Here is a 111,256-nt window from a genome sequence, read left to right as displayed (position 1 = left end):
GGCGGCAAAGCATCTTCGCAGGTCTGGCGGGCCTTAGCGGATTGGCGGGCCGCAGTTTCCGCGCTCGCCGCTTCATTGGTGCGGGTGCGCAATTGGTTTGCCGCAGCGGCGCGTGCCTCATCGGCTTCTTTCCAACGCCGATATAGCAGCAGGCCTTCGGATTGGCGCAACTCATCACCAATGGCGCGGTATCTTGCGGCTTGGCGGGCTTGGCGGGCCAATGCCCCAAGCTGACCTGCGAGCTGTTCAATCACGTCATCAACGCGGGCAAGGTTCTGTTCGGACCCTTTAAGTTTCAACTCAGCCTCATGGCGACGTTGGTACAGACCTGAAATGCCCGCGGCTTCTTCAAGGATACGGCGGCGTGCTTTGGGTTTTGAGTTGATGAGTTCGGAAATCTGACCCTGCCGCACAAGTGCGGGGGAGTGCGCGCCAGTTGATGCATCCGCGAACAACATCTGCACATCGCGCGCGCGCACATCTTTAACGCCGACCTTATAGGCCGAGCCCACGTCACGGGTGATGCGGCGCACGATCTCAAGGTTGTCGCTGTCGTTAAACGCAGCGGGCGCGAGGCGTTCTGCGTTATCAATGTGCAGGGATACTTCAGCAAAGTTGCGGGCCGGACGGGTCGCGGCACCTGCAAAGATCACGTCTTCCATGCCGCCGCCACGCATCGCGGTCGGGCGATTCTCACCCATGACCCAACGCAGGGCTTCAAGCAGGTTCGACTTTCCGCAACCGTTTGGACCGACAACACCTGTCAGCCCGTCCTGAATGATCAGGTCGGTTGGGTCGACGAAGCTTTTAAAGCCGTTAAGGCGAAGGCGGGAAAACCGCATGAAGGCTGCTCGTGTTGATTCTTATGACCAACAGTTTCGCCGCCCAATAAGCGACGAGTCAACGGAGACACACCGGATATGGCCAAAACAGGCGGTTTATCCACAAGATATTGCGCATTTTCGCCAGTCTCTGTTTCTTAAATATCCCCGCAGGAGGTTCCACCGCTTAGAATATACGTGTCGCTCAATGACGCAGGTCGCCGGAATCAGTCTTGACCCAAACCAATTCAAGCCCCACAACAAACAGGCATGGTTCTAATCTGTCCGGCCAAGCTGGACAGGGGATCAAATGGGAATGTGGTGCAGGCCGATCCATCTAGGAGGCCAAATGCCACAGCCGCCCCCGCGACTGTAAGCGGTGAGTGTTCGTCCAAGCCACTGAGGGAAACCTCGGGAAGGTGGGCGAAAATCACAATGACCCGCGAGCCAGGAGACCTGCCATGCGTGACTGAAACCAACCGTCGGGGATGACGGGATAAAGGAGACGACCATGAACGCACAGAATAATACTGCAGCCCAAACAAAAACCATCGCACGCACAGACCTTTCGGTTCTGCCGATTGCATTCGCAGTCCTCGGTGGCTTGATGCTTTTGTTTGCATCCGGTTACGCACAAGCATCTGTTCTGCATGACGCAGCACACGATCAGCGTCACGCGATGGCATTTCCCTGCCACTAAGGCAGTCGAAAATCTGACATGACCAAGAATTTATTGACCAGCGCCGTGTTCGCTGGTGTTGCGGCGGGGCTGATTGCGGCCTTGTTGCAATTCGTATTCGTTATTCCGGCGTTGCTGGAAGGCGAATTGTTTGAAACCGGCGCGCGGATTCATTTCGGCGCGAACGGTTCCCCTGAAAGTGACCGCGGCTCCCCTGGATTGGGAACTGAGTGGGCACGCCACGCGATGACGGTTGGCTTTAACGTTGTGACCTATGTTGGCTTCGGGTTCTTGTTGCTTGCAGCGATGGCATTCGCGGAGTTGCGCGGGCTAACGACGATCACATCTAAGCAAGGGATTATCTGGGGGCTTGCGGGCTTCATCGCCATTCAACTTGCGCCTGCGATCGGCTTGCCACCTGAATTACCCGGCACACCTGCCGCTGAGATTGGTCCGCGTCAGATGTGGTGGCTTGGCACGTTGGTTGCGTCTGCACTTGGACTTTGGGTCATCGCCTTTGGGCGAGGGGTCATCGCCCTGTCTGGCGTGATTCTGTTGCTTGGCCCCCACATCATCGGGGCACCGCATTTGGATGCGTTTTGGGGCGTTGCGCCACCTGAGCTTTCGGCAGAATTCGTTACGCTTAGCCTTGGGGCTGCAGCCGCTGGGTGGTCGACGCTTGGGTTCTTGTGCGCGTGGTTCTGGACGAAGGAACTTTAGGCGGGAATGCGTCCCACAAGGCAGAACCGCAGGTTGCCCGCGGTTCGGGCGTCCATGATTTGGCCATCGCTGCTGTCGGCGTAAAGTTTGGCAAAGGCCTCGATGTCTTCCGGTGCATCAGGGTCAACGCCGGTAAATAAATACGCTGCTTTCCCCTCGGCACGCACCGCGAGGCTAATGGGTTTGTCGCACACGTTCATACAGTCGGTGGTTTCCACCGGCACACGGCCTTGCAACGCGCGTGCAAGGTCCGCACCGCCAGAACAGCCGGTGCATACAATGAAACGATCGCCTTTAGACGTTGTGTCTGCGGTCATACGACTTTCCTTTCGGGCCCAAGTAGGCCACACATATCCGCTGCTAAACAGAAGGACTACATCAATGTCTGCGAAGATCCCCGCCACGGTTGTTACTGGTTTCTTGGGTGCTGGTAAAACCACACTGATCCGGCACATGCTTGAGAACGCCAAAGGTAAACGCATTGCGCTGATCATCAATGAGTTTGGCGATCTGGGCGTTGACGGTGACATTCTGAAAGGTTGCGGGATTGAGACCTGCACCGAGGATGATGTGGTTGAACTGTCCAACGGGTGCATTTGTTGCACGGTGGCCGATGATTTCATTCCAACGATGGAAATGCTGTTGGGCCGCGACAACCCGCCCGATCATATTGTGATTGAAACCTCTGGGCTGGCGCTGCCACAACCGTTGGTTCGTGCGTTCAATTGGCCTGGTATTTCGACCAAAGTGACGGTTGATGGCGTGGTGACAGTTGTCGATGGCAAAGCGGTTTCTGCGGGCCAGTTCGCGCACAATGTGGCGGCCGTTGATGCGCAACGTAAGTTGGATGAGAACCTTGATCATGAGACCCCATTGGCTGAACTGTTCGAAGACCAGATCGCCTGTGCGGATATGATTGTTGTGAACAAAGCTGACCTATTGGAGGAAGGCGAGGCGGACCATTTGCGTGCTGTGCTGAAGGCCGAAGCGCGCAAGGGTGTACAGGTTGTAACGTCCACCATGGGTGCATTGCCGGTTAGCGTTTTGTTGGGTCAGCGCATTGGCGCTGAGAACGATCTGGATGCCCGCCATGAGGTGCATCATCACCACCACGACCACGACGATGATCACCACCATCACGACCACGATCATGAACACTCCCACGGTCACGACGAGTTTGAGAGCTTTGTAGTTGAGCTGGGCGAAATCGAAGACGCAAATGCGTTTGCGGAAAAAGTCGCCGATGTGATCCGCGCCCACGACATTCTGCGCCTTAAGGGGTTCGCGGCGGTCCAAGGCAAACCCATGCGTTTGACGTTGCAAGCCGTTGGCCCGCGTGTGGATACGTATTTTGATCGTCCTTTTGGAACCGCACCACGCCTGACACGGCTTGTGGTGATCGGTCAGGCCGGACTGAAGCACGCGGAGATTGATGCCGCGTTGCGTGCATGATTGTCGTTGAAGCGGGCGATCCATTTCATCCGCAGGCCAAAGCCCTGCTTGAGGCAAGCCATGCTTTAATGGGGGAGTTGTTCCCTGCAGAGGCGAACCACTACTTGAGCCTTGATGCGTTGACCGCCGACGACGTCCATTTTTTCACGGCGCGACGTGGAGACACGATTGTTGGCGTCGGCGCACTGGCTGTCAAAAACGGTTACGGTGAGCTGAAGTCGATGTTCGTTGAAGAAGCATCGCGCGGACAGGGTATTGTTGATGCGATACTGCGCCAGCTTGAAGACCATGCGCGTGGGTTAGACTTACCGATGCTACGTCTGGAAACCGGATCGCTTTTGCATGCGGCACACAAGGTTTATGCGCGGCATGGCTTTACGAAATGTAGCCCGTTCGGGGATTATGAAGCTGGTGAATTTTCAGTCTTCATGGAAAAGCCGCTTGAGGTCCAAGGATGACCTTACTTCTTCGCCTTCTGAGCGTTCTCTTTCATTTTCGCGAGCAGTTCCGCCTTGGTCGGGCGTTTGTTTGCGACTTTCTTGCCACCGAACGCATTGTGCTCGGTATGGCGGGGCTGGCCTTTGGCGGGCTTCGGAGCGCCTGCAGCTTTGTAGTCCATGATAATTCTCCTGTGTTGAAAGGCGTCTAACGGATGCACCTGCTTGCCGCCACCCCTGGAGCGATTGACGACGGGAAAGAACCTGTCGACCTTGGTCAAACCCCTGCCGATGTTGTTGTGATATCAGCGGCCGACACCGAGCTTGCGGCGCTTTCTGGTGCGCGTGGTGAAATGGATGCTCCGCCAAGCCTGCGTTTGGCGAGTATGATGCACCTAATCCACCCGCTGTCTGTCGATCTGCATCTGGACCAATGTGCCACCAAATCGCGACTTGTAATTGCGCGGTGTTTGGGTGGCGCTGGGTATTGGAAGTACGGTGTTGAGCAATATGCCGCACGGTTACGGGCGACAGGCGTGCCGCTGGCGCTGCTTCCGGGCGACGATAAGCCCGATGAGGAACTGCGTGCGCTGTCGACTGTGGCAGACGCGGATTACGATGCGCTCTGGTCTTACCTTGTTGAAGGCGGCCCAGAAAATTCGACAAATTTCTTGAATTATGCGCAGGCGATGTTGGACGGTACTGAGCCTCCAGAACCGGCCCGCCCGTTGTTGAAGGCAGGGGTGTACTGGCCTGGTGCGGGTGTGTCTGACTTGGCAACGGCACAGGCAGAATGGACGGATGGCGCGCCTGTGGTGCCAATCGTGTTTTACCGCGCCTTGGTGCAAGGTGCTGGCCTAAACCCGATAAACCGTCTGGTGAAATCGCTGCTGCGCGCGGGGCTAAATCCCTTGCCCGTCTTTGTGGCGTCGTTGAAAGATCCACTATCGCAAGCGACGTTGGAACAGCTGTTTACTACGTCGAAACCAAGTGTGATTTTGAACTGCACCAGCTTCGCAGTTGGATCGCCCCATGCTGGCGACGCGGCGACGGTCAACCCGCTCGCGGCTCCAAGCGCAAACAAGGCGGTGGTGTTTCAGGTGGTGCTGGCGGCGTCGTCCGAGGAGGCATGGTCTGAGGGCTTAACAGGGCTAAGCGCACGCGATATCGCGATGAACGTGGCCCTACCCGAAGTGGACGGGCGGGTGTTGTCACGCGCAATTAGCTTTAAGGGCGAAGCCTACTTCGACGAGGCAACTGAATGCCCCATCGCCACCTACCGCGCCGTCGGGGACCGTGTGGCATTCGTGGCTGAGCTGGCCGCGAAATGGGCAAAGCTACGCGCGACACCTGAAGCCGACAAGAAGGTTGCTTTGGTCTTGGCAAACTACCCCAACAAAGACGGGCGCTTGGCCAACGGAGTAGGTCTGGATACGCCCGCGGCGACGGTGCATGTTTTGGGGCTATTGGAGGCGCAGGGTTATTCCACAACGCCGCCGAAGGATGCCAAGGTATTGATGGACACGATGATGGCTGGCCCGACAAATTGGCTGACGGACCGCGTAGATCGTTCGGGTGGTGTTCAGATGCCGATGGCGGACTACCTCGCATCCTACAGCCAATTGCCGTGGACTGTTCGAGAACAGATTGAAGACCGTTGGGGTAAGCCTCAAGACGATCCATTTGTTGGCGGTGCGCAAGGCGAAAGTTTCGCGCTGTCGATCCATGAATTTGGTAACGCAGTTGTCGCGCTGCAGCCTGCGCGGGGCTATAATATTGATCCCACCGACACCTATCATTCGCCCGACTTGGTGCCACCACACAACTACTTGGCGTTCTATTTCTGGCTGCGTCACAACTGGGGCGCAGATGCGATTGTTCACATGGGTAAGCACGGAAATCTTGAATGGTTGCCGGGTAAAGCGACTGCATTAAGTGAAACGTGCTGGCCCGAGGTCATTCTAGGGGCCACGCCCCATGTGTATCCATTCATTGTGAATGATCCTGGTGAGGGGACGCAGGCGAAACGCCGTGCGGCTGCCGTTATCATCGACCACCTAACGCCACCGCTGACCCGCGCGGAAAGCTACGGGCCGTTGCGCGACCTCGAGGCGTTGGTGGATGAGTACTACGAGGCCGCAGGTGTTGATCCACGCCGGATTGAACTGCTGCGCAAAGAGATATTGTCGCTGTCTGATGTGACGGGCCTTGGTAAAGACGCAGGATTCAGTGGGGACGAAGATGGGGATTTGGCGAAGCTGGATGCCTATCTGTGCGAGTTGAAGGAAGCACAAATTCGCGATGGTTTACACGTGTTCGGCCAGTCACCAGATGGCACGCTTGAGCGGGATTTGGCGATCGCTTTGGCGCGCGTGCCACGGGGCAACGGAAACGGGCGCGATGCGTCTTTGTTGCGGGCTTTGGCGGAGGATCTGGGGCTTGGATTTGATCCGTTGGATTGTGATTTGGCGGGTACAGCAGACGTTAGGCCTGATGCTTTAGCGGGGGTGAGTGAAGATACTTGGCGCACGCTTGGCGACACTGTGGAGCGGTTGGAGCTAGTGTCGCAGGATATCTTGGACGGAGCATGCGACGCGCTTGGTGAGAGATCGCGAGAGGTCGTTGCAGAGATCTTTGACACCATTTTGCCAATCGTTCGGACCTGTGGGCCTAGCGAAGGGGCGGGGCTTCTCAACGCCCTAAAAGGGCAGTTCGTCGCCCCGGCGCCATCCGGCGCGCCGACCCGTGGGCGGCTGGATGTGTTGCCGACGGGCGGGAATTTCTATTCCGTTGATGCGCGCGCTGTGCCGACGCCAACGGCGTGGACCTTGGGCTGGAAGTCCGCGAACCTGTTAATTGAAAAGCACCTGCAAGATCACGGCGACTGGCCACGCGCTATGCTTGTCACCGCGTGGGGGACCGCGAATATGCGCACTGGCGGCGATGACATTGCGCAAGCCATGGCGCTGATGGGGGTGAAGCCGAAATGGGATGCAGCGAACCGGCGTGTCACTGGGTTTGAAGTTTTGCCTGAGGGCGTTTTAGGCCGCCCTCGGGTTGATGTGACGTTGCGGATTAGTGGGTTCTTTCGGGACGCTTTCCCGCAACTCATTGCGCTGTTTGATAGCGCTGCGAAAGCGGTTCAGGCGCTAGACGAAAGTGCGGACCAGAACCCTGCGGCGGCGCGCACCAAGGCGGGCGAAACAAGCGCACGGGTTTATGGGAGTAAGCCCGGTGCATATGGCGCTGGTTTGCAGGCGATGATTGACGAGAAGCTTTGGGGCAATCGTGATGATCTTGCCAATGCTTACCTTGAGTGGGGCGGCTATGCCTATGAAGCGGGTGTTGAGGGCGCGCGTGATCGGGACGGGTTTGAGGCGCGGCTTGGCCAAGTTGAAGCGATTGTGCAAAACCAAGACAACCGCGAGCACGATATTTTGGACAGCGACGATTATTACCAGTTTGAGGGGGGAGCCGCGGCAGCTGTGGCCCATCTGCAGGGGCAAGATCGCCCAATCTATCACAACGACCACTCAAGACCTGAGCGCCCTGTAATTCGGACGTTAGAGGATGAAATTGGTCGTGTTGTGCGCTCTCGTGTGGTGAACCCAAAATGGATCGATGGCGTAAAGCGTCATGGGTACAAAGGGGCGTTCGAGATGGCCGCGACGGTCGATTATCTGTTTGCGTTTTCTGCCACGACTGGCGCGGTTCGCAATCACCACTTTGACCTCGTTGAAGAGGCGTATGTGGCGGATGACGAAACGCGTGAATTCATTGCGGAACACAACGCCCCTGCACTCCTAGAAATTGCGCAGCGGCTACAAGAAGCTATTGATCGCGGTTTGTGGACCCCAAAGAGCAATTCTGCACGGGCACGGATCGCGGGATTGCTGGAATGACCAGCCGCATTCACATCACGGGTGGCAGCGGGTCAGGCACGACAACGTTAGGTGCACATTTGGCACAAGCGCTGGACGCGTCGCACATGGACGCCGATGATTTCTTTTGGGTGCCAAGCGATCCACCCTATTGCGAACGACGGCCCGTCGCCGAGCGGTTGTCGTTGGTAGAAAAGCTCTTTCTGGGTCGTGACAAATGGGTCCTGTCTGGATCGGTAATGGGCTGGGGAGACCCTTTGATTACGCACTTCGATTTGGTCGTACGCTTGGAGATTCCTGCGGCCGACAGGTTGGCACGGCTTAGAGAACGAGAGGCCTTCGCACATGGTGAGCGCATCCATGAAGGTGGGGATATGGCAGAAACATCCCGTGCATTTATGGACTGGGCCGCCCAATACGACGACCCAGCTTTTACGGGACGCTCGCGTGCGCGGCACGTTGAATGGTGTAACCGTCTGCCCTGCCCGGTCCTCACGTTGGACAGTACCAGCGCAATAGAAGATCTTGTGCTAGACTGCATCGAGGCACTGAAAACCAAGTAGGGGAATGCAAAATGAAGTCAGGCAGATGTTTATGTGGTGGCGTTCATTTTGAGTACGAAAGCGAAGAGCTGTTTTGTGGACACTGTCATTGCGCCAGTTGCCGCCGCCAAACTGCTAGCCCTTTTACTACGTTTTTGGGCGTTGCGAATGGGACTTGGCGTTGGAAAGGCGAGACGCCCAAGGTTTACGAAAGCTCGCCAGGACAGAAACGATATTTTTGTGGAACCTGCGGAGCGCCAGTTGCCTATTCGTCCGCGCGTTGGCCTGACGAAATTCACTTTTATGCTGCGCTATTGGACGACCCTGGTTCGTTCACGCCGAATGAACATTACCATTGGGAAGAACGCCTGCATTGGGCCGCGCCGACGGATGATTTGCCAAAGAACGAAGGGACGATTTCTGAGTTGGGTGGCGAAGGAACGACCAACTAGTTCCGTGAGTGCCACGAACTTAGGTACATAAAATCGAACTGATTAACCGGGCGCTGGTCGGCCCCTCTGGATTTAGAATGTCAATTTGAGGCAAGAAAAGTTAGGGGGAAAAATGAGCAATTTCAAACACTAAAACAACAACTGATACGTGTGGAGGCCTCCCAACTTTCGCGCCAATTATCCTCTTTGTTTGGTGATTGGCTGAATGCCTTCTTCCATGAAAATACCGTTCGCATAGGCTTTCGGAAAGTCGAGTGCGAAGGCGAGTTCATGCATTTCGACAACTTCGGTATCATCGATATGACCGTCAGCTTTTGCCACCGCGATGGCGGACCGCAGCACCAGCTCCTTGCCAGTATCGTTCATGCCAGCCGCGACACCGCGTAGATATTCGGCAACTGGACGCGTATCGGATTTCGCTGCTTCGAGTTCAGCTGCAATGTCTGCGGGATCAATCTCACGCTTGGCAATGTTGGCGAAAGCTTGCGTGATTGTGTCGATCTCGGATTGATCGATCTCACCGTCGGCCAAGGCCATTTTGAACATGACGCGTTTGGCGGCGATGGAAAACGCTGCTTCGAACTTTTCGGCAGCGGCTTTTGGATCCATTTCAAGAACGCGCTCATTGAAGGTCGACTTACAGGCGCCACATTCAACGTACTCTCCAACGGGCTTGCCCATAGGAAAAAGCGGAATCCAGTAAAGTGTAAACCAACGCGTCACTGCGATCTTTTTGTAAGCGCGGTAGTCGCCGCAATCTGGGCAATAAAATTCGCCTGCGCCAATTTCTTTATTCCGCCCGCGCGATCCCCAAACGATGAAAAACATAATTCGTTCCTTTACAATAATCTAAGCCCCACCGTCGCAGCGCAAGCGGCGTAAAGAAACCCCTGATTGATCTCAAAAACATATTCACATTTTGATATATGTCAAAGTAGCGATTTCCGAATCTGATACATTTGAACCGATGAGATGTATAAAAGGATTCATCCAATGACACCGCTTTCCAGACCTGCGGACACTTACTCTCCGCTTTATTTTCTCGCATCCCTTGGGGCGGGCGGCCTGTCCGTCACGTTCTTCATGTATCTGATGTTCTGGGTGCCTCACCCCAATGCGCCAGTCCCCGTATTTGAGGACATTACGGCAACTTTCGCTGGCGGTACGTTGGCGATGAAGGCTGCAATTGCGATTGCCATGACCGGTATAGCTGGCATGGTATTTCTAAACCTCAAATCCCTAATCTGGAACTTCGCCACGCTCGCAAAGTTTTCCAAAACACCCGCCTACGAAAAGCTCGTGAACTCAAACGGTGAAACGCAGTTGCTGGCCATGCCGTTGGCAACCGCGATGACAGTGAACGGGCTATTCATTGTTGGGCTCGTCTTTGTTCCCGGTCTGTGGGGCGTTGTTGAGTATTTGTTTCCAATCGCTCTTGTGACCTTCGCGATCATCGGCGTCGTTGCGTTCCGTCGCATCGGTGATTTCTTGGGGCGTGTGTTGTCCGAAGGTGGCGTGTTCGATGTGACTGCAAACAACTCGTTCGCACAGCTTTTACCTGCTTTCGCATTGGCTATGGTTGCTGTCGGTCTCGCAGCCCCCGCTGCCATGAGTACGGTTCCACTGACGGTGGGTGTGTCACTCGTTCTATCGATATTCGTGGGTACGGTTGCTGGTCTTTATGCATTGATCGCCGCCGTTGTCGCGTTCAACTCGATGCTGCACCACGGCACCGCCAAGGAAAGCGCGCCAACACTGATGATGGTTGTTCCGATCCTAACGGTTCTCGGCATTATGATGATGCGTCAGGACCACGGGTTGCACACGACGTTTGATGGCCATTCAGACAAGGCGGCGAACCTGCTTCTGACGACAACCATCCTGTCAATCCAAGCCGCGTTTACAGCCCTTGGGGTGTTGGTACTACGTCGTCAAAAATACGCAGACGCCTTCCTGCGTGGCGACAACAACTCGCCCGGTGCATATGCCTTGATTTGCCCCGGTGTTGCCTTGTCCGTGATGACCCACTTTTGGATCAACAAAGGCTTGGTCGCAGCCGGCATCATCGCCAAATTCGGAATCGCCTATTGGGCGCTAACGGCCTTGGCGATTGGGTTCCAAGTCGCAATGATCCTATTGGTTTTGCACCTGAACCGCCGCCACTTTGGTAAACCCGCGACAGGGCACGCAATTCCGGCGGAATAGACCTCCCCATTTTGTCGGATTTTTGGAAGGGCTGCCCGAGTTGGGTGGCCCTTTTCGCTTGGCATCAGGGCCGTGCTGGCGCACTCTGACATCCGCACAACTGGGAGCCCTGAGATGACTGAAGATGCAGACCGCCACGCGATGAAAATGGCCAAGAAGAAGGCCGCACGTGATAAGATCATGGCGACCAAGACCGACAAGAAAGGTCTCGTCATGGTTCATACGGGTAAAGGGAAGGGCAAGTCTTCTGCCGCGTTCGGGATGATCTTTCGCCATATCGCCCACGGGATGCCCTGTGCCGTCGTCCAGTTCATCAAAGGCGGCATGAGCACGGGCGAGCGTGATCTGATCCTTTCCAAGTTCAAAGACGAGTGTGCCTTCCACACGATGGGCGAAGGGTTCACATGGGAAACCCAAGACAAAACCCGCGACACCGAGATGGCGATGGCCGCTTGGGAGAAAGCAAAAGAGCTGATCCGCGACCCAAAGAATTCGATGGTGCTTTTGGATGAGATAAACATCGCGATCCGGTATGACTATGTGCCGATTGCAGAGGTGGTTGAATTCCTCGTGGAAGAAAAGCCCGAGATGACCCATGTGGTGCTGACAGGGCGCAATGCGCACGCAGATCTGATTGAGATCGCAGATTTGGTGACCGAGATGGAACTGGTAAAGCACCCGTTCCGGAGTGGGATCAAAGCGCAGATTGGCGTCGAGTTCTGATGCAACTGGGCCAACATCACCGCGACGCGTTGTCGGATGTGTTGGCCTGGCGACGCGATGTTCGGCATTTCAAGTCGGACCCGATTGCGCCTGAGATTTTGGCGCGTCTACGCAAAGCAATGGATTTTGCCCCCGCTGTTGGCAACGCACGACCTTGGTGTGTGTTGCAAGTTGAAGACGTCGGCTTGCGGGCAAAAATGATCGCGAACTTCGAAAGCGCCAACGAGGCGGCCAGCGCGATTTACGACAATGAGAAAGCCGCCAAGTACCGCGCGATGAAGCTCTCGGGAATGGTCGATGCGCCTGTGCATTTGGCGGTGTGGACGGACAACGATCCGCAAGAGGGCGCAGGTTTGGGCCGTCAAACGATGCCGGAAATGTTGGCCTATTCGACGGTAACTGCGATCCATACTTTGTGGCTGGCCGCGCGGGCTGAAAATATTGGTGTGGGCTGGGTGTCGATCCTTGACCCCGTAACGGCAAAAACGGCTTTTGATGTGCCGGACAGCTGGCAGCTAACAGCGTATCTTTGTGTTGGATATCCAGCGGAAACATCTGACACGCCCCTACTGCACCGCAATGGCTGGCAAGAGAACACTGAAACCCATTGGGAGATTGTCTAATGGCAACGCGCCTTTTGACTGAATTCGGCATGGGCACGTCCCTGCGCCGCCAAGACTACACACAGGCAGCGCGGCGGGCGTTGCAGGACGCGCTTTGGCATAACTCGATCAATCTGGCGGAACTATATGGCAAAGAGAAAGAAGACATGCAGATCACGGTTGAGATCGGTGTGCAGCAGCCTGACGCGGTCGATATCGAAGCCCTGCGCGATATTTTCCCCTACGGACAGCTGACGTTTAGCGTTGTTGAAGGCGGTCTCGATGTGCCGCGCCCTGACGGGTTGCCAACAGTTATCGCGAATGTTGCCTTGTCGGTTGCACTGGAGTTGGACGCATGAGTTATCAACGATTTATCATCGAGATGGGCATGGGCAATGATCAGTACGGCCAAGACTACACCAAGGCCGCGGCCCGCGCGATTGAAGACGCACTGCGGCATTCATCGATTCCATTGTTTGAGGCCACTGGGCTAAGCCACGACGCCATGCGTGTACAAGTGACTGTTGGCGTGCAGGACCCTGACGCAGTGGATTGCACTGTCTTGGTTGGGAACCTCCCACGAGGGCACGCGAGCGTGAAAGCCGTGAAGGGCGGGTTGAACGTGACCAACCCTGACAACGGCAATGTCATTGTGATCGCATCTGCCGCAGTTGAAGCGTTCTTGCCGCCACAAGGATAAGGAACTGCCCGCTTAAGATTTCGCCAAACCACTGAGTGTCTGGTTTGTCGAAAGGGCGTCTTCGCTGACGATCAGCTCGATCACGGCGAATGTGCCGCTGGCCTTGGCACGCGCGAAGGCGGGTGCGAAATCAGCTGTCTTCGTAACTGTTTCGCCGTGGCCACCGTAGGCCTTCGCAAGTGCTGCGAAGTCTGGATTGGAAAGCATCGTACCGGACACGCGGCCGGGATATTGCTTTTCCTGATGCATGCGAATTGTGCCGTAGCGGCCGTTATTCACAACCACAACAATCGGGGTTGCGCCGTGCTGGGCGGCTGTCGAAAGCTCGTTCAGGGTCATCTGAAAGCATCCATCCCCTGCGAGGCAAATAACCGTTTTTTCAGGATGCTCCAGCGAGGCTGAGATTGCGGCGGGGAAGCCGTATCCCATTGAACCAGACGTTGGCGCAAGTTGGGTTCCGTAGGCTTTGAAGACAAAATAACGGTGAAGAAAGGCAGCATAGTTGCCCGCGCCATTCGTCAATATCGCATCCTTGGGCAAGGTATCAGACAGCCACGCGATAACCTGTTCGAGCTTCACATCACCCGGCGTTTCCTGAGGTTTTATCCAAGCATCATAGTCGGCACGCGCGCTGGTGGTCCAAGGCGCCCAATCTGTCGCGCTTGCAGGAAGGCGCGAAAGCGCACGGGTGAATGAAACCGCATCTGCGGTGACGGCGATGTCTGGTTGGTAAACATGGCCGATTTCGTTCGGGTCCGCATGGACATGCAGGATCGCGCAGTGGGGGTTAGCGGGATCAATCAAAGAATAGCCTTGGGTTTCGATATCGCCGAGCCGAGATCCGATCACCAAAAGCGCGTCTGCATCACGGACACGCTGCGCAAGCTTTGGGTTCACGCCAACATTCAAATCGCCCACATAGTTCGGATGGCGGTTATCGAGGTAGTCTTGCCGCCGAAAGCCCAGCGCGATTGGCAGGTTTTGCGTGGCAGAAAAGGTCGCCAGATCTTTTGCTGCTTCAGCCGACCAATGTGGGCCACCAACAACGACAAGAGGCCGATCAAAACCAGACAGCCATGTCAGGGCGTCTTCGGAGACGGTATGCAAGGTCGGTGCGAGTTCGACCACAGGGCCAGTGGAATCTGGCACATCGGCCATTGCTGACAGCATATCTTCGGGCAATGCGAGGACGACCGGGCCGGGGCGACCAGCGGTTGCGATGGTAAAGGCCCGCGCGATGTATTCAGGCAAGCGTTCGGTTTGGTTCACCTCTGCGATCCATTTGCACAGCCCGCCAAACATGGATTTGTAGTCGACTTCTTGGAAGGCTTCGCGGTCGTGATCCTGCCTGCGGATTTGACCTACGAACAAAACAAGTGGTGTACTGTCTTGGTGCGCGATGTGAATGCCAGCAGAGGCATTTGTCGCGCCAGGGCCACGGGTTACAAAGGCAACACCGAGCTGCCCTGTCATCTTGCCGTAGGCTTCGGCCATCATCGCAACGCCGCCTTCCTGACGGCAAACGATATTATCTATTCCAGCGTCATAAAGACCATCAAGCGCAGCAAGGAAGCTTTCACCGGGGACTGAAAACACCCGTTCCACCCCGAAACGCACCAGTTGATCGACAAGAATTTGGCCGCCGTGACGTAGCATAAGACCTCTCCAGTGTTGAACGTGCAGAATGCGATACCACACGGGAAGTGCAAGGGTTTTGCCTACTGTGTGGTGGCGACCTCGATCAGGTTGCCGTCAGGATCGCGAATGTAGATTGACAGGAGCGGTCCGGTCGCCCCTGTGCGTTTAATCGGGCCTTCAAGAATGGGAACGTCGAGCGATACGAAGTGAGCGATCCAGTCTGGAATTGGCGTGTCCGATAAGAAACACAGATCGGCAGAGCCAGATGTCGGGTGCTGCGCGTGTGGTTCAAATTCAGCGCCGGTTTGGTGCAGGTTGATTTTCTGACACCCAAAGAAAAGCGCCGTTCGTGTTGAGCCATCAGCGACTACAAACTGCTCAACGGTCATGCCTAAGACCGTTTCATAGAACGCGGACGTCGCATCAGTAGAGGCGACCGTCAGTACGAGATGATCTAAAGATTTCAGCTTGGGCACTTGCGGGCTCCTGCGGATTTGGTCAGCATCGAAAGTATGACAGTGCAGACATCATCAACACAATCACTAACCGACATATTGGACCCTGCCCGCGCGCGCGCGTTGCAAGCGACCTTGGGGATGGAGCAAACGATTGAAAGCGGCAGCACGTTGCCTCCGTTTTTTCATCACATCTACTTTTGGGACCCGCAACCACCAGAAAACCTAGGGCGTGACGGGCATCCGGCCTTGGGTGGGTTCCTGCCTGACATGGGATTACCGCGGCGGATGTGGGCCGCTGGACGGTTGTTGTTTCATGCGAATTTGCGGGCGGGTGTGCAGGCTGACAAGGTTTCAAACATCGAAGGTGTGACCCGGAAAACAGGGCGATCTGGCCCGCTGGCATTCGTGCGGGTGCGCCATGACATACGTCAGCGGGGAACCGTTGTGCTGAGCGAATGGCAGGATCTAGTCTACCGCGAAGATGATGGTGAGACCCCGGAGCGGCCAACAGCGCGGACCGATGAAACCCATTCACAGACGGTCGAATTCGACCGAACAACGTTGTTTCGTTACTCTGCACTGACGTTCAATGGGCACCGCATTCACTATGACCGACCCTACGCCCGGCGTGTTGAGAAGTATGACGATCTGGTCGTGCATGGGCCACTGCTGGCGCAACATTTGATGCTTATGGGGGAGGCGCAATTGGGCAAGCCGCTGACCGAAGTGACCTACCGCGCAACAGCCCCATTGTGTGAACCGCAATCTGCAACCCTGTGCTGGGCGGATGGCGCGGCATGGGTACGCGGACCGAAGGGCGAGCAGTGCATGGAAGCGGTGATGCGCTAAAGGCTTTTGACTGGGTCGAAGTCAGGCGGGATCGTGTTTTCGCCTTTCAGGATAAGTTGAGCGAGTTTCTCGGCCGCAAGCGGGGCCATACCAAATCCGATTTTGAAGCCACCGTTCGCGATGAATTCACCTTTGCAGAACGGATGTTCACCAAGCATGGGTGCGCGGGTGCGCGCACGTGGCCGCAAGCCCGCCCAACGACGAATTTCAGGGGCGTCCTGCAAGGCGGGAACCGCTGCGCGGGCTTTGGCAAGAAGAGTGTCGCATTGGGCATCGGTTGTGAATGGTTCGTCAAATTCACGCTCGGTCGTGGCGCCGATTGCTGTCGTGCCATCGAAATGCGGGATGATGTGCAGCCCATCGATGAACAGTTGCGGTGCGGTGCGCGCGTCATAATCCAGAAGTATTGCTTGGCCTTTGATACCTGCACCGACAAGGCGCGTGTGCTGTGCTGTCAATTCATCAAGACCTTCCCAGCCAGTTGCCCAGACGACGTGGCCTTCATGCGCTGCATCAGTCACAATCTCACCGCCGCCTGATTGGATGGCTGCGGCGAGGGAATGGCACGCTTGCTTGGGGTGAATGCGTCCCGTCAGTGTGTCATGGATGAGCAGGCCAGATTCGGATTTCGGGGTGAAGCCGCTATGCGCGTCAACCACCTCCCAAACAGCGCGGCCCTGCCACAATGTTTGCGCGTTGAGTCCGCGTTCTTGGGCGAGCTTTAAGGCGTTTTCGGGCAATGCTTGCAGGCGCCCAGTTCGGGCATAACCAGATGCTAAGCCACCCGCGGCTTCCACGTCCGCCCACCAACTTTCAGCCATCAAAAGACTTTCCAATTGGAACGCTTTTTTTGGGTTCCATTGTTCAGGCACATGCGGGGCGAGTGCGCCGACAATACCACCCGACGCACCTGACGCGACGCCGTTGGGGTCAATAACACGCACGGTTGCGCCCGCTTTTTGGCACGCCCAAGCAACGCTCAGGCCGAATGCCCCTGCCCCGCGAATTGTCACATCAACCGTTGCCATCACTGCCGCCTGCTTTCATGGTCCCCCCAACCAAATAGGACACTACGACATGACAGACCAGCGGGCGAATTTGGAATGGCGCGACAGTGGGGTGCCGGTGTCGTTGCAATTTGACGATCCGTATTACTCGCTTGATGATGGCGTAGCCGAGACGCAGCATGTGTTTTTGCGCGGGAATGACCTACCTGAGCGGTTTCAAGATGGGTTTCATGTGGCCGAGCTGGGGTTTGGCACCGGTCTGAATTTCCTCGTGACTTTGGCAGCGTGGCGCAAGGCGGGCGTGAAAGGCAAGCTGCATTTCACCAGCTTTGAGGCCTTTCCGATGCCTATTGCAGACATGATCCGCGCGTTGAACGCGTTCGAAGGCTTGCCGATGGATCTCATAGAAGATGACTCCGACATGGAGATCCTGAGCCCGCAAATTGGCGGGCCCGATTTTGAACTGCGCGTGATTGTCGGGGACGCACGCGAAACTTTGCCTGATTGGGATGGCCGTGCGGATGCGTGGTACCTTGATGGGTTTTCCCCAGCCAAGAACCCCGAGCTTTGGGGCGCGGATTTGATGGCTCAGGTCGGGGTGCATACCGCAAAAGGCGGCACGGTTGCAACGTATACTGCTGCTGGATTTGTGCGCCGTGGGCTGGCGGACGCTGGTTTCACGATTGAGCGTGTGCCGGGATTTGGACGCAAGCGACACATGGTGCGAGGGGCATTATGACCACCCAAAACGTCCGCCTTGGCATTTTGTTGATGATCGCGACGACATTCGTATTTGCGGTTCAAGACGGGATCAGCCGGTATCTGGCAGGCGAATACAATGTGTTGATGATTGTCACCATCCGCTACTGGTTTTTCGCGGCTTTTGTGATTGCCATCGCGAAACGACAGATGGGATCTGTTCGGGCGGCAGCGGCAACGCGTCAACCATTCCTGCAAGCCTTTCGCGGGCTACTTTTGGCGTCCGAGATTTGCGTAATGGTCACGGCGTTTATCTACCTCGGACTAGTTGAGGCACATGCGATATTCACCTGTTACCCACTTTTAATCGCCGCGTTGTCCGGCCCCATTTTAGGGGAAAACGTCGGTTGGCGGAGATGGTCCGCCATTGGCGTGGGATTTATCGGTGTGTTGATTATTCTAAAGCCAGGGGTCGCGGTTTTCACCCCTGCGGCGGCAATTCCGTTATTGGCCGCATTCATGTTCGCGCTTTATGGGCTGCTGACGCGATACGCGGCCCGCAAAGACAGCACAGCAACGTCGTTTTTTTGGACGGGCGTCGTCGGGGCCATCGCGTTGACCCCTCTGGGCCTATGGATGTGGGAGCCGATGGCTGGAAACGATTGGTGGTGGATGGGCGCGCTTTGCATCACGGGAGTGTCAGGGCATTGGTTGTTGATCAAAACTTATGAGGTCGCTGAGGCGAGTTCGGTGCAGCCGTTTGCCTATCTGCAACTGGTCTTTGCCAGCGCCATCGGGATTACAGTTTTCAGCGAAACCGTGGCGCTGAATGTCGCGCTTGGGGCGGCTCTGGTTGTTGCTGCGGGCATGTTCACATTGTGGCGCGCACGACGCGCTGCTTAGTCACCTGCACGTGCAACGGGGCGGATGGATTGTGGGCCTGTTGGACCCGTTGGCGCGAGCTCACCAGCGCGGCGGACTGGCGGGAGATCGGGGTCTGGCTGCAGATCGGTTTCCACTGGAACAGGCGGTGCTTCGACGTCACGATCAGGACGTGCAACGGGACGAATGACCGGCGCGGCACCAATCAGGATATCAGTGAACGCGACAGGGCCGATTTGCCCCGTTAGCCGTGCACGGTAGACGGGGATGCCTTCGGTCACGCGCATCACGTAGTTGCGGGTTTCGCGAAACGGGATGTGTTCAATCCAGTCGATCACGTCCACCGGATCAGGGTTCAAGATATTGCGGCGCGGATCACCCCGTTCGTCCATCCATGACTTCGGGCGGCTTGGGCCCGCATTGTAACCAGCGGCGATCATTACCGGAGAGTCGCCAAATTCACGGGTGAGAAACGCAAGATATTCAGACCCGAGCGCCGCGTTATAGGCCCAGTCGGTTGTCAGGCGCGAACGACCATAAGGCAAATCAAGCCAACCTGCGACCTCTTGGGCCGTCGCAGGCATTAATTGCATCAAGCCCAGCGCACCCACACTGCTGCCGGCATCTGTGCGGAACTCGGATTCTTGGCGGGCAATTGCCAATGCAAGGGCGGGTTCAACAGGAAGGTCCATCTGCGCCATTGGGTGAATTGGGAAATAGGCATCCTGCACAATAAGATGATCGCGCACGGCGGTTTTGGCGATCAGGACCGTGTAAAACGGCTCCTCCAAATCCATGAACATCGCGCCGAGTTGGCCGATTTCCTGCCGCGACATTGACTGCGCAGCGTCACGGAAGAACAGAACGGCAAGGCCACGTTCGCCCGCACCAAGTAAGGCTAGACCCGCTTGCACAAGTTCATTGTCTAGAACTTGACTTGTTCGCCAATTGCCAAAGTCTTCGCCGCCGACCAAATCGGGGTTCATTGTCAGGCCCAACCGTTCGGCGGACAATAATCCGTAAAACGATGTCTGATGTTGCGCACCCATTTGGAAGGCTGCGATTGCGGCTTCGGCGTTGCCCAGCCCTTCGTGCGTGCGCCCCAGCCAATAGCCCGCTCGCCCTTTGGAAATAGGCGAAGTAACGGCGCCATCGAAGCGTTCGAAATGCGTGAGCGCGAGGTTGTAATCCTTAAGGTATGTCAAGGCGATGTAGCCCGACAGCCACTCAAGGTCTGCGTAGTTGCTTTCATCTGGCGCAATAAAATGGTCGGACGCGAACGCATAGGCGAGGTCGATGTTGCCTTCGCGCATGTGCCAACGGGCGAGCGTGCGTCGCCAAGAGCCCCACCGCCAAGGGATTCCCAAACGGTCTGCACTGGTTGATTGCGCCGTAAGAATGATACTGGCTTGGGTCCAGTCGCCGCGATCTGCAAACCAGTTGAAACGATCATAATGAAGACCGGGGCTGTCTTTTAGCCGTTCCGGAATGAGCTCTTCGCGATCATTAATGTCGCCAGCGCGATTGATAATCGCGATCCGCGCACGGGTTAGGGCTTGTTGGCCTTCATCCAGCAGTGGCAGAACGTTGGTGGCATCAGTGGTACGCCACCGCCAAAGAAGCATATCGGCGCGGGCCTCGTGATAGGGTGCCACAACTTCGGGATATGCGTTGATGATCGCTTGGTGGCTGGATGTCGTCAGCGCGTCGCTGGTCCAGACGTCAATGAGCATCGCGGCGGCGTCTGCGCTGCGACCATCGGCAATAAGTGCATTTGCGAAGGCGACAGCGCCCTGCCCCGTTTCAATGTCAGAACCATCAAAGAATCGCAGCGCATCGAGTGTAGATACGTTTTCATCTATCGCCCGTTCAGCGTTTGCGCGGATACGGCTGTTCCCCGGCCAGTTGGGGCGACGGTTAAGGAAATCTGTGTAGCTTGCAAACGGCGCCTCTGTGTCGTTGTCGCGATAGTTCACCCATTCCAGCAGGTCTTGCTCAACCTCGGTGCCGTTCACAAAACTTGGCGACGCGTCGGTGCTGCCTGCCAATGACGCCAAAGCATCCGAGAACGTCTCGTCATCAGGCGATTCTTGCGCCCATACGGGCACAACCATTAGCCATCCGGCCAGCGCTGATATGACGATTGTTTTCATTACGGTTCGTATCCTTTTCGCCCGAGACTAGGCGTCTTCTAGTCACATAGGTAGTTTATCCAATGTACCGTGCAACTCACAAACTTGGCAAAGGCGGAAAACCCCACTAGAGACGCGGATATTAACGGACCAATACCGGTCCCCCTATTAAGGATGCGTATCATGATCAAAGGTTCTTTGCCTGCTCTTGTCACGCCGTTCGCGAACGGCCAGCTGGATCTCGATACGTTGAAAAAACTTGTCGAGTGGCATGTGGATCAAGGGTCCCACGGGTTGGTTCCTGTTGGAACGACCGGCGAATCCCCCACATTGACCCATTCCGAGCATGACAAAGTCGTTGAAACAGTTGTCGAAGCCGCCAATGGGCGTTTCCCGATTGTTGCTGGTGCTGGGTCTAACAACACGGCTGAAACTGTGCGGTTGGTGAAGGCTGCTAAGGCCGCGGGCGCGGATGCGGCATTGGTCGTAACGCCGTACTACAACAAGCCTACGCAGCGTGGGCTTATTGCCCATTACATGGCGGCGGCTGACTGTGGCTTGCCGATTGTAATCTACAACATACCTGGTCGTTCAGTTGTCGACATGACGCCGGAAACGATGGGTGAGTTGGCGAAGCATGAGATGATCATGGGCGTCAAAGACGCGACGGGTGATTTGGCTCGGGTTCCTAATCAGCGCCTGTCTTGTGGGACAGATTTCGTTCAGGTGTCCGGCGAAGACCCGACTGCGATTGGATTTAATGCGCAAGGCGGCGTTGGTTGTATTTCTGTAACCGCGAACGTGGCGCCTGCGCTTTGTGCGCAGATGCAGAACGCGACTTTGGCTGGTGATTATGATGCAGCTTTAGCGATCAATGACCGTTTGATGCCGCTTCATAAGGCGATCTTTACCGAGCCAGGCTTGGTTAGCGCGAAATACGGGATGTCGTTGCTGGGGATGTGTTCTGAAGAAGTGCGCTCGCCGCTGACAGGGTTATTGGATGAAACCAAAGAACTGATGCGCAGCGCGATGGTGCATGCGGGTTTGTTGAACTGAAGCCATTCTTAGGTACAAATTGAAACGGGCGGGGATCACTCCCCGCCCGTTTGCGTTTTAGGCTGCGATTTGTTCGGCGGCGTTGCGGCTTTCGAACTGGTCGTTCAAGCGCCACAGCCCCCATGCCAGCGGGATCGCTGCCAAGCCACCGATGACATACGCGAGGGGTTCGTCATAAAACGTCTCAAACGCTTGGGTGTAGGCGTGGATCGCACCGAAGGTCATGGCCGCGTTAAAGATGCCGCGACGGTTGGTGTGGGCGGACCAGAAGGCCGCAAGGATCAGCAGAATTGCCCACACGATTGAGTACATGTCTTCGGAGATAACAAGCGTGCTGGCCTCAAACGCATCAACCGCGTCATAGTAGGTTTGATAGTCATCGTTGTAGTCGCGGAAACCCGGTCCCCAAATGTGACTGCCCACAACGTCACCCCAAAGTGAGCCGACAAGGAAACATAGGTTGGCAACGATAAACGCCATGATGCCGAACATATGCGTGTGGCGGCGGTAGCGGTCTGTCAACAAGCCTGCAACGGCGACACAGATGGCCATGGCGACGGCAAGCTGCACAATGCTGAGCGTGGTTTCAGGGCTGTAGAATGCGTACATCGCGTGGAAATAGAACGTTCCGGTATCGAGCATTTGCGCGAACGGAACGATCGCGAGTGCTGATATGAACCGCACGTCGATGAACATACCCGCGGCGAAAACTGCTGCAGCGACGTAGAAGTGCAGCATCGGAACGGTAATTCCCGAAATGTCAGCGGATCCTGCCCAGAGGTACAGCCCGCCAATGTGCATTGCGCCTGTCATTAAGAGCAAACTCCCCGTCAGGAAACCGGTGTGCTCGGGCCCATTTCGGTTGAAGAAGGCTGCGGTCAATGCGCCAACAAGCCCAAGAACCATAAGGGCCAACCCGCCAGATTGCTCGCCGAAGATGTCGAGAATTTCAATCGAGGCACCGCCTGTCAGCATGCCTGCGCCAATCAGCGCGGAGGCGGTTCCGAACATACGGTAAAGGTCTGTCGCTTTGACAAGGATCGTCGCACCAATCCCTAGGAAAAGACCGCCGACAATCGCAACCGCGAGGGCGTCCGCCAAAAGGCCGATAAAACCAGCAGCGGCGGCGATGATGCCGAAACAAAGAACAGAATTGATAACGAGGGAAACCATCACCTGCCTAGAGCGGCGCGCGATGATGTCACCCTGATCGGAGGTAATGACCCCCTCCTCGACAAGGGTTTCAGTTTGAATAACATGGGCCATAAGGCACCTCCAAAATTGGCTAACGAATATAATTGGAGCTATTCATCTCACAAACGTGAACATTGTTCAAGCTTTTTCTTTTAGCCAATCCGCAGCCCATGTTACGTCTGTACTGCCAACAAAAGTCGCGACGCGTTCTATTTCGGCTTCAAGCGCGCGAACGCGGGCTTTGCCCATGCGGACACCCTTTTCAGGCCAAAATGCCGTGACCAATGTTGCCTCCCCGTCGCGCTTGGTGTCGACGCGGCCAATCATGCGATCGCCCTGCATGACGGGAAATACGTAATAACCGTATTGCCGTTTTGGGGCGGGCACGAAGATTTCGATGCGGTAATGGAAAGTGAAAAGGCGCTCGGCGCGTTTGCGGTCACGCAAGGCAGGGTCGAATGGGGAAAGCAACCGGACACGATTATTCGGTTCTGGCGTGGGCGGGTCGAGCTTATCAGCCATGATAAAGGATGAGCGAAGAGACCCATCGGCGGATTCAATCTGAACTTCGGCAATGCGGTGGTTTGCCAAGGCAGCTGCGCACCATGCCTTTGCTTGCGCAGGCGTTATGATCTCATAAAAGGCAGCGATTTCGCCTGAGGTTCCAAAGCCAAGACGTTTAAGTGCCGACATACAGGCCCAGTCGATCATGTCTTCTTCGGAAACTTGTACATCGAGGTGTTCTTGCGGGATGACCCGTTCGGTCAGGTCATAGACCTTGCGAAACCCTTTGCGGTGGCAAACGGACAAATCGCCCGAACGCCAAAGATATTCGAGTGCGGTTTTAGACGGATGCCAGTCCCACCAGCCGCCTGACCCTTTCTTTTCGTCCTTGCCTACATCCATGGACGAACATCCGCCCTCATCCGTGATCTGACGCAGCACGCCGTCGAGCTGTTCACGAAATCCCTCGCGCCGCCAAGCGCCCCAGCGTTTATCCATAAACGCTTTGTCCTTGGTGAACTTGTGACGCCACATCGCGAAGTGCTGCATCGAAATGACGGACGCATCATGTGTCCAGTGTTCGAACGCACCACGGGTTTTCATATGCTTGGGCAAATTCGGCGCGCGGTATTGTTGGCGACGCGACCAAAGGATCAGGTCGTGGGCACGGGCCAGTGTGTTCACGCTGTCGACCTGCACAAACCCGAGGTGGTCGATCACCGATTGCAGGTCATCACCCTTGCCCGCCCCTGACCGCGCACCCAACAGTAAGTGGTTATCGAGGAATATGCGGCGGGCAGTTTGGTTGTCGATGATCGGTAACATTCAGGGCCTAACGTTGTCTTTCGCTCACCCTACGGGTTGTCGCACGCCGCGCCATCCCCTATCTGCAAGGCGTTATGGCAAAGAAACCCGTTACCGACCCAAACTACAAAGTCATCGCCGAGAACCGGCGTGCCCGCTACGATTTCGCAATCGAGAGCGACATTGAGTGCGGGATCATTCTGGCGGGGTCCGAGGTGAAGTCACTTCGCACCGGGCAATCCAACATCGCTGACAGTTATGCGGCAGTGGAAAACGACGAACTTTGGCTCGTGAATTCCTATATCGCGCCGTACAAACAAGCGATGTTCCCACACGAAGAACGGGCGCGGCGTAAGTTGCTTGTCTCAAAACGTGAGATGATACGGATGTGGAATGCGACCCAGCGTGAGGGCATGACCCTTGTGCCGTTGGTTATGTATTTCAACCACAAAGGCCGCGTGAAAATCAAAATCGCGATCGCAAAAGGTAAGCAAAAGCAAGACAAACGCGCCACCGAAGCGAAGCGTGATTGGGGTCGCCAGAAGGCCAGATTGCTGCGTCACGGCGATTAAAGGTAGCTTACTGTGTTGATTTGAGGGGGGAAACCAGCCCCGACACTCCCACTATTGATCCAATAACCACTTCTGTTAACCTGCGCACAACACAACCTGTGGTGTGCAAGGTTGTGTGCGAAACAATATAGGCCGCCAGAATAAAGGAACACGACTATGGAAATGATTCTCGGATTACTTATCCCGGCACTCTCTGGTGCGGCAGGCGGTAACATCATCGGTAAGGTTGCAGGCGCTCTGAATGGCGGCGGCATGATGAACACAGTTCTCGGCGCAGTTGGCGGTTTGGGTGCTGGTTCTATCCTTGGCTCGCTCGGCATGGACGCAACTGGCGGCGCTGAAGCAGCTGAAGCTGTAAGCAACTTTGACATCGGCACACTCGTGTCCGGAATTGCTGGCGGCGGCGCTGGTGGTGCGGCACTTGGTGGCATCGGTGGCATCGTAAAGAACATGATGTCCAAAGGCTAAGTCAGCCGAACGACTGATTAAGGGAGCGTCCGGCATTGCCGTGGCGCTCCTTTTTGTTTTCGAAACCTTGCGAAAGAAGGGGCACGGGGTTAGGGACGTACCGTTCCCGAAACGCCTGCAAACACGGGGGATGCTATGGCTTCCGATGACCCTAAAACACTCGTTTCAACCGCTTGGTTGGCTGATCATTTGAAAGATCCAGATCTTCGGGTCTTGGACGCATCATGGTTCATGCCTGACGCAGGACGTGACGCCAAAGCTGAGTATAGTGCCGCTCATATTCCTGGCGCGCGCTTCTTTGACATTGATGATGTGAGCGACCATCGCTCTGAGCTGCCACACAAGGTGCCGTCAGTTGAGAAATTCATGTCACGCATGCGCAAGATGGGTGTGGGCGATGGGCACCAGATTGTCGTCTATGATGGCTCGGGCCTGTTCAGCGCCGCACGTGTTTGGTGGTTGTTCCGACTGATGGGCAAAACCGATATTGCCGTTTTGGACGGTGGACTTCCTAAATGGCAGGCAGAAGGCCGCCCCCTTGAAGACCTGCCGCCAACGGTGCGGGACCGTCACATGACAGTGAGCCGTCAGAACCAAATGGTGAAGGACGTGACGCAGGTCGCATCCGCGTCCAAACTTGGCGATTACGTAATTGTGGACGCCCGAGCGCCGGAACGTTTCAAGGGTGAAACCCCTGAGCCACGCGAAGGGCTACGGTCTGGTCACATTCCAAATTCGCGCAATGTTTTTTACAAAGATTTGCTGAACCCCGATGGGACCATGAAATCTAATGAGGTTTTGGCCGAAGTGTTCCGCAAGGCGGGTGTTGATCTGGCCAAGCCTGCGATCTTGTCGTGTGGGTCTGGGGTTACGGCCGCAATCCTCGCGCTTGCGATGGAACGTTTGGGCAAGACTGACCACGCTGTTTATGATGGAAGCTGGTCCGAATGGGGCACTTTCGATGATTTACCAATTGCCACTGGAGACGCTTAATGTTTGAGACCCTTTCTTCACAACCGAAAGATAAAATCCTCGCCTTGATGGCGGCATATCGTGAAGACGAACGGGACACCAAGGTCGATCTTGGGGTTGGTGTTTACAAAGATGCCAGCGGCAACACACCCGTAATGCGTGCGGTAAAGGCCGCAGAAAAACGTCTGGTGAAGGAACAAAGCACCAAGGCCTACACAGGGCTGGCCGGCGACCCTGCGTTTAGCGATGCGATGATCGGTTTGGTTTTGGATGGCGCTGTCGATCGTGATCGCATTGCTGCTGTTGCGACGCCGGGTGGTACAGGTGCCATTCGCCAAGCGCTTGAGCTGATCAAGCTCGCAGCACCAGGGGCCACAGTTTGGCTGTCTGATCCGACTTGGCCGAACCACCCATCCATCATCAAATACCTCGGCATGAAGACGAAGACCTACCGTTACTTTGATGCGGAAACACGCAACGTGGATTATGTCGGCATGCTAACGGATCTGGGTGCGGTGTTGCCTGGTGATGTAGTGCTGCTTCACGGGTGCTGCCACAATCCAACCGGTGCAAACCTGACCATGCCGCAGTGGAAAGGCGTGATTGAACTGCTGAAAGAAAAGTCCGCGGTGCCTTTCGTTGACATTGCCTATCAGGGCTTTGGTGACGGGTTGGCCGAAGATGGCGCGGCAACACGTTTGGTCGCGTCTAGCTTCGACAACGTTCTTATCGCAGCGAGCTGTTCAAAGAACTTCGGTGTTTACCGCGAACGTACTGGCATCTTGATGTCTGTCGCCAAGGACACTGCACAGCGCGATCTGGCACAGCAAAATATGTCGTTCCTGAACCGCCAGAACTTTAGCTTTCCACCGGATCACGGTGCGCGTGTCGTCACAACAATCTTGAACGACCCCGAATTGCGCGCCGACTGGGAAGCCGAGCTGGAAGAGGTTCGTCTTGGTATGCTGGAGTTGCGTAAGCAGCTTGCGGCTGAACTGCGCCGCCTGTCCAATTCTGATCGCTTTGATTTTCTCGCAGAGCATCGCGGCATGTTCTCCCTTTTGGGAACCACGCCCGATCTGGTGGAAAAGCTTCGCGCAGATCACGGGATTTACATGGTGGGCGACAGCCGCATGAACATTGCGGGGCTGAACAAGAAAACCATTCCAGTGCTGGCCAAGGCGATTATCGACGCCGGCATCTAAGCACCATTTCTTTGCAGTTTGCGCGGCGCGGCTAGGTAACTGGTCGCGCCGTTTTCACATCTGATGTGGGTTACGAGTTTCGAAGCTAGAATAGAAAAAGGCCCCGCTGTTTCCAGCGGGGCCTTTCTTTGTTTCAGCTAAACGAGGGAGCGTTAGCCTTTTGAGAACTCAGGGTATGCTTCCATGCCGAGTTCCGCTTTGTCGAGACCGTTGATCTCAGCTTCTTCGCTAACGCGGATGCCGACTGTCATCTTGAAGATGAACCAGATTACGGCCGCTGCGACGAAGGTGAAGACACCGTAGGCAACGATTGCAGTCAGCTGTGTCATCAGAGACGTTTCAGGTGTGTAGAAGACCACCGCGATTGTACCCCAGATACCTGCGAAGAGGTGGACAGGGATCGCACCGACAACATCGTCGATCTTCAGTTTGTCGAGCATAGGAACTGCCAGAACAACGATCACACCACCGACAGCACCAATCCAAAGAGCACCGAAGAGTGTTGGCTCAAGTGGGGAGGCAGTGATGGACACGAGGCCAGCGAGGGCACCGTTGAGAACCATCGTCAGGTCGACCTTTTTGAACATAACCTGTGTCAGGATCAGCGCAGCGATCGCGCCGGCTGCAGCAGCCATGTTTGTGTTGGCAAAGATACGGCCAATGTCTGTGATGTCGCCAACTGTACCAGCTGCAAGCTGTGAACCGCCGTTAAAGCCGAACCAACCGAGCCACAGGATGAATGTACCCAGAGTAGCGAGCGCAAGGTTAGAACCTGGCATTGGGTTTACTTTGCCGTCTTTGTACTTGCCCAAGCGTGGTCCAAGGATAATCGCACCAGCCAAAGCAGCCCAACCACCAACGGAGTGCACAACTGTGGAGCCCGCGAAGTCGTAGAAGCCCATTTCAGACAAGAAACCACCGCCCCACTGCCAAGAACCTGAGATCGGGTACAGAATACCTGTCAGGATCGCGACAAAGGCAAGGAAAGGCCAAAGCTTGATACGTTCAGCCAAAGCACCAGAAACGATGGATGCAGTTGCTGCAACGAACATCAGCTGGAAGAAGAAGTCAGATGCGACGGATGCATAACCAAGGTCGGCATCTGCTGCGTCTAGGCCAACAGGCTCGAGCCATGTTGTGGTGCCAAAGATGGAGCCGATGTAGCCGTTAAATTCGCCCGGGTACATCAGGTTGAAACCAACCAACCAGTACATGATGGACGCGATGCCGAACAACGCAATGTTCTTCGTCAGCTGCATCGCAACGTTTTTACCGCGCACAAGGCCCGCTTCGAGCATCGCAAAGCCAGCGGCCATGAAGAAGACGAGGAAGCCGGCCACGAGGAACAGCAACGTTGTCATGAGATAGGGGCCGATCTCGTCAAAGGTCGGTGCGGCGGCTTCTTGCGCCAGCGCGAGGGTTGGGAGTGCTGTTAGAGCGCCCGCAACCGAAAGTGTTTTTACGAATTTCATCTGTTTGTTCTCCACAGGTCGCTTAGATTGCGTCGTCATTTGTTTCGCCGGTGCGAATGCGCAGGGTGCTTTGCACGTCCAGCACGAAGATCTTGCCATCACCGATTTTGTCGGTCTTGGCGGTTGTTGCGATGGTCTGAACGACTTCATCGGCCATTGCCGCCGTGACAACGATTTCGAGTTTTACTTTTGGAACGAAGTTCACCGCGTACTCAGCGCCGCGGTAGATTTCAGTGTGGCCGGATTGCGCTCCGAAGCCTTTGATTTCTGTTACCATCATTCCCCGAACACCGATGGACGTCAGCGCTTCGCGAACTTCCTCCAGCTTGAACGGTTTGATTGTTGCGATAATGAGTTTCACGCGTGTCCCTTCCGATTATTCCCGAGCAAGCCGACCGGCCTGCTTTGGCTTAAAAGGACGTTAAGCACTCGACAGCTCAAGACTCGCGCCTGTTAGTTTTGCTCGCGATCAGTGCATTTCGCACAAAAAATGCACAATTTCACCGTTTCGCCTACTTTTTGAGCAAGCAGAAAAGTGCTCATGGGGCGGACATCGCGCTCTACTTTTGGAATCAGGGGCGGTAACATGCGCATAACAGACGCCATAAGGCGCGTAGAATTTGAGTGGGTTAGTGGGCAGATATGACTGGTAGACGAGGATCAAAACCGCCTTTGGTGGCTGAAAAGCGTAGCAGACCCGCCCCAAAGAAGCGCAAAGCGGCAAAGCCCGTCCGCCGTCGCAAAGCTGCGCCGAAACGGCGTGGATTGCTCGGTACGCTCCTCTGGCCTTTCAAGTGGCTAATGATCCTGTTTTGGCGCATCGCATGGCGTGGCACATTGGTTGTCGGGTTGCTGGTTGGTATCGGTGTCTTTTATTATGCATCCACCCTGCCCCCAATTGATGAACTTGTTGATGGGCGGACGCGAGGTTCGGTGACACTTCTGGATGCGCGCGGCGAAACGTTCGCTTGGCGCGGTGACCAGTTTGGCGGGATGATCCGCGCACAAGATGTGAACGAGAACCTGCGCAACGCTGTTATCGCCACCGAGGACAAACGGTTCTATTGGCACTTCGGTGTCGATTTCTATGCGACTGGTGCGGCGATGGTGCGCAACTACCGCAATGGCGGCAACCCGCTGTCAGGTGCGGGTGGCTCTTCGCTGACACAACAAACAGCTAAGTTGTTGTGCTTCGGTCGCCCGTTTGATCCGAACACGTGGGAAGATGAAACCGCCTATGAAGCGGACTGTCGCCGCACGACGCTATGGCGCAAAGTTCAAGAAGCGACCTACGCGTTCGCAATGGAAGCGCGATACACCAAGGAAGAAATTTTAACGATCTATCTGAACCGCGCCTATCTTGGTGCAGGTAGCCGTGGGTTTGAGGCCGCGTCGCAACGATACTTTGGCGTGTCAGCGCGCGAAGTAAATGCGCCGCAATCCGCGATGCTTGCGGGTTTGCTGCAAGCGCCTTCTGCACGTGCGCCTACCCGTAACCTGCAACGCGCCCAAGATCGTGGCGCGACGGTTCTGCGTCTTATGCGCGACGAAGGCTATTTGACGCCACAAGAAGAAGCGATCGCGCAAGCCAACCCTGCGACTTTGTCTCAAGCGGCCCGTGCGCGGGCTGGCGGGTATTTTGCCGATTGGGTGATGGACAGCGGGCCGAGCTTCTTTACCGACGGCACAACTGAAGACGTCATTATTCGCACAACGCTTGATCCGCGTATCCAGACGGCGGCTGAGGAAGCGTTGGTCTGGGTGTTCGAGAACAAGGTACGTGCTGGTTCCGAAGCCCAAGCGGCGATTGTTGTAATGTCAGCAGACGGCGCGGTACGCGCCATGGTTGGCGGGCGCGACTTAACCGCATCAGGTGCGTTCAACCGTGCGACGCAAGCATTGCGCCAGACTGGTTCTGCATTCAAACCCTTCGTGTTTGCCACCGCATTAGACCTTGGAATGTCGCCGTTTGACATATTGCTGGACGAAGCGACGTGCTGGACTTCTCCGGGATCCGGGGAGTGGTGCCCACGCAACTATACCGGACGTTTTGAAGGTGAAGTGACGATGGTCGAGGCCTTGCAACAGTCCCTCAACATCCCCGCCGTTGCTTTGTCTGAGCTTGTCGGGCGCGATAACGTGCGCTCTGTTGCGGAAAGCTTTGGGATCGTGAGTGAGCTTGCGAATGGCCCTGCCCTCGCGCTCGGCGCATCTGAAAGCACGCTGATTGAGATGACAGGCGCGTATGCGGGTATTCTGAATGGCGGGTCAGCAGTGAAACCTTATGGCCTCGTTGAGTTGCGTCTGGCGGGAGACAGTGAACCGCTTCTGACAGCCACAGGCGGTATTCGCGAACGGGTTATTCAAGAAAGCGCCGCACGACAGCTGACGTGGATGATGTATCAAGTTGTTGAAGGTGGTTCTGGCCGACGAGCTGGTGTTGAAGGCTGGGAAATTGCTGGCAAGACGGGCACGACGCAAGGCGCGCGTGATGCTTGGTTCATTGGGTTCAGCGGTGATTACGTGGCCGGTGTCTGGATGGGGTATGACAACAACACCCCGCTTACGGGTGTGACTGGCTCTGGCTTGCCCGCAGAAATCTGGCACGAAACGATGGCACGGGTTTTGTCAGGCCTCACCCCAACGCCATTGCCGATGGAAGTTCCTACGCAGGCCGTCGCGCCACAACCTCAGCCGCAAACAGGCCAAGGCGGTGACGGGTTAGGATTCACGCCTGAAGAAGCAGACACAATTATCAATGACCTTCTGCGCGAATTGCAAAACAGCGGAGGCTGATTACTCGGCTGGTTCGTCGCAACGGGTATAGCGGAAGGCGTAGCCATCCCAGATCATGATGATGCCGCCGTCTATTTCGGCGTCATTCATGACCATGGCCCGTTCGGACCAGATTTGATCATTCCCAGAGCAGCGCATGGTATAAAGCGTCGCATCCATGCTGACGACTGTCACAGGGCGCGTCATGCGACATTCCATCTCGACGCCATAAAATATGCCGTCATCGATTTTCAACGATCCGCCATCGGCCCCGACAAGCAAACATTCTGAGTTGGCATTCTGGCGGTACGTTCCGTCATAGGGCGTCGCGATAGCCAGTGCAGGCACAAGCATGAGCGCAAGCGCTGAGGCGAAACGGCGACCCACTAGCTTAGATCACGAATGAGCGTATCGAGGTTACCACCACGTGCGTCCAACATCGCACCGATTTCTGCACGTTCGGACAGCAGCATGTTGATGCCTTCAATGATCAAGTTGAAGAACACCGGACGACCCGGGCGGTCAGATACGTGAAAATCCACCTGAAACGGCGACTGGTTGCGCAGCACGGCAAGGGTGCGCACTTCGATGTAGCTGTTCACTGTGCGGGAACCTTGGACTTGAATTTGCCCACCTGCGAATTCGTTAAAGCGACGACCGTATTTGTCCGCGAGGTAGTTTCCGAACGCATCTGCAAATGCACTTTTCTGCGCGTTGGACGCTGAGCGACCGTCATTCCCAAGCGCGTAAGCAGCCACATAAGACGTATCAGAATAGCGATCAAAGATGCCTTTGAAGCTGCGGATCATGGAGTTCACAGAAGCGCCCGATTGAATAACGCCGTTAATGTCAGCCACAGCAGAATTCACCAGACCTTCAGCCTGACCGCCCGTCAGCGCAAAGCTTGGCAATGGCAGTGTTGCCAATGCGCCAGCGCCACCAAGCGCCATGATGTTACGACGGGAAAATGTTTGGTTCGTCATTACTCAAATCCTTCAAGACTCAGATCACCTGAGAATGGGTCAATTTCATCGCCGGCAGGTGGTTCTTCACCTAATTCGAACCGGCGGTTTTGCAAGTACGCTAGGCGCGCCTGCGCGTAGCTGTCGGCGCTTTCATACAAAACGCTGTCGAAGGTATCCATAAATGTACCACGTGTTATGGCGATGCCCGCAACACGAGAGCCTGTTCCGTAGTCAAGTTGTGGTGATGTTCCGACCTGATCGAGGGGGTCAAAAATCGTATCAACAATAATTCCAACCATGTCGCGCTGGGTAGATGGGCCGAACACCGGCAATTCAACGTAGGCGCCTTCTGGAACGCCCCAAACGGAAAGGGTTTCGCCAAAATCAGTCGGTTCCTCATCCAAGCCAATGGCACCTGCAGGATCAAACAGACCGCCAATGCCGACCGTTGTATTGATCAAGAAGCGGAAGGTATTCGTTGCGGATCCACCAATGTCGCCCTGCAACAAACCATTTGCCACCGCACCCGGAAGCCCAACGTTGTCCGCAAAGTTCGCGACGGGTTCAGTGATTTCTACGGGTAAAGCCGCGGCAACCTGTCCGGCAGGACGTAAAATCGCGCGATCAAGGCCTTTGTTAAAGGCATGAACGCTGCGGTTTGTCTCTTCGAACGGATCGTTGAACTCTGCCCCTGGCTGCTGAACAGCGCAGGCCGACAGCGCTACGAGCGCGAGTAGAGCGCATCCGGTGCGCGAATTAGTCAGAACAGAATGTAACAATGGAAAACCTGCGGCAGTCGATTGGAATGAAGGAGAGATAATACCTTAATGAACGTAAAACAGTAGTGCGTGAACATGATATTCGATTTTGAAGTAATTACGCCACTTAGCAGTTGTATAATAGGCAACAGATCGCTGGTCGCAGCGCAAAAAGTAACCGTTTAAATCCACCTGCATGGGCACCGCAGCACATTGCACGCACCATCCGAGGTCGCTAGCGTCAGGCGAAACTGAATCGGAGAACCCCAATGTCGATCGAAGCCCGTTTAAAAAAACTTGGCGTTACCCTGCCTGACGCCCCTGCCCCAGCTGCGAATTATGTTCCGTGGGTTAAGACCGGAAACCTATTGTTTGTATCTGGCCAGATCTCGGCCAATTCGGATGGGTTCATCACTGGAAAGCTCGGCGAGACAATGACCGCAGAAGAGGGCGCAGAAGCGGCTAAATCCTGTGCGATCAGTCTTCTTGCGCAACTGAAGGCTGGCTGTGATGGCGATATTGAACGACTTGTGCGGGTTGTGAAGCTGGTTGGATTCGTGAATTCCACACCAGAATTTGGCGACCAGCCGAAAGTGATCAATGGCTGTTCGGACTTCATGGTCGAAGCGTTAGGCGACAAGGGCCGCCATTCGCGCAGTGCTGTTTCAGCCGCATCGCTGCCGTTTGGAGTGGCCGTTGAAATCGAAGCAATCTTTGAAATCGCGTGACGCTGCCTGTTTCCTTCTTGGCGCAGCCTTTGGCGCACCGTGCCTTGCACGATGACAAGGTTGCAGAAAACTCAATGGCGGCTATTCGGGCCGCTGTCGCCGCGGGCTACGGGATTGAAATCGACATCCATCCGTCAAAAGATGGTGTGCCGATGGTGTTTCATGACTACGACCTTGGGCGGCTAACGCATGAGACTGGGCCTGTGGCAATGCGGACTGCCGCAGAGCTTGGGGGGATCCGTCTTTCCGGTGGGGGCGGTTGCATCCCGACTTTGGCACAAGTTCTGAAGGCTGTTGCGAAGCGCGTACCGTTGCTGATTGAGATCAAGGACCAAGACGGCGCGCTAGGCCCCAACGTAGGCGAACTTGAGGAGGCTGTGTGCGAGGAACTTAAGGGCTATGCTGGCGACGTCGCGCTAATGTCGTTCAATCCGCATTCAGTCGCGGCCTGTCAGAGTTTTGCACCGGACTTGCCGCGCGGGATTACAACGTGCCCCTATCCTGCAAAGGATTGGCCAATCGTGCCCGAAACGGTGCGTTCCACCCTACGTGAAATCCCTGATTTTGATCGTGTAGGTGCCTGTTTCATCAGCCACCAGCAGGATGATCTTACTTCGCCTTCCGTGGCAGCATTGAAAGCACGCGGTATTCCGGTTTTGTGTTGGACAGTACGCAGTCCTGAAGTTGAAGCACGCGCCCGCCAAATTGCGGACAACATCACCTTTGAGGGATACCGTGCTTGACCCTGCGCCCAGAGATGCCACTTCTTAGGCATGGACGGCAGTACAATTGAAATCACGACCCACACGTCACTCGCGACGGTTGATCCTGCCGCGTGGGATGCCTGTGCTTGCCCTGAGGCCAGCGATGGCCGTGCGATTGACCCGTTCACGACTTACCGGTTTTTAAAAGCGCTTGAAGACAGCGGTAGCGTGGGCGGCGGAACCGGGTGGAGCCCACACTATCTGACGGCGGATCAAAATGGCGAAATCATTGCTTGTGCGCCGCTCTATGGCAAAAGCCACTCGCAGGGCGAGTACATGTTTGACCACAACTTCGCGCAAGCGTTTGAAAGGTCCGGTGGGCGGTATTACCCTAAACTACAAATTGCGGTTCCGTTCACCCCAGCAACAGGTCGAAGGTTCCTAACACGCGCCGGGCATGAGGTTCAGGGCATGTCCGCGCTTGTTCAAGGCGCTGTGCAGATTGTGTCGGACAATGATCTTTCATCCTTCCACACGACATTCTGTACTGAGGCTGAAGCGTTGGCAGGAGCCGAGATGGGACTGTTGCCGCGAACATCGCAGCAATACCACTGGATGAATGACGGTTACGCGGATTGGGACGGCTTTCTGGATGTGCTGTCATCGCGAAAGCGCAAAACACTTCGTAAGGAACGCAAAGCAGCGCAAGCGTTCGGCGGCGAGATCGTCCAGCTGACCGGAGCGCAAATTCAACCGCACCATTGGGATGCGATGTGGGAGTTCTACCAAGACACCGGCGCACGGAAATGGGGGCAGCCCTACCTTACGCGTGAATTTTTCGAGATCGCCCATGCGCAAATGCGCGATGACGTGTTATTGGTTTTTGCGATGCAAGATGGTGTGCCGATCGCGGGCGCGTTCAATATGATTGGCCGCGATACACTTTACGGGCGATATTGGGGTTGCACGCAACATCACCCCTGCCTGCATTTTGAAATCTGCTATTATCAAGCCATCGATTACGCGATTGCGCATGGGTTGAAACGTGTTGAGGCCGGCGCGCAAGGCGAGCACAAGTTGGCGCGTGGCTATCTCCCCGCTACGACCCATTCGTTACACTGGTTTAATGATGCTGGGTTTCGCGGCGCTGTTGCAGAGTATCTTGAGCGGGAACGCGCGGCTGTGGATGAGGAAATTGAAATTCTTACGTCTTATGGTCCGTTCAAAGCCGTGAAGGTCGAGGAGCAAGAATGAGTGATGCCTTAGACAATGCTGGGCGCAACGCTTTGGTTGCGGCGGGCTGGAACGTTGGTGAAACCTCCGCCCAAAAGACGTTCACGTTTCGCAATTTTGTTGAAGCGTTCGGCTGGATGACCTCGGTTGCTATCGTTGCCGAAAAACTGAACCATCATCCTGAATGGTCGAATGTCTACAAAACCGTCAATGTTACGCTCATCACCCATGACACAGGTGGTTTAACGGATCTGGACCTGAAGCTAGCAAAACGCATGGATGCGCTGGCCAAGTAGCCCGCCACGAACCAGAATGGCCCGTGGCGGATTTGTTTTATTCTAATGCGTCGAGCAGTGCTTCGCCGGCGGAAATCTCGCATTCGCCGGGGCTTTTCTCCTCGTGAAGAATTTTCACTTCACCGTCCATCACAACCATCGCGTAACGCTTTGAACGATCAACGAGGCCTGCGGGTGGTGCTGAGAAGTCCATGCCGATCGCTTTGGTGAATTCCGCACTCGGGTCGCCGATCATCGCGATTTCTGCCTCAGTCGCGCCGGTCACTTCACCCCAGTTTCCCATAACGAACGGGTCATTGACGGACAGACAGATGATCTCATCCACACCGCTTTCAAGAAATTCATCCTTGGTGCGAATGAAGCTCGGCACGTGTGCAGAGTGACACGTTGGCGTGAAGGCACCAGGTACTGCGAAGATGACGACAGTGCGCCCTTCGGTCAGTGTTGAAACGGAAATCCCTTCAGGACCGTCTTCACCCATCTTCACAAGCATCACGTCTGGAAGTTTGTCGCCTACTGAAATCGTCATTAAGTGCCCCTTTCGGCAATTGCGTTCATCCTGAGCAGCAATATAGGGTCCGTTTTGGCAGCAACCAGACAGGAAACGTCCAATGAGCAATATTGTTGTGATCGGCGCAGGCCAAGCAGGGGCTTCTCTGGTTGGAAAACTACGCAGCGAAGGTTTTGAAGGCGAGATCACTTTGCTGGGTGCCGAAACGGGTCCGCCATACCAAAGGCCCGCATTGTCGAAAGCCTACTTGCTGGGTGAAATGGAGCGCGAACGCCTCTTTTTACGTCCGCGTGAATGGTACGAAGGCAATGACATCAATCTGCGCACGGGGACGCGTGCAGTTTCGGTTGATCCGGCTTCAAAAACCGTGACGCTTGAGGGGGACGAAGTACTGTCATACGACCACCTCGCGTTTACCACAGGCTCACACCCGCGCACATTGCCCGCCGCGATTGGTGGCGAACTGGAGGGTGTCTTCACAGTGCGCGACCTTGCTGATGCAGATGCATTGAAGCCCGAATTTGCCGCTGGACGCCGTCTTCTGGTCATCGGTGGTGGGTATATCGGCCTTGAGGCCGCTGCGGTTGCCGCCAAGATGGGCCTGCAGGTGATCCTTGTCGAAATGGCGGGCCGCATTTTGCAACGTGTCGCCGCGCCCGAAACATCCGATTTCTTTCGCACACTTCACAGCGGACATAGCGTAGACATTCGCGAAGGCGTCGGCCTAGAGCGGCTTGTGGGGGAGGATCGCGTCACTGGCGCGGTATTGTCCGATGGAAGCGAGATTGAGGTTGATTTTGCGATTGTTGGTGTGGGTATTTACCCAGCGACAGTGCTGGCTCAAAATGCAGGCGTTACCTGTGACAACGGCATTGTCACAGACGCCTTTGGGCGCACATCTGACCCGCACATTTGGGCCGCAGGGGACTGTGCCACGTTGGAGTGGAATGGTTCACAGATCCGCCTCGAGAGCGTTGGCAATGCGATTGATCAAGCGGAAATCGTGGCACAGAACATGCTTGGTGCGGAAAAGACGTATACCCCAAAACCTTGGTTCTGGTCTGACCAATACGACACCAAACTGCAAATCGCAGGGCTTAACCTTGGATACACGGATGTCGTGACCCGCGAGACGGGCGATGCACGTTCGCATTGGTACTACCGTGACGATACGCTGATCGCCGTGGATGCGATGAATGACCCGCGAAACTACATGGTTGGAAAGCGTCTGATTGAAGCAGGGAAATCCCCAGCACCGAGCGTAATCGCAGACCCTGAAACCGACATGAAAGCCCTTCTGAAGTCATGAGAATCATTGGCGGCCAGCATCGTGGCCTGACACTTGCGAGCGTCGGCAAAGGCGACGAAGGCGCGCATTTGCGCCCGACACCCGACCGCGTCCGTGAGAGCCTTTTCAACGTGCTTATGGGCCATGGCCTACCGCATGGCGCACGCGTGTTGGACCTGTTTGCGGGCACCGGCGCGCTTGGCCTTGAGGCCCTATCGCGCGGTGCAACGCATGCGACTTTTGTGGACAACGGTCGCGTGGCGCAGGGGCTTATCCGTGAGAACCTTAGCAAGGCGAAACGCGTCGCGGATGCGACAGTGCTTAGCTGTGCCGCTGATAAATTGCCCGCTACATCTGCGCCCTGCGATCTCGTTTTTCTCGACCCGCCGTATGGCAAATATCTTGGCGGTCCGGCAGTTAAACTGGCAAAAGCGCAAGGTTGGCTGGCCCCAGACGCGCTGATTGTGATGGAAGACAGCGCACCGCAACCTGTTGCAGGTTTCGCGCAGGTCGATCTGCGCCGCTACGGTGACACGCACATTACATTGTTGAGGGCACCATGATCCCCGATCTCGTTGTTTTTGATTGCGACGGTGTTCTTGTGGACACCGAAGGCCCGATGTTTGAGGTGTTCGCCAAAAGCATAACCGCGCATGGCCTACCAGTAACTCCGCACCAGCTGGCAAGTGAATTCACAGGTGGCACCACGCCGATCATGCGCGACGAAGCGATGCGTCGCGGCGCGAAACTGCCTGCGGGTTGGGTTGAAGACATGAACACCCTAATTCACGCCCGCATTGCGCAGGGAGTCGCTGTGTTTGAAGGCGTGCTGGATTTGATCACGGCGCTCGAGGGTGCAAGCGTCCCGATTTATGTAGCCTCAAATGGCACGATGAAGCGCATGGGGCTGTCCCTTGGGCCGTCTGGTCTTTGGGACAGACTAAACGGGTGTATCCTTAGCCGCGAGACCTATGCCGCGAAACCCGACCCCGCGATGATCCTGCATGCAATTGCACAAACGGGCGCGGACCCTGAGAAATCGTACATGATTGATGACTCAGTTCCGGGGTGCCAAGCGGGGATAAACGCGGGAGTAAACACCATCGGGTTCGCCACGGAAGGCCAAGACGCGCATCTAGCCGAAGTGGGCGCGACCGTCGTCAATTCAATGGCGGCGGCCCAGCGCCTCATTCTTGGCTAGAACGTTGGGTGGAACTTATGCGCAGGTGAAAGCGTAAAGATTTCCGCGCCTGTCGCCGTGATGCCGATGGAATGTTCAAACTGCGCAGACAGGGATTTGTCGCGTGTGACCGCTGTCCAATCATCCGCCAAGATTTTTGTCTCGGGGCGCCCAAGGTTCACCATCGGTTCGATCGTAAAGATCATGCCTTCTTCCAGCATTGGCCCAGTTCCCGCACGCCCGTAATGAAGCACATTGGGTGGTGCGTGGAAAACAAGCCCAAGGCCGTGGCCACAAAAATCGCGTACGACAGACATACGCTGTGCTTCAACATAGGTTTGGATCGCGTGGCCGATGTCGCCGAATGTATTGCCCGGTTTCGCCACCTCGATAGACCGCATTAGCGCATCATGGGTCACGTCGATTAGCCGCTTCGCCTTAACGCTCGGTTTGCCACCTGCAACGTACATCCGGCTCGTATCGCCGAACCAACCGTCCACAATTACGGTAACATCGATGTTGATGATATCGCCGGACTTCAGCGCCTTTTCACCCGGGATGCCGTGGCAAACGACGTGGTTCACGCTGATACAGCTCGCGTGTTGGTACCCTTTATAGCCGATCGTTGCGGACGTCGCGCCGGCCTCGTCGACCCATTGCGTGATCAAGCGATCAAGTTCACCGGTGGACTGACCCGGTGTCACGTGTTCAGCGATGCGATCCAGAATTTCGGCGGCCAAACGGCCTGCGTTTCGCATTCCATCAAATTCAGCAACGTCATAGAGACGAATACCATCTTTGGTCAGCCGTGCTTTTGAACTATTCAAACCGATTATCCTTCTTGCTTATGTTCCAAATAGGACAAACATCCACGTTTCTAAACCCCTTGCTTCATCTTGGTCAAAAAACGATCGTCGAAGGCCTGTTCAGCCAAATGGCAAACGGTTCGCCAGTGATATTCCTTCTGGAGATATAGTGCAGTCAAAACACATCACCTCTACCCCCGCAGCCAATGCGGATTTGAACGCGGCGGCGTAGGTTGGGTCCAGATCGGCGGCAAGCGTCACATGCGTGCAATCCGTGCGTTGGACCAAGAACAGCAGCACCGCGCGGTGCCCTTGTTCGACCATCGCAGCCAGATCCCCAAGATGCTTGGCCCCGCGTGCAGTTACGCTGTCAGGAAATTCAGCCAGCCCTGTTTCGCGTGATAAGGTCACTGACTTGACCTCAAGGTAGCAATCGCGCCGCCCCTCTGCGCTTAGCAAGAAATCCACTCGGCTTTTCTCGCGGTATTTTACTTCTGGGCGGATCGTTTCGTACTCGCCAAGGTCCGCGATGCCGTTCGACAATGCTTCCGCGACGATGCCATTTGCGGCCCCCGTGTCGATCCCAACAAATGCATCATCTAGCTCAATCAAGCGCCAGCCCCAGTCGAGTTTTTTCTTGGGATCATCGTTGCCCTCAATCCAGACGCGTATGCCTTCGTCCTTCAATCCCATCATTGAACCGGGGTTGGGGCAGTGGGCCTTCACAACGCTGCCGTCTTCTAGTTCCATATCAGACAGGAAACGCATGTAGCGACGGATTAGACGGGCGGAAACAAGGGGAGTGGCAAAGCGCATGGGGCGCATTTATACCATTCAAGAAAGCAGGAGAACCCGTATGCCCAATCCAACTGCCGCGATGCTCGTTATCGGCGACGAAATCCTCTCAGGACGCACGCGCGATGCGAATATGTATCATCTTGCGGGACAGCTTACAGAAGCGGGAATTGACCTCGTTGAGGTCCGTTTTGTGAGTGACGATGCGCCAGCGATTATTGCCGCCGTGAAATCGCTTAGCGCCGCATTTGATACTGTGTTCACATCCGGCGGTATTGGACCGACCCATGATGACATTACAGCGGATTGCATCGCAGCGGCGTTTGATGATCATATCGATGTGCGCGACGACGCGCGGGCGCTACTGCAGGCACATTACGACAAAAACGGACATGAGATGAACGATGCGCGTTTGCGTATGGCGCGCATTCCAGACAGTGCAACACTGATCGACAATCCCGTGAGCATTGCACCGGGGTTCACGGTACGAAACGTTCATGTGATGGCTGGCGTGCCGTCTGTGTTTCAGGCGATGGTCGCCACCGTCCTTCCGACACTTACAGGCGGCGCACCACTGATCTCTGAGACCTTGCGTATTGATCGCGGCGAAGGGGATATCGCGGGACCGTTGGGCAAATTGGCAGATGAGTTTTCGGACCTATCTATCGGTTCATATCCCTTCCAAAAAGACGGAAAGTACGGCGCAAACATTGTGATCCGTGGACAAGACCCAGCGATAATTGCGTCCGCAATGTCGAAGCTGAAAGCGGCATTCCCCGTATGACACCGCAAACGCTCACCTCTCTGATTGACGCAACTTGGCCCGCTAAGTCGTTGCGCGAGGTTGAGGGTTGGACAATTCGCGCGGGCGCTGGCGGAGGAAGCCGTGTTAGTGCCGCGACAGCGCGCGACAATGCCAAGCTTGACGGCTACGCCCATGCTGAAGAAGCTATGCGTGAAATGGGGCAAACCCCGTTGTTTATGGTTCGTACAGGCGAAGACAAACTCGATGCGGTGCTAGAACGCGATGGCTACATCATCAAAGATCCGGTGAACTATTACACCGCCCCAACAGAATTACTCGCGTCACAGCGCCCACCCGCCGTGACCTGCTTTGAAGTATGGCCCCCGCTGGCTGCTCAAACGGAGATTTGGGTGGAAGGTGGTATTGATGCCGCGCGCCTTGCGATAATGGACCGTGTAAGCGGCCCAAAAACCACCGTCCTTGGTCGACTGAACGATACACCTGCAGGCGCTGCATTTGCTGCGATCCACAATGGAACCGCGATGTTCCACGCCATCGAAACGGCTGCTGCGTTTCGCCGACAGGGTTTGGGGCGTCATATGCTCACCGCTATGTCGTTCTGGACCAAAGAGCAGGGCGCAGACACTGTTGCGCTACTGGTGACGCGTGCCAATGTTGGGGCAAATGCGCTCTACACTTCCATCGGGATGACACCCGTGGGAGGATACCATTACCGCATCAAGCCGGAGGCCTAGATGACACAAGAATTACCAACTGCCCTTAACCTACCGCAAGCTGAGCCGCAGCCCGAGCACATCGAAAAGTACTTTAGCGTTTGTGACGACAAACTCGGGTTCGTGCCAAATGTGCTGCGGGCCTATGCGTTTGACCCTGCCAAGCTCGATGCGTTTTCTGCGATGTACAACGATCTAATGCTCGCGGATTCTGGCCTGTCAAAACTTGAACGCGAGATGATCGCGGTGGTCGTGTCATCCATCAACAAATGTTTTTACTGCCTGACCGCGCACGGCCAAGCAGTACGTGCATTGTCCGGCGACCCGAAGCTTGGGGAAATGTTGGTGATGAACTGGCGGGTAGCAGACCTTGATGCGCGCCAGACTGCGATGCTGTCCTTCGCGGAAAAGGTGACGAAGGCCAGTGCAGAAACAAGCGAAGAAGACCGTCAGTCCTTGCGTGACGCTGGGTTCAGCGACCACGATATCTGGGACATCGCGTCTGTAACTGGGTTCTTCAATATGACAAACCGCATGGCATCTGCCACGGACATGCGCCCTAACGATGAGTACCATTCACAAAACCGATGACCCGATTTTTCGCCCTCCTTATTGCCGCTACGGTTTCCGCCGATCAGGCTGCTGCTGTGACGCTGGACATGCCAAGCAACGCAACGCTTGAGCGTGAGGACCTTGCTGGTCTGGACAGCTATGCGATGCCAACCGGCCCTTGGACTCCGGAAGGGCTGCCCATTTTGACGGGAACTGGGGAAGTGCGCAAACAGGCTTGGCGGATTGAAGCGCCCGGGCTGACGACTTTGCAGTTGTTGCAGCCGTTGATGGACCAGCTCTCAGAAGCGGGTTTTGAGGAACTGTTCACCTGTACTGATGACGCGTGCGGTGGCTTTGATTTTCGGTTCGCGACACCCGTGCTGCCTGCCCCCGCGATGCATGTAGACCTTGGCGACTATCGTTTCGTTGCAACCCAACGAGTGGTTGATGGAAACACCGAATTGCTAAGCATTCTTGCAAGTCGGTCCTCAAGCGCCGGCTTCGTTCAGGTTATACGTGTCGGTGCTGCGGTTTCTGGACCTGTTGCCAGTGCGGACGCGCCGGCAGCACGCGCAATTTCGACCCCGACGATCACAGGGGATCTTGCGCAAACGCTCGAGGCGGTCGGGTATTTCGTGCTTTCTGACCTCGCGTTTCAAACGGGTTCGGCGCAACTTGGCGATGCCACTTTCGCGACGCTAGATGACCTTGCTGAATACCTTGTTGCGAACCCAGAACGCACCGTGGCGCTGGTTGGTCACACGGATTCTGTGGGTTCGCTTGATGGTAATATTGCGCTTTCTAAGCGTCGTGCTGGGTCCGTTTTGGAGAGACTTGTCACGAGCTACGATATTCCGCGTCGCCAACTTGAAGCAGAAGGCATGGGGTATCTTTCACCAGTCGCGACGAACCTGACCGAGGAAGGCCGTGAGGCAAATCGGCGCGTTGAAGTAATTGTTACGTCGACTGAGTAGCGCAGCTATCGGAACAAAAAAACGCAACGATCCCGAAGGACGCTGCGTTGAGTGAGGGTGTTGCACCCTTTGGGAAACTTGGTGGGGTTACCAGACGTCTGGACCCTTTTCGGCAAATGAATTCACAAGAAAATCAATGAATGCGCGAACTTTTGGCTGGGTAAAGCGGCCCGGAGGGTAGACCGCGTAGATGCCTTGGGTTTCGACCGGAAGATCAGGGATCGCTTCTTCAACCAGACCTTTTTCCAGCGCATCCGCATAGAGGAAGGACGGAAGGTAAGCGATGCCAAGACCGGAGATCGCTGCGTTCAGCAGGGACTGGCCGTCGTTAACCGTCAACCAACCCGCGGTGCGCACTTGGCGCTTTTCACCGGATGGCGCTGTCAGTTTCCAAACAGCGGAGTTCGCTTGGTTGGAATAGTGAAGCAGCTTGTGCTCGTTCAGATCGTCGATCTTTTCAGGGCGACCGTACTGTTCAAAGTAACCTGGTGCGGCAACCATACGGCGCGACGTTTCAGTCAACTTACGGGCACGCAATGTGCTGTCTTCCAGCTCACCGATGCGGATCGCCATATCGAAGCCTTCAGAAATCAGTTCAACGTAGCGATTGTTCAGAACCATGTTGACCGTGATGTCAGAGAACTCGCTAAGGAAATCGCCAAGAACTGGGGAAAGGTGGTTCACACCGAAGTCCGTTGCCACAGAGATACGCAGCAGCCCTGATGGCGCAGATTGCATTGACGTCACAAGCGCATCAGCTTCGCCAGCATCATTCAGAACACGGCGAGCGCGGTCATAATAGGCAAGGCCAATTTCAGTTGGGCTAACACGGCGTGTCGTGCGGTTCAAAAGACGTGCACCTAGGCGCGCCTCAAGCGAAGAAACATGCTTGGAGACAGCGGATTTTGAAATCCCCATCTTCTTGGCTGCGTCGGTAAATCCACCTTGATCCACAACAGTGGCAAAGGCTTCCATTTCAGTAAGGCGATCCATACTCGATCCTTAGATAGCGTCTCTTGTTCGAGGATTTGTATCGCGGCGAAAAGGGGCAGCACTGGGGCGCGGGCCTGACAATTGCAGGGTAATGGCAGGACTGTTGCGAGGCAGGAAACAGGGAAACGCTGCGTTTTTGTGAGGCGCTTTTGGCGCGCGCGCCCTGCGTTTTAAGGGGTTTGCCCTAAAGAAGCTTCCAGATCGGCACGCATCTTGTGATGCACCGGAGCGCTCAGCCAGCTCTCGACCTCTGCTTTGTTGCTTAATCGTGGCCCAAACAATCCCGGCCAATCCGCCAGCCGTTTGCGCGCGCCTTTGAACGGCTCAACGTCTATTGTTTGCCCCGTTTTGATGGTCCCGCCGTGAACCACGCGCAGATATGGTCCCGGACGTCTGGCCTCCAAGAACTGTTTCGCAAACCCTTTGATCCCCATACGCGCCTCAATCGTTACGCAAGGTATACGCGGCGAGGTCACTTCCAACACGACATCGCCAATCCGCAAGCGATCTCCGACGCAAATCACTTCAGCGGGCCAGCGATCCAGCGTCAGGTTTTCACCAAACGTCCCTGCCGGAATCTCACGACCCAGCACGGCCTCCCACCAATCGTAGTCTGCGCGCGTATAGGCATAGACAGCCTGATCCGGCCCGCCATGGTGTTTGACATCCACAATCGCGTCGCCTTCAAGGCCAAGTGGTCCGACATCCGCCTGTGCCACAGGCCGTTTGAAAATCCCGCTCTGGCCGGACTTGGCGACGATGGGCTCCGGCGTGGCAATGTTAACCGACACAAGTTGCATTCAGAGCCCCGCTATCAGCCGCGTGCCCTGATCAATCGCCCGCTTGGCGTCCAGTTCCGCCGCCACATCCGCCCCGCCGATGACATGGCAAGTAACGCCGTTAGCCTCCAAAGTATCCGCAAGACTGCGCTCCGGCACCTGCCCAGCGCACATCACAATCGTATCGACTTCAATCAGCGTAGGCCGCTCACGCGCTTCACCAAAGCTTACATGTAGGCCGCTTGCGTCAATGCGTTCGTAGTTAACGCCGCCGACCATTTTCACGCCTTTCATCTTAAGGGTCGCGCGATGGATCCAACCTGTTGTCTTGCCCAACCCCTTGCCGAGCTTGGTCGCCTTGCGTTGCAACAATGTGACTTCACGCACCGGCGCTTCTGGCTGTGGTCCTTCACTGCGCACGCCGCCCCGTGTTTCAGACGGATCGCCAACGCCCCACTCTTCTAGCCATTCTTCGAGGTTCTCCGTCGGGCTGTCATCTGTGACCAGAAACTCGGCAACATCGAAGCCGATACCGCCAGCACCAATTATGGCCACGCGTTTGCCGACCTCGGCCTTGCCTCGCAGCACATCGATATATGACAATACGTTGGCACCGTCCTGCCCTTCGATCTGCGGATCACGCGGCGCGACACCCGTGGCGATGATAACTTCGTCAAAACCTTTTAGATCATCAGCCGTTGCTTCAGCGCCAAGTTTCAGCGTGATCCCAGCCCGCGCAACTGCAGCGCGATAATAATCAACCAGCCCCCAGAATTCTTCTTTTCCCGGAACCTGTTTGGCCATGTTCAACTGTCCGCCTATCTCATCCGCACGATCAAAGACCGTAACATCCATTCCACGTTCAGCGGCAGCCAAAGCAGATGCGAGGCCCGCTGGTCCAGCACCGACAATACCCAGTGTCGTGGTAGACGGCGACAAAACCAGCTCCGTCTCATGGGCGGCTTTAGGGTTCACCAAACATGATGCGATCTTCATCGAAAACGTATGATCAAGACAGGCTTGGTTGCAGGCAATACACGGCACAATCTGTGCGGCGTCGTCAGCCGCAGCCTTGTTGACGAAATGCGGGTCAGCCAAGAATGGACGCGCCATGCTCACCATATCGGCGCAACCATCCGCCAGCACATCCTCGCCCACTTGCGGCGTGTTGATCCGGTTAGATGTGATGATCGGGATGTTCACCTCACCCATCAGTTTCTTAGTCACCCAAGTAAACGCCCGACGCGGCACAGAGGTCGCAATGGTTGGAATACGCGCTTCGTGCCAACCGATACCAGTGTTCAAGATGTTCGCGCCGGCCGTTTCTATGGCCTTTGCTAACGTCACGACTTCATCCCAAGTTGATCCATTGGGAATTAGGTCAATCATGCTGAGACGGTAAATCACGATGAATTCAGGTCCGACGGCTTCACGCACACGTCGCACCACCTCAACAGGCAGCCGCATGCGGTTTTCATAACTGCCGCCCCAACGGTCGGTCCGTTTGTTGGTATGAGTTACCAAAAACTGGTTTAGAAAATACCCCTCAGAACCCATCACCTCGACGCCGTCATACCCAGCTTCCTTGGCACGGGTTGCCGCCGTCACCATGTCGCTGATTTGCTGCTCGATACCGTCTTCATCCAGCTCTTTCGGTGGAAATGGTGAAATCGGGGACTTCACAGCACTCGGCGCAACGCAATCTTTAGAATAGGCGTACCGTCCGGCGTGCAAAATCTGCATTGCAATCTTGCCGCCCGCGTCGTGAACGCGATCGGTTACGACTTTATGGTTGGCAATGTCTTGATCCGAGAACAATCCAGCCGCTCCGGGGAAAACACCACCCTCCGAGTTTGGAGCCATGCCACCCGTCACCATGAGGGCAACTCCCCCGCGCGCGCGTTCAGCGTAAAACTCCGCCACACGGTTCCAGTCGCGTGTTTCCTCAAGCCCAGTATGCATGGACCCCATCAACACGCGGTTCTTCAGCGTCGTGAAGCCCAAATCAAGAGGTGCCAAAAGGTTCGGATAGGTCGACATGATAAGTTCTCCTAGAAATCCGCTTCACCCTGACGAAGGTTAACGCGCACGTCACCTCAAACGCCGCGTCACCCCTGCTTTTGTTTCTTAAGTATCCTGGGGGAATCGCGAAGCGATGGGGGCTAGCCCCCTGCCCGCCCACCGCAGGTAACTGACCTAGTGGTTCGCAGTTTCAACGCAATGACGGCGGAATGCCTTCTTCAGCATATCCAACTCGGCGCGCAGCAATGACATTTCCGCGCGAATATCTTCTGCAAGCGCATCACCCGCGACAATAGAAAAACTTCCCAAAAGCAGGTCTTCGCCGCGGTCACGTATAACAAATGTTTGCACACCGTCAGCGATACGATCCGTTGGGATCGGCACGCTTACACGCCATGCTTCTTCAACACGGTCTTCCTCAACCACGACCCCATCAACCGGAAAATCCAGATGCGTCACCTCGATGTTTGGCTTCCAATCCGCTTCGCGACCATGATGTTTCAGCGATCCGTGCCAAACCCCTTCAACGAGGCGCAGTTTTGTCAGCACAATATTCTCAGACATAACGCCCCCTTAAAGCTCCGCGCGAGGATGGCGCGAGAATGTCACATCGCGGATCGTGACTTGGTTCATCTCTGGTCCTTCAAAGATCAGATCAATCCACATCGCCTCAACGCGTTTTTCGTTCAATTTTGTATAAGCCAGGTCGAATTCGACCATCACATTGTCACCGTTCATCGGCAGTTCGCGTACGATCTGTTCGGTATTTGGCCCGTGACGCACGTTAAGACGCGCGAAAATTTCTAGCGGCTTTTCAACCTCGACAATCGCTTCCATCCGAAGAAGATGCCTGCGCAACAAACCTTCGCAGGAGGTCTGCGGTAAATTCAACACGAGACTCAGGAAAGAACCATCAAAACGGAACACGTCCATGCGCAATCCAAACGGTGCCAAATCTGCTTCGCGCGTATTGCGCAGCTGGCGCAGGGTCAGCTCGGAAATCTGGCAATCGTGAAAAATCGTCACCTCGTCACCCAGCATTGTTTTGCTGTCGACCGAGGACATGCCTTTAACCGGTAGTGCGCCGCGCCACAGTTGCGGGCGCCATGACCAGTCGGTTCCTGCTGGTTTGGGAAACGAGGAAGACCCAATACGTGGCAACGCCAAACGGCTGTCGGCGGTGTAGGTCAACTCATCCAGTTTCTGGCGTAAAATGCGGGCTTCGTTGCGTTGGTTACGCAGCGAGGACAGGTCCGTCGTTCCGGCTGCGTTCGCAGCACGAGACCAAAACGCGCGCGCGCGCCGCGAAAGCAGCTTTTCGAAGAGTGATGTGCGTTGCTGTCCCATTGCGGTCCGATAGAATCCTTTTCTCCAGACCATACCTGACAAATTGTTGCGCAAAAGGAAACAATTTGCGGGATTTTCTTCGCAATATCAGCGGTTTTCTTCGTCCTCGGCCTCGGCGACTACAACCTGTGCGTTAACTTCGCCCAGTTCATCCATTGCGACGGTCAACAAACGTTCACCCTCACCACGGCTTAGTGCATTGCGATCAAAACTTAGCACTGAGATCGTCGCAAGGCGCCCGTTGATGTCTTGGAAGCCACGCCATTGCGGGCCGCTTGTCCCTGCAAACACTGGGCCTGAGGTATCTTCGAACCGCGCCAGAACACCCGTTTCGCTGGTCGTTGTGCTCACTTCAGCGACATTCGCAAGATCGCCACTGCCTGCCAACAAAGCACGACCGTTTTCTGTTTCAAGGAACTGCGCAAATGCAGTTTCGTTGCCTGCAACGCTCGCCGTGTCTTCATCGCCAAATTGAATCGTAATCAAGCCGTCGAGTGATGGCATTAACGCTACGTCATCGGACAATAGGGCACAACCAGCAAGCACGGCAAAGCCACGCCGCGCGTTGCTTGCGCCTTGATCGACGCAGTACGCCTCTGGGCCGCGGGCACGCACATCACCACCCAAAAGCGATAACGTGCGAATACCTTCATTCGTGGCGTCAGGTGCAGCACCGACGCTGGCCAATTGATCAGCGACGTTACCCGCCACACCTTCGATGTTTTCGCAACCTGCGAGGCCAATCAAAAGCAATCCAAAAACACACAAACGCACAGACATGATCCTTACAGATCCATGTAAATGTGGCGTTCTTCTTTCGCGCCCGGATGGGTCACCGCACCGTTTAGCGCGCCACCAACAAGTTGGGCGTACTTCCACAGAGCGCCTGACGCATAGATTGTCTCTCTCGGGCCAGCCCATTCAGATTTGCGCTTCGCAAGCTCATCATCGCTTAGGTCAACGGACAGCTCTCCAGTGACTGCGTTGATTGTGATCATGTCGCCGTCTTTCAGCAGACCAATCGGCCCGCCGTGCGCGGCTTCTGGGCCAACGTGACCGACGCAGAACCCACGGGTCGCGCCAGAGAAACGGCCATCCGTGATAAGTGCCACCTTCTTGCCCATGCCCTGACCGGACAGTGCAGCAGTTGTTGCCAGCATTTCACGCATTCCCGGACCACCGGATGGGCCCTCGTTACGGATAACCAGTACTTCGCCTTCTTCATAGGCGCGGGCCTTAACCGCTGCGAACGTGTCTTCTTCACATTCGAATACGCGTGCAGGGCCGGTGAAGGACTGCTCGTCCTCAGACATACCGGCAACCTTCACAATCGCACCTTCAGGCGCGAGGTTACCCTTAAGGCCAACAACGCCACCGGTTTCGGTGATCGGGTTCTTTACTGGATAGATTACCTTGCCGTCAGCCTCGCCTTTGATCATGTCGAGCTCTTCGCCAATGACCTTGCCGCTCGCAGTCATGCAATCGTCGTGCCACAGACCAGCCTTTTGCAATTCTTTCATAACGACAGGAACGCCACCAACCTCGAACAGGTCTTTGGCGACGTATTGGCCACCAGGCTTAAGGTCGACGAAGTAAGGTGTGTCTTTGAAGATGTCGCAGACATCAAAAAGGTTGAAATCGATGCCAGCTTCGTGGGCAATCGCCGGAAGGTGCAGGCCAGCATTAGTCGAACCACCCGTACAAGCAACAACGCGCGCAGCGTTTTCAAGCGACTTGCGCGTGACAACATCACGGGCGCGGATGTTCTTGGAGATCAGGTTCATGACCGCCTCACCAGAGGCTTCGCCGTACTTGGCGCGGTCTTCATATGGTGCTGGCATGCCTGAGGAGTTCAACAGCGCAAGCCCAATTGCTTCGGAAACGCAGGCCATTGTATTGGCCGTGAACTGACCGCCGCAGGCACCCGCGGATGGGCATGCAACGCGCTCAAGCACGGCGAGTTCTGCATCAGACATTTGGCCCGCTTGGTATTTACCCACGGCCTCAAACATATCCTGAACGGTGATGTCTTTGCCCTCATGTGAACCCGGAAGGATCGACCCGCCGTACATGAACACAGATGGCGTGTTCAAACGCACCATCGCCATCATCATACCGGGCAAGGATTTGTCGCAGCCAGCAAGACCGACGATCGCATCATAGCAGTGGCCGCGCATTGTGAGTTCAACCGTATCCGCAATCGCGTCACGCGATGCGAGTGAGCTGCGCATACCCTCATGGCCCATCGCGATACCGTCGGTAACGGTGATCGTCGTGAATTCGCGTGGCGTACCTTGCGCTTCTTTCACACCACGTTTCACGGACTGTGCCTGCCAATTTAGGGCAATGTTACACGGTGCGGCTTCGTTCCAACATGTGGCCACGCCGACGAAGGGCTGATTGATCTGCTCTTCTGTCAGGTCCATCGCGTAGAAGTAAGACCGGTGCGGCGCGCGCGCAGGCCCTTCGGTTACGTGGCGGCTTGGCAGGTTTGTCTTATCAGTGCGGTTCGCAGTCATCGCATTATCCTTCGGAAAATCTGTTCGGAAACGGTCTAATTCGCCAACGCGGGGTCTTCAAGGTTCAATAGACTTGGCATGCGGATGCGCACGCGGCACTCTGACGCTATGAAACTCACTTTCACCCTCCTTTCTGGCGATTATGCCATCACCAGACTACCCGCCGATGCACCTATTCCCGCTTGGATCGATCAAACCGGATTAGTGAGCATCACACGTGCAGATGACGAGCTGTCTATCGTGTGCCTGTCGTCTGGAACACCAACCGAAGCTGACACCGGCTGGAGCGCATTGAGGGTTGATATGCTCGCAGCACTTGATGAACCGGGCGTCGTCATGTCTGCGGTAACGCCGATCTCATCGGCAGGGCTTGGCGTGTTCGTGATCTCGACCCATTTGCGAGACTACCTGTTGGTGCGCACAACTGAGTTAAGCCGAGTTCGCACGGTCCTTACCCAGGCGGGTAATACGATTGCCTGACCGTTATGCCCCCATGCAAATGCGCGCTGCAGCATTCACAGGTACGGCAAACTGGGTTTATCTCGGGATTGTCATGGCCATCCTTTGGTACGGGTTCCAAATTGTTTTCTTTTCGATCTATGCAATGTGGGCTCAATCTCCAAATATAGTCTCTAATCCAGCCGTAATTGACGAATTTACCTATGCCAGCACTCCAGCGGCGGTGCGTTGGACCTTAGCGACTTTCGCAATTTACACGGGTCTATTGTTGACAGCATCACGTGCCATTCATGGCATCGCTTTACGACAACTCATCGGGCCTCTCGCCACCGCTTGGGCTGAATTTTGGCGTGTTAGTCTCTATTTGTTGCCAATTTATGCACTTCTCATCTTGCCGAGTTTGTTTGAACCCGAAGCGGAACAACAATTTGACTTTGTGCGCTGGCTTTTGCTTCTTCCTGCGATCCTTCCGCTGATCTTTGTGCAAATCAGCGCAGAAGAATTGGTGTTTCGGGGCTACCTGCAAAGCCATTTTGCGGCACTATCACGCCACCCGATCATCTGGATGGGCATTCCATCTTTCTTGTTCGGACTGATCCACTACGACCCGTTAACCGTCCCCTATTCAGCTTGGGCCTACGTCGTTTGGGCGACCTGCCTTGGTCTCGTCTGTGCTGATCTGACCGCACGTTCTGGCACACTTGGGCCCGCCTTTGCTATTCACTTCATCAACAATGTCGGTGCAATGGTTATTCTCGCTGCGGATACTTGGCTTTATGGTGCCGCATTGTTCGTTTGGCCAATGTACGGCCTTGCTTGGGAACCTTGGATACCGTTTGAGGCGCTGATGCTTATCACAGTCTGGCTTTGTGCCCGTCTGGCGATACGGCGTTGATTGCAATTCGCGCCACGTCAGCTTATCTCATTTCCAACACCAAAAGAGGGTCCCATGAACTGGATTTCCAACTACATCCGTCCGCGCGTCAATTCTATCTTCTCACGTCGCGAAGTACCCGAAAACCTTTGGACCAAGTGTACCGAGTGCGGCACGATGCTGTTTCACCGCGAATTGGCTGAAAACCTGAATGTTTGCACGTCTTGCGGCCATCACATGGCGATTACGCCACGCGACCGTTTCACTGCATTGTTTGACGGTGGAATTTTCGTTGAAGTAGACGTTCCTGCACCGACATCTGACCCATTAAACTTCCGCGATCAGAAAAAATATCCGGACCGGATGAAAGGCGCGCAAAAGAAAACCGGCGAGCAAGAAGCGATGCTTGTCGCTGAAGGTGAAATTGGCCGAACGCCAATTGTTGCCGCGGCGCAGGACTTTAGCTTTATGGGCGGCTCAATGGGCATGTATGTCGGCAACGCGATTATCGCTGCTGCTGAACGTGCTGTTGAAATGAAGCGTCCACTGGTACTGTTTTCAGCCGCTGGCGGTGCGCGCATGCAGGAAGGGATTTTGTCCCTCATGCAGATGCCGCGCACAACTGTCGCCGTTGAGATGCTTAAGGAAGCGAACCTACCCTATATCGTCGTGCTTACGCATCCGACGACAGGTGGCGTCACGGCGTCTTATGCGATGTTGGGTGATGTTCATATCGCTGAGCCGAACGCATTGATCTGCTTTGCGGGCCCGCGTGTTATTGAACAGACGATCCGTGAAAAGCTGCCCGAAGGTTTCCAACGTGCCGAGTACTTGCTCGATCACGGGATGCTCGACCGTGTAACAGAACGTGGCAAAATGCGTGATGAGCTTATCACGATCACGCGCATGTTGATGGGACTTGATCCTGTGGTTGCAGGTGAGTTGCCCGCGCCAGACGAGGCCGATCAAGCTGAGCCTGAAAAAACTGCAGAGGCAGAAAGCGCGACCAAGGATTAAACCTGTATGTCGCGCTCGACGACGCGTTCGAGATTGTAAACTAGCCCCCTGCTCAAACTGGAGCTCTTCATGACCCAGAAATCTGACCAGATCCTCGAACGTATGATGGCGCTGCACCCTAAGATCATTGATCTGACGTTGGATCGCATGTGGCGGCTCCTAAACGCGCTCGGCAATCCCGAACGCCGCTTGCCGCCCGTCATCCACATTGCGGGCACCAATGGTAAAGGGTCAACGCAAGCCATGATCCGCGCAGGTCTTGAGGCGCAAGGAAAGCGTGTTCACGCCTACACGTCCCCCCATTTGGCACGCTTTCACGAACGCATCCGTCTTGCAGGGCAGCTGATTTCCGAAGAGGCACTGACCGAAGCGTTGGACCGCTGTTACGCAGCCAACAACGGCGAAACCATCACCTATTTCGAGATCACGACCTGCGCCGCGATCCTCGCCTTCGCGGAAACGCCTGCGGATTACACTTTGCTTGAGGTTGGCCTTGGCGGACGTTTGGATGCCACCAATGTCATCGACCCAGCGCTAAGTATCATCACCCCTATCGACCTCGACCATCAGCAGTTCTTGGGTGACACATTGCCGGAAATTGCCGCTGAGAAGGCGGGCATCATCAAGCGCGGCGTGCCATGTATCGTCGGGCCACAACACGACGATGCGATGGATGTTATTGAGACAAAAGCCGCACGTCTTGGCGCGCCACTGATCGCGTATGGACAGCATTTTCATGTCTCTCAAGAACGGGACCGTTTAATCTATCAAGATGAAACCGGTTTGCTCGATCTGCCCTTACCGGCACTTCGCGGACCCCACCAAGTTCAGAACGCGGGCGCGGTCCTCGCAGCACTTCGCCACCTCGGGGCAGACGAGTCAGCCTGCGAAGCGGCCCTCACAGATGCGACATGGCCTGCACGTATGGAACGCCTGACGACAGGCCCCTTAGTGGAACGCTGTGCCCCTGCCGAGCTTTGGCTTGATGGCGGACACAATCCCGCGGCGGGCAAAGCGATTTCGGCAACACTAGCGACGCTACCCAAGCGCCCAACCCATGTAATCTGCGGCATGTTGAACACCAAAGATGTAGCAGGTTTTATGACGCCCCTCGCGCCGCACGTCCAATCCCTTATTGCAGTCGCTATTCCCGGCGAGGCGAATACGCTTCCGGCACAAACAACAGCAGACGCCGCGACGTCTGCAGGTATCAGTGCGACGACTGCTGAAAGCCTAGACATTGCCTTGGACGCGATTTTGGCGACGGAACCAAATGCGCGCATTCTAATTTGCGGATCACTGTATTTTGCCGGCCATGTAATGAGAGAAAACGTATGATCCGGCTTGCTGCAATTCTTACCACGCTTGCGCTTCCTTTGCAGGCTGCTGACTTTGAGTTCTGCTGGGAAGGTGACAACGGCTATCGCATGGAGGGCACCATGAGCGTGCCTGATGCTGTATTGAACCGCTCGCTTCTTACGCATGATGATATTTCGGCATTCTTTATTGTTGGCTTCAAAGACGACGTGCCGTTGGGGACATGGGACATGCGCCAGCTGGCCCCGACAACAAGCTGGAACCTCAGCTTTGATCCGCGAGGTATGGTCTTTCCGACGGGCGGGATGCACGACAGCGAAAAGGGCCAATCGTGGAATGCTGGCGGGCGTGCCGATGATTGTGGAGACCCTGGGTTTGGCTTCAATTCAGGAACAAACGCGCAAGACCTCTGCGTTAATAACGTATGGCATACGGACAGTATGATCAGCCGATACACACGCTTTCCGGTTTTCCCTGCGGGGTCTCAGAACCTCGATTGTGGTGGTGTCGCGCTGCTTGGAAGCCTTCCTTCTTACGCCCATTCCGCGAGCAAATAGACTCACCCTTAGGAAAAACGAATCACTTTTCACGTTTTCCTTTGACGAGTGATTCGCGATACCTCTATATATTGCTTCCAAATCTATCTGAGCGCTGGCTTGCCAACTTTGCCACAAGATTTAGCGCTATTCGTTGGGGGACGAGGGATGAAACGCACGGTTTTGGCTTGCACATTGATGGCGATCTCTACCGCCAGTGCGGCTGAGCTACTCCCAGTTACGGCTGATGCGGTATTCACGTTCAACGGGCAGGAATTTACGATCTCACGTGCCAGTACGATCGACCAAACAACGATCACAGCGCTTTCCCAAACCTCAGCAACCTGCCCGAGCCCCTGCTTGTCACCAATGGTTGTCGCACGAAACGTGCCGACAATGGGCGAGCTGGAGGTCATCGACTTTTTATCAAATCAGGTTGAGTCCGGCGAAGGGCTATTGATTGACGCACGCCTGCCAGCTGACCGTGCATTGGGGTTCATTCCCGCATCAGTCAACATTCCAGCTGCGACCGTCGCCCCAACAAACCCGTACCGCGACGAGATCTTGATGGCGCTAGGTGCTGAGCAATTCCAAGGCGTGTTTAACTTTACGGACGCAATGTCACTGGTGGTTTTCGATGCAGGCCCTGCAACACAAGATGCATCGACGCTTATTACTGACCTTCTAGCAGCCGGTTATCCCACTGAAAAAATCGGATACTACCGCGGCGGCATGTTGGTTTGGTCAACGTCCGGCCTTTCAACGGATGCGGCAACGCAATGACCGATGAATTTTCATACCCCATTCGATGTGCTGCCCACATTGATTGGGTTTCTATTTCGGCAGCCTAAAACCGTAGGCACCGACACGATTTTGGCAGGGCGAGGCGGCACTTATTTCAGCGCCGTTTCGCAAAACGCAGGCGAAACCAGTGGCGCTTTTTGGGGTGCGCTCACGTCACTGGATCAACAAAAGAGCGCGCCCCACGAACAACCTTGGTGCAACGAGATGAAGAGAGGCCGAAGATGAATTACCCATTTCTAACGGCCGCGCTTTGCATCTTCGCAAGCACTGCAATGGCGCAAGATGTGCGGATTACGACGTTTAAGTCAGACAGTTCGTTTACCCTGAATGGTCAGGCTTTCACCGTGACACGCGACCAAAACACCAACGCGACGTTGCGCGGCGAATATGCACTGACCTCTCGCGCATGCCCACCGCACTGCCTCCAACCCCTTGTAGTGGCAAACGGTGTTAATACCTTTGCTGAGCTTGAAGTGCTAACCTTCTTGGAAGGGCAAGTCACTGGAGGCACCGGCCTATTGATCGACGCGCGTGCACCGGCTGACTACGCAACGGGGTCGATCCCTGGATCAGTTAACGTTCCCCTCCCCACGCTTGCACCTGACAATCGTTTTCGCACTGACATCCTTCGCGCACTTGGCGCTGTAGGGCAGGATGCTGAGAACCTAGATTTTTCCCAAGCGATGGCACTGGCGTTTTATAGCGGCGGGCCTTGGTCAGATGATGCGCCAACAGCGATTGAAAGCTTGTTGGCGGCAGGTTACCCAGCCGAAAAACTATTCTACTTTCGTGGTGGCATTCAGGCGTGGGCACACGCTGGTCTGACCATTCAAAACTCACAAAACCCCGGTTAATTCCTTTTGAGGCTTCTTTCATGATCCGCACCACCGTTGCTATGTTTTTGTTCGCGCTTATTATTTGTGGTCTCATTATTTTTCGCCCATTTACCGAGGGCGAAGAGGTCGCAGGCGATCGGTTAGGCACACCGATCGAGGCGGGTGTAGAAGTCACTCGTGCCGCAACACCTGACTTGGCGGCTTTGACAGAGGCAGCCGTTGCCGTAGCCCCACTAACCACGGACCCCGCCACAGGTTTGGTAGAGGCCCCGCGTCGGATCGACGTTGCACGGCCCAACACAGACGACACACGTTTGTCAGACATGACCAACAACGTGCTTGCCGAGTTGGGGTTCGCAGGGGTCGAAACCGTAACCACAAACAGTCAGGCGCAACGTGAGTCGACGTCCGATATCTTAGCTGGCATCGAAGCGGCGACAGGCCATCGTTCGGTTCTGGAAGAAAGTGATACCCTCGAGGCGATCGTGATCGCAGCACTGCAGGCAGGCGAAACTGACGAGAGCATCGACATGATCGTTAACGCGGCCGCAGCGGCAGGGACAGTGGCTGTTCCCGAAATTCTCGTCACATCGGACGGGCGCGTAGATACACATGTGTTGCTGAACAATATCGTAACACAGGCGCAAATCGCTTCCGGTGGCGAAGCTCCGGAAATTCCAGAAGTCTCCCCTGACAACACCGCGGGTATGGAAATTCGTGTCGTTCAACGCGCAACCGACGACGTTGAAGCACGGTTCTATACTGTTCAAAGCGGTGACAGCCTTGGTGCGATTTCGATTAAGTTTTTTGGCTCAATTGAACATTTCGAGACGATCTTTGAGGCAAACAAAGGTTTGCTTTCTAGCCCCGACCGCATTCGTGTTGGTCAGCGTCTCGTTATTCCACAACTGGACGCCTAGGCTTTGCCCCAGTCGACGCCCTGCATTTCTCGTAGGCGACTGGCGGTACGTTCGAATTCAAACACCCCTTCCCCTTCGAGGTAAAGCATCTCGGGTTCGGCAGCGGCAGAGGCGATCAGTTGCACCTTCACCTCATAGAGTGCGTCGATCAGGGTAACGAACCGTTTTGCCTCGTTGAAGTTCGCGCGCCCCAACCGCGGAATATCTTCGAGCACGAGAACCCGCACAGTTTCAGCTATCGCAAGATAGTCCGCTGCACCCAAGTACACACCGCATAGATCATGAAATTTGGCGCGCGCGACACCGTTGTCGAATTTGGGTAGGACAACATCGCGCCCTTTGATCTTAAGCGTCAGTTTCTCAGCAGAACCGCTAGACAATTGCTGCCACGTTGCCTCAATTTTCTCGCGTGCCTCAGCATTGTTCGGTGTGAAATAACTTTGCGCGCCCTCAAGGAATGACTGCCGGTAGTCCAACTCACTTGCAAGCTCGTGCACTTCCATCCGATCTTTCAGAAGCGCAATGAAGGGGAGGAAAAGCTGTCGATTTAAACCGTCTTTGTACAAATCATCCGGAACGCGATTGGACGTCGTAACAACGACAACGCCAGCGGCAAACAGCGCTTCAAACAAGCGCCCGACGATCATAGCATCAGTGATGTCCGAAATCTGCATTTCGTCAAACGCCAGAAACCGTACACGCGCCGCCAAGTCTGCAGCAACAGGTGCAATTGCGTCCTCAACACCATCTTTTCGGGCTTGCGCAATCGCCGCGTGGACCCATTGCATAAATGCGTGAAAGTGACTGCGTTGCTTTGGAAGCTCAACCGTTTCGTAGAGCAGATCCATAAGCATGGATTTGCCACGCCCCACACCGCCCCAAAGATATAGGCCCTTCGGTCCCTGAACTGGCGCAGCTTTGCGGAACCATCCGCTTTTGGGTGCAACAGGTACATCCAATAACGCAACCCGCACGCGTTCCAATGATACGAGTGCGGCACGTTGCACCGGATCATCGTGCAACTCAGCTGCGGCTACGCGGCGTTCATATTCTTCTTGGACCGTTCCCATGCCGCCTTGTTAGTCACCCAATGCGCCCCCCGCAATCCGCGTCGTGGTGTCTTTGGCTCGATAGTCGCAATCAAACCGCTATCTGTGATCCCACCCATCACAATTCGCGAGTTGACCTAAGGTGCTTTTCCCCATCACAGTCGCCCAATGGAACGCCAAGCAAATCTCGTCACACCCGTCCTTGTTGCAGGCTGTGTAATCATCATGGTCAGCTTCGCTGTGCGAGCTTCTTTCGGTGTGTTCCAGATTCCCATTGCTGACGAATTCGGTTGGGCGCGGGCTGAGTTCTCGCTCGCCATTGCGATCCAAAACCTTGCTTGGGGAATCGGTCAACCGATTTTTGGCGCGCTGGCCGAACGGTTGACGGACCGTAAGGCTATCATCATCGGGGCCATTATCTACGCGATTGGTCTTGTGCTATCTGCAAACGCAATCACGCCGTTCGGCCTCCAGTCATACGGTTGGCTTGTTGGGTTTGGTATTGCCGGGACTGGCTTCGGTGTCATTTTAGCCGTTGTTGGCCGCGCGGCGTCTGATGAAAACCGATCGATGTCACTGGCCATCGCCACCGCTGCCGGGTCCGCAGGCCAGGTCTTTGGTGCGCCCATGGCAGAGTTCTTGCTGAGCTTCATGCCATGGCAGTCGGTGTTCCTTGTGTTCGCCGGTTTGGTCATCGCATCGCTCATGGTTTTGCCGATGATGCGTGCACCGTCCACCGCCTCCAAGCTTGAGTTGGAGGAATCCATCGGGCAAGTCATTACGCGTGCCTTCCGCGATCCGTCCTATACGCTGATCTTCCTTGGCTTCTTTTCATGCGGTTACCAGCTCGCGTTTATCACGGCACATTTTCCGGCAATGATTACCGAAATGTGCGGTCCGATTTTGCCAGGTGGCGCACTACATAACATTGGTATCACCACGACGTCCGCGCTTGGAGCCGTGGCGATTTCGCTGATCGGGCTTGCCAACATTGTCGGCACGCTTCTCGCGGGTTGGGCTGGTAAGCGCTATTCCAAGAAATATCTTCTCGCAGGCATATACACCGGCCGGACAATCGCTGCAGCGTTGTTCATTGCGTTACCAATTACACCGACGACGGTAATCATATTCTCCGTTGTGATGGGGTCACTTTGGCTTGCAACAGTGCCGCTGACCAGCGGGTTGGTCGCGCATATTTATGGGCTGCGCTATATGGGAACGCTGTACGGTATCGTGTTCTTTAGTCACCAGCTTGGCAGTTTCTTAGGTGTTTGGCTCGGTGGTCGCCTTTATGATGCGTACGGCTCTTACACGACTGTTTGGTGGGTCGGTGTCGGCATTGGCGCGTTTTCAGCGATCATTCATTTGCCCATCCGCGAAGATCGACGAATTGCGCAAGCGACCTAGGCCGCAGTTCTGGTTAGCCAGCGGCATCTCGCAACGCGTATCGTAGAACGTCCACGATTTCCTCGGAATGGGTAAACCCAACACGATGGTCTGAATCCGGTATGACTTCTTGACGTGAATTTCTATTCCACTGCGTCAACGTCCCGAGGGATTTCAACGGAATTACTTCGTCTTTCTCGGCCCAAATCCCAACGACGGGGACACCTTCACGCCCAATCGTTTTATGTGCTTCTTCTTGCAAATCGTCGAGCATGTGTCGCCTACTCGACAAGACAGAGCGCAGGAAACCACGGCTTTGATATTCGGCAATTTGGAGTTCCACGATACCCTTGATGTCGAACGTCTGCCCTAGCTGGGCCCGCAGCGCTTTTCGATCTCGGCGGGTCGCGACAGTCGCGTGCAGCCAATCACCAAGGAAGGGGATTGTGCGGCAAAGTTCGGTCAGCTTGTCTTCCCGCAACCAAATTCCGCCAGACGCCAACAGAACGAGGCGCGTCACCCTTTCGGGGTGTTTCTTGGTAAAATGCGTAGCAATAGAGCCGCCCATTGAATACCCCATGAGCGTGACGTCCGTTGAAATGCCTTGATGCTCTAGCAGGTCTTCAAGTTGCTTGGCGAAGAAGTCCCCGTTTTGCGCACCGCGCGGCGCATCAGAAAACCCACGTCCATAGAGATCATAAACGAGAACGCGATAGCCGAGCTGTATTAGGCCCTCGGCGATACCATACCAAACGGGACTTGGGGTCGTCAGCCCGTGGATACAGACAATCACCGGCCCACGGGCCTCGCCGAGCCATTGGTAGTGCGTCACGCCTTGGCTCAGCTTTGCAAATCTACCAGGGGCTTTGTCCCTAAATGCCTCGGCGCCATGTCGACGGTTTTCTGCCAAAAGGGGCAATATCGCCAATCCGCCAAGTACCAATAGCGGTAGTATCCAACCCAACATTACTTTTGCCCTTTCCAGACATCCAAAATATGGCGGCTCGTCATCAGATCCAGATGCGCGCCGCCGCCGTTTTTAAACAATGTGATTTCATCCGCCGACTGGCGCTGAAATTTATCCAGCTCGTAATAGTCTGCGACGATACGATCATCGGTTATAACACCTGCCTCAAGCGGTATCTTAAGCTCTCCGATGTGGCCCATTGTTGTCGCGTAGCTATCCACAAATACACGCGAGCGCAGCAGCGCTTCATCGTCGACTTCGCGCATGTCAGGTCGGTAGGCACCAATCAGGTCGATGTGTTGCCCCGCACGAAACCACGAACCTTTTAGGATTGGATCCGTCGTCATGGTCGCCGACGTTACAATATCGGCGGCTTTCACGGCGGCCTCAAGGTCCGTAGCAACGGCAACTCCATTGCAGTCTATTGCGAACTGCTCTGCGCCTTCGGTTGAGCGGTTCCAGACACTAAACTGTGCATTTGGGAAGATCGTTGAATAGGCTTCCCAAAGCGAACGACCGACCGTGCCCGCACCGACAATCAGAATGTTTTCACTGTCCGGTCGCGCCAAACGCCGCGCCGCCAAAAGACTATCACCTGCCGTTTTCCATTTGGTTACAAGATGGAAATCAACGATCGCCTCTAACTCGCCACTATCGTCAGAAAACAGGTTAACAGCGCCGTTAACCATCGGCTTTCCCTGTGCTTTGTTTTCAGGAAAAATTGTGGCGCATTTCACGGCCAAGCCCATGCCATCAATCCATGCGGACCGGTTCAACAATGTCTCTTTGCCGCGATACATAAACACGTCTTCGACGTTGGCTTTGGGTCGCTCATGGCCCCGCGCCAAAGCATCCGTCAATGCGATCCAGTCGAGACCGTTCTGACCATCCTCGAAAGAAATAATCTCGGTCATTTTGCTGCCTCTGGCGTTAGCAGGCCCTCTTTAACCAAACGTTCTGCCCATCCGGCGGGTCCGTTGAATAAGTGCGTTTGCCAACCGCGCGCTTTTGCAGCGGCGATATTGTCGTGGCGATCATCCGCAAAAAGCAAACCGCTTGGCGAAATCCCGCAATCGTTTTCGACATGCTCGTAAATCGCGACGTCGGGTTTGATGACTTTCAGCTCGCCGGAAATGTAGCGTTTGTCGAACTCTTCGAGAAACGGGTACTCAGGCTCTGCAATCGCGAAGGTTTCATTGCCAAAATTCGACAAAGCGAAGACCGGATGCCCAGCGCGGCGCAATGCCCGCAAAAGCCGAACAGAATGATCGATTGCCGGTGACGCCATTTCGATCCAACGGTCACGCCAAAGGGTCAACTCGTCCGACCAATCAGGGTGAAGCGCGATCGTTTCTGCGATCACGTCGTGAAACACCTCGCCTTTATCCACCCGATCATTCATTTCGTGAAGCTGAATGGCGTCAAAGAATTCAGCGCTACGTTCAGCACCGATAACGCGGTCAAAAAACCGTTCGGGCTGCCATTCAATCAAAACGTTTCCAATATCAAATAGGATCGCTTGGACGGTCATATGCTGGCTCCTTTATTATTTCGATGACGACACAGTACCACGGTTACGTCAAAGTGTTTTAACCGTCCGTAATTCGCGTTCCAACGCATCAAGGAAACGGGATCGGTCTGCTTTGGAAAACGCTTTTCCACCACCTTGGCGAAACGGATCAGCAGCGCGAATGTCCGCCATCAGATCGCGGGTCGCGAGGATGTTTCCGATATTGGCCTGCGTTAGGGCCTCACCGTTGTGCTTGAGAACACGCGCGCCTGCCTCAACACATCTCGCAGCCAAAGGAATGTCGCCTGTGATTACGACATCACCGACGACTGCGCGGTCTGCGATCCACATGTCAGCGATGTCGGGGCCGTCAGGAACAATAACCGTTTCAACAAGCGGGTTTTGGGACGGGCGCAGCCCCCCGTTAGACACAACAAACATACGGACGCCGTGGCGCGTGCCGACCTTCTCGACCTCGGCCTTTACGGGACAGGCATCTGCATCGACGTATATGCTCACGCCCAAAGGGCCTCGGCGTGGAAGTTCATGTGGTCTTCCATAAATGAAGAGATAAAAAAGTAGCTGTGATCATATCCCTTTTGGAACCGCACTATCCCTTCTTGGCGTTTCGCAGCAAATGCTGCTGCAAATGCTTCAGCACCCAAGAGATCCCAGAACTGGTCGTTCGTTCCTGTGTCGATAAGCATCGGGCCATCAAAACCTTCGCTTTTCATGAGAAGCGTTGCGTCGTGCGGGCCCCATTTTGTTTCGTCGCCCCAATAGGCCGCGAACTGTTTGCGGCCCCAGTCGCTTTGCGTTGGGTTGCAGATCGGTGCGAACGCTGAGACTGACTTGAAACGGCCCGGCAATGCCATCGCCATTGTCAGCGCGCCGTGCCCCCCCATTGAATGGCCTGTGATGGATTGGCGGGACATGTCGATCTCAAACTTTTCGGCGATCAGTGCTGGAAGTTCTTCGGCGGTGTAGGTCCACATTTTGAAGTTCTTAGACCAAGGCTCTTGCGTCGCATCGATGTAAAAGCCCGCGCCTTGGCCCAAGTCATAGGCCTCATCGTCGGCCACGTCTTCGCCGCGTGGTGAGGTGTCGGGGAAAATAATTGCGATGCCTTGCTCAGCTGCCCATGTCTGGGCGCCCGCTTTGGTCATCGCGTTCTCATGCGTGCATGTGAGGCCGGAAAGGAACCATAGAACCGGCACGGGGCCGTCTTTGGCTTCCTCAGGCATAAAGACCGCGAAGGTCATGTCGGTTCCGGTTGCGCTAGAGCGATGCTTATAGACCCCCTGAACGCCGCCAAAACATGCATTCTCTGAAACAGTTTCCATCAGCTTTTTCCTTCATACGTGGTCAGGATGTCCGTTAAGTCCTTTTTCTTCTTCGCAATTGCGGGAACCGTTGCGTCTTCGGCTGGATGCCCCACCGCGAGGATCATGATCGGTTTTTCATTCTCTGGCCGGTCGCAGAGCTCATTCAAGAACTTCATCGGGTTCGGCGTGTGCGTCAGGCATGACAGCCCCGCGGTATGAAGCGCAGTGATAAGCATACCAGTAGCGATGCCGACGCTTTCCGGAACGTAGTAATGTTTGACCCTTTCACCATTCCGCTCGCCCCAACGCTGAGCGAAAATGACGATTAGCCATGGCGCAATGTCGAGGTGCGGTTTGGATGCATCCGTGCCGATAGGTTCAAGTGCCTTGAGCCACGCGTCACCGCCGCCACCGCTATAGAACTTTTCTTCTTCATCCTCAGCGGCCTTACGAACTGCAGATTTCATTTCAGGATCATTGATCGCCACGAAATGCCATGGCTGTTGGTTTGCACCGCTCGGCGCTGTTCCGGCAGCAAGAACGCAGGCTTCGATCACGGCTTTCGGTACTGGTCTGTCCGTGTATTCCCGAATGGAGTGGCGGGTTTTGACGTGTGCGTAGAAACGTTCTGCTTCGGCAAGCATTTGTGCGTCATCATAGCCGGCACGATCTGGTAGGGGCAGTGCGGAATAGGTGGGGGGCGTATCTGTCATATTGGCTTTCATCTAAGTGACGGCTGCGATTACCGCAGAAATTGTAATTACGCTCAAAGCGGTCGAAATGAGAATCGACGCTGAAACCCGCGTGGGGGCAACACCGTAGTGTTGGGCGAGAATGTAGACATTTCCTGCAACGGGCAAGGCCGCAGCGGTGATCATTACGCCCGCAGCATAAGGATCAACCTGAAACAGCACGAGTGCGGTGAAGGCGACGGCGCTTGGGTGCAAGATAAGTTTTGCGAACGATAACCATCCCGCCACTGCAAGTTTCTCCGCCGATTTCGTCGCAAGCGATGCGCCGATCGCGAACAGCGCGCCCGGTGTGGCAGCCGCGCCGAGCATCGAAAGGAATTCGTTGGCGGGCTTGGGAATTGGTAAGCCTAACGATGACACGAGCAGGCCAAGAGTGATTGAGACGATCATCGGGTTCTTCAAAAGGCCAACGCCGACAGTTTTCAACACACCAATAGACATGCGGCCATCACGGGATCCGGTAATTAGAATGACGATCAGTGATCCGAACACAATCAGGTCAACAGCCAGCGCCAACATGACCGGTCCAATTGCTTGTTCGCCAAGTAGGATCACCAGCATTGGCACGCCAAGGTATCCGACGTTCCCGACGACTGCGCACTGTGCTTCTACCGCAGCCTCCTCGATGCCACGTCCGCGCATTAGCGCCACGCCAGTCGCCAAAAGATAAACAAACATGCCGCCACTAAGATAGGCATACACATATGGCCAATCGAGAATTTCGTGCAGGGATAGATTTGCCGAGAAACGGAACAGCATTGCTGAAAGCGCGAAGTAGAATACAAACTTCGTCAGATATGCCGTTGCCTCTGGTGTGAAAAAGCCCGTGCGCCCAGCGCCATAGCCCAAGGCAATAAGTGCAAAAAACGGTAGCGTTTGGAGGAAGATATCTATCATGCGACAGGCTTAGCACCGCAACCTGACATGCAAAAGCCTCTAGCCGCTACCGATGATCATACCTGCCGCCAGCACGAGCGCGCCACCCAGAACCACCTGAAACGCAGCTCGAAAGAATGGCGTTTGCATGTAGCGGTTTTGGATCCAAGCAATGGCCCAAAGCTCAATGAAAACCACAGCGAATGCAATGAGTGTTGCCGTCCAAAAATCAGTGATGAGGTAAGGCAGCGCGTGGCCCATGCCACCAAGCGTTGTCATGACTCCCGAAGAGATGCCGCGTTTGATCGGTGATCCGCGGCCGGAAATTTGGCCATCGTCACTCGCGGCTTCGGTAAAGCCCATTGAAATGCCCGCACCTATGCTCGCGGCGGATCCGACAAGAAATGTCGTCCAAGTGTCTTGGGTCGCAAAGGCCGTCGCGAAGATTGGGGCGAGCGTCGACACGGACCCGTCCATAAGACCTGCAAGGCCAGGCTGGACCCATGTCAGAACGAATTGACGGTGGGCAGCATCTTTTTCTAGTGCGTCCACATCGGTGTTCACGTTCTCAGTAACCAAGTCGCCAGCACGTTTTTCATGCCCAGCCTCAGCTGCAGCAAGGTCGCCCAACAAAACCCGCGTCGCCGCGTCGGTAGATGTTTTCGCCGCTGTTTCGTAGAAACGCTGCGCATCACTTTCCATTTGGCGAGCTTCGTCACGGATACGGTCAAGGCCAAGGTTTTCGACAAGCCAAACAGGGCGGCGCGCGTAGAAACCCGCGACATGTTCACGGCGAATTAAGGGAATTGTTTCCCCGAACCGGCGCGTGTGAACGTCAACAAGGGCGCGGCGATGACCGTCTTCTTCGGCGGCCATTCCTTCAAAAACGGAAGCGGACGCAGGAAACTCGCTTCGCAACAACTCAGCGTAGCTGCGATAGATCCTTGCATCGTCTTCCTCTGAGGAGATCGCAAGTGCGACGACCTCTTGTTCGGACAGGTCTGAAAAGCGTTTTCGGTGCGATATTCCAGGGATCATTGCGAGCCTCTTAATTAGAACGGTTCTAATGTATAGCGATGAGCGTTCATTGCAAGAGCCCAAAGTGAACCGATTAGTTCATTTTTCTATTGTAAACTAAACGAATCAGTTTAGATATCTGGACATCAAGTTCACCAACTAAGGATAGACCAATGAAAAATGTCGCCCTCTCCGCTCTCGTTTCGGTAATGCTCGCCTCATCAGCTGCGGCCGGCGGGATCTCATTCTCCCTCCCGAACCTGACCTTCCCGCCAGTGTCTGAAACCACTGTTTCGAAGGATTGCCAGTCGTTTGACGTAACGAATGACGCATGTTCCGAGCAGGAATGAACAGCGCCTCCTTGCCCGATCTGAACGGTTCAGTTTATAGATCAGGGTAGGGAGACAATTCATGACGGACGAAAAACCAACGGTTAAGCGCGGGCGCAAGTTCGACCAAGTGCTGGAAGGTGCACGCGACATCTTCATGAGCGATGGTTTTGAAGGCGCGAGCGTCGATGACATCGCGAAAGCCGCTGGCGTTTCGAAAGCCACGCTTTACAGCTACTTTCCCGACAAGCGCCTCTTGTTCATGGAAGTCGCTAAGGTCGAATGCGTGCGCCAAGCGGATTCAGCTATAGAAACCATCGATATGTCCGAACCTGTTGGCAAAGTTCTAACGCATGTGGCTTGGCAAATGGTTTGCTTTTTCACGTCCGACTTTGGCCAACGCGTATTTCGCCTTTGTGTCGCTGAAAGTGACCGCTTCCCTGAATTGGGACGCGAGTTTTACCAAAGCGGTCCCGCTTTGGTGCGTGAGAAACTCGTCGATTTTCTAAAGGTCGCGATTTCACGTGATGAGTTGGAAATTGATGATCTGACACTTGCCGCCGATCAATTCAGCGAACTTTGCAAGGCAGACCTGTTTCCCCGTTTGATTTTCAGCATGGATCTGGATTTTGACGACACCCAGAAAGAGCGGATCGTGAAGGGCGCAGTGAAGACATTCCTCGCGCGCTACGCTGTTTAAGTCGGCGCAGGTCCGATCAATCACCGGACCTGCACAAAAATATCAGTAAACGACGACGCCACGGATGCTTTCACCAGAATGCATCAGATCAAAGCCCTTGTTGATATCGTCGAGTGACATGGTGTGAGTAATCATCGGATCGATCTCGATCTTCCCATCCATGTACCAATCCACAATTTTCGGCACGTCCGTACGACCAGACGCCCCGCCAAATGCGGTCCCACGCCAACTGCGACCCGTCACAAGTTGGAACGGGCGGGTGGAAATTTCTGCACCCGCCGGCGCGACCCCGATGATGATGCTTTCGCCCCACCCTTTGTGCGCCGCTTCCAGTGCGGTCCGCATAACCTGAACATTGCCTGTCGCATCGAATGTGTAATCCGCGCCGCCGCCCGTTAGCTCAACCAGATGCGCGACAAGATCACCTTCAACGTTTGATGGGTTCACAAAATCGGTCATGCCAAAGTGCTTTGCCATTTCCACTTTATTGTCGTTCAGATCAACGCCGACAATCTGGTCCGCCCCTGCAAGTCGCAAACCTTGCACAACGTTCAACCCAATTCCGCCAAGCCCAAAGACAATCGCAGTGCTGCCGATTTCGACCTTAGCAGTGTTGATGACCGCGCCGATGCCTGTCGTAACACCACAACCGATGTAACAAATCTTATCGAAAGGCGCGTCCTTGCGAACCTTGGCCAGCGCAATTTCAGGTACAACCGTATGGTTGGCGAACGTTGAACAGCCCATGTAATGGTGGATAGGTGTCCCATCTAGCATTGAAAAACGCGTCGAACCATCTGGCAGAAGCCCAGCACCTTGCGTGCTGCGAATTTGCTGGCACAGGTTTGTTTTCGGATTCAGGCAATACTCGCACTCACGACACTCCGGCGTATAAAGCGGGATAACATGGTCACCCACTTCGAGGCTCGTAACGCCCTCACCCACCTCAATAACAACGCCCGCACCTTCATGGCCAAGGATAGCTGGAAAAATCCCTTCAGGGTCATCGCCAGAGCGGGTGAATTCATCTGTATGACACAGACCCGTGGCCTTAATTTCAACGAGAACCTCACCCGCGCGCGGGCCTTCAAGATTGACCTCCATCACTTCGAGTGGCTGACCTGCGGCAAGTGCTACGGCGGCGCGTGTACGCATGAAACTTCCTCCAATATTTGTGAAACAGGTTTGGAGGAAGAAAATGCACCATGCAATCCCTAGTCTTGCGCCGCTTGAGTTTGATGGGAATAATGCGGGTATGAAAAATTTGTTCGCGATGGCCCCGATTGTGTTTCTTTTTGCTTGTGAAGCGGTGTCACCACCCCAAACGGTGGACCCTTTGCCAACGCCTCAGCAAGACACTTGCAACGCTAGCGCCTACAGCAACCTTCTCGGTCAGGATGCAACTGCGTTGGAACGTGTGATGCTTTTAGGTCAAGTGCGCGTTATTCGACCAGGACAAGTTGTGACCATGGATTTCAGGCCAGATCGCATCAACTTTAACGTTGGTGCCGACAACCGGATCACTTCGATTCACTGTTCTTGAGATTACGAAGCCACTCCGGAAGCGCGCACTGGGTGGGGGCTAAAAGACGTGCTTCCGGAGGGCTGTCGATGGATTGGTTTTGCCACCCGAATATGGCGGTATTTGGAACGGGACGCGGTGTTTTGACGGCATAGCTAATTTAGCGAAAAGCGGGGTTGATTTGGAGCAGTGAAGTCGCAACTCTGGTCGTATGAATGCACCGACGCCTTTTCCGAACCAAACGCCGACACAAACCGCCTTTCATCGGACCGAGCTGAATGTAATTTTAGCGCTTTACGGGCGATTTGTCGCTGCCGGTGAGTGCCGTGATTACGGGATTTCCCACCTTAAAGATTTCGCGGTTTTCTCCATCTTCCGGCGCACCGCAGAACATCCGATGTATCGGATCGAAAAGCGCCCTAGTATGCGCTTAAAGCAAGGGCAATACGTCGTACTTGGGATGGAAGGGCAAATCCTGAAGCGCGGGAACGACTTGCGGCAAGTACTGCGCGTATTGGAAAGAAAATTAATCCGCGCGATAGACTAAAGCACACGCCGCTTTGCCGTGATTTCACCATCCCCTTGTGCTTTGATGCGCAGCGTCGCCTGAGACAGACCTTCATACACCACAGCCATATGGTGCGCGTTTGCGTGGATCATGGTTTCGGCATCGACCATCATCGCAACATGACCTTTCCAGAAAATAAGATCGCCTCGTTGCAACGGCTCATCCGTATTCAGCGCGCGGCCAAGCCCATCAGCCTGCATATCGCTGTCACCAGCGCAAAGATGCCCACATGCGTGGTAGCTCGCCTGAACCAAGCCTGAGCAGTCTATCCCGCGGGTGGAATTACCACCCCAAAGATACGGAACACCGAAAAACAACTGCGCAACGGTCGCGGGGTCCGTAAACAATTGATCGACAGGGCGAAGGTGCTTCTTGGGGATAAACCCGAGTGGCGTTTCGAAGAACTTGTGCAGCTCACTAACAATTTCGACCTCAGCGCCGAACGGCAGGTGAAGTAGGTCCCGCGACTTGAAACTCTCGGTTTCGTAGGCGTGCGTTGCCGGAGACGAAACGCGATGGGTGGTGGTTTTCGGTGCGCCCAACGTGGTTTCGGGAATGTAGCCCACGTAACCGTCACGTTTGGATTGCACGAACGCCCATCCATCCAGTCGTTCGTAAACAGCAACGGCCGCACCTAACAGCAACTGACGGTCACGCTTTCCGGCAGGTCGTGCGCAAAGATCAACGACCACACCTTTGATGGTTGCGGGCGCACCGTCGACAAAGGTGTCGGCTTGCACTTGGCCGCGAAGGTGGCTTGCGGCGACCCGTTCGTTGGCGGGCGTTAGGCGGCGATCGCTCATAGACCTAAGACCTCTGGCAAAGCGGCAAGGACTGCCCGCGCGCCCATTCCTGCGCCCCCTTTTGGACGTGCCGGGGCGGCAACAGGGTTCCAGCCGTAAATGTCAAAATGGGTGTAAGGCGTGTCGGTCACGAAACGACGCAAGAACAACGCAGCGGTAATCGACCCCGCAAAACCGCCGGCTGGAGCATTGTCGAGGTCCGCGATCTGCGGTTCGATCATGACCTCATAGGGGTCGTGAAATGGCATCTGCCAAACAGGGTCAGCAGTTTCAGCTGCGGCCTGCGGCAAGGCCCGCGCCATTGCATCATCGGTTGTGTAAAACGGCGCGAGGTCTGGCCCGACGGCAACGCGTGCAGCCCCCGTCAACGTAGCCATTGAAATGATATGGTCAGGCTTATCTTCATCTGCCAGCGCCAGTGCATCGGCCAAAACAAGACGCCCCTCAGCATCGGTATTGTTGATTTCAACGCTCAGGCCTTTGCGGCTGATGAGAACGTCACCGGGACGGAACGCAGACCCATCGACCGAGTTCTCGACCGCAGGAATTAGGACCCGAAGTTGAAGCGGCGTTTTCTGCGCCATGATCATATGCGCAAGCCCCAAGACCGTCGCAGCGCCGCCCATATCTTTCTTCATCAATCCCATCGACGCACCTGGTTTCAGGTTCAATCCGCCAGTGTCGAAACACACCCCTTTACCCACGAGCGTTAGCTTTGGACCCGTCGTTCCCCATGACATATCGATCAAACGCGGCGCGCGTGGTGAAGCGCGGCCAACGGTCTGGATCAACGGGTGGTTTTGATTAAGAAGCTCATCACCCTGAATAACCGTGCAGCTTGCGCCGTGCTGATCTGCCAACATTGTCGCAGCATGCTGCAACTCGTCTGGCCCCATGTCAGAGGCAGGCGTGTTGATCAGATCACGGGTCAAGCATTCCCCCGCGGCGAGCGCTTCTATGCGTGCAACATCGACACCAGCGGGTGCAACAAAAGCGATGTCCTTGTTCGGCGCGGACTTGTAGCGGTCAAACTTATAGAGACTTAACAGGAGGCCAAGGGCAGCCTCATCAAGCGCAGAACCCGTCAGCATCGTATCAAGCGCATATGTTCCCGAAGGTAGTTTCGCAGCCCCTGCTGCGATTGCGAACCGCACGCGTGATTGCCCCTTGGACCCGATACCAACGTAGACAGCTTTGATTGTGCCATCCGCATTCGGGAGCGCTTCGATAGTGCCGATAGAGGCGTTAAACCCCCTGTTGCGTAGCCAGCTTGCTGCTGCGTTTGGTAGGTTCGCAAGTGTGGCATCCAAGTCATCGATTTTCACCGAGATCAGTGGGATTGCGTTAGCGGACGGAGTGGCGAACGTAGGGGACATATAACCTCGGATCTGACTGTTATCTCAGCCTAGACCAAGCCGCAGGTAAGAGCCACAGATCGCGCCGCAATTTTCGCGCCTTCAGAAGGCGGTCACTGGTCCTGCCGCATGATCCAACGCCTGTGTCATCAACCGCATGAGACGTGACAAGGTCGCGGCCAAGGCGACCTCATTCGGGTCATCGATGCAGTAGACAACATCGGCCGCGACTTGGCCGACCCGTCGTAGTCCAAGTTGGTCAGCGAGCATGACAATGCTGCGCGCCCGCTGTTCAAGGCGGGCCGAATCCCCAGACTGGTAGTCATTATCGAGCCGCTTCAAGTGGCGTGATAGTTCCTCAAGGCCTGCGCAGATGCGTTCACTTTGCCCAAGGTCATTATCTGTTAGACCGAATGGCGAAAGCGCGTGCACATCCGGCCCAGAGATTTCCTGCGGAATGAGGCGCGCGATCGCCTGCGTGTTACGGCTATGTTGTTGGTTCATCATGATACCACTCTCCTTTTCACCCACGCGAAGAAGTAAGGCTTCAAGGTTTCCAAGTGGTTTCTTTGCCGCCTCATAAATCGCGCGAATTTCTCGCAAATTCGCCCTATCCAGTAGGCGGCCTAAGGGCCCCATTACGCAAACAAAGAGGCCCCGCCAAACAAATGACGAGGCCTTCTTAGAATTATACTGGCGACTTAGCCCTTTTTCAGGACGCGATTGCCAAGTGTCTCAGCGATCTGCACTGCATTGAGCGCAGCGCCTTTACGCAGGTTGTCAGAAACCACCCACATGTTCAGACCGTTATCGATTGTGCTGTCCTGACGGATGCGGCTGATGAACGTTGCGAAGTCGCCGACGCATTCAACGGGTGTCACGTAACCGCCGTCTTCGCGCTTATCGATAACCATACAACCCGGCGCTTCGCGCAGGATGTCACGTGCTTCGTCCTCATCAAGAAAGTCTTCAAACTCGATGTTGATCGATTCAGAGTGGCCAACGAACACAGGCACACGAACGCAGGTCGCTGTGACTTTGATGGATGGATCGACGATCTTTTTCGTCTCCGCAACCATCTTCCATTCTTCTTTGGTGTCACCGCTGTCCAAGAAAACATCGATGTGCGGGATCACGTTGAACGCGATCTGCTTTGGGTAGACCTTCGGCGGTTTAGAGTCAGTTGGATTATAGATCGCTTTCGTTTGGTCCCAAAGCTCATCAATCGCTGCAGTCCCGCTGCCAGATACGGACTGGTATGTGGACACAACAACACGCTTGATCTTGGCGCGGTCATGCAAAGGCTTCAGCGCAACAACCATCTGCGCGGTTGAGCAGTTCGGGTTCGCGATGATGTTCTTTTTCGCGTAGCCATCAACTGCCTCTGGGTTCACTTCTGGCACAACCAGCGGAACATCAGGGTCATAACGATAGAGCGAAGAGTTATCGATCACGACGCAGCCAGCTTTCGCGGCAATCGGCGCGTACTTTTTCGTCGCATCAGAACCGACGGCAAAGAACGCGATGTCGTAGCCCGTGAAGTCAAAGGTATCCAAGTCTAGGGTTTTCAACGTCGTGTCGCCAAAGCTCACTTCCGTACCCAGCGATTTACGAGATGCCAGTGCGACAACCTCATCCGCTGGAAACTGGCGCTCGTCCAGAATGTTGAGCATTTCGCGGCCCACGTTACCTGTGGCACCCGCAACGACGATTCTATAACCCATGTGCTTGGTTCCTTTGTAAATGCACGTCCCTATCGGGACACGCGCCTCATAGACCTAAGTGCGCATAAGCGAAAGGGGCCTCAGTCAGTGCGGTCTGTACTGAATACATAGATGGCAAGCCCGCAACAGATCAGCAGACCGTAAAAGGCGAACAACAGCTGGTAGGCGACAGGCGCGGTCGATGGATCGAGCTGTAAACTCGCCATGATACGGCCCGTCACAAATTGCATGATCCCTGCCCCGCCGATGCTGAACAAGTTCATCAAAGTAACGCCGCGACCGGTTAAATGAGACGGAAAGAACGGACGCGCGTGTGCCATAATCATGGGGTAGGATGACCCGAACAGCCCAACTAAACCCAGAAGGATTGTCGCGGTCCAAACACCCGAAGTGTCGGGTAGAAAAGCAAGCACAAGGCACCCGGCTGCACCCAATGCATTGCCCCAAAAGATGACCCATTTGCGAGTTCCAAGGATCCTATCAAGTGGGCCGTACGCGAAGTTCCCCACAATCATGGCCAACGCCATGACCAGTGTCATCGTTCCAATAAGCGAAGTGTCCGCGCCGAAAACCTCTGCGCCGTATGGGCCGATCCAAAGCCCTCGCAACCCTGCTGCGGGCGCATAGCACACAAACGTAAGGGGGATGATAAACCACAGCGCCCTTATTTTAAGGACATCCAAAACTGATCCTTTTGCCGCCGTGCCATCAGATTTTGGTGGGTCTTTAACCATAAACCACAAAACGACGGCCACGATTAAGCTGACAACGGCGAGAAAGATCATGGATTCTCGCCAACCGAACGCCTCAACAGCCCAAGCCATTGGCGCAGAACTGGCAAGATTACCCAGAGATCCAATACCAATGAAGGCTCCGGCAAGGGTCGCAAAGACCGCTGGTGGGTAAACTTTTGCGAAGATGTAGTAACCGGCCATTAGAACGGGCGAACACCCGATGCCAATCAACGCCATAGCGAACGCTATGTGGGTAGGCGTTTGAGCAATTCCAAAAACGAATGCGCCTCCGGCTCCACCGACCGCGAATAAAACCGCGACCGTAATCCGTGGTCCAAATCGATCAAGCGCGGAACCGACTGGAATCTGCATCGCTGCGAAGACGAAAAACCATAGCCCTGATGCAAACGCCAAGTCTGACGAAGTCGCGCCGAGATCAGCTTCAAGCGCCGGAGTGAGCACCGCCAAGAATGCGCGGTAGAACTGGCTCATGACATAGCCAAGCACCAAGAATATCAATCCCAAACGCATCTTACTTCTCCCTTAGGTCTGACGTTGCACAGCACTGGATGCGGCGCAAGGCCACGTACGTCGCTTAATCCCGACTAAAACAATTGGCTATAGATGGACGACGCCCAGAAGATAGGTTAGCAAACGGCCATGTCAGACAGTACACAACAACAAGCGCAATCACGTAAATCATCATGGTTCATGGCGGACAAGGCCATTGCCGCGTTGGCGTTTTTGATTGCTGCGTTCTGCCTATTACCGCACTTGTCGGTTCTTGTGGCCGCGATGCTGGGTGACACCGAAACGCTTCGCCATCTCGCGGGTTCGGTACTTGGGGATTACATGCGCAATACTGCTGCACTTGTCGTGCTTGTCGGCCTTGGGACCTTCATGATTGGCACTGGCGCTGCGTGGCTCGTGACGATGTGCGACTTCCCCGGGCGACGCTGGCTTGAGATCGCTTTGGTTATCCCACTCGCGTTTCCAGCCTACGTCCTCGCCTATGCCTATACACATGTCTTGGACCACCCAGGTATCGTGCAGTCAGTGCTGCGGGACCTCACAGGATGGGGGCCCCGCGACTATTGGTTCCCTGAAATTCGTAGCCTTGGTGGTGCAGCGATCATGCTCATCCTTGTGCTTTACCCTTATGTATACCTCCTCGCGCGCGCCGCGTTCCTTGGGCAAAGCGCGACGACCTTTTTGGCCGCGCGATCACTCGGCAAGTCCCCTGTTCAGGCGTTCTTGTCGGTGTCGCTACCACTGGCCCGCCCTGCAATCGCCGCTGGGGTCTTACTGACGATGATGGAAACCATTGCCGACTTTGGCACGGTTTCCCATTTCGGTGTGCAGACCTTCGCGACTGGTATCTATAATTCGTGGTTCGGGATGGTGGACCGAGGGGCAGCCGCGCAGCTTTCACTTGGGCTTTTGACATTCGCACTTTTGCTGGCGATGCTCGAACGATCAAACCGCGGACGTGCGCGATTTAGCAATGGTAAGCGCCAAGACATAATCGCGCGTATTCCACTGCAAGGCAGCGCCAAATGGGGTGCGATGATCTTGTGCGGTTTGCCGGTCATGTTGGGTCTAGTCATCCCCGTAATCGCATTGTCGGTGATGGCCACTGGATCAGAGCAAAACTTGTTCAGTCCACGTTACGTTCGCTTCATCACGAACTCACTGACGCTTGCTGCGATCGCAGCGATTGTCACTGTCGCTGCGGCCATCTTGCTTGGCAGCTTTAGTCGCCTTCGTGAAACCCGACTTGCGGGTGCGGCCCTCTATATTGCGCGGATCGGCTATGCCGTTCCTGGGGGCGTCATTGCTGTTGGCCTGATTGTTCCGTTTGCTGCCTTTGACAACACGCTGGACGCGTGGATGCGCTCGACGTTTGATGTTTCGACCGGCTTACTGTTCACGGGGTCAATCTGGTTGCTGATTGGTGCTTATTTGATCCGGTTCCTTGCGGCAGCGATTGGGGCCTATGAAGGCGGCATCGCTGTTGTCAGCCGAAACATCGACGCCGCGAGCCGTCTGCTCGGTGAAAACACGATCGGAACCGTACGACGCGTGCATGTTCCGCTCCTCACCCCGAGCCTTTTGACCGCCGCGCTGATTGTGTTTGTTGATGTGATGAAGGAACTGCCAGCGACCCTTATCATGCGGCCGTTCAATTACGACACGCTTGCGGTGCAAGCATTCCGGCTGGCGTCTGATGAACGTCTAAACGGCGCTGCTGTACCGAGCCTGTTGATTGGTGCCATCGGGTTATTGCCCGTCATTTTGCTGTGCCGTAGGGTCGCAACCCACAAGGCTTAGCTGAACATAAAGAAAGGGCGCAGCTTTCGCTACGCCCTCTCGATTTAGCAGTCGCCTTTGACTTATTCCCAACCAACATCATTGAAGATCGTCAATGCAAGTGGGAGCTGTTTCGCCACTGCGCTAAGGCTTACGTCATCGGCTGTGAACTCGCCAAGTGATGCGACGGCATTGCCAAGCTGAACACCCTCAACAGAAGGGTATTCATCGTTACCGTTTGAGAAGTACTGCTGCGCTTGATCAGACGCGAGGTACTCGAGGAAGAGAATCGCGTTTTCACGGTTCGGAGCGTGTGCCGCAACACCGCCGCCAGACAAGTTCATGTGCGCGCCTTCTGCGTCTTGCGACGGCCACTGCAAGCCAATCATATCGATGCTGTCGGACAGGCCATCAACGTCTGTGCGAATCGCGCGTGCAAAGTAGTATGTGTTCGAGACTGAGATCTCACACTCACCAGAAACGATACCGCGCAGCTGGTCTGTGTCGCCGCCCTGTGGGGAGCGCGCCATGTTGTCGACAACACCTTGCGCCCATTCGCGTGCAACTTCTTCGCCGTGGTTTTCAATGATCGAAGCCAAAAGCGTTTGGTTATACGTGTTTGTCGAAGACCGGATGCAAACGAGGCCAGCGTAGGCTGGATCAGCAAGATCAAGATATGTCATTGGTGGGTTAGCGACGTCGGCCTTATCGTAAAAGATGACGCGCGAACGCTGTGAGAAACCAAACCATTGGTTGTCGCTGTCTTGCAAGTTCGATGGAATTTCCGCTTCAAGAACGTCGCTTTCGATGGATTGCAGAATGCCTGCATTCTTAGCGCGCTCAAGACGGGATGTATCAACGGCAATGAACACGTCAGCTGGGGAATTTACGCCTTCAGCTTGGATACGTGCTGTCAGTTCATCCGCTTTGCCTTCGATCCGGTTGATCGTGATGCCCGTTGCTTCTTCGAACTCAGAATAAAGCTGCTCGTCCGTATCATAATGGCGCGAGGAATAGATGTTTAGTTCACCATCTGCGAATGCGGGCGCGGCACTGCTAAGCAGAAGTGCCGCGAGTGTAATGGATTTCGTAGTCATCGGACTTTCCTTTATATCTGACTTTTTCACTCAACTATCCCCCGAAACACGAGCCGTCAACCATTCCTGACAAAAACAATAAACTAATTTCAAGAACACAACGCTTGACCGATCTAATTTTCACGTCACGATAAAAAGCAGGAGGCCCGAAGCGCATGGCAACAGGAAATATCAGTTCGACCCCAAGCCAACCGAGCTACGATGTCGTTATCATCGGTGGGGCAATGTATGGGTCATCGGTTGCTTGGTTTCTGACCGACAACCCTGATTTTGACGGATCGATTCTCGTGATCGAACGCGACCCAACTTATGCCCAAAGCGCGACTGCACATACAAACTCCTGTATTCGCCAACAATTCAGCAATCCGTTGAACGTTAAGATATCCCAGTTCGGCGCGGAGTTCATCAAAGGCTTCCAAGGCTTCATGGGCAACGATACTCGCGTGCCAGAACTGTCTATCCAAAGCTATGGATATATGTATCTGGCCGACGACAACGCGTTCGCTGAACAACTGCGTTCTGCGTATAAAATCCAACGGGCCACCGGTGCGTCTACACAACTGATGACCCCAGACCAAATCAGTGCCGCCTATCCCTTTTATAATGTCGACGACCTTGAGCTTGGGAGCATCAACCTTGTTGACGAAGGCTATTGGGACGGCGGCACCGTATTCGATTGGTGGCGTAGGTCCGCCCGCGAAAGGGGTGTCGAATATGTTGCCGGTGAAGTCGTTGCGATGGGAAAAAACGCGATTGGCACGCGCGTTGAAACGGTCACGCTCGAGAATGGTGCCGTTATCGCATGCGGGAAAGTTGTGAACGCGACAGGCCCACGCGGCGCAGTGACCGCGAAGATGGCTGGCATCGACATCCCGATTGAACCACGCAAACGCTTCACTTGGATTTTCTCGGCTGAACAACCGCTTGATCGCGACCTGCCACTAACAATTGACCCGAGCGGCGTGCATTTCCGCCAAGATGGGCCGAAGACATATCTTGCAGGTGGACACGCTGACGAAGACCCCGCCGTTGATTTTGACGATTTTGCAATGGATCACAACATTTGGCAGGACAAAATTTGGCCAACAATCGCGACGCGTATTCCGCAATTTGAAGCAATCAAAGTCGTGACCGAATGGGCAGGGCATTACGACTACAACACGCTAGACCAAAACGCGATTTTGGGGCCGCATTCGGAAGTCGAAAACTTCTTCTTTGTGAACGGTTTTTCAGGCCACGGGTTGCAGCAATCCCCAGCAATGGGCCGAGGCACAGCCGAGATGCTTACTTACGGCGAATACCGCACCCTTGATCTTTCGCCCTTCGGATATGATCGGATCGCGGAAGGCAGACCGTTTTCTGAAAGTGCGATTATTTAGATTCTGTTTTGCCGTCTGGGTGCCGCCCCATAAGCCGCAATAGCGGCCCCGCACGCAGATACGTCCCCGTTTCGTGACGAGACCTAGTGCGCAACACAGGAGTTGTTGCCGAAGCACCTGAATTGCTTTCGCGCAGCACGATATAGAGACCCGAAGCGATAATGATGCCGGCGCCAACTATTGTCGCTGTGTCGATCACCTCGTCAAAGAACAGCACGCCAAAGATTGTCGCCCAAATAATTTGGCTATATTGCATCGGCGCGATGATTGCAGCTTCGCCAGCTTGATACGCGGCGATAATGCAGCGACCCGCTGTCCAAGCAAACGCCGCCACCAATGCGACCAGACCAAGGTGCTCTATCGGCATCGGTTCGTAAACGAACGCCAGTGCGACTCCCATGATAACGAAGTTCGCCACCATCGGGTAAAGCAGCATCACGATCGGCCGTTCAGCAGATCCGACTCGACGTACAACGATGGACGCAAGCGAGCCCCCTATCGCGGCTGTTAACGCTGCAGCATGGCCCAATGTCAGGTCCGTTGAACCGGGGCGCAATACCACGAACACCCCAGACAATCCGACGATGACGGCCAGCCATCTGCGCAATCGAACCTTCTCACCCAACACAGGAATCGCAAGGATGGTGATCAACAATGGCGTCGCGAAAAGGATTGCGTAGGTCTGCGCCAAAGGAAGCACCGAGAATGCGTAGAACGCTGAAACCGCCGTTGCGACTGACGCGACTGTGCGCAAGGCCATCCACCACGGATGACGCGGCAACAGGTTGCCCGGCTTTGAATCACGCATGAGGAAGACAGTTGCCAGTGGAAAGCTGAACAGAACAGAAAAGAATACGATTTGGATTGGGGAATAGACCTCACCCAACACCTTGATGAAAACGTCATGCGTTGCGAAAACGGCGAAAGCGATCAGTGCAAGTATCGCACCTTTAGCATTTGAAGACATACTGCACCCTGTTCCTACTTAGAAAAATGTTAGCACTAACATCGAATGCAAAAAAGCGGCGATTGTGCATCGCCGCTTTCAAAATTGTTCCAGACTTTGAGGGTCCGTGACTAGAGGCTTTCGTCGAGGGCGGCCAAAATAGCATCCGTCATGCCAGAGGTGCTGACCCCGGTGCTATTTTCATCGCTCAGCAGATCGCCGGTGCGCACACCATCAGCCAGAACCTTTTCGATTGCAGCCTCGAGGCGCGTAGCCTCTGCACCTTCATCAAAGGAATAGCGCAACGCCATAGCGAAACTGAGAATACACGCAATCGGGTTCGCTTTGCCTTGACCTGTGATGTCAGGTGCAGAACCGTGTACCGGTTCGTACATCGCTTTCGGGCGGCCGTTCTCCATTGGGGAACCAAGGGACGCTGATGGCAACATGCCAAGGGAGCCCGTCAACATCGCCGCGCAGTCAGACAAAATGTCACCAAACAGGTTGTCTGTGTAGATGACGTCAAACTGTTTTGGTGCGCGCACCAACTGCATCGCGCCGTTGTCGGCGTACATGTGAGACAGTTCTACCTCAGGGTAGTCTGCGTGGACCTCGGTGACGACATCGCGCCACAGGATGCCGGATTCCATGACGTTGGCTTTTTCCATGGAGCACAATTTCTTGTCGCGCTTCATCGCCAATTCGAATGCCGCACGAGCGCCGCGTTCGATTTCTACCTCAGTGTAACGCTGCGTGTTCACACCGACACGCATGTTGTCTTCCATGTGAATGCCGCGCGGCTCTCCGAAATAAACGCCAGACGTCAATTCGCGTACGATCATGATGTCGAGGCCAGCAACCAGTTCTTTCTTCAGGCTGGAAAAGTCAGCCAGCGCGTCAAAACACTGTGCAGGGCGCAAGTTTGCGAAAAGGTCCATTTCCTTGCGCAGGCGCAGAAGGCCGCGTTCAGGTTTAACAGAGAAGTCCAGATCGTCGTACGCAGGGCCGCCAACGGCACCAAGAAGGACAGCGTCGACTTCTTGTGCCTTGGCCATTGTGTCGTCATGCAGTGGAACGCCGTGCTTGTCGTAAGCGGCGCCGCCCACCAAGTCTTCGGACACGTCAAATTGCATGTCACGCTTCGCGCCAAACCATTCAATAACGCGACGCACCTCCGCCATGACTTCTTGGCCAATGCCATCGCCGGGAAGGATCAAAAGGGAAGGGTTCGACATGGGAATGTTCCTAAGCTGATATAAGTTGGCTTGCGCCTAGCCCGTCAGGCGTGCTGGGTCAAGAAACCAGCTACTGAACGACTGCTTTCATCCCGTCTGCAAGCATGTCCCAGACGCGCCGAACGCGCGGCGTGTGGCGCATCGCTTCATGCGCCGTAAGCCAGATTGGCAGCTTTGGAATCGGGAAACCAACGTCAATGGCCTCGACCAAGGGATCAGACAGCGCGATATCGAGCTGCGAGAACCCGACCCCACAGCCCGCCCGAATGAGAGCCCAATATGCCGCATTCTCATCACATCGCACTTTAAAGAAATCGCGCGTGACCTCAATTTCAGCACCCCGAAGCCCTTCGATAATCGACGTATCTGCATCAAAGCCAACAAAGTCGTGTTCGTGCAAATTTGAGCGTGTCACGGTTTTCCCTTTGCGCGCCAAATAGGATTTCGCGGCGCAGATCGTCAGCGGTATGTCCCCGATGTGTTGGGTCACAAGGTCAAGCTGCGTTGGGCGATACATGCGCACCGCAATGTCTGCCTCGCGGTACAGCAGGTTTCGGCTGTCGTCTGAAGGCACGAGTTCAATCGCAATGTCGGGTTCTTGTTCCCGTATATCGGCGATAATGGCGGGAAGGTGGATTTGCGAGGTCATCACACTCGCCGTGATCCGAACGGTCCCTTCGATTCGGGCCGACTGCCCCGCAACGGTCAAAGCAATCTGCCCCATCGCTTCGCGCATAGCTTGGGCAGGGCCAACGAGGGCCGCTCCAGTGTCTGTCAAATCAAACCCCCGCGCCCGCCTAACAAACAGTTCCGCATTAAGCTGTTGTTCTAACGATTTAATTTGACGGCCAAGCGTAGGTTGACTTGCCCCCAGCTTGCGTGCCGCGCCAGACAAGGAACCCTCTTCGGCAACCATCAGAAAGGCTTGGATCAGGGACCAGTCGGCTGTGGACAATGCATGTGACATTCACAAATGAATACATGATCTGCACATTTTGACAATTTCAAAACATTTCTGAACAGGCAAATATCTTCTCAACATAGGAGAACTGACATGGAAAACACCGTACTTATTCTTGGACCAACGGGCCGTATGGGTCGCAATGCAGCTGAAGCTTTCGAAGCCGCCGGCTGGGAAGTGCGCCGTTTCGATCGCTCCAAAGACTCGCTTTGGGAAGCCGGTTGGGGGGCATCTGTTATCGTGAATTGCTGGAATTCGGGCTATTCGAATTGGGCCACAGATGTGCCAAAGCAGACTGCGCAGATTCTTGAAGTTGCCAAGGCAAGTGGCGCGACCGTGATCATCCCGGGCAACGTCTATGTCTACGGTGAGCAAGCACCGAAACGATTCGGCAGCGAAACACCCCACCTCGCAACTAACCCGCTTGGTCGCATTCGGATAGATATGGAAACCGCATTCCGAGAGTCTGGCGTTCAGACACTTGTTGTACGGGCAGGCGATTACCTCGACACGGAGGCATCGGGCAATTGGTTTGATATGATCATCGCCAAACCAGTCGCCAAGGGCCACATCTCTTACCCGGGTCCGCTAGATTGCCCACATGCGTTTTCCTATCTACCGGACGTCGCCCAGACCATGGTCGCATTGGCGCAAAAGCGCAGAAATCTGAGCCAGTTCGAAGACGTATTGGTTCCGAGTTTCACACTCACTGGGCGTGAACTTGCCAACGCGATTTCAGAAGTCCTTGGCAAGAAAGTCATCGCCAAAAGTATGGCGTGGTGGCCACTGCGCGTTATAGGTTTGGCCTCACCGATGATGCGTGGGATCGTCCAGATGCGATATCTTTGGAATAAGCCGCACAACTTGGACCCGGCGCGTCATGCCGAGCTATGCAGCGAGGTTCCGCAAACACCGCTGCACGACGCGCTAGCGCAAGCGTTGAGTTTCTATGTCGACCCAGACGAGGTGATGCGGACCGGCAGCCAAGCCATCGCCGCCGAGTAGTGCCGCCGCAGGGTGATTTGGAGCGGGCCAAAAAACGCCCGCTCCCGTGACCGTCAATTCGTGTGATGGCAAAACATATGACACACGCAAATTCCCTGGGCCGTCCTCTGGCCAATTTGCTGTATCCAAGGCCGGATCACCGACATGGCCCTGATTGGCCGCAGATGATGCTCCACGGCTTCTAGGTGCAGGATCTTGGAGATCGGGATGCGAAAGGATGTTGGCAATTCCGCTGCGAATTCCTTCACCATCAAATGGATCAGCGTTTGCATTCCCGAGTAGGATCGGCAGGGAAAGTTCTGTCCCTTTATACCCGTCCAAAACGGCCTCCCAGACACGAAGTTCGTCACGGTTGCGCAGCCCATTAAAGTTCTCAGAGCCGTCAAAAACCGGCGCAGTCGCAGAGTACGCAAGAAGTGTTATCACCTCACCTCCGACGTCGATTGGGACGATCCAGTGACCTGAGGATGATACAGGCAATGCGTTATGCACCGCCTCGGAAGGAAATGCTGCTCCGTCCCACGTCGGCAACGTTCCATTTGGAACGTCGCGCCAGCGTAGGTTTGTAAGATCGGTAATGTCATCCACATGGATCGGATAGCGAGAGAACAGCGCCATGCCACCATCCCCTAAGAAGCGCCCATACCCCAACGCATCCCGCGCATCACCAGTATAACCGTCACCGTCAACGTCCAAACCCGTTTGCACGCCCGCATTTGGCTGCAAGGAAAACTGATATGCGTATGGGACCTGAAGACTGTCAGAAAACAACGACATCCCAACGCCACCTGCATCAAAGTCAAAATCGGTAAGCAAGAGAACGTCAGGGTTCACACGATCCACGACTGCGACGATAGCAGCTATCTGGGAGTCTTCATTCGCGACTAGATCACGCACGAGCAAGCCCGGACCATCACGGCTAAGAGGGGCTGCAAAGGTTGCAACTCGCAATCCCTCCGAGGACTGCGCATAGACGGCTGTTGCGATGCAAAGAGCAAACGCTGCAAGTGCGCAGGTTAGGCAGGAACCCCATCTTCGCCCTGCGCACGGAGATACGCGTGTTCGCGCTGAACAGCGACCATCTGAGCAACGCGGAGCATCGCAATTCCTCGCATGATCATACTCGCGGGAATGAAGGCCCATGCAGTCATCATCCAAATTAGTGTGTGTGAATCCTGCAGTTGGATCGGGTTGAACATATCGGACGCAAGTTTCACGAAAGCTGGGATCAAGAATGGAAGCAAGAACCCTAAGATAAGGTTAAGCTGGCCGTCCCGCTCAAGGCGCTCGACGACATCACCACCGGCAGTGGGGTCAAATGTGGGCAGGTTAATCCAAACGTTGAAGCCGCCGCGCTGATTTGGCCAATTATTGAGGCGCAAAACCAAGACGAAGAAGGCCAGCGAAAGCAACGAAACGAGGTAGCTTAGACCGGCCGCAATGCGAACACTATCAATCAAGTTCTCGCTTGCCTCAGGAGGCAGCATCAAGACGACGAGACGTACAGGGGAGTACGGGAAATCCATCGCCTGAGAGAGAGAGCCACCGACCATGTTGAAAAGGACCGTCAGTGTTGTCGGCTCAGTGGCGCCTTTTGCAATCACCGTGAGCGCAAGGACCGTCGCCGCGAGACCAAAGAAGCGCACGCGATTGAACGGCGGCGCATCCCGAAACTCCATCAAGCTTGGCGAGCTGGAGTTGTATTCGACGAAAACGAAAATACCGGCGATGATAGATACAAGAGCCACGATCTGCACAGTATCCGCCCCTGTGCCCGCAAGCATCAGCGATGGAGTGGAGATCATCAAGATCACCAAGACTGCCCGTATGACAGCACCTGTCAGCCGTGAAATCACTACGCCTTTACCCTCATTTCGGTCGGACGCGATACGATGCCGCGGCCTTGTCCCGTTTTGATCCTGCTCATTATCGGCAGGTTGCCTCATCTTCGCCATAATGTTGCCCACATTCAGTTTTCGATTCAAGTAACTGTTCTGTTTTGCAAAAATTTCAGGGCCGAATTGCGGCAACACTGGTGCGAGATTGCAACCATTTCATCGGATTGAAATATTGGCGACTAAATGTAGGGCAAACGCTTAATTCAGGCACAAGTGACGTTTACGTTCAGTGAGTATCTTGGACAAAAGAAGGGGCGCCCGCTAGGACACCCCCTCCAATATCTTTGCCTTAGTTTGCTGATTCTATGATCAGACCCAAGGGCGATCAGCGGAAAGCTGCGCTTCAAATGTGTCAATTGCGGCAGCTTTTTCCATCGTCAATCCGATGTCATCCAAACCATTCATGAGGCAGTGCTTTTTGAAACTGTCGACTTCGAACGAATAAACATCACCATCCGAGGACGTAACCGTCTGCGCTTCGAGGTCAACTTCAATACGCGCGTTTGCGCCCTTTTCAGCGTCCTTCATTAAAGCATCGCGCTGCTCTTCCGGTAGAACAATTGGCAAAATGCCGTTCTTAAAGCAGTTGTTATAGAAGATGTCCGCAAAGCTGGTGGAGATCACACAGCGAATACCAAAATCAGCGATCGCCCACGGCGCATGTTCACGGGACGACCCGCAACCAAAGTTATCGCCTGCAACAAGAACAGAAGCCTCGCGGTAGGCCGGTTTGTTCAGCACGAAATCAGCGATCTCGTTGCCTTGGCGGTCAAACCGCATCTCGTCAAACAGGTTCACGCCGAGGCCCGAACGTTTGATCGTTTTCAAAAACACCTTTGGGATAATCATATCCGTGTCGATGTTAACCAACGGCATAGGCGCCGCGATGCCAGAGAGTTTATCGAACTTTTCCATCGTCTTTTCCTTTCAGCGGGTCGTGTTTCCGCCTGTACGTATAATGTGTTGTGCGTGTCAGCTTTGCTCGTGACCGCAATCAGTGCAGCAAGCGTTGTCGACGTTTGACAATTCGGTGCGCAAATCCGGTGGCGTCAGTTCAGCGGTATCGATGTGTTTAACCACATCGCTAACCGCTGGTTTTGACGCAGCTTCAGCTGAAGCCGCAGATTGGCGTGCAGCGGCTGCCGTACGGGTCGCAACGACAGAATTGGAAGGACGTATCCAAACCTTGCTTTGCGCCCAGCGCCCTGCCTGTGTCCGCCCTTGAAGCGGACCAAGAATGCCCCGCTTGGACATATCCTTCATCAGCTGCTCTGCCTGTCCCAGCTGCAGACCCAGCTGTTGGGCAAGCGTAAACACCGAGAAACTTACACGCGACTGCGAATGATAAATCGCAGCGTGAAGTGCAGATGCAGGATAGGCGGCCTTAGTTGCAGCACCGAGAGACGCGGACGGCACCAAGGGGGCGGCGAAAGCACCCCCAAGCATTTGCAGAAATCCACGTCGCTTGATTGACATTACATAAGCTCCCGAACGTCTGTCAGGTGGCCGGTAATCGCGGCAGCAGCCGCCATACCCGGAGACACGAGGTGCGTGCGGCCTTTGTAGCCTTGGCGGCCTTCAAAGTTCCGGTTTGAAGTAGACGCACAGCGTTCGCCTTCGGCCAACTGATCAGGGTTCATCGCAAGGCACATTGAGCACCCAGCCATGCGCCATTCGAAACCAGCATCCTTAAAGATCTGCGCGAGGCCCTCTTCTTCGGCTTGCGCACGCACAAGGCCAGAACCCGGAACAACCATTGCCCGCATTCCGTCTTTGACCTTTTTGCCCTTCAAGATCGCAGCAGCCGCGCGCAGGTCTTCGATGCGACCGTTAGTACAAGACCCGATGAAGACCGTGTCGATTTCGATGTCGGTCAGTTTCTGACCAGCGGTCAGGCCCATGTATTCGATAGAACGTGCAGCCGCATCGACTTTACCGCCCTTGAAGGACGCTGGATCAGGAACGACAGCGTCAATCGGTAGAACGTCTTCAGGGGACGTGCCCCAAGTGACGGACGGCGCAATGTCTTCGCCTTTCAGGGTCACAACAAGATCCCAAGCGGCATCATCGTCAGAATACAGCGTTTCCCAATATGCTTGGGCCTTGTCCCACTCAGCGCCTGTCGGTGCTTGTGGGCGGCCTTTGCAGTAGGCGTATGTTTTCGCGTCTGGCGCGATCAGACCAGCGCGTGCGCCGCCTTCAATTGCCATGTTGCAGACGGTCATGCGACCTTCCATGGACAGGTCTTCGATCGCGGTGCCGCAATATTCGATGACGTAGCCAGTACCACCAGCGGTTCCAGTTTCGCCAATCACAGACATCGTGATGTCCTTGGCCGTGACGCCGGGGCGCAGGTGGCCTGTGATCTCAACCTTCATGTTCTTGGACTTCTTCTGGATCAGCGTCTGCGTCGCCAGAACATGTTCAACTTCGGATGTACCGATACCGTGGGCCAACGCACCAAATGCGCCGTGTGTTGCCGTGTGGCTGTCACCACAAACAACAGTCATACCTGGAAGGGTCCAGCCTTGCTCGGGTCCAACGATGTGCACGATGCCTTGGCGTACGTCAGACACGGGGTAGTAGTGAATGCCGAATTCCTTGGCGTTCGTGTCGAGTGCTTCGACTTGAATGCGGGAATCTTCCGTCATTGTTTCAGCGTTTGCACGGTCTAGCGTTGTCGGAACGTTGTGATCCGGAACAGCAATCGTTTTGTCAGGCGCACGCACGCTGCGGCCCGTCATACGCAGGCCTTCAAAGGCTTGCGGGGACGTCACTTCGTGTACGAGATGACGGTCAATATACAGCAGGCAGGTGCCATCAGCAGATTCATCCGCTACATGAGCATCCCAGATTTTATCGTAAAGCGTTTTGGGGGACATATGTCCTCTCCCGTTCTGTTTGTTGTGGGGAATGGTTCAGGCACGCCAAGACGTGCAAGCGATCATAGATGTGCGAGTATGGTGCGCGTTGCACCATAAAAGCGCCATGGCAGGCGCGCGCGGTCATCCATGTCAAAAACTTGGGTCATAAGGTGCAGATATACACGCAAGGCGGCTCTCGCAAGGGTGATCCACCTGAGATACGCCTGCGCATGTCGCTGCTTGAAGGCCTATTAGCTGCCGTGCCACACTCATTTCATGGTAGCACACCTCGATACAACTACGCCTGACGGCATTCCAGACGACCCCTCCGCAGGAGGGCTTGATCCTACGGCAGCGCCTCCGTCACCGGCACTTCAAGAGATATCAGAAGTTAGTCAGTCCTTATTCTCACAAGGCGAAACATTTGTGGCGTCTCTGTTTCGGACGTGGAACTTGTATCAGGTCCTCATTGCGCTGGCTTTATTGCTTTTGTCGTTGCTTATTCGAAAGCTGCTTGCACCCCGTTTGCGCGAATGGATGCGTACCCGCGAAGGATGGCCCAAATGGAGGCTTCGTTGGCTGCTTGTCATCCATAAGCGGCTAGGTGGAATCGCTTTTGTTGCGCTGATTTGGATCGTGCTTTTTGTAATGCGCGAATTTACATGGCCCGCCCCGCTTAGCTTTCACTGGCCATCGCGCACTTACCTTCTGGGGATCATTGCGACACTTGGAACGGCATGGCTGTTTGTAACTTTGGCTACACGTCTAATTAAGAACCCGTTGATGCGGCTGATCGTAAGATATGGTGCGTGGATTTGGGTCACGTTGAGCATCCTTGGCGTGACGGATGAAACAGAACAACTGCTGGATTCTATGTCCATCGACTTGGGTGACACGCGATTATCGATTTGGCTCGTGCTGCAAGCTGTCTTCATCCTGAGTGTTTTCTTTTTCGCTGCGCGGTTCCTGTCGCGAACCTGTTCAGCCCAGATCAAACGCAACGACGATATCAGCCCGTCGATGCAAGTCCTTATGGTTAAGTTCCTGCAGGTGGTTCTGTTTGGCGCTGCGTTCTTTATGGGGCTTCGCTCTGTTGGGTTTGACCTTACGGGGTTGGCGGTTCTGTCAGGTGCGATTGGTGTCGGCCTTGGTTTTGGTTTGCAAAAGGTCGTGTCCAACCTTGTTTCCGGCATCATCATTCTACTCGATAAGTCGATTAAGCCCGGGGACGTTATCACCGTTGGTGAGACGTTTGGTTGGATTAATTCATTGGGTGCGCGTTACGTCTCCATCACCACGCGTGACGGTCGCGAATATCTTATTCCAAACGAAGATTTGATCACGACCCAAGTGGTCAACTGGTCCCACTCGAATGACTTCGTGCGTTTGGATATCAACTTCGGCACGGCCTATGGCGACAACCCGCGTGAGGTGCGCAGGCTCGCGATCGAAGCCGCAGCAAGCGTGGACCGAGTGTTGGAGTTCCGCCCTCCTGTTTGCCACATCGTCGGATTTGGGGACTCGTCGGTGGATTACATCCTTCGGTTCTGGATCAAAGATCCAACCGGCGGGCTGACGAACATTCGCGGCAATGTTTATTTGGCTCTGTGGGATGCGTTCGCCGACAACGGGATTTCGATCCCGTTCCCACAGCGCGAAGTGAAGATGATCGAAGGGTCAGAGATCAACTATGCGCCGAAAGGTGACAGAAAGGCATTGGATTGAACGATATCAACGCAAACTGGCAGAATTACCGCAATGCGGCGGCTAACCTTTCTGTGCGTTGAAAAGCGGCTTGGTCATTGCTACGTTAGGGTATGCCTCCTTTAGGGGGATTGACGGCGCACCCATTGACGGGCACTGCGCAGTCTCACACTTCCTAGGTAGGGTTCCCTGCCGCTGACGAGTTCAAAAAAGAATGACCATGCAAACGCCTACTTCAGACAGCACTTTGGCAGCCGTCCTAAAATCACTTGATGACGATAAAGCCGAAGACGTGGTACAGATTGATCTGCGCGGCAAATCTGAGATGGGCGACCATATGGTCATCGCATCCGGTCGCTCTTCGCGTCAGGTTGCAGCCATTGCCGAAAAGTTGACTGAGCGTCTGAAGCAAACCTTCGGCATTTTGTCCAAGGTCGAAGGCCGCGCCGCGGGTGATTGGGTTTTGATCGATACGGGCGACGTGATCGTTCATGTGTTCCGCCCTGAAGTGCGTGATTTCTACCAGCTTGAGAAGATGTGGCAGAACCCCGGCGAGACCGTCGAGGCGCAATAATGCGTGTCACGTTGTGTGTGGTAGGCCGCCTTCGGGCTGGACCGGAACGCACATTGATTGACGACTACCTGCAACGATTTGACCGCACGGGCCGCTCGCTTGGCCTCGGGCCAATTGACGTGCGCGAAGTTGAAGACCGTAAAGGTGGCGGCATGGCAGCGGAGGCCGTGCTGCTTGAAAAGGCCTTGCCGACGGGCGCGGCAATCATTGCGCTGGATGAACGTGGGAAGATCAAAACATCACCGGAATTTGCGAATGATCTGGCGCTATTTCGCGATGATGGGCGTAGCGACTTGGCGTTTATCATTGGCGGCGCTGACGGAATTGACCCAAGCCTACGCGCCAAGTGCGATGCATCGCTCAGCTTTGGCAAAATGGTTTGGCCGCATATGTTGGTGCGTGTGATGCTATCCGAGCAACTCTATCGTGCGGCATCAATTCTTGCTGGCGCGCCCTATCATCGCGTTTAGGCGGTTTGCCCTTCCGTGCAGGTCCGCTAGAAGGTGTTGAGCCTTGGAGGGACTAAAATGACCACGCCGAAACCTGTTGTACTTTGCATTCTTGATGGATGGGGCAAGCGCGCCGAAACTGTTGGCAATGCGCCTGCGTTGGCCAACACGCCAAACTATGATCGAGTGATGTCAGGCCCGACCGCTGAACTTATCACGCATGGACCAGATGTCGGCCTTCCGCGCGGGCAAATGGGTAATTCTGAAGTTGGACACACGAACATCGGGGCTGGCCGTGTCGTTGCGATGGATCTTGGCGCAATTGATTTGGCGATTGAAGATGGGTCGTTTTTTGAGAACGAGGCGCTCGTGGCTTTTGCGGATCGCATTAAGGAGAGCGGCGGGACGGCCCATGTTTTGGGGCTGGTCAGCGATGGCGGCGTTCATGGTCACATCGTTCACATTCAGGCGGCACTTAAGGCGCTTGTGGATCGTGGTGTGTCTGTTGTCCTGCACGCGATCACAGACGGGCGTGATGTTGCGCCAAAGTCTGGTGCGGAGTTCCTGAAAGCGTTGACCGAACAAATGCCCAATGGTGTGACGATTGGTTCTGTGACGGGGCGATACTATGCGATGGATCGTGACAATCGCTGGGAACGGGTCGAAACGGCCTACCGCGCAATCGTCGAAGGCACAGGGCCGAAGGGGTCTGACGCTGTGCGTGTCATCGAGGATGCGTACGCCGCGGACGTGACGGACGAATTTGTGCCTGCAACCGTGCTTGGCGACTACGCTGGAATGAGCGACGGTGACGGCGTGTTCTGTCTGAACTTCCGCGCTGACCGCGCGCGTGAAATCCTCAGCGCGTTGGGCGCGCCCAGCTTTGACGGGTTTGATGTTGCTGGACGCCCCGATTTGTCACTGCTTGGAATGGTGAATTATTCGACCGGCCATGATGCCTACATGACCACGTGCTACCCAAAGCAAGAGATCAAGAATACGCTCGGCGCGTGGGTTGCGGCCAAAGGGCTCCGTCAGTTTCGCGTCGCTGAAACCGAGAAGTACCCGCATGTTACGTTTTTCATGAATGGCGGCGTTGAAGCGCCTGAAGTGGGCGAGGATCGTTATCTTGCACCGTCCCCGAAGGTCGCGACCTATGATTTACAGCCAGAAATGTCTGCCGCCGAAGTGACGGATGCGTTCGTTGGTGCCATCAAGGATGGGTATGACCTAATCATCTGCAATTACGCCAATCCTGACATGGTCGGGCATACGGGTGACATCGCCGCTGCGGTGAAGGCCTGCGAAGCGGTTGATGCAGGTTTGGGCCGTGTTTTGGCTGCGTTAGAGACTGTTGGCGGCGCTATGATCGTTACGGCGGACCACGGCAATTGCGAGACGATGGTTGATCCGGAAACTGGTGGGCCGCACACGGCACATACGACCAATCCGGTTCCAGTCGCGCTTGTTGGCGGGCCTGAAGGGGCAAATTTGCGGAACGGTCGTTTGGCGGACTTAGCGCCATCCTTGCTTGATTTGATGGGGTTGGATCTACCGCCAGAGATGACAGGTAAGAGTCTGATTAAGTGAAAGCACTCGCATTCATAATGGCGCTGCTTGCCGCGCCCGTTCTGGCGCAAACGCCAGGCGAGGCGGCTTTGGCGGCGTCAGAGCGGCTGCAAGAAGCGCGTGGCATTTTGGAAGCGGCAAACGGGCGTTCTGATCGTGTCGCGGCGTTGACGCAAACGGTACGAGCCTACGAAGACGGATTGTCGGCACTGCGTGACGGGCTTCGTCGCGCGGCGATACGGCAGCGCACGTTAGAGACTGATCTTGCCACCCGTTCGGATGAGGTCGCGCGGTTGCTGGCCGTCCTGCAAACGATGGGCCGCGCACCTGCGCCGATCTTGTTGTTGCACCCCAGTGGGCCGACAGGAACAGCACGTTCTGGTATGATGCTGGCTGACGTCACACCGGCGTTGCAGGATGAAGTGACTGCGTTGCGTGAACAACTTGAAGAAGTCGCGCTACTTCGGGGACTGCAATCAGATGCTTTGACGGTATTGGAAGACGGGCTAGACGGCGCACAAGAAGCACGCGCCGCACTTAGCGCCGCCATTTCGGACCGCACAGATTTACCACAGCGCTTTTTGGAAGACCCGGTTCAAACTGCCTTGCTGCTTGCAAGCGCAGAAACCTTGGATGCTTTCGCAACGGGTTTGACCGAGACACACGCAAGCACAGGGCCAGATGCCAGTACAGTTAAGGGTGCAATTCCGCTTCCCGTCGCTGGGCAAGTCATTCGCCAGTATTATGAAGCCGATGCCGCAGGGATCGAGCGCCCTGGCATTCTGATTGCAACACAGCAACGGGCACTGGTTACCACACCTGTTTCCGCGACCATTCGTTATGCTGGGCCGTTACTGGATTATGGAACGGTCGTGATTCTAGAACCCGCTGCCGATACGCTTTGGGTGATCGCAGGCCTCGCGGAGGCATTTGGCGAGGTGGGTCAGATCCTCCCAGATGGCACCCCAATCGGGTTGATGGGGGGCAATATCACGGATGCTCAAGGGATTTTGAACGAAAGCGCGCAGGGTTCCGCTGGTGAGCGTACCGAAACGCTTTATCTTGAGGTCAGAGACGGGCAGAGTGCAGTAAATCCCGCTGAGTGGTTTGCCTTGCAGTAAACCTATGTCATGTCGGGCAAGAATGATTGGAATTGAGTAGATGAAAAAATTTGCAATGGCCGCTACGGGCGGGATCTTGTTAGGCGCAGTCGCCACGACACAGATCGCAGGACCACTTATCGCGCAGGAAGCCACCAACAACGCGTCCGTCTATGAACAGCTGGATTTGTTTGGTGACATCTTTGAACGCATCCGCGCACAGTATGTCGAAGACGTCGACGAAGCTGCGCTGATTGAGGCCGCGATTGACGGCATGCTTACATCACTTGATCCGCATTCCAGTTACCTGTCCCCAGAGGACGCCGCTGATATGCGTGAAACCACGCGCGGTGAATTTGGCGGGCTTGGCATTGAGGTGACCCAAGAAGAGGGCTTCGTGAAGGTCGTTTCCCCGATTGATGGAACACCAGCTGCCGAAGCTGGCATCGAAGCTGGCGATTTCATCACTGGTGTTGATGGCGAAAACCTATTTGGCCTGACGCTGGACGAAGCGGTTGAACTGATGCGTGGGCCTGTTGGGTCCGAGATTATCATTACAGTGGCGCGCGAAGGCGTGGACCAGCCGTTTGACGTATCCATCGTGCGCGACACCATCAAACTGACCGCCGTTCGCAGCCGTGTCGAAGGCGAAACGGTTGTCCTGCGTATTGTTACGTTCAGCGATCAAACCTACCCGAGCCTTGAAGAACAACTAGCCGAGCAAGTGGCCGAGGCTGGTGGCATCGAAAACGTCAACGGTTTTGTCATTGACCTGCGTAACAACCCGGGTGGTTTGCTGAACCAAGCGATTGCTGTGTCCGATGCGTTCTTGGACGCTGGCGAGATCACATCAACACGCGGGCGCAACCCAAATGACGGGCAGCGCTGGAATGCACGTGAAGGCGACTTGGCAGAAGGTCTGCCGATCGTTGTACTGATTAACGGCGGTTCTGCGTCTGCGTCCGAAATCGTTGCAGGTGCGTTGCAAGACCACCGCCGCGGGATTGTTATTGGCACCAACTCGTTTGGTAAGGGTTCCGTCCAAACGGTTATGCCGTTGCGCGGTGATAGCGCCATGCGCCTGACGACTGCGCGGTATTACACACCGTCTGGCCGTTCCATCCAAGCGCTGGGCATCTCGCCTGACATTATCGTTGAACAGCCTCGTCGCGACCCCACAGTGGAGCTCGAGGAAGAGGAAGAAACCGGTTTCCGTTCCGAAGCCGACCTGCGTGGTGCTTTGGACAATGACAGCCTTACCGAGGATGAAATTGAACTGATCGAAGCGGACCGCTTGCGTGCAGAAGATGCCGCGGCCCTTCGTGAAGAAGATTACCAATTGGCCTACGCCATCGACATTCTGAAAGGTCTGTCTGCGTTGGGCCCGAACGACGAATAAATTTCCCCGTTGGGAAAAATGCGCCGTCGAGGTAAAACTCGGCGGCGTTTTCATTTGAAGGATACGACAATGGTTAAGACGTTGAGCGCCGAAGACATTGCGAAGTTGCCGTACCGCCCCTGTGTCGGGCTCATGGTTGTCAATAAAGACGGCAACGTGTTTGTCGGCCAACGTGTGGACCGCGACCAAGATGCTTGGCAGATGCCGCAAGGGGGCATCGACAAGGGCGAGGGTGTTACTGAAGCCGCGCTGCGCGAACTTGCCGAAGAAACCGGTATCACGGCTGATCTGGTGACGATCGTTGCCGAAACCGACGACTGGCTGCCCTACGATCTGCCCCATCATATTGTGCCGAAAATCTGGAAAGGTCGTTATCGCGGTCAGGAACAAAAATGGGTCTTGATGCGGTTCACCGGCACCGACGATCAGGTCAACATCGTCCAACCACACCAAGAATTTTCCGAATGGACGTGGATTTCTCCCAAGGATCTGCTTGCGAGCATCGTCCCATTTAAGCGCGACGTTTACGCCGCCGTCCTTGAGGCATTTGGAGATGAACTATGAAACGATTAATGTTGGCAGCAATGATCGCCACGATCGCAGGACAAGCGCAGGCGCTGTCGTGTGCCCCGCCTGATATCGCCCGAACATTCAATTGGGCCGCCGCCGCTGAAGAAAGTTACATTGTCTTGAACGGGTCGTTTTCGTTTGAGCCGCTTCCAAGAACCAGAGCCAGTCAACTCGCCCCAGAAACAATGTCACGCGATGCAGTGTTTGAGGGCAGCTATCTCGGTGTTGAAGGTTTCAAAGCAGCGCCGTCGCTTGATGTAACGTTGACGTTTGTTTGTCTGGGGCCATGGTGTGGTTCAATGGGAAATGATGGCGACGACATCCTAGTCTTCGCCCAACAATCGGCAAACGGGTACGTCCTCGAAATAGACCCGTGTTACAGCACGATCTTCGCCCCGAGCGACGACAACATTGATCGCGTCGAGGCATGTATGCGCGGTGAAAGCTGCGAAGCGGTGCCGTTCTAACGCAAGCGTTGCAACAGCCGTACTGAGGCATACCCATCCGGTGTAAGCCCATTCGCAAGCTGGTAGTCGCGGATCGCATTGATCGTGAGTGGCCCGATCCGCCCGTCGATCTTGGTTGTGTCAAACCCAGCTGCAGTCAGGCGCTCTTGGAGCTCGCGACGTTGCGGCGCGGAAAGCGCACCGTCCGCACGTGGCCATGTCGCTTGGATAGCGGGCCCTCCCGCAATGCGGTCTGACAAATGACCGACCCCAATCACATAGGCATCGGCGGTGTTGTAGCGTTCAAGGACTTCGAAGTTCGGGAAAATCATGAAGGCCGCGCCCTCAGCGCCGCCTGGCAGCAGAATGGAGGCTCGCGCATGATCTGACACCGCGCGCCCGTTCAAATCGGCAACACCCAACGCGGCCCACGCGCTTGGCAGTTGTTCGTTTTCACGACGGGCAGTGGCATAGTCAAACCCGTCTGGAAGTTGCACTTCGACACCCCAAGGCTGACCAAGTGTCCAACCAAAGCTGCGCAAGTAATTTGCGGTAGACGCCAGCGCATCTGTCGGATCATCCGACCAAATGTCGCGCCACCCATCCCCATTTCCGTCAACGGCATAATCTAGAAAACTGGTCGGAATGAACTGCGTGTGCCCCATCGCGCCGGCCCATGAACCCGTCATGTTGCGCGGTGCTGTGTCGCCAGCCTCAATGATTTGTAACGCCGCGACAAGCTGTTCTTCAAAGAACTCACCGCGCCTTGCTTCATACGCGAGAGTCGCCATCGCTTCGATCACATTGGTGCTGCCGCGCACCGCGCCATAGGCTGATTCAAGCCCCCAGATTGCCACAACGACTTCTTTGTCGACGCCATAAGTCGCTTCAATCTGGTTCAACAGATTGGTGTTGTTTTCCAAAGCACGTCGACCATTGCGAATACGAGCGTCGGACACGGCTGTATCAAGGTATTCCCAGAGCGCCTTGCTGAATTCGGATTGGTTACGGTCACGTTCAATTACCGTCGCATTCAAGTCGATGTCGGCAAATGCAGTGTCGAACGTCGATGCAGAAATCCCCTGCCTAAGCGCACGACCACGAAAGCCGGAAATCCAACGATTGAAACGCGCGTTAGACGTCTGAACTTGGGTAAAGGGGGAAATTTCGCTAGGTGCTTCTTGTGGAATCGGACCTGCCAAGGCGGGGGCGGCACCCATCAATCCAGCCAAAATCAAACAACGCAAAACAGTCATACCGCAACCCACCTAAAAAAGACTCATCCCCGACAGAGTATCGCGAATGTTTCCAATTCGGAACCAATGCATTGTGCGCTGGCAGCAATCCGCCCGCTATTTGCGTGTGCGCTTCACCTTACGTGCTGTTTTCGCGGCCTTTTTCTTAGCGCTGCTCATCTTGCGGCGCGGCGGCTTACCCCGATAGGATGACTTGCCCTTGGGCATCGCTTTGCCGTCAATTTCCAACAGGTCAACAATCAGCCCGCCTGTTACAGGCGCAGCCTCAACGAGTTTTACCGTAACACGCACGCCAAGCCCGATGACGACACCGGTATCGGAACCCATCAACGTCTGGCTGTCTGCATCGTAATGGAAATACTCGGCGCCAAGGTTACGGATCGGGATCATACCGTCCGCACCCGTTTCATCGAGCTTCACAAAGACCCCGAACTTAGCGATGCCACTAACGCGACCGCCCATCACCGCACCAACGCGGTCATTCAGGAACGCCGCGAGGTAGCGGTCTGTCGTGTCACGCTCAGCCACCATCGAGCGACGCTCAGTATCAGAGATCGCTTGCGCGGTATCGGCCAGCATCGCTTCATCCTGCGGTGTCAGCCCATCCTTGCCCCACCCATGCGCAGTGATCAGCGCGCGGTGAACAATCAAATCTGAGTAGCGGCGGATCGGCGATGTGAAATGCGCATACGCCAGTAAAGCGAGGCCAAAGTGCCCGAAGTTTTCAGGATTGTAATACGCTTGGGTCATAGAGCGCAGTGTTGAAATATTGATCAGCTCAGCATCGTCTGTACCCGACGCCTGCGAGAGCAATCGGTTCAAATGCGCGGTCTTAAGAACCTGCCCTTTTGCCAATTGCAGCCCCGCAGCCTCAGCTGTTTCGCGTAATGCTTCCAGCTTTTCGGGTTTGGGTTCTTCATGCACGCGGAACAAAAGGGCGGTCTTTTTGGCGACGAGTGTTTCAGCAGCCGCGACGTTGGCCAAGACCATAAATTCTTCGATCAGTCGATGCGCATCAAGACGGTCCCTGAATGCCACATCTTCGACCATACCGTCATCGTTCAAAACGATTTTGCGTTCCGGCAGATCAAGTTCCAACGGTTGGCGAACAGCACGCGCCTTTTTCAACGCATCATAGCAGGCGTAAAGTGGGCGGATCACATCGTCCAGCAGCGGCGCAACCTTGTCATTCACATCGCCGTCCATCGCCGCCTGAACTTCTTCGTAGTTCAAAGATGCTGGCGACTTCATCAAACCACGCACGAAGCGCTGGGACGTTTTGTTGCCGTCTCGATCGATCTGCATTTCAACCGCGATACAAGCCCGATCAACACCTTCGTGGAGCGAGCAAAGATCGCCAGACAAGCGGTCAGGCAACATTGGAACAACGCGGTCGGGGAAGTAGGTGGAATTGCCACGTTTGCGCGCCTCGCGGTCCAGTTCGGACCCGGGTGTCACGTAATGCGCAACATCCGCAATCGCGACCCAAAGCGCGAAGCCACCATCACCGTTGGGAATTGCGCAACAAGCGTCGTCATGATCACGAGCGTCCCACGGATCAATTGTGATCAACGGCAAATCACGCAGATCATCGCGCCCCTTCAGGTCAGCAGGTTTTGCACCATCAGCTTCGGCAATAACGTTGTCCGGGAAATGATCAGGGATGCCATGCTGGTGGATCGCAATCAGGCTAACCGCACGCGGCTGTGTCGGGTCCCCAAGCCGTGCAACGATCCGCGCCTTGGGTAGTCCCATCCGACCCTTTGGACCCGCCTGCTCTGCTTCGACAAGCTCGCCGTCTTTCGCATCACCGGTTGCGCCAGCAGCAACGACCCATTCCTTTTGTGACCCCTTGTCCACGGGAACAATCCGGCCACCTTCAGCACCTGCCCGAAACACGCCCAAGATGCGCAAAGGATTGGTGCCGATCCGGCGGATCAGACGTGCGGAATAGGGATACTCTTCACCGCGAACTTCAGTCAGTCGGCCAAGAATCCGCTCGCCCGAACCCAGCGCGGGTTCATCGGGCTTCATCACCATCAAAACCTGCGGCGCGTCGCCCTCGCCAGCCCATTCCAAGGGGCGTGCAAATAGATCGCCGTCACTGTCAGGCCCAACAATTTCAAGAACCGATACCGGCGGCAGTTTGTTTGCATCGCGGTAAGACGACTTGCGCTTTTGCAACTTACCTTCGTCCTCCAACTCACGCAGCACACGTTTCAGATCGATGCGCGCGGCACCCTTGATTCCAAACGCCTTTGCGATGTCACGCTTGGCGGCTTTGGTGGGGTTTTCAGTGATCCATGTCAGGATCTCGGCTTTGGAGGGAATACGTATCATAAGGCCTGCCTATCACGGCTTAGGCGCGACGTCAGACCCTATCTTTCTTCATTTCCTGCTGAAGTCACCTCAGGCGAAGTAGTCGCGGAGCACACGTGAATATATGGCTTTGAGCTGGGTGATTTGCTCAACCGGAACACATTCATCAACTTGGTGCATGGTTTTACCTACCAGGCCCACTTCAACCACAGGGCAGTGGTTTTTGACGAAACGCGCATCCGAAGTTCCGCCGGTCGTCGACAATTCTGGCGTGACGCCGGTTTCGGTTTGAACTGCAGCGCTTACAAGATCGGACAATTCACCGGGGGGCGTCAGGAAGCTTTCGCCGGAAACGCGGGTATTCATGTCAATCTGTACGCCAAACTCGGCCGCGACAACGTCCACTTCGCTCTGCATCCACCCAATGACATCCGCGCTGGTGTGTAAGTCATTAAATCGAACATTGGCGCTGGCCTTACAGGACGCCGGAATGACGTTTGTGGCGGGATTTCCCGTGTCGATTGTTACCACGGCAAGGGTTGAGGCATCAAAATGATCTGACCCTTTGTCCATCTCGTGGGTAGCCAAACGGTCAACCAATCGTGCCATTGCTGGCATCGGATTAATTGCGCGGTGTGGGTAGGCTGAATGGCCTTGCTTACCTGTGACGGTAAAATGCGAGGTCAATGAACCACGTCGCCCAACTTTGATCATCTCGCCCATTGCGTTCGGGCAAGTGGGTTCGCCGACGATACATGCCGTCATTGCTTCGTTGTTCGATTGCATCCAATCCAACAGCGCGATTGTGCCATCTGTGGACGGGCCTTCTTCGTCCCCTGTAATCGTCAAAATAATAGCGCCGTCTGGCGGGGTGTCTTTCACGAAATCGATCGCAGCGGCGGCGAACGCGGCAACGCCAGACTTCATATCCGTCGCGCCGCGCCCATACATAATTCCGTCTCGTACTTCTGCGCCGAACGGGTCAACAGTCCATGCGGCTTCGTCGCCCACGGGGACAACATCGGTATGACCGTTAAATCCGAAAGACTTATTTGCGCCACGCGCGCCCCAGCGGGCAAACAGGTTCGGTGTACCGTTACGATCAATCCGCGTCGTTTCAAAACCAGCATCTGACAGCAGAGCATCCAGTAGTTGTAACGCCCCGCCTTCAATGGGTGTCACGCTCGGGCAGCGGATCAAGTCGGCAGTCAGGGCAATCGGATCGACAGGCATGGAACTCTCCTTGTTGCCCCTGCGTTACCGAGGATTTGACGACGATGCAAACCTCACCCGTCGGCGCGGAACCCTACATCGCCTGTGACTTTGGCGACACATACTTTGCCTTACGTGAACATAAGACACCAAAAAGCCGCCAAAAAATTCGCCCATTAACATACAGTTAACACAATAATATTGACCCGAGGCAGGGCAGACATCGAGCGGACCCAACATGGTCCTTAGGTCGCAACGTCGACCACTAGATATAGGTATTTCACCGATAATTTCGTGTGAAATCCGTCTGGCTTGTCTCACCTTTGAAAGAGGTGGGCAGAATGGTTGCAGGCGTAGAGTTAACATATAATACCAGTGCTACTGCGATGCAGATGGCCAATTCAATCTTTGGCAATGGCGTTACCGTCACTGGCGCGAGCTATTCTGGGTCCAGCTATTCGTCTGCGATCTATTCCAATGGAGATGCAGTTGCAGGGAACGTAACGCCCGGCGACACAGGTGTAATCCTGTCGACAGGTCAGGCAAGCCGGTTCACCGGCAGTTCTTCCCAGTCAAACACAAGCACAAACACATCCACGAACACGGGCGGTGCCAACAACGACGCTGACTTCAACGCAGTCGCGGGTACCAGCACCTACGACGCCTCTTTTATGGTTGTAGATTTCATTCCAACCGACGCTGTAATGACAATGCAATTCGTTTTCTCGTCCGAGGAATACCCAGAATACTCGAACTCGATTTACAACGATGCGGTGGGTGTTTGGATCAACGGCACGCACGTCCCACTATCAATTGCGAACAGTGGTACAACCATCAACACGGTCAACCAGACAAACAACATCAACCTGTATAACGACAACACTTCCGACCAGTTCAACACTGAAATGGATGGATTTACAGTTACGATGACTCTGACAATTCCGGTAAACGTTGGCACAACGAATACGATCAAGATTGGCATCGCGGATGTTGGGGACAGCAGCTACGATTCCAACCTTCTGATCTCTGCGGATTCTGTTCAAACTGAACTGGTTGCCTTGGACGACCTGGTAACGATGCAGGACAGTGTCACAAAGAACGTTGATGTGTTGGATAACGACATCAACAACACAACCGGCACGCTTACCGTCACGCATATCAACGGCAACCCAGTCGTCGCGGGACAAACGATTACGTTGCCGACAGGTCAGACCGTTAAGCTGCTCGCCGATGGGACGTTCGACATCACGACCGACAGTGATTTCGAAACGACCAGCTTTACTTACGAAGTCGAAAGCACGGATGGCAGCGGAAACGTTCTGGAAACCGACGTTGGTTTTGTTACGGTTGAAACGATCCCATGTTTTGTAGCTGGAACGATGATCGAAACGGTCGATGGCCCACGTGCGGTCGAAGGGCTGACCGCGGGTGATATGGTCATGACACGCGATGATGGCCCGCAACCGTTGCGCTGGATCGGCCGTCGTGCGGTGCCTGCAATCGGTAAGATGGCACCAATTCGCATCCGTGAAAACGCATTGGGTGAGCACGGAGATCTAATGGTTTCTCCATTGCACCGTGTCATGGTGAAGGATGCGTTGGCAGAACTGATGTTTGGTAACACCGAGGTTCTTATAGCTGCCAAAGACTTGGTAAATGATCGCAGCATCCGTCCCGTTGAGGGCGGTGAAGTTGAATACGTCCACCTGATGTTCGACCAGCACCAAGTGATTTACTCAGAAGGGCTTGCGACGGAAAGTTTTCTGCCGGGGCCACAAACAACAAAGTCATTTGAGGCCGAGATCGTTGAGGAGATTTGTACGATCTTCCCAGAGTTGGATCTCGCCACGGGCGAAGGGTACGGGCCAGCCGCCCGCCCAATGCTAAAACGCTATGAAGCAGAAGCCCTAAAGAGACGCGTGGCCTAGCAAGCAATGACACTGAAATGGATCGGCACACGGACGCAAGAACAGGGGGTTTTTAACCCTGCTGGGCTAGGCCGTGCGCAAGGGTCCGTTTCGGTTGGCTCGGATCTGTTGGCACGCGGAAGTCTGATGCTGGAGGTTTCGGTGCGCCCGCAGGTTCATCCGATAAACCTGCTGCGCTTTGGCGCGCTCGACCCTTGGCCGTCAGGCCTGACTGTATGCCTAGAGCCTGATGGCACCATTCGGTTGATGATGCGCCAAGGCGCGCGACACTTGGCGACAGCCCTTAAGACGACTTTAGGAACCGACGTTCAAACCGCGCATATCACTTACACTTGGGACGCACCTGCGCGGAGCGGCCGGCTTTGCGTTTACGTTCCAGATCACGGCCGAATTTGGCAGACAGAAGTAATGTCCCCTTTCCCGCTATCCACACGGGATGCCCAACGAATTGTGACGGATACTGACGGGAGCATGATTGACCCAAGTGTTGGCTTCGTCGCAATTGCAGACGCGCCCTGCCCCCTTGGGCCAATTCCTGGATTGTCCGGCTCTTCTGGTGTGAACACACCTGACGGACCGAAAACACTGCGCGATATCGTCCCTGGCGATTTTGTAACAACCCACGGCGGCAGATCTGTGCGTGTTCTTTGGGCTGGTTGCGCAACGGTGCCAGCGTTGGGTCGTTTCGCACCGATGACGTTGCGCCAACCTTACATGGGGTTGTGGGATGACCTCGTTACATCACGTGATCAACGTGTCTGTTTAGCGGGCTCGGAGGTCGAATATCTGTTCGGCGAAGAACGGGTTTCCACCGCTGTGCGCCACCTAGAGGTACGCAACTGTGCAGGCCCAACGCGACCAACGCCGCAAGTGATGACCTATCACCAGATATTACTTGAGACCCATGAGATCATCGTCGTGAACGGGGCGCTCGTGGAAAGCTTCGATGGCTCTGCAGTTCTGAATGCATCGAAATTGACGAAATGGTCGGTTCTCGCAGACATGGCACCCGAGCTACGACCGCAACGCGTTGGCCTAGCCGCACCCGTGCTGCAAGGCTACGAAGCGTTAACCCTGACGGGCGCGACAATTGGCTAGTGTTTGGTCGCGTCGTCGCCTTCAAAAAATGGCGTCATCTGCGCGACAATAACGCTGTTTTCATCGAGCGCGCGCTGCATCAATTCACGTTCTTCGTCAGCGATATCGTGGCCCTCGGCAAGGCGCTCATCAAGCGTGCCGTATCCCGAAACGTCCAAAGGTGCTGTGTCAGCTTGCTTGAGGATCGCAACGGTTTCACGAACAGCTTCGGCTTCGTCGATCCCGCTGGCATAGATCATAAGCGCGGCACCGGTGCTGTCTTTGGGCAGCCCGTCACCCTCTTTGCGACCGATCTCGACGAGCAAGGTATAGACCTGTTGGCGTGATGGTTTTTTTGGTTTCTTGTCAGTCATTCAACGGCGTCCTTATCGAGCCAACGGGATTTTGATGCCCAAAGTGCGGACAGGATCAAAACGACCTGCATGGGAATGAAAAAGAATAGGGTCAAAGCAAAGATAAGTGTTCCGTTGGGCATTTGCGCTGTCGTCTGTACACTGAAGATAAACATCCCCATGAGCACGGCATAGACCAAGAACAGCACAAAATCGACAATCACGAGGCCCCAAGCTGCCGCCCATGACGGACGCTCACCGCGCGCAATGCGGGATTTGGCAAGCGTCCGAGACAGTAACATTAGTCGCGCAACAGGTCGTTGATACCTGTCTTTGAACGGGTCTTTTCATCAACCGTCTTAACGATCACCGCGCAGTACAGGTTGATGTCGTTCTTGGACGGCATAGAACCTGCAACCACGACGGAGTACGGCGGCACTTCGCCGTAGAACACTTCACCAGTTTCACGGTTCACGATCTTGGTGGACTGGCCGATGAACACGCCCATACCCAACACAGACCCTTCGCGGATGATGCAGCCTTCAACGACTTCAGACCGCGCGCCGATGAAACAGTTGTCTTCGATGATTGTCGGGCCAGCCTGCATTGGCTCAAGAACACCGCCAATGCCAACGCCACCAGACAGGTGCACATTTTTACCGATCTGTGCGCATGAACCGACAGTCGCCCAGCCATCAACCATGGAACCTTCATCGACGTATGCGCCAAGGTTCACGAAGGATGGCATAAGCACAACGCCAGGCGCGATGTAAGCTGAACGGCGTACGATGGACCCAGGAACCGCGCGGAAGCCAGCGGCTTTCCATTCGTTGTCGCCCCAGCCCTGCCATTTGGAAGGAACTTTATCCCACCAGCTGGACCCGCCATTTGAACCTTCGATTTGCTCCATATCGTTCAGACGGAACGACAGCAGCACGGCCTTCTTCGCCCATTGGTTCACGTGCCAGTCGCCGTTTTCACGACGTTCAGCGACTCGCAGCTTGCCGGAATCAAGCGCGTTCATCGTATCTGTGATGGCTTCACGAACTTCACCTTGCGTGCTGGTGGTGATTGTATCGCGGGCTTCCCACGCGGCTTCGATTGCTGTTTCAAGTTGAGCGTTGGACATGATGGCCCCCTATGTTTTCGTTGTGCGCATACTGCGGTTGGACGCCACATACCGCGCTGCGCGGGTTTGGGCAATCAAATCGGGATGGGTGCTGGGTTTGCGCCACATAATAAGACCGCAACCTTCTCGTTCTTCGCTGGTTTGTAAGCGCCTGACGTAATCGCAGCCAATGCTGCGGCACCTGCCGGTTCGACGAGTTGGCGTAGGTTTTGCCAAAGTAGTTTTTGTGCATGTGCTATCTCTTCATCCGGCAACAACAATGTTTGCAGATCATTCGATTTCGCCAAATCATAGGACAACCGCCCGATACGTTTAGCGCCCAGCGCGTTGGCACAGATACCTGAGACTTCAATGTCCGTTTCCGGCCCATGCTGAAGCGCTGCGTGCATCGAATTTGTCGTCTCGGATTCGACCCCGATAATGTTGCGATTCTTAAACCAAGACATCGCGCTTCCGATTAGTCCACCGCCACCAATTGCGATGATGACTGTATCTGCATCCATGCCCTGCGCGTCCCATTCTTTGAAACAAGTCCCTTGCCCTGCGAGCGTTGCGGGCGCATCAAACGGGTGAATGTCGAGGGCGCCTGTCTGGTCTTGATACGCCTTAGCCGCCGCTGCCGCATCCGCGTAGGCACCCTCAACAATGTGAAGGTCCGCGCCTGTTTGCCTGATTACGTCAATCTTTGCAGGGCCTGCAAATTCGGGAACGTAGATGCGCGCAGTATGACCAAGAGACGTCGCAGCATGCGCGACGGCAGCGCCATGATTGCCGCCGGATGCTGCGACAAACCCCGCGTCTGGCACATCTGCAGTCAGCACAGAATTGAACGCACCGCGTGCTTTGAACGAGCCAGTCAGCTGGGTGTGCTCAAGCTTAAACTGAAGCGGCAAACCGAATGCATCAGAGCGCATTACTGGTGTGACATGCACGTGACCGGCAATTCGCGCGGCAGCGTCATTAATATCGGCCTTTGTAACGGTCATTTGCTCTTCCTGACATTGGACAATCTGCGGACAACCTGCCACTAAAATGCAAAGCCCAACAAGGAGCAGTTTGAAATGAAAGACCATACACGCCGCCACCCGCTACGTGACAGTTCGCAAGACCGCAAAGAAGCCGTCGAAGTACCAGATACACCGCAAACGCGATCACCCGCGTATGCGCTGGCTTTTGCTGACCCTGATTTCTTGTGCCGCGACGAACTGCGCCCAGTACGCCTGCAGCTTGAACTCCTCAAACCAGAACTCATGCTGGACGAACAGGGGATCGAATCCACGATCGTAATGTTTGGTGGCGCGCGTATTCCTGCACCAGAAAACAAAGATAGCGCCCGCACTAAGACATTGGCTGACTTGTCGAAGTATTACGATGAAGCCCGCAAGTTCGCTAAGTTGATGACTGAAACTGGCGAGTCCCACGAGAACGTTGTCGTCACAGGTGGCGGCCCCGGCGTTATGGAAGCCGGCAATAAGGGTGCGGTTGAAGCTGGCGGGAAGTCAATCGGCCTCAACATCGTTCTGCCGCACGAGCAGGCGCCGAATGAGTATGTCACGCCTGAGCTGTGTTTCAACTTCCACTATTTCGCGATCCGCAAGATGCACTTCTTGATGCGCGCCAAGGCGATCACCGTGTTCCCTGGTGGTTTCGGTACTTTGGACGAAACGTTTGAGGCACTGACGCTGATCCAAACCGGCCGCATGGAACGCGTGCCGTTCCTGCTGTTTGGTCGCGCATTCTGGGAAAGCATTATCAACTGGGATGCCCTGTCTGAAGCGGGAACAATCTCGGCTGATGACCTAGAGCTATTCCGCTTTGTTGAGACTGCTGAAGAGGCCGTTGATGCATTAAATAACTGGGAAGGCGCTGGCGAAAAGCGCGGTGTCATTCCGGGGCGTTAAATCGATGTTACATGTCGTTGTCATGGGTGTGTCCGGCGGGGGGAAATCCACGCTTGGGCGTGCCTTGGCCGAACGATTGGGTGCAGAGTTTGTCGACGCTGACGACCTGCACCCGCAGGCCAACATAGAACACATGAAGTCCGGCCAACCGCTTACGGATGAGATGCGTTGGCCGTGGCTGGACGTTTGCAGTGCTGAAATGAAACGCATGGATCGGGTCGTTTTGGCCTGTTCCGCGCTGAAACGGTCTTATCGTGACAGGCTGCGGGTAGGTGCGCCGGATTTGCTGTTTGTCTACCCTGAGCTAACGCCTGAAATCGTCGAGGCGCGTTTGGCATCGCGGCAGGGTCACTTCATGCCGCCGTCATTGCTTGCCAGTCAGTTTGCCACGTTGGAGCCGCCAACGGCAGACGAAAAGCCGATCCAATTGGGCGGATCACTGGATTTGGAAGCGTCTGTAAACGCAGCAGCACAAGCCCTAAGCAAATAGGCGCTATTACATCCCTGCGTCTGCTTCGATTTCCTTGCGGGATTTGCGTGCGCGTTCCGTCGCGGATTTAAGCTGACCACAGGCCGCCATGATATCTTCGCCGCGTGGACGTCGAACGGGTGACGCATAGCCTGCATTGTGAACGATATCTGCAAACGCCTTGATCCGTGCTTGTGTCGAACGCTCGTACGGTGCGCCGGGCCATTCGTTGAACGGGATCAGGTTGATCTTGGCTGGAATGCCTTCGATCAGCTTCATAAGACGGTGGGCGTCTTCGTCACTGTCATTCACGTCTTTCAGCATAACGTACTCAAACGTAATACGTTCCGAGTTGGACACTTTCGGATATGCCGCGAGCGCTTTAAGCAATTCTTCGATGTTCCAACGCTTGTTGATCGGCACAAGCTTGTTGCGCACTTCATCAGTTGTCGCGTGGAACGACACCGCCAATTGGCACCCGATCTCATCGGCGGTCCTCGCGATTTCGGGGACAACGCCAGAGGTCGACAGGGTGATACGACGGCGGGACAGCTGGATGCCTTCAGGGTCCATCGCGATTTTCATCGCGTCGCGGACGTTTTCGAAATTATAAAGCGGCTCGCCCATACCCATGAGCACGATGTTGGACAGCAAACGCGGGCCCATATCCGCATGAGATTGCCCCTGCTCTGGCCACTCGTTCAAATCATCACGCGCAAGCATGACTTGGCCGATGATTTCACCTGCTGTCAGGTTGCGGACCAGTTTTTGCGTACCGGTGTGACAGAAGCTGCAGGTCAGCGTGCAGCCAACTTGCGATGAAATACACAAAGTACCGCGATCGGTTTCGGGGATATAAACAACCTCGACCTCGTGGCCGCCAGCGATGCGAACGAGATACTTCCGCGTTCCATCGTTGGACACTTCCTTGGTCACAACCTCGGGCAATTCGATCTTGAAGTGTTCAGCCAAAGTCACGCGAAAATCTTTGGAAAGGTTAGTCATGACGTCAAAGTCACGAACGCCCCAATGGTACAACCACTGCCAGATTTGGTTCACCCGCATCTTGGCCTGCTTTTCTTTCACACCCAGCCCGATCAGCTCATCGCGCATCTGGACACGGGTCAGGCCGACGATGTTCATCGGGCCACCCTCGGGCAGCACACGCTTAATCGTCATAACGTCTTGGGTGATGGGCGCTTGCGGTTCCATGAGAATCGTCCTCGGTTGGTTTCAGGCCCTATATAAGACGAAAGGCCGGTTTCCAAAGAAAACCGGCCCCCGTAATTTCGCATAGGTCGTATTTTAGCTGGAACAGCGGTTCGCAGCTTCTTCGACGCCAGCCGTAAAGCCGAGCAATGAGAAGGTGTCGCGGGTAACTGTGCCACGGCCGGAACGCGCAGATACAGTTGCGGAAGATCCGCGCTTCATGGCTGCAACAATGCGTGCATCGTCTTCTGGCGTTGCTGGCCACGCCCATTCACCCTCAGTGAACAAATCAAACGTTGTGCCGCCAATATCCAGCTCAGCGGTAGAACCGCTCGCGAATGGGTAGCCACCGGTGAACGTCACTTGGCCGTTCACGCCAGCGCCTGGACGGTAAAAGACGAACAACAGGATTTCACCACGACGAACGGATACAACCTGTCCATCGCGGGAGTTCACTGTCTCTTTGGGCGCGGAAACGGCCCAGCATTCTGTTGGGTTATCTTCAACGAAGACGGACCAGTCTGTGTTTGCCGCAACGCGGTTTGAACTGGCTTCTTGCGCAATTGCGGAAGTACCCAATGTCATGAGTGCGACCACGCCCATTGCGTGTGTAAACTTTGAAATCATAATTACAGCCTCCAAGCTGTCCGTGCCTCTGGTTGCTCTATATAGCGCAATACCTCTGATGGGTATCTTTTCGGCTAGATTGAGCGGTTTCAACTCGATACCCATAGCAATAGCAAGTTTTTGCCTAAATGGGAAAGCCCTTTGTCCCCAATTATTTGCGCGGATCGCCGCGCATTCGGAGTGTTTCATGTCTAATCCAGTAGATTTCGTTGAACTTTGGCGTGGTGGAATGCTGGAAAGCGCCCATCAAGGTCACGCAGTTGTGGTCGATGAAGCGGGTGAAATCGTCCATTCTTGGGGCGATCCCCATGCTGTGACCTACCCACGAAGCTCTGCGAAAATGTTGCAAGCACTGCCAATGGTGGAAAGCGGCGTCGCGGATCGGTTCGGGCTCACGGTTGAACAATTGGCCTTATCCTGTGCGTCCCATTCAGGTGCAGCGATCCATACAGACCGTGTTCAAAGCTGGTTAAAAGACCTTGAATTGGACGACGATGCGTTCGTTTGTGGCCCACAATGGCCAGCAGATTTGCCCGCACGCAATGGTTTGATTAGGGACGATGCTACGCCCTGCCGGTACCACAACAATTGTTCTGGCAAGCACTGTGGCTTCCTGACAATGACTAAGGCGAATGGGTGGGGTCCGGACTACGTTGCGATCGACCATCCGTTGCAAGTTGGCATCAAACAGGTGGTTGAAGAGCTGACACAGGAAACTTCGCCCAATTGGGGAATTGATGGATGTTCCGCCCCGAACCATGCGTCCAGCATTTTGGGAATTGGTCGCGCAATGGCAACATTTGCGGCCGCGGATGACAGCAGTACACGTGGATCAGCGATGGTTCGTCTGCGAAATGCGATGATGGCGCATCCCGATTTGGTGTCTAACACGGACCGTGCTTGCAACGCGTTGATGTTGGCGGCCAAAGGCAAAGCGGCTGTGAAAACCGGTGCCGAAGGGTTCTTTATTGCGATCTTGCCAGAATTGAAGCTTGGCGTTGCGTTAAAGATTGTGGACGGCACAACCCGCGCGTCTGAATGTGCTATGGCATCGATCCTG

At 55.1% G+C, this 111,256-nt stretch carries 119 protein-coding genes and 1 riboswitch (2 of these 120 cut by a window edge); of the genes, 61 read left to right on the top strand and 58 right to left on the bottom strand.

What is annotated here, in order from left to right; translation table 11 throughout:
* A protein-coding gene (gene smc / locus OSB_RS00895) for a chromosome segregation protein SMC (protein ID WP_049833207.1) crosses the window boundary here: on the bottom strand, positions 1-842 show its 5' portion. The gene continues 2,614 nt to the left of window position 1, outside the view; only the first 842 of its 3,456 coding nucleotides appear in the window; the start codon lies at positions 840-842; the stop codon falls past the left edge of the window.
* A gap of 233 nt (positions 843-1,075) precedes the next feature.
* A riboswitch (cobalamin riboswitch) is annotated at positions 1,076-1,299 on the top strand.
* A 33-nt stretch (positions 1,300-1,332) separates the two neighbouring features.
* Between smc and OSB_RS00885 the strand changes: the two genes are divergently transcribed.
* Positions 1,333-1,521 carry a CbtB domain-containing protein gene (locus OSB_RS00885; RefSeq protein WP_049833205.1) on the top strand — a complete coding sequence of 63 codons (189 nt, stop codon included), beginning with the start codon at positions 1,333-1,335 and terminating at the stop codon, positions 1,519-1,521.
* An 18-nt stretch (positions 1,522-1,539) separates the two neighbouring features.
* The gene (locus OSB_RS00880; protein ID WP_049833204.1) at positions 1,540-2,220 is read left to right on the top strand and encodes a CbtA family protein; all 681 of its coding nucleotides are present in this window, start codon (positions 1,540-1,542) and stop codon (positions 2,218-2,220) included.
* On the opposite strand, the gene OSB_RS00875 is transcribed toward OSB_RS00880, so the two are convergent.
* The gene (locus OSB_RS00875) at positions 2,217-2,537 is read right to left on the bottom strand and encodes a DUF1636 family protein (RefSeq protein ID WP_049833203.1); all 321 of its coding nucleotides are present in this window, start codon (positions 2,535-2,537) and stop codon (positions 2,217-2,219) included. The two genes, OSB_RS00880 and OSB_RS00875, sit on opposite strands and share 4 nt — an antisense overlap.
* 64 nt (positions 2,538-2,601) lie before the next feature.
* Here OSB_RS00875 and cobW point away from each other — a divergent pair, with 64 nt between their 5' ends.
* Positions 2,602-3,672: a cobalamin biosynthesis protein CobW gene (gene cobW / locus OSB_RS00870; protein WP_049833202.1), complete on the top strand. Its 1,071-nt coding sequence runs from the start codon at positions 2,602-2,604 to the stop codon at positions 3,670-3,672.
* Positions 3,669-4,130: a GNAT family N-acetyltransferase gene (locus tag OSB_RS00865; protein ID WP_049833201.1), complete on the top strand. Its 462-nt coding sequence runs from the start codon at positions 3,669-3,671 to the stop codon at positions 4,128-4,130. Before cobW ends, OSB_RS00865 begins: the two co-directional genes overlap by 4 nt.
* Positions 4,131-4,132: 2 nt before the next feature.
* Here OSB_RS00865 and OSB_RS16755 read toward each other — a convergent pair whose 3' ends face one another.
* Positions 4,133-4,291, bottom strand: a complete 159-nt coding sequence (locus OSB_RS16755; RefSeq protein ID WP_049833200.1) for a hypothetical protein — start codon at positions 4,289-4,291, stop codon at positions 4,133-4,135.
* A 33-nt stretch (positions 4,292-4,324) separates the two neighbouring features.
* Here OSB_RS16755 and cobN point away from each other — a divergent pair, with 33 nt between their 5' ends.
* The 3 genes from cobN to OSB_RS00845 are packed head-to-tail and all read left to right on the top strand — an operon-like array spanning position 4,325 to position 8,984.
* Positions 4,325-8,011 (top strand): cobaltochelatase subunit CobN, encoded by a 3,687-nt coding sequence (gene cobN, locus OSB_RS00855; RefSeq protein ID WP_049833199.1) that lies wholly within the window; start codon positions 4,325-4,327, stop codon positions 8,009-8,011.
* Positions 8,008-8,553: a P-loop NTPase family protein gene (locus OSB_RS00850; protein ID WP_049833198.1), complete on the top strand. Its 546-nt coding sequence runs from the start codon at positions 8,008-8,010 to the stop codon at positions 8,551-8,553. The genes cobN and OSB_RS00850 overlap by 4 nt, the downstream gene beginning before the upstream one ends.
* A gap of 11 nt (positions 8,554-8,564) precedes the next feature.
* Complete coding sequence (locus OSB_RS00845; protein WP_049833197.1) at positions 8,565-8,984, top strand: GFA family protein; 420 nt, start codon at positions 8,565-8,567, stop codon at positions 8,982-8,984.
* A 177-nt stretch (positions 8,985-9,161) separates the two neighbouring features.
* Here the strand turns inward: OSB_RS00845 and OSB_RS00840 are convergent, their stop codons facing one another.
* Positions 9,162-9,812: a TerB family tellurite resistance protein gene (locus OSB_RS00840; protein ID WP_049833196.1), complete on the bottom strand. Its 651-nt coding sequence runs from the start codon at positions 9,810-9,812 to the stop codon at positions 9,162-9,164.
* 165 nt (positions 9,813-9,977) lie between these two features.
* Between OSB_RS00840 and OSB_RS00835 the strand changes: the two genes are divergently transcribed.
* From OSB_RS00835 to OSB_RS00815, 5 genes are all read left to right on the top strand, one after another.
* Complete coding sequence (locus OSB_RS00835) at positions 9,978-11,189, top strand: TsoY family (seleno)protein (protein ID WP_143831317.1); 1,212 nt, start codon at positions 9,978-9,980, stop codon at positions 11,187-11,189.
* Positions 11,190-11,303: 114 nt separating this feature from the next.
* Positions 11,304-11,912, top strand: a complete 609-nt coding sequence (cobO, locus tag OSB_RS00830) for a cob(I)yrinic acid a,c-diamide adenosyltransferase (protein ID WP_049833194.1) — start codon at positions 11,304-11,306, stop codon at positions 11,910-11,912.
* Positions 11,912-12,535: a 5,6-dimethylbenzimidazole synthase gene (gene bluB, locus OSB_RS00825; RefSeq protein ID WP_049833193.1), complete on the top strand. Its 624-nt coding sequence runs from the start codon at positions 11,912-11,914 to the stop codon at positions 12,533-12,535. The genes cobO and bluB overlap by 1 nt, the downstream gene beginning before the upstream one ends.
* Complete coding sequence (locus OSB_RS00820) at positions 12,535-12,873, top strand: Lin0512 family protein (protein ID WP_049833192.1); 339 nt, start codon at positions 12,535-12,537, stop codon at positions 12,871-12,873. Before bluB ends, OSB_RS00820 begins: the two co-directional genes overlap by 1 nt.
* Positions 12,870-13,214, top strand: coding sequence for a Lin0512 family protein (locus OSB_RS00815; RefSeq protein WP_049833191.1), 345 nt, complete (start codon positions 12,870-12,872; stop codon positions 13,212-13,214). The genes OSB_RS00820 and OSB_RS00815 overlap by 4 nt, the downstream gene beginning before the upstream one ends.
* Before the next feature lie 12 nt (positions 13,215-13,226).
* On the opposite strand, the gene OSB_RS00810 is transcribed toward OSB_RS00815, so the two are convergent.
* Together OSB_RS00810 and OSB_RS00805 are read right to left on the bottom strand one after the other, a co-directional pair.
* The gene (locus OSB_RS00810) at positions 13,227-14,870 is read right to left on the bottom strand and encodes a thiamine pyrophosphate-binding protein (RefSeq protein WP_049833190.1); all 1,644 of its coding nucleotides are present in this window, start codon (positions 14,868-14,870) and stop codon (positions 13,227-13,229) included.
* 62 nt (positions 14,871-14,932) lie between these two features.
* Positions 14,933-15,328: a VOC family protein gene (locus OSB_RS00805; RefSeq protein WP_049833189.1), complete on the bottom strand. Its 396-nt coding sequence runs from the start codon at positions 15,326-15,328 to the stop codon at positions 14,933-14,935.
* 36 nt (positions 15,329-15,364) lie between these two features.
* Here OSB_RS00805 and OSB_RS00800 point away from each other — a divergent pair, with 36 nt between their 5' ends.
* The gene (locus OSB_RS00800; RefSeq protein WP_049833188.1) at positions 15,365-16,159 is read left to right on the top strand and encodes an HTD2 family dehydratase; all 795 of its coding nucleotides are present in this window, start codon (positions 15,365-15,367) and stop codon (positions 16,157-16,159) included.
* Here OSB_RS00800 and OSB_RS00795 read toward each other — a convergent pair.
* On the bottom strand, positions 16,156-17,187 hold the full coding sequence (locus tag OSB_RS00795; protein ID WP_049833187.1) for an NAD(P)/FAD-dependent oxidoreductase: 1,032 nt from the start codon (positions 17,185-17,187) through the stop codon (positions 16,156-16,158). The two genes, OSB_RS00800 and OSB_RS00795, sit on opposite strands and share 4 nt — an antisense overlap.
* A 49-nt stretch (positions 17,188-17,236) precedes the next feature.
* Between OSB_RS00795 and mnmC2 the strand changes: the two genes are divergently transcribed.
* Positions 17,237-17,905: a tRNA (5-methylaminomethyl-2-thiouridine)(34)-methyltransferase MnmC2 gene (gene mnmC2, locus OSB_RS00790; RefSeq protein WP_049833186.1), complete on the top strand. Its 669-nt coding sequence runs from the start codon at positions 17,237-17,239 to the stop codon at positions 17,903-17,905.
* Positions 17,902-18,768 carry a DMT family transporter gene (locus OSB_RS00785; protein WP_049833185.1) on the top strand — a complete coding sequence of 289 codons (867 nt, stop codon included), beginning with the start codon at positions 17,902-17,904 and terminating at the stop codon, positions 18,766-18,768. The genes mnmC2 and OSB_RS00785 overlap by 4 nt, the downstream gene beginning before the upstream one ends.
* Here the strand turns inward: OSB_RS00785 and OSB_RS00780 are convergent.
* The gene (locus OSB_RS00780; protein ID WP_049833184.1) at positions 18,765-20,900 is read right to left on the bottom strand and encodes a lytic transglycosylase domain-containing protein; all 2,136 of its coding nucleotides are present in this window, start codon (positions 20,898-20,900) and stop codon (positions 18,765-18,767) included. The two genes, OSB_RS00785 and OSB_RS00780, sit on opposite strands and share 4 nt — an antisense overlap.
* Positions 20,901-21,062: 162 nt before the next feature.
* Between OSB_RS00780 and dapA the strand changes: the two genes are divergently transcribed.
* Positions 21,063-21,935 carry a 4-hydroxy-tetrahydrodipicolinate synthase gene (gene dapA, locus OSB_RS00775; RefSeq protein ID WP_049833183.1) on the top strand — a complete coding sequence of 291 codons (873 nt, stop codon included), beginning with the start codon at positions 21,063-21,065 and terminating at the stop codon, positions 21,933-21,935.
* A 57-nt stretch (positions 21,936-21,992) separates the two neighbouring features.
* Here the strand turns inward: dapA and OSB_RS00770 are convergent, their stop codons facing one another.
* Together OSB_RS00770 and OSB_RS00765 are read right to left on the bottom strand one after the other, a co-directional pair.
* Positions 21,993-23,201, bottom strand: a complete 1,209-nt coding sequence (locus OSB_RS00770; protein WP_049833182.1) for a hypothetical protein — start codon at positions 23,199-23,201, stop codon at positions 21,993-21,995.
* Between the two features lie 66 nt (positions 23,202-23,267).
* Complete coding sequence (locus OSB_RS00765; protein WP_049833181.1) at positions 23,268-24,458, bottom strand: winged helix-turn-helix domain-containing protein; 1,191 nt, start codon at positions 24,456-24,458, stop codon at positions 23,268-23,270.
* Positions 24,459-24,532: 74 nt separating this feature from the next.
* On the opposite strand from OSB_RS00765, the gene smpB reads away from it, so the two are divergent.
* The 4 genes from smpB to OSB_RS00745 all read left to right on the top strand — a co-directional run bounded on the left by smpB (position 24,533) and on the right by OSB_RS00745 (position 27,654).
* Positions 24,533-25,009: an SsrA-binding protein SmpB gene (gene smpB / locus OSB_RS00760; protein WP_049833180.1), complete on the top strand. Its 477-nt coding sequence runs from the start codon at positions 24,533-24,535 to the stop codon at positions 25,007-25,009.
* 156 nt (positions 25,010-25,165) lie between these two features.
* On the top strand, positions 25,166-25,477 hold the full coding sequence (locus OSB_RS00755) for a hypothetical protein (RefSeq protein ID WP_049833179.1): 312 nt from the start codon (positions 25,166-25,168) through the stop codon (positions 25,475-25,477).
* A 135-nt stretch (positions 25,478-25,612) separates the two neighbouring features.
* Positions 25,613-26,470, top strand: a complete 858-nt coding sequence (sseA, locus tag OSB_RS00750) for a 3-mercaptopyruvate sulfurtransferase (RefSeq protein ID WP_049833178.1) — start codon at positions 25,613-25,615, stop codon at positions 26,468-26,470.
* On the top strand, positions 26,470-27,654 hold the full coding sequence (locus OSB_RS00745; RefSeq protein WP_049833177.1) for an amino acid aminotransferase: 1,185 nt from the start codon (positions 26,470-26,472) through the stop codon (positions 27,652-27,654). Before sseA ends, OSB_RS00745 begins: the two co-directional genes overlap by 1 nt.
* A gap of 152 nt (positions 27,655-27,806) precedes the next feature.
* On the opposite strand, the gene amt is transcribed toward OSB_RS00745, so the two are convergent.
* Together amt and OSB_RS00735 are read right to left on the bottom strand one after the other, a co-directional pair.
* Positions 27,807-29,126, bottom strand: a complete 1,320-nt coding sequence (gene amt / locus OSB_RS00740) for an ammonium transporter (protein WP_049833176.1) — start codon at positions 29,124-29,126, stop codon at positions 27,807-27,809.
* 22 nt (positions 29,127-29,148) lie between these two features.
* Positions 29,149-29,487 carry a P-II family nitrogen regulator gene (locus OSB_RS00735; RefSeq protein WP_049833175.1) on the bottom strand — a complete coding sequence of 113 codons (339 nt, stop codon included), beginning with the start codon at positions 29,485-29,487 and terminating at the stop codon, positions 29,149-29,151.
* A gap of 281 nt (positions 29,488-29,768) precedes the next feature.
* On the opposite strand from OSB_RS00735, the gene OSB_RS00730 reads away from it, so the two are divergent.
* Positions 29,769-31,922 carry a transglycosylase domain-containing protein gene (locus tag OSB_RS00730; RefSeq protein WP_049833174.1) on the top strand — a complete coding sequence of 718 codons (2,154 nt, stop codon included), beginning with the start codon at positions 29,769-29,771 and terminating at the stop codon, positions 31,920-31,922.
* Here OSB_RS00730 and OSB_RS00725 read toward each other — a convergent pair whose 3' ends face one another.
* The 3 genes from OSB_RS00725 to OSB_RS00715 are packed head-to-tail and all read right to left on the bottom strand — an operon-like array spanning position 31,923 to position 33,645.
* Positions 31,923-32,288 (bottom strand): hypothetical protein, encoded by a 366-nt coding sequence (locus OSB_RS00725; protein ID WP_327196181.1) that lies wholly within the window; start codon positions 32,286-32,288, stop codon positions 31,923-31,925. It abuts the gene before it with no gap.
* Positions 32,288-32,884: an MlaC/ttg2D family ABC transporter substrate-binding protein gene (locus OSB_RS00720; RefSeq protein WP_049833173.1), complete on the bottom strand. Its 597-nt coding sequence runs from the start codon at positions 32,882-32,884 to the stop codon at positions 32,288-32,290. The genes OSB_RS00725 and OSB_RS00720 overlap by 1 nt, the downstream gene beginning before the upstream one ends.
* Entirely contained in the window at positions 32,884-33,645 is a 762-nt protein-coding gene (locus OSB_RS00715) for an MlaA family lipoprotein (RefSeq protein WP_082166398.1), read from the bottom strand. Before OSB_RS00715 ends, OSB_RS00720 begins: the two co-directional genes overlap by 1 nt.
* Positions 33,646-33,893: 248 nt before the next feature.
* On the opposite strand from OSB_RS00715, the gene OSB_RS00710 reads away from it, so the two are divergent.
* From OSB_RS00710 to OSB_RS00695, 4 genes are read left to right on the top strand one after another with little or no spacing between them, the layout of a single operon-like run.
* Entirely contained in the window at positions 33,894-34,352 is a 459-nt protein-coding gene (locus OSB_RS00710; RefSeq protein ID WP_049833172.1) for a RidA family protein, read from the top strand.
* Positions 34,349-35,095 carry a glycerophosphodiester phosphodiesterase family protein gene (locus tag OSB_RS00705; protein WP_049833171.1) on the top strand — a complete coding sequence of 249 codons (747 nt, stop codon included), beginning with the start codon at positions 34,349-34,351 and terminating at the stop codon, positions 35,093-35,095. The genes OSB_RS00710 and OSB_RS00705 overlap by 4 nt, the downstream gene beginning before the upstream one ends.
* A 30-nt stretch (positions 35,096-35,125) precedes the next feature.
* Entirely contained in the window at positions 35,126-36,310 is a 1,185-nt protein-coding gene (locus OSB_RS00700; RefSeq protein ID WP_049833170.1) for a GNAT family N-acetyltransferase, read from the top strand.
* A complete protein-coding gene (locus OSB_RS00695) occupies positions 36,307-36,585 on the top strand; it encodes a 4a-hydroxytetrahydrobiopterin dehydratase (protein WP_049833169.1) in 279 nt (92 codons plus the stop codon). Before OSB_RS00700 ends, OSB_RS00695 begins: the two co-directional genes overlap by 4 nt.
* A gap of 37 nt (positions 36,586-36,622) precedes the next feature.
* Here the strand turns inward: OSB_RS00695 and OSB_RS00690 are convergent, their stop codons facing one another.
* Entirely contained in the window at positions 36,623-37,114 is a 492-nt protein-coding gene (locus tag OSB_RS00690) for a peroxiredoxin (protein ID WP_049833168.1), read from the bottom strand.
* Between the two features lie 82 nt (positions 37,115-37,196).
* On the opposite strand from OSB_RS00690, the gene OSB_RS00685 reads away from it, so the two are divergent.
* From OSB_RS00685 to OSB_RS00675, 3 genes are read left to right on the top strand one after another with little or no spacing between them, the layout of a single operon-like run.
* The gene (locus tag OSB_RS00685) at positions 37,197-38,405 is read left to right on the top strand and encodes an NAD(P)/FAD-dependent oxidoreductase (RefSeq protein ID WP_049833167.1); all 1,209 of its coding nucleotides are present in this window, start codon (positions 37,197-37,199) and stop codon (positions 38,403-38,405) included.
* Complete coding sequence (gene rsmD, locus OSB_RS00680; protein ID WP_049833166.1) at positions 38,402-38,947, top strand: 16S rRNA (guanine(966)-N(2))-methyltransferase RsmD; 546 nt, start codon at positions 38,402-38,404, stop codon at positions 38,945-38,947. The genes OSB_RS00685 and rsmD overlap by 4 nt, the downstream gene beginning before the upstream one ends.
* Positions 38,944-39,585, top strand: coding sequence for an HAD family hydrolase (locus OSB_RS00675; protein WP_049833165.1), 642 nt, complete (start codon positions 38,944-38,946; stop codon positions 39,583-39,585). Before rsmD ends, OSB_RS00675 begins: the two co-directional genes overlap by 4 nt.
* Here the strand turns inward: OSB_RS00675 and map are convergent.
* Complete coding sequence (map, locus tag OSB_RS00670; RefSeq protein ID WP_049833164.1) at positions 39,582-40,391, bottom strand: type I methionyl aminopeptidase; 810 nt, start codon at positions 40,389-40,391, stop codon at positions 39,582-39,584. The two genes, OSB_RS00675 and map, sit on opposite strands and share 4 nt — an antisense overlap.
* Before the next feature lie 99 nt (positions 40,392-40,490).
* Complete coding sequence (sfsA, locus tag OSB_RS00665; RefSeq protein WP_049835990.1) at positions 40,491-41,186, bottom strand: DNA/RNA nuclease SfsA; 696 nt, start codon at positions 41,184-41,186, stop codon at positions 40,491-40,493.
* 40 nt (positions 41,187-41,226) lie between these two features.
* On the opposite strand from sfsA, the gene OSB_RS00660 reads away from it, so the two are divergent.
* Genes OSB_RS00660 through OSB_RS00645 form a run of 4 tightly spaced genes read left to right on the top strand, consistent with a single transcriptional unit; the run spans position 41,227 to position 44,170 of the window.
* Positions 41,227-41,949, top strand: a complete 723-nt coding sequence (locus OSB_RS00660) for a competence/damage-inducible protein A (RefSeq protein ID WP_049833163.1) — start codon at positions 41,227-41,229, stop codon at positions 41,947-41,949.
* Positions 41,946-42,665, top strand: a complete 720-nt coding sequence (locus tag OSB_RS00655) for a GNAT family N-acetyltransferase (RefSeq protein WP_049833162.1) — start codon at positions 41,946-41,948, stop codon at positions 42,663-42,665. The genes OSB_RS00660 and OSB_RS00655 overlap by 4 nt, the downstream gene beginning before the upstream one ends.
* Positions 42,666-43,235 (top strand): peroxidase-related enzyme, encoded by a 570-nt coding sequence (locus OSB_RS00650; protein WP_049833161.1) that lies wholly within the window; start codon positions 42,666-42,668, stop codon positions 43,233-43,235.
* A complete protein-coding gene (locus tag OSB_RS00645) occupies positions 43,232-44,170 on the top strand; it encodes an OmpA family protein (protein WP_049833160.1) in 939 nt (312 codons plus the stop codon). The genes OSB_RS00650 and OSB_RS00645 overlap by 4 nt, the downstream gene beginning before the upstream one ends.
* Before the next feature lie 87 nt (positions 44,171-44,257).
* Here the strand turns inward: OSB_RS00645 and OSB_RS00640 are convergent, their stop codons facing one another.
* From OSB_RS00640 to ilvD, 7 genes are all read right to left on the bottom strand, one after another.
* The gene (locus OSB_RS00640) at positions 44,258-45,163 is read right to left on the bottom strand and encodes a LysR family transcriptional regulator (RefSeq protein WP_049833159.1); all 906 of its coding nucleotides are present in this window, start codon (positions 45,161-45,163) and stop codon (positions 44,258-44,260) included.
* 170 nt (positions 45,164-45,333) lie between these two features.
* The gene (locus OSB_RS00635) at positions 45,334-45,963 is read right to left on the bottom strand and encodes an MOSC domain-containing protein (protein WP_049833158.1); all 630 of its coding nucleotides are present in this window, start codon (positions 45,961-45,963) and stop codon (positions 45,334-45,336) included.
* The gene (locus tag OSB_RS00630; RefSeq protein ID WP_049833157.1) at positions 45,964-47,982 is read right to left on the bottom strand and encodes an NADPH-dependent 2,4-dienoyl-CoA reductase; all 2,019 of its coding nucleotides are present in this window, start codon (positions 47,980-47,982) and stop codon (positions 45,964-45,966) included. It abuts the gene before it with no gap.
* A 156-nt stretch (positions 47,983-48,138) separates the two neighbouring features.
* Positions 48,139-48,528: a hypothetical protein gene (locus tag OSB_RS00625; RefSeq protein ID WP_049833156.1), complete on the bottom strand. Its 390-nt coding sequence runs from the start codon at positions 48,526-48,528 to the stop codon at positions 48,139-48,141.
* Positions 48,529-48,537: 9 nt separating this feature from the next.
* Positions 48,538-49,311 carry a DUF6478 family protein gene (locus tag OSB_RS00620; RefSeq protein WP_049833155.1) on the bottom strand — a complete coding sequence of 258 codons (774 nt, stop codon included), beginning with the start codon at positions 49,309-49,311 and terminating at the stop codon, positions 48,538-48,540.
* 87 nt (positions 49,312-49,398) lie between these two features.
* A complete protein-coding gene (locus OSB_RS00615; RefSeq protein ID WP_049833154.1) occupies positions 49,399-50,091 on the bottom strand; it encodes a hypothetical protein in 693 nt (230 codons plus the stop codon).
* 5 nt (positions 50,092-50,096) lie between these two features.
* The gene (gene ilvD / locus OSB_RS00610) at positions 50,097-51,830 is read right to left on the bottom strand and encodes a dihydroxy-acid dehydratase (RefSeq protein WP_049833153.1); all 1,734 of its coding nucleotides are present in this window, start codon (positions 51,828-51,830) and stop codon (positions 50,097-50,099) included.
* Between the two features lie 108 nt (positions 51,831-51,938).
* Between ilvD and OSB_RS00605 the strand changes: the two genes are divergently transcribed.
* From OSB_RS00605 to OSB_RS00570, 8 genes are all read left to right on the top strand, one after another.
* Positions 51,939-52,310 carry an ACT domain-containing protein gene (locus OSB_RS00605; RefSeq protein ID WP_049835989.1) on the top strand — a complete coding sequence of 124 codons (372 nt, stop codon included), beginning with the start codon at positions 51,939-51,941 and terminating at the stop codon, positions 52,308-52,310.
* On the top strand, positions 52,303-53,184 hold the full coding sequence (locus OSB_RS00600; RefSeq protein WP_234967409.1) for a CPBP family intramembrane glutamic endopeptidase: 882 nt from the start codon (positions 52,303-52,305) through the stop codon (positions 53,182-53,184). Before OSB_RS00605 ends, OSB_RS00600 begins: the two co-directional genes overlap by 8 nt.
* Positions 53,185-53,238: 54 nt before the next feature.
* Positions 53,239-54,180 (top strand): acetyl-CoA carboxylase, carboxyltransferase subunit beta, encoded by a 942-nt coding sequence (gene accD / locus OSB_RS00595; RefSeq protein ID WP_049833151.1) that lies wholly within the window; start codon positions 53,239-53,241, stop codon positions 54,178-54,180.
* Positions 54,181-54,249: 69 nt separating this feature from the next.
* Entirely contained in the window at positions 54,250-55,518 is a 1,269-nt protein-coding gene (locus OSB_RS00590; RefSeq protein ID WP_049833150.1) for a bifunctional folylpolyglutamate synthase/dihydrofolate synthase, read from the top strand.
* Entirely contained in the window at positions 55,515-56,054 is a 540-nt protein-coding gene (locus tag OSB_RS00585; protein WP_049833149.1) for a hypothetical protein, read from the top strand. Before OSB_RS00590 ends, OSB_RS00585 begins: the two co-directional genes overlap by 4 nt.
* 147 nt (positions 56,055-56,201) lie before the next feature.
* Positions 56,202-56,816, top strand: a complete 615-nt coding sequence (locus tag OSB_RS00580) for a rhodanese-like domain-containing protein (RefSeq protein ID WP_049833148.1) — start codon at positions 56,202-56,204, stop codon at positions 56,814-56,816.
* A 242-nt stretch (positions 56,817-57,058) separates the two neighbouring features.
* Positions 57,059-57,691, top strand: coding sequence for a rhodanese-like domain-containing protein (locus OSB_RS00575; RefSeq protein ID WP_049833147.1), 633 nt, complete (start codon positions 57,059-57,061; stop codon positions 57,689-57,691).
* 20 nt (positions 57,692-57,711) lie between these two features.
* Complete coding sequence (locus OSB_RS00570) at positions 57,712-58,593, top strand: LysM peptidoglycan-binding domain-containing protein (protein WP_049833146.1); 882 nt, start codon at positions 57,712-57,714, stop codon at positions 58,591-58,593.
* Here OSB_RS00570 and zapE read toward each other — a convergent pair.
* On the bottom strand, positions 58,590-59,663 hold the full coding sequence (zapE, locus tag OSB_RS00565; RefSeq protein ID WP_049833145.1) for a cell division protein ZapE: 1,074 nt from the start codon (positions 59,661-59,663) through the stop codon (positions 58,590-58,592). The genes OSB_RS00570 and zapE overlap by 4 nt on opposite strands.
* A 147-nt stretch (positions 59,664-59,810) precedes the next feature.
* Here zapE and OSB_RS00560 point away from each other — a divergent pair, with 147 nt between their 5' ends.
* Positions 59,811-61,049: an MFS transporter gene (locus OSB_RS00560; RefSeq protein ID WP_049833144.1), complete on the top strand. Its 1,239-nt coding sequence runs from the start codon at positions 59,811-59,813 to the stop codon at positions 61,047-61,049.
* A 13-nt stretch (positions 61,050-61,062) separates the two neighbouring features.
* On the opposite strand, the gene OSB_RS00555 is transcribed toward OSB_RS00560, so the two are convergent.
* Genes OSB_RS00555 through mbfA form a run of 8 tightly spaced genes read right to left on the bottom strand, consistent with a single transcriptional unit; the run spans position 61,063 to position 67,496 of the window.
* Positions 61,063-61,995 carry an alpha/beta fold hydrolase gene (locus OSB_RS00555; protein WP_049833143.1) on the bottom strand — a complete coding sequence of 311 codons (933 nt, stop codon included), beginning with the start codon at positions 61,993-61,995 and terminating at the stop codon, positions 61,063-61,065.
* Complete coding sequence (locus OSB_RS00550) at positions 61,995-62,909, bottom strand: ornithine cyclodeaminase family protein (protein ID WP_049833142.1); 915 nt, start codon at positions 62,907-62,909, stop codon at positions 61,995-61,997. Before OSB_RS00550 ends, OSB_RS00555 begins: the two co-directional genes overlap by 1 nt.
* Positions 62,906-63,526: an HAD family hydrolase gene (locus tag OSB_RS00545; RefSeq protein ID WP_049833141.1), complete on the bottom strand. Its 621-nt coding sequence runs from the start codon at positions 63,524-63,526 to the stop codon at positions 62,906-62,908. Before OSB_RS00545 ends, OSB_RS00550 begins: the two co-directional genes overlap by 4 nt.
* A 48-nt stretch (positions 63,527-63,574) precedes the next feature.
* Positions 63,575-64,024: a YaiI/YqxD family protein gene (locus OSB_RS00540; RefSeq protein WP_049835988.1), complete on the bottom strand. Its 450-nt coding sequence runs from the start codon at positions 64,022-64,024 to the stop codon at positions 63,575-63,577.
* Entirely contained in the window at positions 64,021-64,848 is an 828-nt protein-coding gene (gene fghA / locus OSB_RS00535; RefSeq protein ID WP_049833140.1) for an S-formylglutathione hydrolase, read from the bottom strand. Before fghA ends, OSB_RS00540 begins: the two co-directional genes overlap by 4 nt.
* The gene (locus OSB_RS00530; protein ID WP_049835987.1) at positions 64,848-65,543 is read right to left on the bottom strand and encodes a nitroreductase family protein; all 696 of its coding nucleotides are present in this window, start codon (positions 65,541-65,543) and stop codon (positions 64,848-64,850) included. Before OSB_RS00530 ends, fghA begins: the two co-directional genes overlap by 1 nt.
* 12 nt (positions 65,544-65,555) lie before the next feature.
* Positions 65,556-66,479 carry an AEC family transporter gene (locus OSB_RS00525; RefSeq protein WP_049833139.1) on the bottom strand — a complete coding sequence of 308 codons (924 nt, stop codon included), beginning with the start codon at positions 66,477-66,479 and terminating at the stop codon, positions 65,556-65,558.
* Between the two features lie 39 nt (positions 66,480-66,518).
* Complete coding sequence (gene mbfA, locus OSB_RS00520; RefSeq protein WP_049833138.1) at positions 66,519-67,496, bottom strand: iron exporter MbfA; 978 nt, start codon at positions 67,494-67,496, stop codon at positions 66,519-66,521.
* A 152-nt stretch (positions 67,497-67,648) separates the two neighbouring features.
* On the opposite strand from mbfA, the gene OSB_RS16655 reads away from it, so the two are divergent.
* The gene (locus tag OSB_RS16655) at positions 67,649-67,825 is read left to right on the top strand and encodes a hypothetical protein (RefSeq protein ID WP_158454097.1); all 177 of its coding nucleotides are present in this window, start codon (positions 67,649-67,651) and stop codon (positions 67,823-67,825) included.
* A gap of 61 nt (positions 67,826-67,886) precedes the next feature.
* Positions 67,887-68,504, top strand: a complete 618-nt coding sequence (locus OSB_RS00515) for a TetR/AcrR family transcriptional regulator (protein ID WP_049833137.1) — start codon at positions 67,887-67,889, stop codon at positions 68,502-68,504.
* Between the two features lie 42 nt (positions 68,505-68,546).
* On the opposite strand, the gene OSB_RS00510 is transcribed toward OSB_RS00515, so the two are convergent.
* The gene (locus tag OSB_RS00510) at positions 68,547-69,659 is read right to left on the bottom strand and encodes an S-(hydroxymethyl)glutathione dehydrogenase/class III alcohol dehydrogenase (protein WP_049833136.1); all 1,113 of its coding nucleotides are present in this window, start codon (positions 69,657-69,659) and stop codon (positions 68,547-68,549) included.
* Between OSB_RS00510 and OSB_RS00505 the strand changes: the two genes are divergently transcribed.
* A complete protein-coding gene (locus OSB_RS00505) occupies positions 69,658-70,047 on the top strand; it encodes an I78 family peptidase inhibitor (RefSeq protein WP_234967410.1) in 390 nt (129 codons plus the stop codon). The genes OSB_RS00510 and OSB_RS00505 overlap by 2 nt on opposite strands.
* Positions 70,048-70,237: 190 nt before the next feature.
* Entirely contained in the window at positions 70,238-70,573 is a 336-nt protein-coding gene (locus OSB_RS00500) for a DUF2794 domain-containing protein (protein ID WP_049833135.1), read from the top strand.
* Here OSB_RS00500 and OSB_RS00495 read toward each other — a convergent pair.
* The 5 genes from OSB_RS00495 to OSB_RS00475 all read right to left on the bottom strand — a co-directional run bounded on the left by OSB_RS00495 (position 70,570) and on the right by OSB_RS00475 (position 75,741).
* Entirely contained in the window at positions 70,570-71,397 is an 828-nt protein-coding gene (locus tag OSB_RS00495) for a C40 family peptidase (protein ID WP_049833134.1), read from the bottom strand. The genes OSB_RS00500 and OSB_RS00495 overlap by 4 nt on opposite strands.
* A complete protein-coding gene (locus OSB_RS00490; protein ID WP_049833133.1) occupies positions 71,394-72,773 on the bottom strand; it encodes a leucyl aminopeptidase family protein in 1,380 nt (459 codons plus the stop codon). The genes OSB_RS00495 and OSB_RS00490 overlap by 4 nt, the downstream gene beginning before the upstream one ends.
* 81 nt (positions 72,774-72,854) lie before the next feature.
* Positions 72,855-73,259: a hypothetical protein gene (locus OSB_RS00485; protein ID WP_049835985.1), complete on the bottom strand. Its 405-nt coding sequence runs from the start codon at positions 73,257-73,259 to the stop codon at positions 72,855-72,857.
* Between the two features lie 194 nt (positions 73,260-73,453).
* A complete protein-coding gene (locus OSB_RS00480) occupies positions 73,454-74,476 on the bottom strand; it encodes an aspartate-semialdehyde dehydrogenase (protein WP_049833132.1) in 1,023 nt (340 codons plus the stop codon).
* An 80-nt stretch (positions 74,477-74,556) separates the two neighbouring features.
* Complete coding sequence (locus tag OSB_RS00475; RefSeq protein WP_049833131.1) at positions 74,557-75,741, bottom strand: MFS transporter; 1,185 nt, start codon at positions 75,739-75,741, stop codon at positions 74,557-74,559.
* Between the two features lie 129 nt (positions 75,742-75,870).
* On the opposite strand from OSB_RS00475, the gene OSB_RS00470 reads away from it, so the two are divergent.
* A complete protein-coding gene (locus OSB_RS00470) occupies positions 75,871-77,541 on the top strand; it encodes an ABC transporter permease (RefSeq protein WP_049833130.1) in 1,671 nt (556 codons plus the stop codon).
* A 62-nt stretch (positions 77,542-77,603) separates the two neighbouring features.
* Here OSB_RS00470 and OSB_RS00465 read toward each other — a convergent pair whose 3' ends face one another.
* A complete protein-coding gene (locus OSB_RS00465; protein ID WP_049833129.1) occupies positions 77,604-78,617 on the bottom strand; it encodes a Fe(3+) ABC transporter substrate-binding protein in 1,014 nt (337 codons plus the stop codon).
* A gap of 155 nt (positions 78,618-78,772) precedes the next feature.
* Here OSB_RS00465 and OSB_RS00460 point away from each other — a divergent pair, with 155 nt between their 5' ends.
* Positions 78,773-79,996, top strand: coding sequence for an NAD(P)/FAD-dependent oxidoreductase (locus OSB_RS00460; RefSeq protein WP_049833128.1), 1,224 nt, complete (start codon positions 78,773-78,775; stop codon positions 79,994-79,996).
* On the opposite strand, the gene OSB_RS00455 is transcribed toward OSB_RS00460, so the two are convergent.
* The 3 genes from OSB_RS00455 to OSB_RS00445 form a co-directional block, all read right to left on the bottom strand.
* The gene (locus OSB_RS00455; protein WP_049833127.1) at positions 79,989-80,963 is read right to left on the bottom strand and encodes a DMT family transporter; all 975 of its coding nucleotides are present in this window, start codon (positions 80,961-80,963) and stop codon (positions 79,989-79,991) included. The genes OSB_RS00460 and OSB_RS00455 overlap by 8 nt on opposite strands.
* Before the next feature lie 110 nt (positions 80,964-81,073).
* Positions 81,074-82,177: a 3-isopropylmalate dehydrogenase gene (gene leuB / locus OSB_RS00450; protein WP_049833126.1), complete on the bottom strand. Its 1,104-nt coding sequence runs from the start codon at positions 82,175-82,177 to the stop codon at positions 81,074-81,076.
* Positions 82,178-82,247: 70 nt separating this feature from the next.
* On the bottom strand, positions 82,248-83,144 hold the full coding sequence (locus tag OSB_RS00445; RefSeq protein ID WP_049833125.1) for a LysR family transcriptional regulator: 897 nt from the start codon (positions 83,142-83,144) through the stop codon (positions 82,248-82,250).
* A gap of 87 nt (positions 83,145-83,231) precedes the next feature.
* Between OSB_RS00445 and OSB_RS00440 the strand changes: the two genes are divergently transcribed.
* Complete coding sequence (locus OSB_RS00440; RefSeq protein ID WP_049833124.1) at positions 83,232-84,143, top strand: Rossmann-fold NAD(P)-binding domain-containing protein; 912 nt, start codon at positions 83,232-83,234, stop codon at positions 84,141-84,143.
* Here OSB_RS00440 and OSB_RS00435 read toward each other — a convergent pair.
* The 5 genes from OSB_RS00435 to leuC form a co-directional block, all read right to left on the bottom strand.
* The gene (locus OSB_RS00435) at positions 84,066-85,040 is read right to left on the bottom strand and encodes an endonuclease/exonuclease/phosphatase family protein (protein WP_234967411.1); all 975 of its coding nucleotides are present in this window, start codon (positions 85,038-85,040) and stop codon (positions 84,066-84,068) included. The two genes, OSB_RS00440 and OSB_RS00435, sit on opposite strands and share 78 nt — an antisense overlap.
* Before the next feature lie 119 nt (positions 85,041-85,159).
* Positions 85,160-85,948, bottom strand: coding sequence for a hypothetical protein (locus OSB_RS00430; RefSeq protein WP_082166493.1), 789 nt, complete (start codon positions 85,946-85,948; stop codon positions 85,160-85,162).
* A gap of 402 nt (positions 85,949-86,350) precedes the next feature.
* Entirely contained in the window at positions 86,351-86,956 is a 606-nt protein-coding gene (leuD, locus tag OSB_RS00425) for a 3-isopropylmalate dehydratase small subunit (RefSeq protein WP_049833122.1), read from the bottom strand.
* Between the two features lie 57 nt (positions 86,957-87,013).
* Complete coding sequence (locus tag OSB_RS00420) at positions 87,014-87,517, bottom strand: hypothetical protein (RefSeq protein ID WP_049833121.1); 504 nt, start codon at positions 87,515-87,517, stop codon at positions 87,014-87,016.
* On the bottom strand, positions 87,517-88,923 hold the full coding sequence (gene leuC, locus OSB_RS00415) for a 3-isopropylmalate dehydratase large subunit (protein ID WP_049833120.1): 1,407 nt from the start codon (positions 88,921-88,923) through the stop codon (positions 87,517-87,519). Before leuC ends, OSB_RS00420 begins: the two co-directional genes overlap by 1 nt.
* A gap of 258 nt (positions 88,924-89,181) precedes the next feature.
* On the opposite strand from leuC, the gene OSB_RS00410 reads away from it, so the two are divergent.
* The 8 genes from OSB_RS00410 (at position 89,182) to OSB_RS00375 (ending at position 96,737) form a co-directional block, all read left to right on the top strand.
* Positions 89,182-90,630, top strand: coding sequence for a mechanosensitive ion channel family protein (locus tag OSB_RS00410; protein WP_082166397.1), 1,449 nt, complete (start codon positions 89,182-89,184; stop codon positions 90,628-90,630).
* Between the two features lie 193 nt (positions 90,631-90,823).
* Complete coding sequence (gene rsfS, locus OSB_RS00405) at positions 90,824-91,183, top strand: ribosome silencing factor (RefSeq protein WP_049833119.1); 360 nt, start codon at positions 90,824-90,826, stop codon at positions 91,181-91,183.
* Positions 91,183-91,653 (top strand): 23S rRNA (pseudouridine(1915)-N(3))-methyltransferase RlmH, encoded by a 471-nt coding sequence (gene rlmH / locus OSB_RS00400; protein ID WP_049833118.1) that lies wholly within the window; start codon positions 91,183-91,185, stop codon positions 91,651-91,653. The genes rsfS and rlmH overlap by 1 nt, the downstream gene beginning before the upstream one ends.
* Before the next feature lie 57 nt (positions 91,654-91,710).
* The gene (gene gpmI / locus OSB_RS00395; RefSeq protein ID WP_049833117.1) at positions 91,711-93,222 is read left to right on the top strand and encodes a 2,3-bisphosphoglycerate-independent phosphoglycerate mutase; all 1,512 of its coding nucleotides are present in this window, start codon (positions 91,711-91,713) and stop codon (positions 93,220-93,222) included.
* A complete protein-coding gene (locus tag OSB_RS00390; RefSeq protein WP_074202274.1) occupies positions 93,219-94,322 on the top strand; it encodes a murein hydrolase activator EnvC family protein in 1,104 nt (367 codons plus the stop codon). Before gpmI ends, OSB_RS00390 begins: the two co-directional genes overlap by 4 nt.
* 40 nt (positions 94,323-94,362) lie before the next feature.
* Positions 94,363-95,700, top strand: coding sequence for a S41 family peptidase (locus tag OSB_RS00385; protein WP_049833115.1), 1,338 nt, complete (start codon positions 94,363-94,365; stop codon positions 95,698-95,700).
* A 69-nt stretch (positions 95,701-95,769) separates the two neighbouring features.
* Entirely contained in the window at positions 95,770-96,264 is a 495-nt protein-coding gene (locus tag OSB_RS00380; RefSeq protein ID WP_234967412.1) for an RNA pyrophosphohydrolase, read from the top strand.
* Positions 96,261-96,737, top strand: coding sequence for a hypothetical protein (locus OSB_RS00375; protein WP_049833114.1), 477 nt, complete (start codon positions 96,261-96,263; stop codon positions 96,735-96,737). Before OSB_RS00380 ends, OSB_RS00375 begins: the two co-directional genes overlap by 4 nt.
* On the opposite strand, the gene OSB_RS00370 is transcribed toward OSB_RS00375, so the two are convergent.
* The 3 genes from OSB_RS00370 to dapE all read right to left on the bottom strand — a co-directional run bounded on the left by OSB_RS00370 (position 96,734) and on the right by dapE (position 101,524).
* A complete protein-coding gene (locus OSB_RS00370) occupies positions 96,734-97,972 on the bottom strand; it encodes a lytic murein transglycosylase (protein ID WP_049833113.1) in 1,239 nt (412 codons plus the stop codon). The genes OSB_RS00375 and OSB_RS00370 overlap by 4 nt on opposite strands.
* Before the next feature lie 96 nt (positions 97,973-98,068).
* Positions 98,069-100,312: a ribonuclease R gene (gene rnr, locus OSB_RS00365; protein WP_049833112.1), complete on the bottom strand. Its 2,244-nt coding sequence runs from the start codon at positions 100,310-100,312 to the stop codon at positions 98,069-98,071.
* 69 nt (positions 100,313-100,381) lie between these two features.
* Positions 100,382-101,524: a succinyl-diaminopimelate desuccinylase gene (gene dapE, locus OSB_RS00360; protein ID WP_049833111.1), complete on the bottom strand. Its 1,143-nt coding sequence runs from the start codon at positions 101,522-101,524 to the stop codon at positions 100,382-100,384.
* A gap of 320 nt (positions 101,525-101,844) precedes the next feature.
* Here dapE and OSB_RS00355 point away from each other — a divergent pair, with 320 nt between their 5' ends.
* Together OSB_RS00355 and OSB_RS00350 are read left to right on the top strand one after the other, a co-directional pair.
* Complete coding sequence (locus tag OSB_RS00355; RefSeq protein WP_049833110.1) at positions 101,845-103,431, top strand: Hint domain-containing protein; 1,587 nt, start codon at positions 101,845-101,847, stop codon at positions 103,429-103,431.
* 6 nt (positions 103,432-103,437) lie between these two features.
* Positions 103,438-104,529, top strand: coding sequence for a Hint domain-containing protein (locus OSB_RS00350; protein WP_049833109.1), 1,092 nt, complete (start codon positions 103,438-103,440; stop codon positions 104,527-104,529).
* Here OSB_RS00350 and OSB_RS00345 read toward each other — a convergent pair.
* The 4 genes from OSB_RS00345 to OSB_RS00330 form a co-directional block, all read right to left on the bottom strand.
* Entirely contained in the window at positions 104,526-104,882 is a 357-nt protein-coding gene (locus OSB_RS00345) for a hypothetical protein (RefSeq protein ID WP_049833108.1), read from the bottom strand. The genes OSB_RS00350 and OSB_RS00345 overlap by 4 nt on opposite strands.
* The gene (locus OSB_RS00340; protein ID WP_049833107.1) at positions 104,879-105,163 is read right to left on the bottom strand and encodes a hypothetical protein; all 285 of its coding nucleotides are present in this window, start codon (positions 105,161-105,163) and stop codon (positions 104,879-104,881) included. The genes OSB_RS00345 and OSB_RS00340 overlap by 4 nt, the downstream gene beginning before the upstream one ends.
* The gene (dapD, locus tag OSB_RS00335) at positions 105,163-105,990 is read right to left on the bottom strand and encodes a 2,3,4,5-tetrahydropyridine-2,6-dicarboxylate N-succinyltransferase (RefSeq protein WP_049833106.1); all 828 of its coding nucleotides are present in this window, start codon (positions 105,988-105,990) and stop codon (positions 105,163-105,165) included. The genes OSB_RS00340 and dapD overlap by 1 nt, the downstream gene beginning before the upstream one ends.
* Before the next feature lie 74 nt (positions 105,991-106,064).
* The gene (locus tag OSB_RS00330; protein WP_049833105.1) at positions 106,065-106,976 is read right to left on the bottom strand and encodes a serine/threonine dehydratase; all 912 of its coding nucleotides are present in this window, start codon (positions 106,974-106,976) and stop codon (positions 106,065-106,067) included.
* A gap of 75 nt (positions 106,977-107,051) precedes the next feature.
* Between OSB_RS00330 and OSB_RS00325 the strand changes: the two genes are divergently transcribed.
* The gene (locus tag OSB_RS00325; RefSeq protein ID WP_049833104.1) at positions 107,052-107,891 is read left to right on the top strand and encodes an LOG family protein; all 840 of its coding nucleotides are present in this window, start codon (positions 107,052-107,054) and stop codon (positions 107,889-107,891) included.
* A gap of 4 nt (positions 107,892-107,895) precedes the next feature.
* A complete protein-coding gene (locus OSB_RS00320) occupies positions 107,896-108,381 on the top strand; it encodes a gluconokinase (protein ID WP_049833103.1) in 486 nt (161 codons plus the stop codon).
* Positions 108,382-108,387: 6 nt separating this feature from the next.
* On the opposite strand, the gene rlmN is transcribed toward OSB_RS00320, so the two are convergent.
* Entirely contained in the window at positions 108,388-109,572 is a 1,185-nt protein-coding gene (rlmN, locus tag OSB_RS00315; protein ID WP_049833102.1) for a dual-specificity RNA methyltransferase RlmN, read from the bottom strand.
* Between the two features lie 93 nt (positions 109,573-109,665).
* Positions 109,666-110,196, bottom strand: coding sequence for an invasion associated locus B family protein (locus OSB_RS00310; protein ID WP_143831322.1), 531 nt, complete (start codon positions 110,194-110,196; stop codon positions 109,666-109,668).
* 187 nt (positions 110,197-110,383) lie between these two features.
* On the opposite strand from OSB_RS00310, the gene OSB_RS00305 reads away from it, so the two are divergent.
* Positions 110,384-111,256, top strand: the 5' portion of a protein-coding gene (locus OSB_RS00305; protein WP_049833101.1) for an asparaginase. The gene runs 120 nt beyond the window's last position; 873 of the gene's 993 nt are visible here — the first part of the coding sequence; it begins with the start codon at positions 110,384-110,386; its stop codon lies off the right edge, out of view.

It is taken from the genome of Octadecabacter temperatus (genome assembly GCF_001187845.1).
GTDB classification, from domain to species: Bacteria; Pseudomonadota; Alphaproteobacteria; order Rhodobacterales; family Rhodobacteraceae; genus Octadecabacter; species Octadecabacter temperatus.
Note: the sequence above shows the minus strand (reverse complement) of the source record. Positions and strands in the feature narration are given on the sequence as shown.

What these genes read in the sequence shown, in the direction of transcription:
- OSB_RS00885 (WP_049833205.1), top strand. Translation starts at nt 1,333, where the DNA reads ATGAACGCACAGAATAATACTGCAGCCCAAACAAAAACCATCGCACGC.
- OSB_RS00880 (WP_049833204.1), top strand. Translation starts at nt 1,540, where the DNA reads ATGACCAAGAATTTATTGACCAGCGCCGTGTTCGCTGGTGTTGCGGCG.
- OSB_RS00875 (WP_049833203.1), bottom strand. Translation starts at nt 2,537, where the DNA reads ATGACCGCAGACACAACGTCTAAAGGCGATCGTTTCATTGTATGCACC.
- cobW (WP_049833202.1), top strand. Translation starts at nt 2,602, where the DNA reads ATGTCTGCGAAGATCCCCGCCACGGTTGTTACTGGTTTCTTGGGTGCT.
- OSB_RS00865 (WP_049833201.1), top strand. Translation starts at nt 3,669, where the DNA reads ATGATTGTCGTTGAAGCGGGCGATCCATTTCATCCGCAGGCCAAAGCC.
- OSB_RS16755 (WP_049833200.1), bottom strand. Translation starts at nt 4,291, where the DNA reads ATGGACTACAAAGCTGCAGGCGCTCCGAAGCCCGCCAAAGGCCAGCCC.
- cobN (WP_049833199.1), top strand. Translation starts at nt 4,325, where the DNA reads ATGCACCTGCTTGCCGCCACCCCTGGAGCGATTGACGACGGGAAAGAA.
- OSB_RS00850 (WP_049833198.1), top strand. Translation starts at nt 8,008, where the DNA reads ATGACCAGCCGCATTCACATCACGGGTGGCAGCGGGTCAGGCACGACA.
- OSB_RS00845 (WP_049833197.1), top strand. Translation starts at nt 8,565, where the DNA reads ATGAAGTCAGGCAGATGTTTATGTGGTGGCGTTCATTTTGAGTACGAA.
- OSB_RS00840 (WP_049833196.1), bottom strand. Translation starts at nt 9,812, where the DNA reads ATGTTTTTCATCGTTTGGGGATCGCGCGGGCGGAATAAAGAAATTGGC.
- OSB_RS00835 (WP_143831317.1), top strand. Translation starts at nt 9,978, where the DNA reads ATGACACCGCTTTCCAGACCTGCGGACACTTACTCTCCGCTTTATTTT.
- cobO (WP_049833194.1), top strand. Translation starts at nt 11,304, where the DNA reads ATGACTGAAGATGCAGACCGCCACGCGATGAAAATGGCCAAGAAGAAG.
- bluB (WP_049833193.1), top strand. Translation starts at nt 11,912, where the DNA reads ATGCAACTGGGCCAACATCACCGCGACGCGTTGTCGGATGTGTTGGCC.
- OSB_RS00820 (WP_049833192.1), top strand. Translation starts at nt 12,535, where the DNA reads ATGGCAACGCGCCTTTTGACTGAATTCGGCATGGGCACGTCCCTGCGC.
- OSB_RS00815 (WP_049833191.1), top strand. Translation starts at nt 12,870, where the DNA reads ATGAGTTATCAACGATTTATCATCGAGATGGGCATGGGCAATGATCAG.
- OSB_RS00810 (WP_049833190.1), bottom strand. Translation starts at nt 14,870, where the DNA reads ATGCTACGTCACGGCGGCCAAATTCTTGTCGATCAACTGGTGCGTTTC.
- OSB_RS00800 (WP_049833188.1), top strand. Translation starts at nt 15,365, where the DNA reads ATGACAGTGCAGACATCATCAACACAATCACTAACCGACATATTGGAC.
- OSB_RS00795 (WP_049833187.1), bottom strand. Translation starts at nt 17,187, where the DNA reads ATGGCAACGGTTGATGTGACAATTCGCGGGGCAGGGGCATTCGGCCTG.
- mnmC2 (WP_049833186.1), top strand. Translation starts at nt 17,237, where the DNA reads ATGACAGACCAGCGGGCGAATTTGGAATGGCGCGACAGTGGGGTGCCG.
- OSB_RS00785 (WP_049833185.1), top strand. Translation starts at nt 17,902, where the DNA reads ATGACCACCCAAAACGTCCGCCTTGGCATTTTGTTGATGATCGCGACG.
- OSB_RS00780 (WP_049833184.1), bottom strand. Translation starts at nt 20,900, where the DNA reads ATGAAAACAATCGTCATATCAGCGCTGGCCGGATGGCTAATGGTTGTG.
- dapA (WP_049833183.1), top strand. Translation starts at nt 21,063, where the DNA reads ATGATCAAAGGTTCTTTGCCTGCTCTTGTCACGCCGTTCGCGAACGGC.
- OSB_RS00770 (WP_049833182.1), bottom strand. Translation starts at nt 23,201, where the DNA reads ATGGCCCATGTTATTCAAACTGAAACCCTTGTCGAGGAGGGGGTCATT.
- OSB_RS00765 (WP_049833181.1), bottom strand. Translation starts at nt 24,458, where the DNA reads ATGTTACCGATCATCGACAACCAAACTGCCCGCCGCATATTCCTCGAT.
- smpB (WP_049833180.1), top strand. Translation starts at nt 24,533, where the DNA reads ATGGCAAAGAAACCCGTTACCGACCCAAACTACAAAGTCATCGCCGAG.
- OSB_RS00755 (WP_049833179.1), top strand. Translation starts at nt 25,166, where the DNA reads ATGGAAATGATTCTCGGATTACTTATCCCGGCACTCTCTGGTGCGGCA.
- sseA (WP_049833178.1), top strand. Translation starts at nt 25,613, where the DNA reads ATGGCTTCCGATGACCCTAAAACACTCGTTTCAACCGCTTGGTTGGCT.
- OSB_RS00745 (WP_049833177.1), top strand. Translation starts at nt 26,470, where the DNA reads ATGTTTGAGACCCTTTCTTCACAACCGAAAGATAAAATCCTCGCCTTG.
- amt (WP_049833176.1), bottom strand. Translation starts at nt 29,126, where the DNA reads ATGAAATTCGTAAAAACACTTTCGGTTGCGGGCGCTCTAACAGCACTC.
- OSB_RS00730 (WP_049833174.1), top strand. Translation starts at nt 29,769, where the DNA reads ATGACTGGTAGACGAGGATCAAAACCGCCTTTGGTGGCTGAAAAGCGT.
- OSB_RS00720 (WP_049833173.1), bottom strand. Translation starts at nt 32,884, where the DNA reads ATGACGAACCAAACATTTTCCCGTCGTAACATCATGGCGCTTGGTGGC.
- OSB_RS00710 (WP_049833172.1), top strand. Translation starts at nt 33,894, where the DNA reads ATGTCGATCGAAGCCCGTTTAAAAAAACTTGGCGTTACCCTGCCTGAC.
- OSB_RS00700 (WP_049833170.1), top strand. Translation starts at nt 35,126, where the DNA reads ATGGACGGCAGTACAATTGAAATCACGACCCACACGTCACTCGCGACG.
- OSB_RS00695 (WP_049833169.1), top strand. Translation starts at nt 36,307, where the DNA reads ATGAGTGATGCCTTAGACAATGCTGGGCGCAACGCTTTGGTTGCGGCG.
- OSB_RS00690 (WP_049833168.1), bottom strand. Translation starts at nt 37,114, where the DNA reads ATGACGATTTCAGTAGGCGACAAACTTCCAGACGTGATGCTTGTGAAG.
- OSB_RS00685 (WP_049833167.1), top strand. Translation starts at nt 37,197, where the DNA reads ATGAGCAATATTGTTGTGATCGGCGCAGGCCAAGCAGGGGCTTCTCTG.
- rsmD (WP_049833166.1), top strand. Translation starts at nt 38,402, where the DNA reads ATGAGAATCATTGGCGGCCAGCATCGTGGCCTGACACTTGCGAGCGTC.
- OSB_RS00675 (WP_049833165.1), top strand. Translation starts at nt 38,944, where the DNA reads ATGATCCCCGATCTCGTTGTTTTTGATTGCGACGGTGTTCTTGTGGAC.
- sfsA (WP_049835990.1), bottom strand. Translation starts at nt 41,186, where the DNA reads ATGCGCTTTGCCACTCCCCTTGTTTCCGCCCGTCTAATCCGTCGCTAC.
- OSB_RS00660 (WP_049833163.1), top strand. Translation starts at nt 41,227, where the DNA reads ATGCCCAATCCAACTGCCGCGATGCTCGTTATCGGCGACGAAATCCTC.
- OSB_RS00655 (WP_049833162.1), top strand. Translation starts at nt 41,946, where the DNA reads ATGACACCGCAAACGCTCACCTCTCTGATTGACGCAACTTGGCCCGCT.
- OSB_RS00650 (WP_049833161.1), top strand. Translation starts at nt 42,666, where the DNA reads ATGACACAAGAATTACCAACTGCCCTTAACCTACCGCAAGCTGAGCCG.
- OSB_RS00645 (WP_049833160.1), top strand. Translation starts at nt 43,232, where the DNA reads ATGACCCGATTTTTCGCCCTCCTTATTGCCGCTACGGTTTCCGCCGAT.
- OSB_RS00640 (WP_049833159.1), bottom strand. Translation starts at nt 45,163, where the DNA reads ATGGATCGCCTTACTGAAATGGAAGCCTTTGCCACTGTTGTGGATCAA.
- OSB_RS00635 (WP_049833158.1), bottom strand. Translation starts at nt 45,963, where the DNA reads ATGCAACTTGTGTCGGTTAACATTGCCACGCCGGAGCCCATCGTCGCC.
- OSB_RS00630 (WP_049833157.1), bottom strand. Translation starts at nt 47,982, where the DNA reads ATGTCGACCTATCCGAACCTTTTGGCACCTCTTGATTTGGGCTTCACG.
- OSB_RS00625 (WP_049833156.1), bottom strand. Translation starts at nt 48,528, where the DNA reads ATGTCTGAGAATATTGTGCTGACAAAACTGCGCCTCGTTGAAGGGGTT.
- OSB_RS00620 (WP_049833155.1), bottom strand. Translation starts at nt 49,311, where the DNA reads ATGGGACAGCAACGCACATCACTCTTCGAAAAGCTGCTTTCGCGGCGC.
- OSB_RS00615 (WP_049833154.1), bottom strand. Translation starts at nt 50,091, where the DNA reads ATGTCTGTGCGTTTGTGTGTTTTTGGATTGCTTTTGATTGGCCTCGCA.
- ilvD (WP_049833153.1), bottom strand. Translation starts at nt 51,830, where the DNA reads ATGACTGCGAACCGCACTGATAAGACAAACCTGCCAAGCCGCCACGTA.
- OSB_RS00605 (WP_049835989.1), top strand. Translation starts at nt 51,939, where the DNA reads ATGAAACTCACTTTCACCCTCCTTTCTGGCGATTATGCCATCACCAGA.
- accD (WP_049833151.1), top strand. Translation starts at nt 53,239, where the DNA reads ATGAACTGGATTTCCAACTACATCCGTCCGCGCGTCAATTCTATCTTC.
- OSB_RS00590 (WP_049833150.1), top strand. Translation starts at nt 54,250, where the DNA reads ATGACCCAGAAATCTGACCAGATCCTCGAACGTATGATGGCGCTGCAC.
- OSB_RS00585 (WP_049833149.1), top strand. Translation starts at nt 55,515, where the DNA reads ATGATCCGGCTTGCTGCAATTCTTACCACGCTTGCGCTTCCTTTGCAG.
- OSB_RS00580 (WP_049833148.1), top strand. Translation starts at nt 56,202, where the DNA reads ATGAAACGCACGGTTTTGGCTTGCACATTGATGGCGATCTCTACCGCC.
- OSB_RS00575 (WP_049833147.1), top strand. Translation starts at nt 57,059, where the DNA reads ATGAATTACCCATTTCTAACGGCCGCGCTTTGCATCTTCGCAAGCACT.
- OSB_RS00570 (WP_049833146.1), top strand. Translation starts at nt 57,712, where the DNA reads ATGATCCGCACCACCGTTGCTATGTTTTTGTTCGCGCTTATTATTTGT.
- zapE (WP_049833145.1), bottom strand. Translation starts at nt 59,663, where the DNA reads ATGGGAACGGTCCAAGAAGAATATGAACGCCGCGTAGCCGCAGCTGAG.
- OSB_RS00560 (WP_049833144.1), top strand. Translation starts at nt 59,811, where the DNA reads ATGGAACGCCAAGCAAATCTCGTCACACCCGTCCTTGTTGCAGGCTGT.
- OSB_RS00555 (WP_049833143.1), bottom strand. Translation starts at nt 61,995, where the DNA reads ATGTTGGGTTGGATACTACCGCTATTGGTACTTGGCGGATTGGCGATA.
- OSB_RS00550 (WP_049833142.1), bottom strand. Translation starts at nt 62,909, where the DNA reads ATGACCGAGATTATTTCTTTCGAGGATGGTCAGAACGGTCTCGACTGG.
- OSB_RS00545 (WP_049833141.1), bottom strand. Translation starts at nt 63,526, where the DNA reads ATGACCGTCCAAGCGATCCTATTTGATATTGGAAACGTTTTGATTGAA.
- fghA (WP_049833140.1), bottom strand. Translation starts at nt 64,848, where the DNA reads ATGGAAACTGTTTCAGAGAATGCATGTTTTGGCGGCGTTCAGGGGGTC.
- OSB_RS00530 (WP_049835987.1), bottom strand. Translation starts at nt 65,543, where the DNA reads ATGACAGATACGCCCCCCACCTATTCCGCACTGCCCCTACCAGATCGT.
- OSB_RS00525 (WP_049833139.1), bottom strand. Translation starts at nt 66,479, where the DNA reads ATGATAGATATCTTCCTCCAAACGCTACCGTTTTTTGCACTTATTGCC.
- mbfA (WP_049833138.1), bottom strand. Translation starts at nt 67,496, where the DNA reads ATGATCCCTGGAATATCGCACCGAAAACGCTTTTCAGACCTGTCCGAA.
- OSB_RS16655 (WP_158454097.1), top strand. Translation starts at nt 67,649, where the DNA reads ATGAAAAATGTCGCCCTCTCCGCTCTCGTTTCGGTAATGCTCGCCTCA.
- OSB_RS00515 (WP_049833137.1), top strand. Translation starts at nt 67,887, where the DNA reads ATGACGGACGAAAAACCAACGGTTAAGCGCGGGCGCAAGTTCGACCAA.
- OSB_RS00505 (WP_234967410.1), top strand. Translation starts at nt 69,658, where the DNA reads ATGAAACTTCCTCCAATATTTGTGAAACAGGTTTGGAGGAAGAAAATG.
- OSB_RS00510 (WP_049833136.1), bottom strand. Translation starts at nt 69,659, where the DNA reads ATGCGTACACGCGCCGCCGTAGCACTTGCCGCAGGTCAGCCACTCGAA.
- OSB_RS00500 (WP_049833135.1), top strand. Translation starts at nt 70,238, where the DNA reads ATGAATGCACCGACGCCTTTTCCGAACCAAACGCCGACACAAACCGCC.
- OSB_RS00495 (WP_049833134.1), bottom strand. Translation starts at nt 71,397, where the DNA reads ATGAGCGATCGCCGCCTAACGCCCGCCAACGAACGGGTCGCCGCAAGC.
- OSB_RS00490 (WP_049833133.1), bottom strand. Translation starts at nt 72,773, where the DNA reads ATGTCCCCTACGTTCGCCACTCCGTCCGCTAACGCAATCCCACTGATC.
- OSB_RS00485 (WP_049835985.1), bottom strand. Translation starts at nt 73,259, where the DNA reads ATGATGAACCAACAACATAGCCGTAACACGCAGGCGATCGCGCGCCTC.
- OSB_RS00480 (WP_049833132.1), bottom strand. Translation starts at nt 74,476, where the DNA reads ATGGGTTATAGAATCGTCGTTGCGGGTGCCACAGGTAACGTGGGCCGC.
- OSB_RS00475 (WP_049833131.1), bottom strand. Translation starts at nt 75,741, where the DNA reads ATGCGTTTGGGATTGATATTCTTGGTGCTTGGCTATGTCATGAGCCAG.
- OSB_RS00470 (WP_049833130.1), top strand. Translation starts at nt 75,871, where the DNA reads ATGTCAGACAGTACACAACAACAAGCGCAATCACGTAAATCATCATGG.
- OSB_RS00465 (WP_049833129.1), bottom strand. Translation starts at nt 78,617, where the DNA reads ATGACTACGAAATCCATTACACTCGCGGCACTTCTGCTTAGCAGTGCC.
- OSB_RS00460 (WP_049833128.1), top strand. Translation starts at nt 78,773, where the DNA reads ATGGCAACAGGAAATATCAGTTCGACCCCAAGCCAACCGAGCTACGAT.
- OSB_RS00455 (WP_049833127.1), bottom strand. Translation starts at nt 80,963, where the DNA reads ATGTCTTCAAATGCTAAAGGTGCGATACTTGCACTGATCGCTTTCGCC.
- leuB (WP_049833126.1), bottom strand. Translation starts at nt 82,177, where the DNA reads ATGTCGAACCCTTCCCTTTTGATCCTTCCCGGCGATGGCATTGGCCAA.
- OSB_RS00445 (WP_049833125.1), bottom strand. Translation starts at nt 83,144, where the DNA reads ATGTCACATGCATTGTCCACAGCCGACTGGTCCCTGATCCAAGCCTTT.
- OSB_RS00440 (WP_049833124.1), top strand. Translation starts at nt 83,232, where the DNA reads ATGGAAAACACCGTACTTATTCTTGGACCAACGGGCCGTATGGGTCGC.
- OSB_RS00430 (WP_082166493.1), bottom strand. Translation starts at nt 85,948, where the DNA reads ATGATCTCCACTCCATCGCTGATGCTTGCGGGCACAGGGGCGGATACT.
- leuD (WP_049833122.1), bottom strand. Translation starts at nt 86,956, where the DNA reads ATGGAAAAGTTCGATAAACTCTCTGGCATCGCGGCGCCTATGCCGTTG.
- OSB_RS00420 (WP_049833121.1), bottom strand. Translation starts at nt 87,517, where the DNA reads ATGTCAATCAAGCGACGTGGATTTCTGCAAATGCTTGGGGGTGCTTTC.
- leuC (WP_049833120.1), bottom strand. Translation starts at nt 88,923, where the DNA reads ATGTCCCCCAAAACGCTTTACGATAAAATCTGGGATGCTCATGTAGCG.
- OSB_RS00410 (WP_082166397.1), top strand. Translation starts at nt 89,182, where the DNA reads ATGGTAGCACACCTCGATACAACTACGCCTGACGGCATTCCAGACGAC.
- rsfS (WP_049833119.1), top strand. Translation starts at nt 90,824, where the DNA reads ATGACCATGCAAACGCCTACTTCAGACAGCACTTTGGCAGCCGTCCTA.
- rlmH (WP_049833118.1), top strand. Translation starts at nt 91,183, where the DNA reads ATGCGTGTCACGTTGTGTGTGGTAGGCCGCCTTCGGGCTGGACCGGAA.
- gpmI (WP_049833117.1), top strand. Translation starts at nt 91,711, where the DNA reads ATGACCACGCCGAAACCTGTTGTACTTTGCATTCTTGATGGATGGGGC.
- OSB_RS00385 (WP_049833115.1), top strand. Translation starts at nt 94,363, where the DNA reads ATGAAAAAATTTGCAATGGCCGCTACGGGCGGGATCTTGTTAGGCGCA.
- OSB_RS00380 (WP_234967412.1), top strand. Translation starts at nt 95,770, where the DNA reads ATGGTTAAGACGTTGAGCGCCGAAGACATTGCGAAGTTGCCGTACCGC.
- OSB_RS00375 (WP_049833114.1), top strand. Translation starts at nt 96,261, where the DNA reads ATGAAACGATTAATGTTGGCAGCAATGATCGCCACGATCGCAGGACAA.
- OSB_RS00370 (WP_049833113.1), bottom strand. Translation starts at nt 97,972, where the DNA reads ATGACTGTTTTGCGTTGTTTGATTTTGGCTGGATTGATGGGTGCCGCC.
- rnr (WP_049833112.1), bottom strand. Translation starts at nt 100,312, where the DNA reads ATGATACGTATTCCCTCCAAAGCCGAGATCCTGACATGGATCACTGAA.
- dapE (WP_049833111.1), bottom strand. Translation starts at nt 101,524, where the DNA reads ATGCCTGTCGATCCGATTGCCCTGACTGCCGACTTGATCCGCTGCCCG.
- OSB_RS00355 (WP_049833110.1), top strand. Translation starts at nt 101,845, where the DNA reads ATGGTTGCAGGCGTAGAGTTAACATATAATACCAGTGCTACTGCGATG.
- OSB_RS00350 (WP_049833109.1), top strand. Translation starts at nt 103,438, where the DNA reads ATGACACTGAAATGGATCGGCACACGGACGCAAGAACAGGGGGTTTTT.
- OSB_RS00345 (WP_049833108.1), bottom strand. Translation starts at nt 104,882, where the DNA reads ATGACTGACAAGAAACCAAAAAAACCATCACGCCAACAGGTCTATACC.
- OSB_RS00340 (WP_049833107.1), bottom strand. Translation starts at nt 105,163, where the DNA reads ATGTTACTGTCTCGGACGCTTGCCAAATCCCGCATTGCGCGCGGTGAG.
- dapD (WP_049833106.1), bottom strand. Translation starts at nt 105,990, where the DNA reads ATGTCCAACGCTCAACTTGAAACAGCAATCGAAGCCGCGTGGGAAGCC.
- OSB_RS00330 (WP_049833105.1), bottom strand. Translation starts at nt 106,976, where the DNA reads ATGACCGTTACAAAGGCCGATATTAATGACGCTGCCGCGCGAATTGCC.
- OSB_RS00325 (WP_049833104.1), top strand. Translation starts at nt 107,052, where the DNA reads ATGAAAGACCATACACGCCGCCACCCGCTACGTGACAGTTCGCAAGAC.
- OSB_RS00320 (WP_049833103.1), top strand. Translation starts at nt 107,896, where the DNA reads ATGTTACATGTCGTTGTCATGGGTGTGTCCGGCGGGGGGAAATCCACG.
- rlmN (WP_049833102.1), bottom strand. Translation starts at nt 109,572, where the DNA reads ATGGAACCGCAAGCGCCCATCACCCAAGACGTTATGACGATTAAGCGT.
- OSB_RS00310 (WP_143831322.1), bottom strand. Translation starts at nt 110,196, where the DNA reads ATGATTTCAAAGTTTACACACGCAATGGGCGTGGTCGCACTCATGACA.